The organism is Pseudomonas sp. TE12508, from assembly GCF_056279485.1.
Genome location: NZ_JBWCCN010000009.1, coordinates 165,840 through 256,748 on the forward strand (window position 1 = coordinate 165,840; position 90,909 = coordinate 256,748).

The following is a 90,909-nucleotide window of genomic DNA, read 5'->3' on the forward strand; positions in this document are numbered from 1 at the left end:
CGAGCCATTAATGGCGAATTGCGCGCCCATGCATACCAGAAGGAAACCCATCAGCCGTGATATGGCATCAATGCCTGACTGTCCCATTATTCTCATGATTATTCCTGAGCCAAGCAGGCATACCCAAAGGATAAGAGCGGTAAACAGGAAGATTAACGGAGGGGCTGTTAATAAGACCCAGGCAGGAAATAACGTACTGTGTTTGATAGTGGCGGCGGAGCTTATGATCATCGCAATGGTGCCAGGTCCGGCCGTACTGGGCATGGCCAGCGGGATGAAGGCAAAGTTCGGTTGTTCGGTTGCGCCATTGCTGGAAGCAGAGTGTTGAAGAGGCGGCGGAAACAGCATCTTCAAGCCCATGATGATGAGAATTCCGCCACCGGCCATACGCAAGCCCGGTATGGAGATGCTAAATGCATCCATAACAAACGCGCCTACATAGTAAGTGAACGTCATGATCAGAAAGACATAGAATGACGTCAGAAAAGCCTGTGACTTTTTTTCCTTGTGGCTCAGCCCCTTACTCAAGGCGAGAAACAGCGCAACTGTGGTGGGAGGGTTAGTCAACGGCAGCAGCGCCAGTAACCCAAGTCCGATTGCATTGAACAGATCTGTCATGTCGAACTCAAGTCCTGTTGTTCGAGGCCACGTTTGTCGGCGAACGTCGTTAGCGTGAAGTTTTGACCTTCAGGACTTCGGTATAAATGGCATCGACCGTCTGACCCACTTGGAGTTTTTTCATCCTTTCCTGAAGCTCCGGGTCTTCGACTTTCAGGACCGTCGCTTTTCCCTCCGGCGGAAGCAAGGTCACCTCATGCTGTTTCAAGTCAATGCGAGTGATCTTGGACGTGACCTTGACCTGGCGAACCGCTTCACCTCCGGGATTGGGATTGTCCTTGGTGGCGCGGATGGACATGGATTCATTAGTGACGCCCGATGCACCGCCAACATCGGTATCAAGCTTATAAGCGACCGAGCGAATCACATGAATATCGACCGTGTCGCCGACTTTCAAATTGTGCAGGTTTTTGGCCTGGTCGGTGAGCTGGATGGGCACTGGATTCTTGTCGCGATCTTCGATGGTGACCTGGTAGTTGGCGGGGTCAACGGCCAGTACGCGTGAAACGATGTGACCTTCCATGGCACTGCTGCCCAACGGTATATCGGCGGCATGGGCCGTCAGGCAGGCGGTTAAGAGGAGTGAGGCGAGGGCAACGGCGCGGATTGGTTTCATGGGTCTGCTTTTCCATAGATGGTTGACAGAACGAATCCAGGGATCGCTAGAGCCTTGCTCTGGACAATCGCTTCGATATCCGAGAGTGGACCGATCACCGCGGTTTTTCCAGTATGGCGGGCAAAATCGCAGTCTGCTTGGACCTGCGGACCATTGCCGTGGGCGATCACCAGTTGGTTGCCGGATGGACCTTGGCGATCTGTTTGATGGCGATCCGAATGTTGGCGCTGGTTGTCACCCCCGGCGGAGCAGGGCGCAACGCCGATACGCATAATTCAGTCTTCTCGGCGAAGGCTTTGCACTGATCACATGAGCGTATCTACCTCGCATCTGTGGTCGGAGACGTGGCGTCGTAGGGTAGGGATGCGGAAAGGACGGAAAAGATACGGAAGCGATACAGAAATGGTGCAACAGAAATCGGGAACCCCAGAAACGACAAAGCCCTGAATAATCAGGGCTTTGTCGGTACAAATATGGCGGAGGCGATGGGATTCGAACTCATGGACCTGTTACAGTCGACGGTTTTCAAGACCGTTGCCTTAAACCACTCGGCCACACCTCCGTTTGCGTTGCGGGCGCCATAATACCTGAATGAAACACACTGTCAAACTCTCTGCATGGCTTGTTACAGAGCGTCTGTTATGATCTTTGCGACTGAACGTTTCAAACCCAACAGGAGTGTCGCCATGCGCGAACAGGATTACGCAGTTAATAACAGCGTGCAGGCTGAGCAGCTAGAGGTTAGCCGCGTCCTGCGCAACACTTACGGCTTACTCGCCCTCACCCTCGCATTCAGCGGCGTGATGGCGTTTGTCGCGCAGCAGATGCGTGTCGGCTACCCGAATATCTTCGTGGTGCTGATCGGCTTCTACGGCCTTTTCTTTCTCACCAACAAACTCCGTGATTCGGCATGGGGCCTGGTTTCTGCGTTCGCGCTGACCGGTTTCATGGGTTTCCTGCTCGGCCCGATTCTCAACCGTTACCTGGGTATGCAGGGCGGCGCGGAAGTCGTCAGCTCGGCCTTCGCGATGACCGCGCTGGTGTTTGGCGGCCTGTCGGCTTATGTGCTGATCACCCGTAAGGACATGAGTTTCCTCGGTGGTTTCATCACCGCCGGTTTCTTTGTGCTGCTGGGCGCGACTCTGGCGAGCTTGTTCTTCCAGATCAGCGGTCTGCAACTGGCGATCAGCGCAGGTTTCGTGCTGTTCTCCTCGGTGTGCATTCTGTTCCAGACCAGTGCCATCATTCACGGTGGCGAGCGCAACTACATCATGGCGACCATCAGCCTGTATGTATCGATCTACAACCTGTTCGTCAGCTTGCTGCAACTGTTCGGCATCATGAGCCGCGATGATTGATCGCCAGCCTTGAGTAAAAAACCCGCTTCGGCGGGTTTTTTATTGTCTGTGATTTGGCTCAGCGTTGGTTTTGATCAGGTTCGTGGCAACACACGCAGAGTTTGTTGCCGTCGGGGTCGCGCATATAGGCGCCGAAGTAATCGGGATGGTAGTGCGGACGCAGACCCGGCGGCCCTTCGCAGGATCCACCATGAGCCATGGCCAGTGCGTGACAGCGGTTGACGATCTCGTGGCTCGGCGCAAGCAGGGCGATCATCTGCCCATTCCCTGGTGTGGCCGGCTGTTCGTCGAACGCAGTACCAATGACGAACAGCGGACGCGGTGCATTCTTGCTCATCCATGCAGCCCAGGGTTTGCCGGGATCGCAAAATTTCATCTGCAGCTGCAGTGCATCCATGATCGGTTGGTAGAACGCTAATGCACGATCGAAATCGGTGATGCCGATAAAAACGTGAGACAACATTCACCTGCTCCTTATTCGGCCACAATGATGCTGCCATCAGCCTGTTGCCGATAAATGGTGTAGGGCAGCAGCATGGTGTCGAGAACGCCGGAAATCACTACGTCGATCAGTACAAAGGGCGTGCCGTTGTTGTATTTGTACTCATCAATGCCCGGGCCTGGAGGCGCATGCAGACTGCAAAAATCATACGTCACGCCGCTATAGATCCGTGGAACCGCACCGCAGTAGGTTTTCCGTTCCTTGAGACTCTTCGCCGCTGCCTCGTCACTGCGCACCACGGTCTGAAACGTGCCGCAACCAGTGAGTATCATTACCGCCAGTAACATGACTTGAGTTTTCATACCGCCAATCCTTCGCCGGAAAAACCCCAATCTACCCTTTTACGAACAAAACAGCACTCAAGCCATCGGTGGCAGCCGGCGCTTGACCGGGGTCTTCTTGACGATGGCGGTGTTGGTTTCGGCGTGGCTGTTGAGGCGATCGAGGAGGGTGTCCAGTTGTTCCATCGAGCGCACATGCAGGCGGGCGATAAAGCAGTCATCGCCAGTGACTTTGTCGCACTCGGTGAATTCGGGGATGGCCTGAATCTGTCGCTCCACTTCCTGTAACTGGCCCGGCAATGGGCGAATGCGGACGATGGCCTGGAGTTGGTAGCCAAAGCATTTGGGGTCGATCTCGACGGTGTAGCCCTTGAGCACGCCACGTTCTTCGAGGCGGCGCAGGCGCTCGGCGACACTGGGCGAGGACAGGCCGCTGATCTGTGCCAGGGCCTTGAGCGAGCGGCGTGAATCTTCCATCAACGCGCTAATCAGCACTTGGTCGATGTCGTCGGTCATGGCGAATCCCCTGTTAGGCAATCGGTTGAATAAGCCTTGATAAAAAAGGCAGAAGCCGAGTTTAGCCTGCTTTTTGCGCTGGAGAAGCCCCCAAATGGATTGGCATACTTTGGGCTCAAATACAGGAGGTGGATGATGGACAAAACATTACGTCGTGGCTCATTCGAAATGACCGCCGCCATGCTGATTTCCGGGACCATCGGTTGGTTCGTGCTGGTGTCCGGGCAACCGGTACTGGACGTGGTGTTCTGGCGCTGCGTGTTCGGTGCCGCCACCTTATTGCTGATCTGCGCGGCGTTCGGCTTTCTGCGTCCTGGCATTTTGACGTCCACCACTTTTTTGCTGGCCGTACTGAGTGGTGTGGCGATTGTCGGCAACTGGGTGCTGTTGTTCGCGTCTTACTCTCGCGCCTCGATTGCCATTGGCACGGCGGTTTATAACGTACAGCCATTCATGCTGGTGGGGCTGGCGGCGTTGTTCCTGGGGGAGAAGATCACCCTGCAGAAGTTGTTCTGGCTGGGCATTTCGTTTCTAGGCATGCTGGCGATTGTCAGCGCACATGGTGAGCAGGGTGAGGGTGGCAACGATTACCTGATGGGGATTGGTCTGGCGCTAGGGGCTGCCTTTCTGTACGCGATTGCCGCGTTGATCATCAAACGCCTGACCGGCACACCACCGCATCTGATCGCATTGATCCAGGTGTGCACCGGCATGCTATTGCTCGCGCCCTTTGCGCACTTCTCGGCGATACCGCAAACGCCCGATGCCTGGGCCAGTCTGGTGACCCTGGGCATCGTGCATACCGGTTTGATGTATGTGCTGCTTTACGGCGCGATTCAAAAACTGCCGACAGCGCTGACCGGCGCGTTGTCGTTCATCTATCCGATTGCGGCGATTTTCGTTGACTGGTTCGCCTTCGGCCATCGCCTGGAGCCGCTGCAATGGATCGGTGTTGCCGCGATTCTGTTGGCCGCCGCCGGGATGCAACAGGGTTGGAGCCTGAAGCTTCGGCGGGTGGCGGCGCAGTGAACAGGCCTCAGAAAATGTAGTCAGTGGTCAGGAAACTCGAGTTGCGTCCGCTGATGATCTCGCTGAGAAGCTCTTTGCTGCTCTCCTGGAACTTGGTCGCCACCAGGGTCCGAATCGAAAACACCCGCAGCGCATCGTGCACCGACAGCGTGCCCTCGGCGGAGTTCTTGCGACCGTTGAACGGATAGGTGTCCGGACCGCGCTGGCACTGGGCGTTGAGGTTGATCCGGCCGACCTGGTTGGCGAAGGTGTCCACCAGCCTGCCGACCGCCACCGGGTTGGTGCCGAAGATGCTCAGTTGCTGGCCGAAGTCGGACTCCAGGACGTAATCGATCACGGTGTCCAGATGACGGTAAGGCACGATCGGCACGACCGGGCCGAACTGTTCTTCCTGGTAGACGCGCATCTGCGGTGTCACCGGGTACAACACGGCCGGGTAGAAGAACGATGCGCGGGACTCACCGCCATTGGGGTTGACCACGGCTGCGCCTTTGCTGACCGCGTCCGCCACCAGAGTGTGCAGATAATCGACCTTGCCTGATTCCGGCAATGGCGTCAGGGCCACGCCACTGTCCCACGGCATGCCGGGTTTGAGGCTGGCGAGTTTGGCGTTGAATTTCTCGATGAACGCCTCGACCACGTCTTCGTGGACGAAGAGGATTTTCAGCGCAGTGCAGCGCTGGCCGTTGAACGACAGGGAACCGGTGACGGCTTCGTTCACGGCATTGTCCAGATCGACCTCAGGCAGAACGATGCCGGGGTTCTTCGCATCCAGGCCCAGCGCTGCGCGCAGGCGGTGAGGCCTTGGGTGGAGTTTTTTCAGGTCGCTGGCGGCCTTGTTGGTGCCGATGAACGCAAAGATATCGATCTTGCCGCTGGCCATCAGTGCGCTGACCGTCTCGCGGCCGCTGCCGTAGATAACGTTGATGACACCGGCCGGGAAGCTGTCGCGAAAGGCTTCCAGCAACGGGCGAATCAACAGCACCCCAAGCTTGGCCGGCTTGAACACCACGGTGTTGCCCATGATCAGCGCGGGAATCAGCGTGGTGAAGGTTTCGTTCAGCGGGTAATTGTAAGGCCCCATGCACAACGCCACGCCCAACGGCACGCGGCGGATCTGGCCGAGAGTGTCCTGCTCCAGTTCGAAGCGACTGGACCGGCGGTCGAGTTCCTTGAGGGCATTGATGGTGTCGACGATGTAATCGCAGGTGCGGTCGAACTCTTTTTCCGAGTCCTTGAGGTTTTTACCGATCTCCCACATCAGCAACTTGACCACCGCCTCGCGCTGTTCGCGCATGCGAGCCAGGAAGGTTTCGACGTGCTGGATGCGCTCGGCCACGCGCATGGTCGGCCACAGGCCCTGGCCGCGGTCGTAGGCGCGGACGGCGGCGTCGAGCGCGGTCAGTGCAGTATTGGCATCAAGCAGCGGCGTGCTGCCGAGGATCACCTGTTCATCACCATTCGCACCGCTCAGGTACACCGGGCTGCGGACTTGAGCGAGGGGCCCGGACCAGGTTTTCAGTTCGCCATCGACCAGATACTCGCGCTGCTCGGTCGGGCCGTTGAGGCGGTACTTTTCCGGGACGTTGTCGGCAGTGGGAAACAGGTTGCCAAGGATTTGTGCTGTGGTCATATCGCTACCCCGTCTGGATTGGGTGATGCACTGATGAATCGTTTTAGCAGACCTCGGACTCGCTTGTCATGGCTCATCTTATGATTTTTTTGCTCGGCGTTATGGATCGCGAATCTGTCGGCAGCTGCTACGGGTCGATCTTTTGCCCTGAAAACACACAAGTAACGATCCCCCGGTTAAACTTCACGCTCTTTCTCAAAGGAGTTCATATGAGTTATTACCAGCCGGGCATTCTCGCCACCCCTGTTCCGCCTCAAGCTCGTCATATGTTCTTCGCCCTTGAATCCGCCGAGGCACTGCCGGCTGCGCTGGATAACCTGATGCGCCTGGTGGACGGCAAGTCGGCTGTAGTCGGTTTCGGTGAATCCCTGGTCAAGGCGCTGCACGCGCAGATCGACGGGCTGCGCGCCTTTCCTGCGCTGGTCGGTGTCGGTGTCGACAACCCCTCGACCCAACACGCGCTCTGGTGCTGGCTGCACGGTGTTGACCGTGGCGAACTGCTCAATCGCAGCCGTGCGCTCGAAGCCGCGCTGGCACCGGCCCTGCGTCTGGTGCAGATGATCGAAACCTTCCGCCACATGACCGGGCACGACCTGACCGGTTACGAAGACGGCACCGAAAACCCTCACGATGAAGCCGCTGTCGCCGCTGCATTGTTGAGCGACGGCGCGGACGGTCTGGTCGGTGGCAGCTTCGCCGCGATCCAGCAGTGGCAGCATGATTTGAAAGGTTTCCACGCGTTGCCGCCCCATGAGAAAGACAACATCATGGGCCGTCGCCTGAGCGACAACGAAGAACTCGATGACGCGCCGATCTCTGCCCACGTCAAGCGCACCGCCCAGGAAAGCTTCACACCTGAAGCCTTCGTGGTCCGTCGCTCGATGCCGTGGATCGAAGGCGAGCATGCCGGCCTGATGTTCCTGGCCTTCGGTTTTTCCCTCGATGCCTTCGAATCCCAGTTGCGGCGCATGAGCGGTCTGGAAGACGGCATTACCGACGGCCTGTATCGCATCAGCCGACCGATCACCGGCGGTTACTACTGGTGCCCACCGCTCAAGGACGGTCGCCTTGACCTGCGCGCACTGCGTGTCGGCTAAACCTCGGGTAAAGTCGGACACGCCGATGCTGGTTCTGCCTTGGTTGAAGCCTTGAGCGACGATTACTGGCAAGTCCGTCTGCGCGCCACTCGCAGACACGAACGCGGCATCTACCCGTGGCCCTACCTCTCAGGACTCACCTGAAACCTGTAGGAGCTGACGAGTGAAACGAGGCTGCGATCTTTTGATGTTGTTTTTAAAGAGCAAGATCAAAAGATCGCAGCCTCGTTTCACTCGACAGCTCCTACACAGCTCCTACACAGCTCCTACACAGCTCCTACACAGCTCCTACAAGTCCTTGTCAGGAAAAGCCCAAAAGAGTACAAATGTACTCCATGACGACTTTAACTCCCCGCCGTACCGCCATCCTGACCTTCATCCGCGATCGAATCGCCGAACACGGTCAGCCCCCGAGCCTCGCTGAGATCAGCGAGGCCTTTGGCTTCGCCTCCCGCAGCGTGGCGCGCAAGCATGTGCTGGCGCTGACCGAGGCCGGTTTCATCGAGGTTAATCCGCATCAGGCGCGCGGCATTCGGCTGTTGAATCAACCGCCGCGGCCCGAGCTGCTGGACGTTCCGGTACTCGGTCGAGTGGCGGCCGGTGCGCCGATCGGTGCCGATGCCGAAGTCCACAGCCGTTTGCTGCTTGATCCGTCGATCTTCTCGCGGCTACCGGATTACATGCTGCGGGTGCAGGGCGATTCGATGATCGAGGACGGTATTCTCGACGGCGATCTGGTGGGCGTGCGGCGCAATCCCGAAGCGGTCAACGGCCAGATCGTCGTGGCGCGGCTCGACGGCGAAGTCACCATCAAGCGTTTCGAGCGGGTCGGCGATTCTGTTCGCCTGTTACCGCGCAATCCGGCTTACAAGCCGATCATTGTTCGAGCCGATCAGGATCTGGCCATCGAAGGCGTGTTCTGCGGTCTGGTGAGGCAAGGGTAATGGGCGCCGTCGTTGCGTTGGATACGCTGTTCAATGGCGGCCAGGTCTGGAAGGGCCGGCCTGCGCCACCGGCCGTCAGCCCGCAACCCACGGGGCATGCCGCGCTGGATGCGGCATTGCCCACAGGTGGTTGGCCGGAGGCGGCGCTGACTGAAATCCTGCTGGCCGGGCAGGGCGTGGGTGAGTTGCAACTGGTGTGGCCAGCGCTGGCGCGGCTGTCGGCGGCAGGTGAGCGCATCGTGCTGGTGGCGCCGCCTTACGTGCCGTATCCCCAGGCCTGGCAGAACGCCGGGGTCGATCTGCGGCAACTGTCGATCATCCAGGCCAGCGAGCGCGATGCGCTGTGGGCGGCGGAACAATGCCTGCGTTCGGGCAGTTGCGGGGCGGTGTTGTGCTGGCCGCACAAAGCCGACGATCGGGCATTGCGACGTTTGCAGGTGGCGGCGGAAACCGGTCAGACCCTAGCGTTCGCCTACCGCTCGATCAGTGAGGCCATCAACCCGTCGCCAGCGGCCCTGCGCATCGCCATCGACGCCAAACCTGCGCAATTGCGAGTGCTCAAGTGCCGGGGCGGGCTGGCCCGTTCGGCGCCGATTGCCTTTGCCATCGGGCATTGAGGTTGCCATGCGCTGGGTTTGCATTCTCTTCCCGCAATTGGCGCTGGACGCGGTACTGCGTCAGCGCCCCGACCCCGATGAGCCGCTGGCGCTGCTGACCGGCCCAGCCCAGCGTCGGGTGCTGCAAGCGGTCAACGGTTCGGCGCGGGCGCTGGGCTTGCGTCCCGGCCAGTCGATGACCGCCGCTCAGGCCCTGAGCAAAGGGTTTGTCACCGCCGAATACGACGCCGCGGAGATCGAGCACTGGCAGCAGTTCCTGGCTGCCTGGGCCTATCGGTTCAGCTCTCAGGTCAGCGTGCATTATCCGCGCGCCGTGGTGTTTGAAATCGAATCCAGCCTGGGCTTGTTCGGGCCTTGGCCGCAGTTCGAGGCGCGGTTGCGGGCGGAACTTGGCGAACTGGGGTTTCGTCACCGGATTGTCGCCGCGCCCAACCCGGTGGCGGCGCGGGTGCTGGCCAATGTTTATGACGGTCTGGTGGTGCCGGACAATGATGCTTTGCAGCACCATCTCGGGCAGTTGCCCGTCGACCGGATCGCCCTGGAGCCAAGTGTTGCCACGGCACTGTCGCGCATGGGGCTGCGCACCTTGAGTCAGGTGCAGGCGCTGCCACGGCATAGCCTGGCCCGGCGTTTCGAAGCCCAGGTGCTCAAGCATCTGGACACCCTGTTCGGTTTACGACAGCTGGCGCTGGCGTTTTACCTGCCGCCGGACCGTTTCGATGTGCGCATCGAGCTCAACTTCGATGTGCAATCCCATCAGGCATTGCTGTTTCCATTGCGCAGGCTGACCGGCGATCTGGCGGCGTTCCTCTGCGGACGCGACAGCGGTGTGCAGCGTTTTGACCTGCACCTGGAGCACGCCGGGTTGCCAGACACGCTGATCAAGGTCGGCCTGCTCAGCGCCGAGCGCGATCCGGCGATGCTGTTCGAACTGGCCCGGGGGAGGCTGGAGCAGGTTCAGGTCGAGGCGCCGGTGCGCGGTTTTCGTCTGAGCGCTGAAGACTTGCCGACCTTTGTGCCCCAGTACCAGGAGTTATTCGACGATCGTCCGCAGCAATCCTTGCCGTGGGAACAATTGCGCGAACGCTTGCGCGCGCGATTGGGAGATGACGCGGTGCAAGGCTTGCGGTTCCAGGCCGATCACCGGCCCGAATGCGCGTGGCAGACCAGTGTCAACAGCCAGACCTGTGAGGCATTGCCTGCCGTGCAACGTCCGGGCTGGTTGCTGACGGAGCCGCAGGCAGTACACGAAGGTTCGACGCGCATCCTCATGGGGCCGGAACGCATCGAGTCGGGCTGGTGGGACGGCGACGACGTGCGCCGCGATTATTACCTGATCGAAACCCGTTCCGGCCAGCAGGGCTGGGCCTATCGGGCGGTGGGCGAAGGCGGTCCGTTGTGGCTGCAAGGCTGGTTCGCATGAGTGTCGACTATGCCGAACTGCACTGCCTGTCGAACTTCAGTTTCCAGCGCGGTGCCTCCAGTGCGCTTGAGCTTTTTCAACGGGCGAAAAAGCAGGGCTATCAGGCGCTGGCGATTACCGACGAATGTACCTTGGCGGGTATCGTCCGCGCCTGGCAGGCGGCCAAGGCCGTGGAATTGCCGCTGATCATCGGCAGTGAAATACGCATCGAAGACGGACCGAAACTGGTGCTGCTGGTGGAAAGCCTCGAGGGTTACCAAGCCCTGTGCCGACTGATTACCCGCGCCAGACGCCGTACGCAGAAAGGCCAGTATCAGGTGCTGCGGGAGGATTTCGGCGAGCCGTTGCCGGGGCTGTTGGTGTTGTGGGTGCCGGACGCCGTCGATGACGTTGAGCAGGGCCGCTGGCTGAAGCAGACCTTTGCCGAGCGCCTGTGGCTGAGCGTTCAGTTACATCGCGGGCAGGACGACACCCGGCGACTGGCGGCGCTGCTGACCCTGGCGCGGGAACTGCGGATCCCGGCGGTGGCCAGCGGCGATGTGCACATGCACGCCCGCGGCCGGCGTGCCTTGCAGGACACCATGACCGCGATTCGTCATCACTTGCCGGTGGCCGAGGCCGGGTTGCGTCTGCACCCTAACGGCGAACGGCATTTGCGCAGCCTCGACGCCTTGCGCGAACTCTATCCGCGGGCACTGCTCGACGAAACGCTGAACATCGCCCGGCGCTGCACGTTCGACCTCGGTCAGTTGCGTTATCAATATCCCCGGGAGCTGGTGCCCGACGGTCACTCGGCTACGTCCTGGCTGCGGGAGCTGGTTGAAAAGGGTGTTCGGTGGCGCTGGGAAAAAGGCCCTAAAGCCGAGGTGTTGGCGCAGATCGACAAGGAGCTGCAACTGATTGCCGAGTTGGGGTACGAAAGTTATTTCCTGACGGTTCACGACATTGTGAATTTCGCCCGCAAGCAACACATTCTCTGTCAGGGGCGCGGTTCTGCCGCCAACTCGGCGGTGTGCTATGTGCTGGGGATCACGGAGATCGACCCGGAGCGGAGCACGCTGCTGTTCGAGCGTTTTCTCTCCAAAGAGCGCAACGAGCCGCCAGACATTGACGTCGATTTCGAGCACGAGCGGCGTGAAGAAGTCCTGCAATACGTGTTTCAGCGTTATGGTCGGACCCGTGCGGCGCTGACGGCGGTGGTCAGCACTTACCACGGTGCCGGCGCAGTCCGCGACGTGGCCAAGGCACTGGGTTTGCCGCCGGATCAGGTCAACGCCCTGGCCGACTGCTGCGGCCACTGGAGTGATCAGGTGCCTCCCGTCGAGCGCCTGCGTGAAGGCGGTTTTGATCCCGATAGCCCGGTGTTGCGCCGGGTGTTGAGCCTGACGGGGCAGTTGATCGGTTTCCCCCGGCACCTGTCCCAGCACCCTGGCGGTTTCGTGATTTCCGAGCAGCCCCTGGACAGCCTGGTGCCGGTGGAAAACGCCGCCATGGCCGAGCGCACCATCATCCAGTGGGACAAGGACGATCTGGATGCGGTCGGGCTGCTCAAGGTCGATATTCTGGCGCTGGGCATGCTCAGCGCGATTCGCCGTTGTTTCGATCTGCTGCGTCGGCACCGTGGCCGGGACCTGAGTCTGGCAACGGTGCCGGCCGAAGACCCGCAAACCTACGAGATGATCGGACGTGCCGATACCATCGGGGTGTTCCAGATTGAATCCCGGGCTCAGATGTCGATGCTGCCAAGGCTCAAGCCCACGACCTTCTATGACCTGGTGATTGAGGTGGCAATCGTTCGTCCGGGGCCGATTCAGGGCGGGATGGTGCATCCCTATCTGCGGCGGCGTAAGGGCGAAGAAGAGGTGATCTACCCATCGAAAGAACTCGAAGCGGTGCTGGAGCGTACGTTGGGCGTGCCGCTGTTCCAGGAACAGGTGATGCAGATCGCGATTGTCGCCGCCGACTACAGCCCCGGCGAGGCCGATCAATTGCGCCGCTCCATGGCCGCCTGGAAACGCCACGGCGGACTGGAACCGCACAAGGAACGCCTGGCGGACGGGATGAAGAAAAACGGCTACACGGCGGAATTCGCCGCGCAGATCTTCGAGCAGATCAAAGGCTTTGGCAATTACGGCTTTCCCGAATCCCACGCCGCCAGTTTCGCCTTGCTGACCTATGCCAGTTGCTGGTTGAAATGCCACGAGCCGGCAGCCTTCGCCTGTGCGCTGATCAACAGCTGGCCCATGGGTTTCTACAGCCCGGACCAGATTCTCCAAGACGCCCGCCGACATGATTTGCAGATTCGTCCGGTGGACGTGCGGGCCAGTGACTGGGATTGCAGCCTGGAACCGATCACCGGCGCGCAGCCGGCCATTCGCATGGGGTTGCGGATGATCAAAGGCTTTCGCGAGGACGATGCCAGGCGTATTGAAAACGCACGGTCAAAAGGGGCGTTTGCCGACATCGCCGACCTAGGTGAACGGGCACGACTTGATGCCCGCGCTCAGGAACAACTGGCCGATGCCGGTGCATTGCGCGGGCTGGCCGGTGACCGGCATCGGGCGCGCTGGGAAGTGGCGGGGGTGCAGAAGCAGCTCGGCTTGTTTGCCGGTTTGCCGAGCCAGGAAGAGCCGACGGTGTCTCTGCCCAAACCCACCGTGGGCGAGGACCTGCAAGCCGACTACAACAGTGTCGGCACCACCCTCGGCCCGCATCCGCTGGCATTGCTGCGGGGTGAATTGAAAGCCCGGCGTTGCCGCAGTTCGAAAGAACTTATGGATGTCGAGCACGGCCGACCGGTCAGCGTCGCCGGGTTGGTGACCGGTCGGCAACGCCCGGGCACCGCCAGCGGCGTGACCTTCGTGACGCTTGAAGACGAGTTCGGCAACGTCAACGTGGTGGTCTGGCGCGACCTGGCTGAACGGCAACGGCAGGTACTGGTCGGCTCGCAATTGCTCAAGGTCGATGGGCGCTGGGAAAAGGAAGGCGAGGTGCGGCATCTGATTGCCGGGCGCTTGAGCGACCTGAGTTCATTGCTCGACGGTATCCATGTGCGCAGCCGGGATTTCCGTTGAACCGGCGACATTCAGCTATACCTCAATGAAACCATTGGCGCCGGCGGTGCTCGAAACAAACGGGCACGCACCGTCTCCTCACGCCGTTGCACTGCCTGAAAACATGTCATCCACAGGACATAGGCCAGTCGATGCAGTTTCTAGACAATAGCCACGGATGTACCGGCTGGAGCGGCGAAATGGCCGGACGCATTCGCGCGTTCGACTGGAGCCTGACCGAGCTCGGGAGCATCGATACCTGGCCCGGGAGCCTGTGCAGCGCGGTGCAATTATTGCTCGCCTCACCCCTGCCGATGGTGATGCTGTGGGGCCGGCCCGGTTACATGATCTATAACGATGCCTACTCGAGATTTGCCGGTGGGCGCCATCCTTACCTGCTGGGTTCGCCGGTGGAGTTGGGCTGGCCAGAGGTCGCCGAATTCAATCGGCATGTGGTGGACACCTGCCTTGCGGGCGGCACCTTGTCCTATCACAACAAAGCCCTGGTGCTGTTGCGTGATGGCGTACCCGAAGACGTCTGGATGGATCTTTACTACAGCCCCGTCGCCGATGATGACGGGCACCCCGCCGGGGTCATGGCAATGGTGGTCGACACCACTGATCATGTGATTTCCGAGCGCCGCCGCCAGGAAGCCGAAAGCGCTTATCGCGCCGACAACGAAAGAGTTCGCCTGGCGCTTAATGCCGGGGCTTTGCTCGGCTCGTTCGTCTGGGACATCAAGGCTAATGTGCTGTCTGCCGACGAACGCTTCGCCCGCACGTTTTCCTATCCGCCCGATCAGGACCTGGCCAATCTGCCACCGCTCATCGCCGAAATGCAGATTCATCCCGACGACCGCAGCTGGGTTCAGGAGCGGCTCAATCAGTCGGTGGAAACCGGCATACCCTATAACGCCGAATACCGGGTGCTGCGGCCCGATGGCAGTTACCTGTGGGTGCTGGCCAGCGGGTGTTGCGAGTTCGATGAAAAAGGCGAGGCGTTCCGCTTTCCCGGGGTGTTGATCGACATCCACGAACGCAAGACCGCCGAAGAATCCTTGCTCAAATTCACCCGCAACCTGGAGCAGCGAGTCGCCGACGAAGTCGAAGCGCGGCTGGCGGCCGAAGAGCAGTTGCGCCAGTCACAGAAACTCGAAGCCATCGGTGGTCTCACCGGCGGCGTGGCCCATGACTTCAACAACCTGTTGCAGGTGATCGCCGGCAACCTGCATTTGCTGGCGCGTCACGAGCCGGACAACGCCAATGTGCAACGCCGGGTCAGTGCGTCGATTGCCGCGGTCGAGCGCGGTGCCAAATTGTCGTCGCAATTGCTCGCATTCGCCCGTCGTCAGCCTTTGTCGCCGGCGGTCTGCGATCCACGGCAGATCTTCGAAGGCCTGGGGGAATTGTTGCAGCGGGCGCTGGGGGAAACTATCCAGATCAAGGTGACGGCGCCTGACGATCCATGGCATCTCTACGTGGACCGCAATCAACTGGAAAACGCCATTCTCAACCTTGCGATCAACGCTCGAGACGCCTTGAGCGGCGAGGGGACCATTGCCCTGAGCGCCGAGAACATTGTCCTCGACCGCAAATTTTGCGCAGGCAAGGGCATCGTCGCGGGCGACTATGTTTGCGTCGCGGTGGCTGATACGGGTGTCGGCATGTCGCCTCAAGTGCTCGCACAGGCCTTCGAACCGTTTTTCACCACCAAGGCCGACGGCCAGGGCACCGGCCTGGGTTTAAGCATGGTGTTCGGTTTCGTCAAACAGAGCGATGGGCATATCGAGATTTCCAGTGTCGTCGGGCAGGGCACTCGGGTGCAGCTGTATTTCCCGCGCAGCTTGCGCCCGTTGCCCGGTGAAACAACACGCCATGATCCGCAGCACCGTGGCGGGCACGAAACCATTCTGGTGGTCGAGGACAACGAAGCGGTGCGTGGCTCGGCGGTCGACTTGTTGCGTGAAGAGGGCTATCAGGTTCTGACCGCGGCCAACGGTGACCTGGCCATGCAGATGTTGCTCGATGGCGTGGCAGTGGATCTGATCTTCACCGATGTGGTTATGCCCGGTCTGATCAAAAGCGCGGACCTGGCCGCCTGGGCCAAGGTGCAGAATCCTCCGGTGGCGGTGCTGTTTACCTCCGGCCACACCTGGGACATTATTTCGCGCAATCACCAACTCAGCCCCGACACTTATCTGCTGAGCAAACCTTATGGCCCTGAAGCGCTGTTGAGCATGATCCGCAGCGTGCTGGGTGGATGAGTCTGGATTTGCATTGACTGCGCAATCCATGTGGGAGCGGGCTTGTGTGGCGAGGGGGCTTGCCCCCGTTCGAGTGCGCGGCGCTCGCAAGTCCTGGGTCCGCTGCGCGGCCCAACGGGGGCAAGCCCCCTCGCCACAGCCCGCTCATTCCGCACCCTGACTGACTGTCATCAGCGCGCAGGGTTATTTGTCGGGATGAGCCGCCTGGAGTTTTTTCGCCATATCCAGATGTTTTTCCAGCGCCGGCAGCATTTTTTGTGCAAAGGCCTTGAGGTCGGTGGCGCCTTTGGTCTTGTCGTCCGTCACCGTATTGGCTTCTTTCTTGAACCGTTCAATGGCTTCTTCATGAGCCTTCACCTGATTGTTGGCATAGGCTGTGTCGAAGGATTCATCGCGCAGGTCGAGAATTTTTTCCTTGGCCTGTTTAACTATCGTCGTCGTGTCCGGCACTTCGAGGTCATGCTTTTTCGCCAGTGTCGACAGTTCTTCATTGGCTTTGGAATGATCGGTGACCATCATGTTGGCGAACGCCTTGATGTCGGCCGATGAGCTTTTTTCCAGGGCCAGTTTGCTGGTCTCGACTTCCGCGATGCCGCCAGCGACCGCGTCATCGACGAAGTCGTTGGAATCGGCGGCAAAAGCTGTGCCCATGCTGGTGCTCAAGGCAACGGCCAGGGCGAGGTGACGCAGATTGAAGCCGTCCATTGATCATTCTCCACACAAGTTTTTATGGACGATCCGGGTGATCGTTATTCAATGGAGGCGGGCGCTCGGGCAAAGGTTTTATCGCGTTTGCGACAGGACGACGAACGGACACCGCTGGTCTGATAGACGGTCGACAGAACACGGTAAGCAAGGCCATTCTGATAGCTGGTGAGCGCAATCGATCGCGTTTGCTACCGATTAACAAACGGAGGTGTTCCATGCCGGTGACTCATGATCTGTATCAGGATCTGAAACTTTCAAAGGAAGAGATCCAGCAAAAACGCACCAAGGATCCGTTACTGGATTCACTGATAAACAAATATTCTCAGGCAGACGCGGAGGTGTTGAAGGCCGAGTCCGCACAATCGGATGCGCCCAGCGATGACGCACTGAAGAGGCTCAAAGAGAAGCGCGTGCAGGTCAAGAACAAGATAGTTGAACGACTCCAGACGCCGTCCTGACACTCAGTACCAAGCCACCGACGACCGGTGACTGAAAAATTGGAACGGGGATAAATACCGGCACCTCGAACGATCAGAGCCAGACATTACGGCTCCATGCGAGGTGCCCCATGCCCCATTCAGCCTTTCCCCATAAAGAAAAGTATCCCAGCGAAGAACAGGGTGGCTATGACCCGATCCCGACGCATCCCGAACCCCTGAGCCCGGGACGCACCACCGTCAACCCCGAGGATGAACCGGGCATCGATGAATTGCCGGACAATGAGGACATAACGCCTCTGGAACAGGATGACGTCACTGACATCGACCCGGAGCGAGTGCGCGAAGAGACAGACAATTCGGTACGCGATGGTGAAATGGATTCGCGTTGATTCAAGATCAAAAGATCGCAGCCTTCGGCAGCTCACAGTTGACCGTGCGCACCGTGATTTTGCGGATGCACCCGCACCCGTAGGAGCTGCCGAAGGCTGCGATCTTTTCGCGGCAACGCCTATTTCAATGCCGTACTCAACGGCAACCGCGCCATGTGCCGCGCTTTCAGCGATCCCAGATACAACCAGTCCCCATACTCGCGCACGGTGGTGATGGGGGAGTAGTTGCCGCTGCTGGCGTCCTGCAGATTGGCAATCACTTTACCGTCGAGGTCCAGGCCGAGGGCGAAGGCGCGTTTCTCCACCGGTTTGGGCAGGACCGTCAGCGCGCGCACGATCATTTTGCGTACCAGAGGGTAGGGCGCCGTGGCGTCGAGCAGCGCATTGCGCGGTGCATACAACGCTACCCAGAAGCGGTCGCGACCATTGAATGCGAGGTTGTCCGGCAGCCCTGGCAAATTGTCGATGAACAGATCGTGGGTTCCGGCTTTCGGCCCGGTCAGCCAATAGCGGCTAATGCGATAGGCACCGGTTTCGTTGACCAGCACAAACGCATCATCAGGCCCCAGGGTCACTCCGTTGGCGAACTCCAGTTTGTCCAGCAGAACCGTCGTTTTGCCGGTCTGGAAGTCATAACGCAGCAATCGGCCGTCGCCGCCGTGCTCGATGATCGCCTCGCCATCCTTGCCATAACCCCAACGGCTGGAAGCATCGCTGAAATAGGCGTAATGCCCGGGCTTGTCGATGGCCACGTCATCGGTAAAACCGAAGGGCACGTTGTTGGCCGTGGTGCTCAATGCAATCAACCGGCCTTGAGCATCGAGCGATAGCAAACCCTTGACCCCGTCGGCGATCACCAGCAAACCATTGGGATGGCGCGCCAGGCCCAATGGCCTGCCACCGGTATCGGCCAGCACCCTGGTGGTATTGCCGTCGAGGCTGGTGCTAATCAACCGGCCGTCATGCAGGCCGGTGATGAGTATGTTTTCTTCCAGAAGCAATGCTTCCGGGCCGTCGATGTCAGCGGCACCGACACGTTCCACGCCTTTGAGGCGCTGATTGTCTGTGTAGATGCCATCGATGAGGGAGGGCGCTGGTGACGGTGTCCAGGCGATCGGCTGGACCTTGGTGGGTAATAACAACAGGAAGCCACCAATCACGATGATCAGCAGCAACAGTAAATGCCGCAACCTGAAGGCTCTTTTCACGCGGTGACTCCTGTCGAGGCCAGATGTTTTTGCGCCATCTCGCGTAACGCCAGCATCGATTGCGCCGATTCATGCTCAATGCGCCGTTTGAGCAACAATCGATTGGCGATGCGCATCAGTACACCGCTAAAGCAATATTCCAGGGTGCGGACAAACCGCGTGCCGTCGCCAAGAGCCTCGCACTCGTAAGTCACCACCAGCGACAGTCCATGATCGCCCCGGGCCCGAGCGCTCCAGCGGCGACCGGGCAAGTATTCGTCGACCTCCCAACTCAAATGTCCCTCACGCCCACCGGCCCGAATGTCTTCCTCGAACCGCGCCCCGGCATACAACGGGCCGCTCTGGCCGTCGACCTTGAGGGAGGACGGATGCCACTCCGGCCAACGAGTCGCCGTGCTGGCGTAGGCGAGCACGGCGAGCGGATTTCCAGCGATGTCGATCACATGCTGCAGGCGGGTGAGCGTTCTCGTCAGGTGTGGAGGCGCTTGTTCCGGTTCCCAGTACAGGGTGCCGAACAGGTAGTCCATCAGTGGAAACACGATATTGAAATTGCGCTCCTGCATCAGTTCACGGCGGTGATGCAGTTCATGCAGACGGCGCATCTGGCGGATCCACGGCAGACGTGTCAGCGGGTTGCCGGGCGGTAGATGTTCGCAGGCGTGGAACACTTCATAAGCCAGGTAGCCGAGGACCATGCAACCGCCGAACAGCCCCGCGACGTTGCCATTGAGCTGAGCCAGCAGCCACCACGCGGGCGCGGTGATAACGAGGGTGTGCAACACAATCAGCCAGGCCGGAAACAGAATCACCCGCCAGTCGCGCGCATTGTCGTAGGTCATGTGGCCGGGGGTGAAAAAGCTGTGATGGTCACCGGCGTGACGGGCGTAGAACATTCGCGCCAGACGCTTTTTGTGGTGCCCCAGATGCCGATGCACGACGTAGACGCCGAAGTTGAAAAACAACAGGGTCAGCGGCACCGCCAGCCATTCCAGGGGGTGTACCTGATGCACGGTGTTCCAGAACGCGCCGATGGCCAGCAACCCGAACAGCAGCACAAACACGCCGTGCAACCAAGGGTTGTAGAGCGGATGAATGTCGGCACGGTAGCGCGCGCGGAATGCTTCGGTGGTCTGCCTCACTGCGTTCACCTGTGGTTATTGTTATAACCAGCAGATTAGCCGATCCCACCGCAGAGGCTGGCTGAACCTTGAGGGCACAAGCGCCATGCTCCGGTGCAAGGCGCCTGGCGTCAGGTCAAGGGGTTCCAGCGCTGGGACCAGTCGTCGTCCGTCTTGATCACTTCTCGCAGCAAATCGAAGGCTCGTTGCAAGGTCGCCGAGTCGCGGTCCCGGGAGTAAACCAGGTAGGTCGGGTAGCTGAACTCCGGAGCTTTGGGCACTGGCTCCAGCACGCCGCTTTCCAGGTAGCTCTGGACCACGCGGGTGCGGAAATAGCCGCTGCCGCCGTTTTCCAGGATGTATTGCAAGGCCAGCGGTCCGAGGTTGAAGCTCAGGGCTGCCTTGGCCTTTTCCGGCAGTGCGGCATCGTGCTGACGACGGAAGTCCGGGCCCCAGTCGATATACACGTAAGGCTCGGGCTGGCCGGCCAGGCGTACCAGGATGAGTTTTTCTTCCAGCACCTGCTCGACTTGCAGGCGTGGCCAGTACTCGGGCTGATAGACCAGCGCCGCATCCAGCACCCCCAGCTCCAGTTGACGCAGCAGGTTTTCGCCGTCGCGGATTTCCATGCGCAGAGCATGGCTGGGAATCTTCTCGCGCAACTCGCCGGCCCAGCTGAGCATCAAAGGGTTGCACAGACTGACCTCACCACCGATGTGCAGCACGTCGCGGTAGCCCTCGGGCAGCGGCAAGTCACGACGTGCCGCTTCCCAGGTTTGCACCAGTTGATTGGCGTACACCACGAAGGCCTCACCGTTCGGCGTCAGGCGTGCCCCGGCGCGGTTGCGCACGAACAGCGTGCTGCCCAGCTGACTTTCGAGCTTTTGCACGCGGGCGGTGATCGCGGTCTGAGTGACGTGAAGCTTTTCCGCCGCCGCGGCCAGGCTGCCGTGGCGGACGATTTCCAGAAAGGTGCGGGCGAGGTCGATGTCCATGGGCAGGCCGATGCGGGAGGTGCGGGTATTGTAAGAGCAGGCGCCGCCAGCGGATAGAAATCAAGATCAAAAGATCGCAGCCTTCGGCAGCTCCAACATTGGAATCGCGCACGCCGTGAAATATCGGGCGAACACAAATCCTGTAGGAGCTGCCGCAGGCTGCGATCTTTTCTCTTTTTCAAAACGCAAAACACGAACAGCCAAACGCCCCCCAGAACCCTTGGAAGTCACTGACCGGCGCCGACGACAACCGCGCCCGCTCATGGCTGTGGGCATGCACCGCGCAAGCGCCCACGCATTGATGAACCTGAGCCGTCAGTGGCGCCAGTGGTTTCCAATGCCCCGGTACGTTCACCACCGGCGACCACTCAGGCACTACCGGGATAGGCGCAGGCCCCAGCTTTTCGAACTCGACGCTGCCGTAGACGATCTTGCCGTCGACAATGGTCAGCACCGACTCGATCCATTTGATGGCTTCGTCTTCGATGTGGAAGTAGTCCGCCGACAGCGCAATCAGGTCCGCCAGTTGCCCGACTTTGATCTGGCCTTTCTTGCCTTGTTCGGAGGAAAACCAGGCGCTGCCGTGGGTGAACAGTTCCAGCGCCGTATCACGGCTCAAACCTTGCGGGTACAGCGCCAGTCCGCCGACGGTGCGGCCACTGACCAGCCAGTACAGGGAAGTCCAGGGGTTGTAGCTGGAGACTCGCGTGGCATCGGTGCCGGCGCCCACCGGCACACCCTCGGCCAGCATGCGTGCGATCGGTGGTGTCGCTTCGGCAGCCTTCGCGCCGTAACGGTCGACAAAGTACTCGCCCTGGAACGCCATGCGGTCCTGGATCGCGATGCCGCCACCGAGCGCTTTGACCCGCTCAATGTTCCGTGGGCTGATGGTTTCGGCGTGATCGAAGAACCATGGCAAACCGTCGAACGGAATATCCCGGTTGACCTTCTCGAACACGTCGAGCATGCGGCTGATGGATTCGTTGTAGGTGGCATGCAGACGGAAGGGCCAACGCTGTTCCACCAGATGCCGCACCACCGGCTCCAGCTCCTGCTCCATGGTTTGCGGCAAGTCTGGGCGAGGTTCGAGGAAGTCTTCGAAATCGGCTGCCGAGAACACCAGCATTTCCCCAGCACCGTTGTGCCGCAGGAAGTCATCGCCCTGACCGTAATGGGAGGTGCTGGTCCAGTTTTTGAAATCGGTCAGCTCTTCCTTGGGTTTTTGGGTGAACAGGTTGTAGGCAATGCGCACCGTGAGCTGTTGGTCTTTGGCCAGTTGCTGGATGACTTGATAATCGTCCGGGTAATTCTGATAACCGCCGCCGGCATCGATGGCGCTGGTGACGCCCAGCCGATTGAGTTCACGCATGAACTGGCGGGTCGAGTTGACTTGATACTCCAGCGGTAATTTCGGTCCCTTGGCCAGGGTCGAGTAGAGGATCATTGCGTTGGGTCGGGCGATCAGCATGCCGGTGGGGTCGCCATTGGCATCGCGCTGGATCTCACCACCCGGCGGGTTCGGCGTGTCGCGGGTATAGCCGACCACTTTCAACGCCGCGCGATTGAGCAGGGCGCGATCATAAAGATGCAGAACGAACACTGGGGTGTCTGGCGCTGCCTTGTTCAGTTCTTCAATCGTCGGCAGGCGCTTCTCGGCAAACTGGAACTCGTTCCAGCCACCGACCACCCGCACCCATTGCGGCGTCGGTGTGCGATCGGCTTGATCCTTGAGCATGCGCAAGGCATCGGCCAGAGATGGCACGCCTTCCCAGCGCAGCTCAAGGTTGTAGTTCAGGCCGCCACGGATCAAGTGCAGGTGAGAGTCGTTGAGACCGGGAATCACCGTGCGGCCATGCAGGTCGATGATTTGGCTGCCGGGGCCTTGCAGGGCCATTGCCTGGGCGTCGCTGCCGACCACCACGAAGCGCCCGTCCTTGATCGCGACGGCACTGGCCTGGGGTTTCTTGCGGTCAACGGTGTGCAGGCGTCCGTTGTACAAAATCAGGTCGGCTGGGGTATCGGGCATGGCTTTACTCCCTGCGAATAGTGGGCTGACCCAGGCACCGACGGCGCCTGCCGAGAGGCCTTGCAGTACACGGCGACGACTGAAGTCGTTGTGCTCGTCAGGTGGGCTCATGGCAGCGCTCTCCACAAAGTTCTTCACAAAGAAGCGGGGATCAACAGCCGATGTCTGACGCATGCGGCCAGAAGGAATATAGTCGGCAAATCCACAGATAGCCGTTTGCGAGGGCGAAAAACGACGAATCCCGCCACGAGGGCGGGATTCGTTTGCAGCCAGACGTGCTCCCGAAAGACGGGAGCGGCGCGCTTAGGCCGGGAACAGCTCGGACAGTTTCATGGCCAGCATCATGTCGCCTTCAGCGCGCAGTTTGCCGCCCATGAACGCTTGCATGCCGTCGGTCGAACCGTCGACGATGCCTTCCAGGGTTTCGCCGTCCATGACCAGAGTCACCTGGGCGTCCGGGTTCTCGCCTTCTTGCAGTTCGCAGGTGCCGTCTTTGACGATCAGCGAGAAGTTCTTGGTGTCGTCGATGCGGAAACCGAATACCAGGTCCAGACCGGCAGCAGCGGCTGGGTTGAACTTGGCTTTCATTGCTTGTACGGCATCAGCTACGGAGGTCATGGTTCGATCCTTTCTTGGGTAATAAGAGCTGGGTGATTACAGCCAGGGTCACAATAATCCGGACTCAGCGAAACGTGATGAGTTCCGGGGCCTTCAACAGTTGCAGGTGTGCATGACTGTTGAAGGAAGCCAGGGCCACCTCGCGCCCGCGAAACTTAAGCAGGTTGAGCGAGGTGTTGACGATTTGCCAGTTCAGCTCAAAGGCCTGCTTTGCGGGCATTTGCGTAATGAGGTGGAGCAGGGCAGTGATAGTGCCGCCGGAGGTGAACACAGCGATTTTCTGGGTATTGTCGGCTTGTTCGAGCAATCGATGCAGACCGCTCTGTACGCGTTCGACGAAACCCAGCCAGCTTTCCAGCCCCGGTGTGTCGTAGGTACCGGCAAGCCAGCGCTCGATGATCAAGGCAAAAATGCGTTGGAATTCAGCACGGTTTTGTGCCGCGTTGCGCAGGATATCCAGCGCGTGGGGCTCGTCCTCCAACATGGCCGGCAGCAGGGCGCGGATCACTGCGTCGGCATCGAATTCATTGAAAGCGGAATCGATTTCCAGGGCAGGCACCGGCATACCGACGGCCGCAAACTGTTCCAGCGCACTGTTGGCGGTGTGTTGTTGGCGGCGCAGGTCGCCCGACAGGCAGCGATCGAAGCTGACACCGAGTTCGGCCAGGTGCTGACCGAGGAGTTCTGCCTGGCGAATACCGGTCGGCGACAGGACGTCATAGTCGTCTGCACCAAAGGAGGCCTGGCCATGTCGAATCAAGTAGATGCTGCCCACGTCCGCGTCATCCCGGTACGTTGAAGGTTTGGCGAGGTTATGAGGATGGCGGTGAGCTGTCAATGAAAAAACATACGCTTGTTTGAAATGCCCGTTACAGGCCTGTTGCCAGAGGTTTCACGGCTGGCCGTCGGGCCGGCGGATGGGTATGCTGGAGGTATCCCGCGCGTGTTTAATCCGCGCATTGATTGAAGGAGTCCCTGTGGAGCTTTTGTTCGAGTACGCCATTTTCCTGGCCAAGACCGTGACTCTGGTGATCGCCATTCTGGTGGTCCTGGCCAGTTTTGCGGCGTTGCGCAGCAAAGGACGGCGCAAGTCGGCCGGGCAGTTGCAAGTCAACAAACTCAATGATTTCTACAAAGGGCTGCGCGAACGCCTGGAGCAAACCTTGCTCGACAAGGATCAGCTCAAAGCCTTGCGCAAGTCCCAGGCTAAATCCGATAAAAAGCAAAAGAAGAAACCCGAGGTCAAACCACGGGTGTTCGTGCTGGATTTTGATGGTGACATCAGGGCGTCGGCCACTGAGAGCCTGCGCCACGAAATCACCGCGCTGCTGACCCTCGCCACGCCCAAGGATGAAGTGGTGCTGCGCCTGGAAAGCGGCGGCGGCATGGTCCACAGCTATGGCCTGGCGTCTTCGCAACTGGCGCGGATTCGTGAAGCCGGCGTGCCGTTGACCGTGTGCATCGACAAGGTCGCGGCCAGTGGCGGCTACATGATGGCGTGCATCGGCGAGAAGATTATCAGTGCGCCGTTCGCGATTCTCGGCTCGATCGGCGTGGTGGCGCAGTTGCCCAACGTCAATCGCCTGTTGAAAAAACACGACATCGACTTCGAAGTACTGACGGCTGGCGAGTACAAGCGAACCCTGACGGTGTTTGGCGAAAACACCGAGAAGGGCCGGGAGAAATTCCAGGAAGACCTGGACATCACCCATCAGCTGTTCAAGAACTTCGTTTCCCGCTATCGCCCGCAATTGGCCATCGACGAAGTGGCCACCGGAGAAATCTGGCTGGGCATTGCGGCGCTCGACAAGCAACTGGTGGATGAACTCAAGACCAGCGATGAATACCTTGCCGAACGCGCCAAGCAGTCCGAGCTCTACCACTTGCATTACGCCGAACGCAAAAGCCTGCAGGAGCGCATCGGCATCGCGGCCAGCGGTTCGGTCGATCGCGTATTGCTGAGCTGGTGGAGTCGCTTGACTCAGCAACGCTTCTGGTAAGCCTCTGGCAGGCGTCTCCGGAAAAAAATCAAACCGCGGATTTCCGCGGTTTTTTTTCGTCCGGCGTTTGAGACTGTTCACTTTCCTGCGGACTCTGCGAAACGTCCTAACTGGCCTGCCGATCATTCCGACTCACGCTTGAGTTGGGGCTGGATATTCTGGTGGCTCCCAATAGTTTGCAATGGAATGCACATGAATGATCACGCCCATGGCGACGCCCCAACGCGCAATGTCCTGATGCGTAACGAACTGAAGGCTGCGGTGGAGACCGCACTTGCGCAAACTCCCGCTCAGTTTGGTGAGCGCTTGATCAAGGAGAAGTGGGGAGCCGACATTGATCCGCAGACAGCCCTGCTGGTAACGCTCGACTATAACTACCATGGGCATCCTCCTGAGAACGGCGTCCACCAGGGGCGGGTGGGAAGTTCTCGCACCCTGATCCAGGCGCTGCTTGGCAATTATCAGACGGTGGGCGACGGGCGCTTCGGCGAAACCGCGTTTGGGCTGTACACACCGCCCGACATCGGGCCGTCGGTGCGCATTGTCGAGAAAGTCGATGAGTTTGCCTATGTGGGCAATGGCAACCACGACACCTATGAAGGCATTTACCGCGCCACGGTTCCGCAATCCTATGGCCCGCACACGCAAATCAATCTGCGGCCTGCCGATTTCAAACAGTGGGTCTGGGGGTTGTTTCTTTCCCGTCGATACCAGACTTATCTTGATCAGGCCTGGCCGTCGGACGCGGTCATTGCTGCTCCCGGTCCTTATGCCCTGAGGACATCAGTCAAGGCGGCTTTTGTCATGGCAGCCCGGCTGCAATATCAAGAACGGTGCCTGTCCCGAGAGGGGCTGGAGCTCGCCATGCAAGCTGCCGGGTTGCCCGCCGCACAGACCTGGGAAACGCTGACAATCGAGCAACTGCAAGCGCCTACAAGGATGCCTTCGAGCGTCGAGGCGAGTCGGTTGAAACTGTACCGTTATACGGCAACCGATATCTGGTGTTTTCGAGCGCGATCAGGCGCCAGGGTGCTGCTGTACATCCCTGGCAATTCTTCACCGTTGCATGAATTCAACGATAGCCGGCAGTTGCGTCAATGGATCGTGGCTCAGGGCAGGGAGGCCGATACGAAACAGGCACTGGCGGCTCACTTTTGCGAAGAGGATCGCGAGGACGGCACCTTTCATGCGGGGGTACTGACCGCACTGGAGGGCATGGCGGTTTATCCCGGGATGCACAGGCTGACGAAGAATGCCGGGTTCTTCAACGATGATGGCCATTGGGATCCGGACGACTACATCAATTTTGATCGCTCACCCAACGCATCCGACCCTTTTGCGCAGTTGGTGAGCTCCATGAAGCAGGCCGCCCAAGACAGCGTCAAGACCATCCGCGACGATGCCCAGGTCAACCGTGACAATCTGAGCGCTTTCGTCGAGCCGATCGTGCAATGGGTCAACCGGTTCGGGCCACTGGCGTTGTTTGTGCCCGGAGGTGAGGGACTGTTGGTGCTGGCCGGGCTTATTGACGCCGGTTACGGTCTGGATGAGGCCATCGAGGGGAAAACGGCCAGTGAGCGTTCTGAAGGCGTGACGCGAACCGTGTTCGGCTTGCTCAATGCACTGCCGCTGGCCGGGGCTGTCGCTTCGTTAAAAGGCGAAGGCGCCGAGGCCACCGCGCTGGCCAGGGCCGAGCACGGGGCCGAGGAGCCCGCTGTGCGGCTCGATGGTATGCCGGTGGACGCTCCACCCGTTCATGTCGCCCCTCTGGAGTCGGCCGCACAGATGCCGACCCGTCTGAGCCTGCTGCGAGGGATCGGCGCTCCGGTGGAGGCCTTCAGCGACGAAGTGCTGGCGCAAATCGGCAAGGTCAGCGCCGTTGATGACGATCTGCTGCGAATGATGCAGGCCGGTCGTCAACCCACGCCTGTGTTGGCCGACACTATCAGCCGCTTCAAAATCGATCAGGACGTCGTGGAGGTCATCGACAAAGCGCAGGCTGACGGGAACGAGGCATTGCAGGCCCGGCGAGTGGAGTTTTTCAACGCTCGCTATCAGGCGCTCCAGCACTCGGAGCATGAATGGGTCCGATTGTTTCAACAGCAATATCCCGGCCTGCCGAAAAGTGCGGTGGAGCAGATGCTTGATCGCTGTGGCATAGCGTTCACAGAGACGCCGGATGCGATCGAGATCAAGGGGGTATTCAGGCAACTGGATGGCAAGGCCCGCCAGTATCAGCAGCATGTGAGGCTGACCCGTGCTTACGAAGGCCTTTATCTGCGATCCGTGGCCCATTCCGATTCGGACACGCTGGCCTTGCATTCGCTGAAAAACTTGCCCGGATGGCCAAAAGGCCTGCGAATCGAGGTGCTAGACGGCTCGCTGCAAGGTCGGGTGCTGGATCGTTGCGGTTCGCTTGATGCGGCTGATTGTCGTCGCTTGATCAAAATCGACGACCACTATCAATACGTTGATGTGGTCGCCCAGGCCATCGCGCGCACGGACTTTTACGGGGCCGTCATCGGGGTGTTGTCCGCGGATGAGCGGGCGGCGCTGCAGTTGCAGTCGCTGAACCCGGCCAACGAACTGAAGCTCAACCTTCGCGACCAGGCGCTATCGCGCGCCGAGTTCGGCCTGGGCCTGGGCAGAATGGACGGGGGGCTGCCTTTTGAAATGCAGGGCTTGAGGGGCGGCGGCTTTCCGACGACCCTCCAGGCTGCGGCGTTGAGCCACGAGACGATGAGACTGCAAGTCAGGAACCTCTATCCCGACTTCGGCAATGCGCAGGCCGATGAATGGCTGCAACATGCCGGAGCAAGCGCTCAGTCACGCCTCGATGGTCTGAAGCAACAGTCTGAGCAATTGAGTACGGATTTGACCAGTTGGATCGACCGGTCCCTGCAGGATGTCGATGACATGGACATCGACTTTCTGGCCGCTGGCGACGAGGACGCTGTGGGCATGACTCATGCGCAAATCGCGGTGCATAACGTCGCGCTGGTGCAGCGCGCGATGGAACTCGAGCGCGAGACCCGGATAGAACTGGCTGACGAGCTGATCTCAATCTGGCAAAAGTGTCCGCCGCAGGCCAATCGCCTTTATTCCGGCGAAGCGTTAGCGGGATACAAACTGGATCTGGAGTTCGAGGACTACCACCGCTTGCCGGTCATGAACATCAAGTTCGACGAGGTGATCGAGTTGTCGATGCGCGGATTTCACCTGACAGAGCGTGAGAGCTTGAACGGGTTCCTGGAGTCTTTCCCCAATCTGCAGGTATTGAATCTGGAGAAAGTCGATCTGCGGCTATCTGACGCCATGGGGGCGCTGGAGAGTGTTTTGCCGCCTGCGATCCCGCGAATGAGCCATCTCACAACGCTGAATCTGAAAGACACGTTTCTCAAATTCAGGGAGAACACGGCGTCGCAACTGAGTGACTTGATTAACTTGCAATCACTGGACCTGAGTGAAAACCCCCTGAGTGTTTCGCCTGTGTTGTTAGGGATGGACAACCTGCGCGAGGTGAATTTGAGGAAAACAGAGATCAGTACGTGCCCGATCGGGATTAGGGACGAGCCCTACCTGACGTCGCTTGACCTGCGTGACAACCGGATCACCCGGGTTCCGTCGGCGGTGTTGAGCCAGGCCATGGTTCGGGGGCGAGTGCAGCTTTGGGGCAATCCGTTAACGGACGAAGACACATTGCGGCGCCTGATCAGCCATCGACAGCGCACAGGGATCAACCTGTGGTTGAGCGCGCCAGGTCCCGGTTATGGCAATCCAGAGGCGTGGTTACAAGAGGGGGATGAAGCGCTGCAGCAAGCCAGGCGAACGATCTGGCAGCAACTGGCGGTCAAGCCGTCAGGCAATCGATTCCTGAGGCTCATCGACGGGCTCAGCCTGACGGCGGACTTTCAGGTCGACTATCTGGCGTTGCAAGCGAGGGTCTGGCAACTGTTGAGCGAGGCGCAGACATCGGACGAGTTGTGGAACTGGCTGAACCGGGCTGTCGAGAGCACGGAGGTCGATGCTGAAAATCCGCTGGGAATTTTCATGTCGCTGGAGGATCGGGCCAGGCTCTACCGCGATTGGGTAGCGATGGGGCGGCCCTTTCCGGTGATCACCGAGCAGGCCTAGAAGAGGATGGCCTTGAACCCCGCAAAGGGTTCAAGGCCAGGACATCAACGGCGACGGAACAGCGGCAGCGGTTCGTCGGTGGCGGCCTGATAGGTCACCGAGAAGTCCTTGAGGCCTTCAAGGGCTTCGTACGGGTCTTTATCGGCGCGAATCGCAAACGCGTCAAAACCGCAGCGGTGCAGGTAGAACAACTGGTCGCGCAGCACATCGCCAATCGCCCGCAATTCGCCTTTGAAACCGTAACGGTCACGCAGCAAGCGAGCGTTGGAGTAGTTGCGCCCATCAGTGAAGGCCGGAAAGTTCAAGGCGATCACCTGGAAATTATCCACGTCTTCACCGATTTCTTCGGCTTCTTCGTCGGCGTCCAGCCACACACCCAGGCCGCCATCGCGAGCCTTGAGCATACGGCTGTGTTCGCGCCACAGTTGCAGCGGGACGATCAGGTCGTCGCAGTTGCTGATCTCGTCGATGTTGAAATCTTTCGGCAGCAAGTGCCAGGTTTCGTCGACGACTTCGTTGTTCTTAATTATTCGCTGCATAGACGCGCTCCTTGAAGAGGTCGATGCCGATACGCTGATAGGTGTCGATGAAGCGTTCGTCTTCGGTACGTTGTTCGATGTACACGTCGATCAGCTTCTCGATCACGTCAGGCATGGCTTCCTGTGCGAAGGACGGGCCGAGGATCTTGCCCAGGCTCGCATCGCGACTGGCGCTGCCACCCAGGGACACCTGGTAGAACTCTTCGCCTTTCTTGTCGACCCCGAGAATGCCGATGTGGCCGACGTGGTGGTGACCACAGGCGTTCATGCACCCAGAGATGTTCAGGTCCAGTTCGCCAATGTCGAACAGGTAGTCCAGGTCGTCGAAACGGCGCTGGATCGACTCGGCGATCGGGATCGACTTGGCGTTGGCCAGCGAGCAGAAATCACCGCCAGGGCAGCAGATGATGTCGGTCAGCAAGCCGATGTTCGGTGTGGCGAAACCTTGCTCGCGCAACTCGCTCCACAGGGCGAACAATTGGCTCTGCTCGACATCGGCCAGAATGATGTTCTGCTCGTGGGAAGTGCGTAGCTGACCGAAGCTGTAACGATCGGCGAGGTCGGCAACGGCATCGAGCTGCTTGTCGGTGATGTCGCCCGGCGCAACGCCAGTAGGCTTCAGGGACAGGGTCACGGCCACATAACCCGGCTTTTTGTGCGCCAGGGTATTGCGGGTGCGCCAGCGGGCGAAGCCTGGGTGCTGTTTGTCGAGCTCGGTCAGTTCGGCCGTCTGGTTGTCCAGGGACTTGTAGTCCGGATCGACGAAGTGTTTGGCCACGCGATGCACTTCGGCCTCGGTCAGCGTGGTCTGGCCACCGCGAAGGTGTTCCATTTCCGCATCGACTTTCTGCGCGAACACTTCAGGCGTCAGGGCCTTGACCAGAATCTTGATCCGCGCCTTGTATTTGTTGTCGCGACGGCCGTAGCGGTTGTAAACCCGCAGGATGGCGTCGAGATAGCTCAGCAAGTCCTGCCACGGCAGGAACTCGTTGATGAACGCGCCCACCACCGGCGTACGGCCCAGGCCGCCACCGACCAGCACACGGAAACCCAGTTCGCCCGCGGCGTTGTGCACTGGCTCAAGGCCAATGTCATGGACTTCAATGGCCGCACGGTCAGACGTCGAACCGTTGATGGCGATTTTGAATTTACGCGGCAGGTAGGCGAATTCCGGGTGGAACGTGGTCCACTGGCGGACGATTTCGCACCATGGACGCGGGTCGATCAATTCGTCGGCCGCGACACCGGCGAACTGGTCGGTGGTGACGTTGCGCAGGCAGTTGCCGCTGGTCTGGATCGCATGCATCTGCACGGTCGCCAGTTCAGCCAGGATGTCCGGGATATCTTCCAGCGCCGGCCAGTTGAACTGCACGTTCTGCCGGGTACTGATGTGGGCGTAGCCCTTGTCGTAGTCGCGGGCAATCCTGGCCATCATTCGCGTCTGGCGCGAAGTCAGTTGGCCATAAGGCACCGCCACCCGCAGCATCGGCGCGAAGCGCTGGATATAAAGGCCATTTTGCAGGCGCAGGGGGCGGAATTCTTCTTCGCTCAGTTCGCCTGCCAGATAGCGTCGGGTCTGATCACGGAACTGCTTGACGCGGTCCTCGATGATCCGCTGATCGTACTCGTCGTATACGTACATATAAGTCCTGTTCTCAGGCTTGGGCCGGTTGGATATAGCTGCGTTTTCGCTAGCTTTCATCCGATACAGCCTCGGCAATTCTGCGCGCACGGCCGCGCACTCCCAACGGAGCCGACGCAAGATACCAGTTTGCAGTTATGCGCAAAAGTGATGTTTGAGTATATGCAAAGAACCAAAACGACTAATGAAACTCATGGGGGTAAAACCCACATTTGTGGTGCGGGCAATCATCGTCTTAACTGTGCTCGAGTCTTTATGCAATCACCGATAAAACCGACAAGAGGCGATGCAATGAGCAACCCAACCAAAGCAGGGAAAAGCGATAGCACGGTCGATGCCTGGGCGATTTTGTTCCTGATTATCCTGGTCGTGGGCACAGCGGTGTTCTGGGTCAGCCATCAATAAACGACCCCGTCCGGGCCCGGCGCCGACGATTGTCGGACAAAAGCCGGAATAAGCGCCGTTCCAGAAACTTCGCTGGCTATAATGCGCAGCGGATTTTCGGGGGCTCGGACGTTTAATGTTGAAGTTCATCTGTGGTGTTGTGCTGGCGCTTGGTACGGTCTTGGGACCGTGTGCCCAGGCCGCGTCCGTATTGTTCCTCAATCCCGGGACTACCCAAGAGGTGTTCTGGGTCAGTTACTCGCAGTTCATGCAGGCCGCAGCCAAGGACCTGGGCATGGATTTGCGCATCCAGTATTCCGAGCGAAACGCTGAAACCACACTCAAGCAAGCCCGCGAAGCCCTGCAAGGGCCGAATCGACCGGATTATCTGGTGTTCGTCAACGAACTGTATGTTGCGCCCGAAATCCTGCGCCTGGCTCAAGGCAGCGGTGTGAAGCTGTTTTTGGTCAACAACGGCCTGACCGCAGACCAGATGCGCTTGCTCGGCGCCCAGCCGCAGAAGTATCCCGACTGGTTGGGCAGCCTGGTGCCCAACAATGAGGAGGGCGGCTACTTGATGCTCAAGGAGCTGATTCGCCTGCATCGCCCGGTCGCGCCCGGTCAGGTCATTGATCTCGTGGCCTTCTCCGGCCTGAAGATCACGCCAGCCGCGCAACAGCGTGAGAAGGGCATGATGCGGGCATTGGCCGAACACCCTGAAGTGCGGTTGCGCCAGTTGGTCTATGGCGGCTGGACCCGCGAGCGCGCCTATGAACAGGCCAGGTTATTGTTCAAGCGTTACCCGCAAACGTCGCTGGTCTGGTCGGCCAACGATGAAATGGCCTTTGGTGCCATGCAGGCCTACGCCGAAACGGGCGGCCAACCCGGCAAGGACGCGCTGTTCAGCGCTGTCAATAATTCACCGACTGCGTTACAGGCGCTGTTGGAAGGGCGGTTGAGTGTGCTGTTGGGCGGGCACTTCACTCTGGGTGGTTGGGCCTTGGTGCAACTGCATGACTACGACCTGGGGGTGGATGTCAGTCAGTACGGCGGGCGCGACCGGCAGATTCCGTTGTTGCAGCTGATCAATCACGCACAAGCCAAGCGGTTGCTGGCGTTGAGTGCGACTCAGGATTATGGCGTGGATTTCCAGAAGCTCTCGGCCAAGGGGCGGCCGACGTCGTATCGCTACCCGTTCAGCCTGCAAGCCCTGATGCACTGAGCCGGTTCAGATACCCGCCAGGTACACCACCAGTTTGACGATGCCAAACAGCGTCAACGCGAACACTGCCGTGAACAGAATCCCCAAAATCACGAAATGACTCGGCTTGCCGTGGGTGAAATCCCGGGCCCGGTTCTTCCCGCTCTGCACCCCGAACGCCGCCGCCATCACGCTGTGCAGCATCTGCCAGAAGGTTGGTGGCTTGTTGTTGTCGACTGGATCGTCCATAAATCCCCCGTCACGCATGTGTGAAAGGTAAGCATAGACAATACACCCGAAACCTGTGGGAGCGACCTGTGGCGAGGGGGCTTGCCCCCGTTTGAGTGCGTAGCACTCACAAGATCTTTGATACATCAGAGATTTTGGGGGCTGCTTCGCAGCCCAACGGGGGCGAGCCCCCTCGCCACAGGTCGCTCCCACAGGGGGATGGAGGTTAGTTGTCGTAACCCAGGTTAGGCGCCAGCCAACGCTCGGTCACGCTCAATTCCTGACCCTTGCGCGAGGTGTAGCTCTGCACCTGATCCTTGTCGATCTTGCCCACGGCGAAATACTGCGCCTGTGGGTGAGCGAAGTACCAGCCGCTGACCGCTGCCGCCGGGAACATGGCGTAGTGCTCGGTGAGGAACACGCCGCTGCGGCCGGCTTTGAGCTCTTCCGCTTCCGGGTCCAGCAGCTTGAACAGCGTGGCTTTCTCGGTGTGATCCGGGCAGGCCGGGTAGCCTGGAGCAGGGCGGATGCCGGTGTATTGCTCTTTGATCAGCGCCTCGTTGTCGAGCGTCTCGTCCTTGGCGTAGCCCCAGTAATCTTTACGCACCTGTTGGTGCAGCCACTCGGCACAGGCCTCGGCCAGGCGGTCGGCCAGGGCCTTGACCATGATCGAGTTGTAGTCGTCGCCCGCATCCTGATAGGCCTTGGCCACTTCTTCGGCGCCGATCCCGGCGGTGGTGATGAAGCCCCCCACATAGTCGGTCACGCCGCTGTCCTTGGGCGCAACGAAGTCGGCCAGGGAGAAGTTCGGTTTGCCATCAGTCTTGATGATCTGCTGGCGCAAGTGATGCAGCTTGGCCAATGGCTTGCCGTCATCGCCGTAGACTTCGATGTCATCGTCGCGCACCTGATTGGCCGGCCAGAAACCGAACACCGCTCGGGCGCTGATGAGTTTTTCGTCGATCAGCTTGGCGAGCATTTCCTGGGCATCGGCGTACAGCGCGGTGGCGGCTTCACCGACCACTTCGTCCTTGAGGATGCGCGGGAATTTGCCGGCCAGGTCCCAGGAGATGAAGAACGGCGTCCAGTCGATGTATTCGGCCAGCACCTTCAGGTCGATGTTGTCCAGCACCTTGGCGCCAGTGAACGTCGGTTTGACAGGTTCATAGCTGCCCCAGTCGAACTGCGGCTTCTTGGCGATGGCCACCGGGTAGCTCAGGCGCTCGGTACGGGCGCTGCGGTTGGCGGTGCGCTCGCGAACGTCGATGTATTCCAGGCGAGTCTTCTCGACGAAACCGGCCTTCAATTCCTTGGACAGCAGTTGCGTCGCCACGCCCACAGCGCGGGAGGCATCGGTGACGTAGATCACTGCGTCGTTGCTGTATTTCGGCTCGATCTTCACCGCCGTGTGCGCCTTGGAGGTGGTCGCGCCACCGATCATCAGCGGCAGATGGAAGTCCTGACGCTGCATCTCGCGGGCCACGTGAACCATTTCGTCCAGCGAAGGCGTGATCAAACCGGACAGGCCGATGATGTCGCATTTCTGTTCTTTGGCGACTTGCAGGATCTTCTCTGCCGGCACCATCACGCCAAGGTCGACGATGTCATAGCCGTTACAGCCCAGCACCACGCCAACGATGTTCTTGCCGATGTCGTGTACGTCGCCCTTGACCGTGGCCATCAGGATCTTGCCCTTGGCTTCCGGCTTGTCGCCTTTTTCCAGCTCGATGAACGGGATCAGGTGGGCCACGGCCTGCTTCATCACGCGGGCGGACTTCACCACTTGCGGCAGGAACATTTTACCGGCGCCGAACAGGTCGCCGACGATGTTCATGCCGGACATCAGCGGGCCTTCGATCACTTCGATCGGGCGCGCAAAGGACTGACGCGACTCTTCGGTGTCTTCCACGATGTGGGTGGTGATGCCCTTGACCAGCGCATGCTCCAGACGCTTGTTGACGTCCCAGTTGCGCCACTCTTCGGTCTCGGCTTCCTTGACGCTGCCGTCGCCCTTGTACTTGTCGGCGATGGCGAGGAGGGCGTCGGTGCCTTCCGGGGTGCGGTTGAGGATCACGTCTTCGACGGCGTCGCGCAGCTCGGCCGGAATCTGGTCGTAGATCTCCAGTTGGCCGGCGTTGACGATACCCATGGTCAGGCCGTTGCGGATCGCATACAGCAGGAACACCGAGTGAATTGCCTCACGCACCGGGTTGTTGCCACGGAACGAGAACGACACGTTCGACACGCCGCCGGAAGTCAGGGCGTACGGCAGTTCGTCGCGGATGTAGGCGCAGGCGTTGATGAAGTCCACAGCGTAGTTGTTGTGTTCTTCGATGCCGGTGGCCACGGCGAAGATGTTCGGGTCGAAGATGATGTCTTCCGGCGGGAAGCCGACTTCGTTGACCAGAATGTCGTATGAGCGTTTGCAGATTTCTTTCTTGCGCGCTTCGGTGTCGGCCTGGCCAGCTTCATCGAAGGCCATCACCACCACCGCGGCGCCGTAGCGCTTGCACAGTTTGGCGTGATGAATGAACTGCTCGACGCCTTCTTTCATGCTGATCGAGTTGACGATGCCCTTGCCCTGGATGCACTTGAGGCCGGCTTCGATCACTTCCCACTTGGAGGAGTCGATCATGATCGGCACGCGGGAGATGTCCGGTTCACCGGCAATCAGATTGAGGAAGGTCACCATGGCCTTCTTCGAATCGAGCATCCCTTCGTCCATGTTGATGTCGATCACCTGGGCGCCGGCTTCGACCTGCTGCAGGGCGACTTCCAGGGCTTCGGTGTAGTTGTCTTCACGGATCAGACGGGCGAATTTGGCGGAACCGGTGATGTTGGTGCGCTCGCCGACGTTGACGAACAACGAGCTGCGATCAATGGTGAACGGTTCCAGGCCCGACAGGCGGCAGGCCTTGGGGATGTCCGGAATCTCGCGCGGCGCATAGCCGGCCACCGCTTTGGCGATGGCTTCGATGTGGCCCGGCGTGGTGCCGCAGCAGCCGCCGACGATGTTCAGGAAGCCGCTTTGGGCGAACTCTTCGATGACCTTGGCGGTTTGGGCCGGCAGTTCGTCGTACTCGCCGAATTCGTTCGGCAGGCCGGCGTTCGGGTGCGCGGAAACGTGGGTGTTGGCCTTGTTCGACAGTTCTTCCAGGTACGGACGCAACTCGCTGGCCCCGAGGGCGCAGTTCAGGCCGACCGAAATTGGTTTGGCGTGGGCCACGGAGTTCCAGAACGCTTCGGTGGTCTGACCCGACAGTGTGCGGCCGGAGGCATCGGTGATGGTGCCGGAGATCATGATCGGCAACTCGACGCCCAGTTCTTCGAACACGCCTTGCACGGCGAAGATCGCCGCTTTGGCATTGAGGGTATCGAAGATGGTTTCGATCAGGATCAGGTCGGCACCGCCTTCGATCAGGCCTTTGGTGGCTTCGGTGTAGTTCTCCACCAGCTCATCGAAGGTCACGTTGCGGTAGCCAGGGTTGTTGACGTCGGGCGACAGCGAGCAGGTGCGGCTGGTCGGGCCGAGTACCCCAGCGACGAAACGCGGCTTGTCCGGGTTCTCGAGAGTTTTCGCATCGGCAATCTTGCGGGCCAGGCGAGCGCCTTCTACGTTCAATTCGTAGGCGAGTTCCTCCATGCCGTAATCGGCCATGGAAATCCGGGTGGCGTTGAAGGTGTTGGTTTCCAGAATGTCGGCGCCGGCGTCCAGATAGGCCTTCTCAATGCCGCCAATCACGTCGGGGCGGGTCAGCACCAACAGGTCGTTGTTGCCTTTGACATCGCTCGGCCAGTCGGCGAAGCGTTTGCCACGGTAATCCTGCTCCTCGAGCTTGTAGCTCTGGATCATCGTACCCATGCCGCCATCGAGAATCAGGATGCGCTCTTTGAGGGCGTGCTTGAGAGCTTGAAGGCGAACGCTGCGATCGGACATTTGGACTACTCGGTAAGGCCATGACGAAGGGCCGGAATGATAACAAACCTGTGCGCTTTTGGAGCATGTACGGGTTTTGCATGAATATCGCTCATGTTGGTGCGCAGGCCAGACCGGTAGAATCGCGGCGTTTTCTCATGATCAGGACCAGGGATATGTCGTATCGCGTCGTCACCAGCCTATTGATGCTGTTTTTAAGCGGGGGCGCCGCTGCGCAAGGACCAGACATTTCCTACGTCCGGGACATCCAACCGATCTTCACTGAAAAGTGCGTGGCCTGCCATGCCTGCTACGACTCCGCCTGTCAGCTCAATCTGGGCAGTGGTGAAGGGGTGGCCCGAGGTGCAACCAAGGCGCCCGTTTATGATGGCGAACGCAGACAGGCCGCAGCGCCGACCCGACTTTTTTATGACGCCTTTGGCAAACGCGCCTGGCAGCAAAAAGGCTTTTATTCGGTGCTCGACGCCCAAGGCAGTCAGGCGGCGCTGATGGCGCGCATGCTCGAACTGGGCCACAAAACCCCGTTGCAACCCAACGCCAAATTGCCGGAAGACATCGTCCTGGGCCTGAACCGGGAGAACATGTGCGCCATGCCGGCGGAGTTCGACGGCTATGCCAGCTCCCACCCCAAAGAAGGCATGCCGCTGGCGGTCACCGGCCTGACCGATCAGCAATACCAGACATTGCAACGCTGGCTGGCCTCCGGCGCGCCGATCGATGAGCAGGGCTTGGTGCCCAGCGCCAAGGAAGCGTTGCAGGTGGTGCAGTGGGAAAACCTGCTCAACGCGCCGGGTGCCCGGGAAAGCCTGGTGGGACGCTGGTTGTTCGAGCACTGGTTTTTGGCGCACCTCTATTTCAAGGACGGCGAGCCGGGGCATTTCTTTCAGTGGGTACGTTCGCGCACACCGACGGGCCAGCCCATTGATTTGATCAACACTCGCCGTCCGAATGACGATCCGGGCACTCAGGTCTATTACCGTTTATGGCCGGTGCAAGGCGTGATCGTGCACAAGACCCACATCACCTATCCGCTCAGCGCGGCGAAGATGGCGCGGATCAAAAGCCTGTTCTACAGCGGCAACTGGCAGGTCAACGCGCTGCCGGGTTATGGGCCGGAACGACGGGCCAATCCGTTTACGACCTTTGAGGCCATCCCGGCTCAGGCGCGTTACCAGTTCATGCTCGATAACGCCGAATATTTCGTGCGCACCTTTATTCGCGGCCCGGTCTGCCGTGGCCAGATCGCCACCGACGTGATCCGCGACAACTTCTGGGCGCTGTTCCAGGCTCCGGAGCATGACCTCTATATCACCGACCCGAATTATCGCGGCCAGGCCACGCCGTTGCTGGCGATGCCAGGGCAGAACGATGACGTCGGCAGTGTCCTGAGCCTGTGGCGCGACTACCGTGACAAACGCAACGAATACGAGGCCCTGCGCCGGGACAGCTACGCCGACCTGCCAGCCCCGAGCTGGTCGACCCTGTGGGCCGGCAATGACAACGCGCTGCTGAGCATCTTCCGGCATTTCGACAGCGCCTCGGTGAACAAAGGCCTGATCGGTGACGTTCCGCAAACCATCTGGCTGTTCGATTACCCGTTGCTGGAACGCACGTATTACCAGTTGGCAGTCAACTTCGATGTATTTGGCAACGTATCCCATCAGGCCCAGACCCGGCTGTACTTCGACCTGATTCGCAATGGTGCCGAGCAGAACTTTTTGCGTCTGATGCCGGCCGACTCACGGGACGGCTACCTCGACGATTGGTACCAGAACGGCGGAAAGCTCAAGATGTGGCTGGATTACGAGTACATCGACAACGACAAACCCACGGCACTGACGCTGAGCGAGAAGGACCCGAAACGCGATTTCGCCCTGCAATTGCTGGCCCGGTACGGCGAACTCAATGCCAACCCCGACCCGATCAACCGCTGCGACGGTGCCTACTGCTCGCGGCCGAACATCGATCTGGCATTGCAGAACGCCGAACAGGCCTTGAGCCGCCTGGCTTCACGTCCGTCTGCGGGGCTGAAGGTCATCGATCAATTGCCAGAAGCCACGATGCTGCGCATCGAGACTCAAAGCGGCAAGCGCGGGGTCTATAGCCTGCTGCGCAACCGGGCCCACAGCAACGTGGCGTTCCTGCTGGGGGAGTCGCGGCGCTATCAGCCGGGGCTCGATACGTTGACAATTTATCCGGGTGTACTCAGCAGCTACCCGAACTTCATGTTCAACATTCCAGCCGGCCAAGTGCCCGCTTTCGTTGATGCGATGGAAACCGCGAAGGACGCTGCCAGTTTCGAGAAAATCGTCGAACGCTGGGGCATTCGCCGCAGCCATCCGCAGTTCTGGCAATATTTCCATGATCTGAGTCGCTATATCCACGACACCGACCCTGTGGAGGAGGGCGTGCTGGACATGAATCGCTACGAGAATCTCTGAGGTGCCTGCTATTCCGTGTGGGAGTGGGTCTGTGGCGAGGGGGCTTGCCCCCGTTGGGCGGCGAAGCAGCCCCAAAATATCTGATGTCCCAAAGATCTTGTGAGTGCTACGCACTCAAACGGGGGCAAGCCCCCTCGCCACGGGCCCGCTCTCACATTGGATCAGCGCATCTTTCCCGACAAAAATACTAGGACTTTGTCCGGCGCGATGATTGGCGTAAACTGCGTCCAAGCCTGCGAGGAGTTTCCATGACCGCTATTACCATTACCGACGCCGCCCACGATTACCTGGCTGATCTGCTCTCCAAGCAGAACACCCCGGGTATCGGCATCCGCGTCTTTATCACCCAGCCTGGCACCCAGTACGCCGAAACCTGCATTGCCTACTGCAAGCCGGGCGAAGAAAAACCTGAAGACACGGCGCTGGGGCTTAAAAGCTTCACCGCGTACATCGATCACTTCAGCGAAGCCTTCCTGGACGATGCGGTAGTCGACTACGCCACCGACCGCATGGGCGGCCAACTGACCATCAAGGCGCCAAACGCCAAAGTACCGATGGTCAACGCCGACAGCCCGGTCAACGAGCGTATCAACTACTACCTGCAAACCGAAATCAACCCGGGGCTGGCCAGCCACGGCGGTCAGGTCAGCCTGATCGATGTGGTTGAAGACGGCATTGCCGTGCTGAAATTCGGCGGCGGTTGCCAAGGCTGCGGCCAGGCAGACGTCACCCTGCGCGAAGGCATCGAGCGCACCTTGCTCGAGCGCATTCCCGAGCTCAAGGGCGTTCGTGACGTGACCGACCACACGCAGAAAGAAAACGCCTACTACTAAGGTGTTCGCTGCGACATAAAAAAACGGTGCCCGTGAGCACCGTTTTTTTTGATCGTTCCCACGCTCTGCGTGGGAATGCCTCAACGGACGCTCTGCGTCTGCTCTTGGGACGCGGAGCGTCCCGGGCTGCATTCCCACGCAGAGCGTGGGAACGATCATCTCAGGGTCTGTAGAGGTGCGCATGCCCCGCGCGATACAGCGACGATTCACTGAAGTGATCGCTGCCCAACACCCGGCCCACCAGAATCAGCGCCGTGCGGCGAAATCCCTTGGCTTGAACCTTCTCGGCAATATCCGCCAGCGTCCCCACGACCCAGTCCTGATCCGGCCAGGTCGCCCGATGAATCACCGCGATCGGGCAATCGGCGCCGTAGTGCGGCAGCAATTCAGCAAGGATCTTCTCCAGATGATTGACCCCGAGGTGGATCGCCATGGTCGCCCCATGCTGCGCCAGACTGCCCAGCTCTTCACCGGCCGGCATCGCGGTCTTGTCGGCGTAGCGGGTCAGAATCACGCTTTGTGACACGTCCGGCAAGGTCAGTTCAGCACCCAAAAGCGCCGCGCAGGCGGCGGTGGCGGTGACGCCGGGAATGATTTCAAAAGGGATGTCGAGTTCACGCAAATAGCGAATCTGCTCGCCAATCGCGCCGTACAGGCTCGGATCACCGGAATGCACCCGGGCCACGTCCTGGCCGTTGGCATGGGCGTTCTTGATCAGCTCGATGATCTGTTCCAGATGCAATTCGGCGCTGTTGACCACCTGTTCGGCGCGGTGGCCGTCCAGTACAGCGGCGGGGACCAGGGAGCCTGCATAGATGATGACCGGGCAGCTACGAATCAGCCGCTGGCCTTTGACGGTGATCAGTTCCGGGTCGCCGGGGCCTGCGCCAATGAAGTAGACGGTCATCGTCGTTTCCTGTCAGAAAAAGGGTATGGGCACGCTTCAGATGAAGATTGCTCATGATCGAAGGCGGGGATTATCGGGGATTTTACGCGGCGCTGGCCAATGCAAGGGTGGCCTGGGCGTATTTTTGTCGTGGAATCAGCAACTTTGCCGGTCCCTGAGCCAACTGTTCGGCCAGTGCCAGCGCGGCACTTTCCGCTACGCCGTAACAGCCGGTGCGTTCGAACGCGATGTCCGAGTGGTGGCTGAGTTGCGGTTCATAACCGGCCAATTGTTCGCTGCTGAAATACATCAACGGCAATGCCAGTTGTTCGGCCAGTTCGATCAGGGCGGGTTCTTCGCGCTTCAGGTCGATACTGGCCAAGGCCTTGATCTCACGGAGCTCGATTTGATGGGCCTGTAACGCTTGATCAAGCAGCGCCCGCAGCGTGCTGACGGGGCAGCCGCGCTGGCAGCCCAGGCCGACCACCAGGGTCGGCGCTGCGCTGACGTCTGTCATGCGGAGTATTGGCCATCGCTTTTGCGGCGGAACAACCAGGCGCTGATCAGGCCGAGGGCCAGCCAGAACGCCATGTTGGTCAGCTGCGAAGCGATTTTGAACTGCGCTTCCAGGGCTTCGGGAGCGAGCATGGAGTGCACTTCCGGTTGTGGCGCGCCGATGACGTGCGGAGCGGCCAGAATCGCCACGCCGAGGATCTTCATCAGCCAGTGGCGGCTGAACACGATCAGCGCGATGCCGACAGCGGTGGACGCGGCAGTGCCAATCCACCAGATCTGCCGTTGCGCCAGATCCGCCGCGGCAGTGCCCGGCAGCTCAGGTGGCAGGCCGAGGGTTGGCGCCAGCACGAACGTCGCGTAACCCGCCAGGCCCCAAAGCAGGCCCTGAGAGGTACGGCGTGGAGCGCGTAAGGTGTAGAGGCCCGCGAGCATCAGGGCGAAACCCACCGCTACCACCAGATTGCCGCCGGTGGTCGACAGCACGCGCTGCCAGCCGTCTTCAGGCTCCCAGGCTTCGGCATCGTGGGTGTGAGCGGTGACAGCTCCCGCGGCGTGCTCGTGGATTTCAACCGCGGCCGGCTCGGATTTTTCGTAGGTCTCGGCCTGCAGAATCAGCGGAGCCACCCAGAAGCTTTGCAGCAGGGTCAGCAGCAGGGCGGCCAGCAGCCCGGTGAAACCTGCGGTTTGCGCAATACGCTTGATCATGTCAGCAGGTCTCAATGGCACGGGAATGCGGCGCTGTGACGGGTATCGTGCGCGGCGTTGTGCACCGCTTCGATGTGCGAGAAACCGGCGAAATACACAAGGCTGGCGCCAAGAATCGACGCACAAAAAGCGGCGGTCAGGCGTTGGCTCAGGGTAGTGGTGGTGCTGATCGTGCTCTTTTTATCGGTGTTGCTGCCGGTACTGCTGATGATCGACATGGCGCTTCCCTCTGGTCTGTCAGCGGGTGAATAGAGCGCATGAAAACCTCCGTACGCCGGGGCACGCAGAGATTTCGAACAGCGCCCGCCCACCGCGGGTTTGTTATTCAGTGAACGTAAGAGTCACTTTGTGTTGCGGGCCGGTCTCCGGGCTCGCGAGGGGCAGGGCTTGCGCCCAAACCTGCAAGCATCACCTTCCCATGCCATATGACGGGCACAGTGGATCTGACGCTTCACTCGCTTACCGTTGCGGGGGCAGCACCGGACTGACATGGCTTTAGAGTAAAGCACATGATTCACCGGTTTCCCGTTTCACCCTGTGAAGGGCACCCGTAACAAGGCGTGTAGGAGAGCATGGGCGGGGGTTGGGCGTCAATTGGCAAGGGTTCTCGTTTGAGTTGATCGTTCCCACGCTCTGCGTGGGAATGCAGCCCGGGACGCTCCGCGTCCCTTTCACAGCCGAACGCGGAGCGTCCGTTGAGGCATTCCCACGCAGAGCGTGGCAACGATCATCAAGTGATCGCATTCTCCTATAGGACATTGACCCGCCCCCACACGATGCGTAGCCTTGCGCTTTCGAGGTTCTTCGGCGTCTGCCGAAGCTAAGAAGGGAACGCGGTCGATGCCGCGGCTGCCCCCGCAACTGTGAACGGTGATGTTCGCTGCCACGCCACTGCAAGCCCTGATCCATCAGGTTCGCGGGAAGGCGCAGCAAACGCCAGTCGAACGATTGGCACACCGTCAGCCAGGAGACCTGCCTCGACACAGATTCTCACTACAACCGGGCGGGGTGATCCGGTGGCGGAACTCTTGCGCGCGTGCATCCGCCGCTGCGATTGTCGTCCCGTATGCCCGCCACCTTGCCAAAGGGCATCCGATGAAAACACTGGCCAAACTCCCCGTCACCATCGTTACCGGCTTCCTCGGCTCGGGCAAAACCACTTTGCTGCGCCACATGCTCGACAACGCCCAGGGCCGTCGCATCGCAGTGATCGTCAATGAGTTCGGCGAGCTGGGCATCGACGGCGAAATCCTCAAGCAGTGCTCGATCGGTTGCACCGAAGAAGAAGCCAACGGCCGCGTTTACGAACTGGCCAACGGCTGCCTGTGCTGCACGGTTCAGGAAGAATTCTTCCCGGTGATGCGCGAACTGGTCGCGCGGCGCGGCGACCTTGACCATATCCTGATCGAAACTTCGGGCCTGGCCCTGCCAAAACCTTTGGTTCAAGCCTTCCAATGGCCAGAAATCCGTAGCGCCTGCACGGTTGACGCGGTGATCACCGTGGTCGACAGCCCGGCCGTCGCTGCTGGCACCTTCGCGGCGTTCCCGGATCAGGTCGATGCCCAGCGCAAACTCGACCCGAACCTGGACCACGAATCGCCGCTGCACGAGCTGTTCGCCGACCAACTGGCCAGCGCCGACCTGGTGATCCTCAACAAGGCCGACCTGATCAGCGCTGAAGACCTGGCCCGCGTGCGCCTGGAAGTCGCCGAAGAACTGCCGCCAGCGGTGAAAGTCATCGAAGCCAGCAGCGGTCGTCTGCCACTGGACGTGCTGATCGGCCTCGGTGCCGGTTCTGAAGAACACATCGACAGCCGCCACAGCCATCACGATCATCACCATGAAGGCGAAGACGACCACGACCACGACGCATTCGATTCCATCTCGATCGAGCTGCCACAAGCCGACGAAAGCCTGCTGATGGATGCACTGACTCAATTGGTGGTCCAGCACGGCATCCTTCGGGTCAAAGGTTTTGCAGCGGTGCCGAACAAGCCGATGCGCCTGCTGATCCAGGGCGTGGGCACGCGTTTCGACAAGCACTTCGACCGTCAGTGGGGCGCTGAAGAAGCACGCACCACGCGTCTGGTGTTGATCGGTCAGGATCTGGACGCCGCTGCGCTCGAAGCGCAATTGCGCGCTGCGCTCAGCGTTTAAACCATGCACCTGCTCAGGACCCAGCCCGGCGGTTTCGTGTCGGATGACAACATCGCCGACCTTGGACAAACTCCCGCCGAGCTGGTGATCCTGTGCAGCGGCGATTCCAGCCTGGCGTTGCTTGCCGAAGCGGCGCAGCAGTTGCCCGACGATTACCCGAGCGTACGCCTGGCCAACCCGATGCAGGTGCAGAATCACGCCTCGGTCGATCTCTACGTCGACGAAGTGCTGCGCCACGCCAAGGTGATTCTGATCTCGCTGCACGGCGGCATCGCCTATTGGCGTTATGGCATTGAGCGTCTGGTGGAGTTGTCCGAGCGCGGCGTGCAGTTGATTCTGGTGCCGGGGGATGATCGCCCGGACCCGGAACTCAGTGACCTGAGCACCGTAGCCGCGCAAGACCGCGATCGGCTCTGGCACTTCCTGCGTCAGGGCGGCATGGCCAACGCACTCGACCTGTTTCGCTGCCTCGCCAATCGCTGGCTGGATCGCGACTACTCATGGTCCGAGCCGCAAACCCTGCCACGCACGGCGATTTACCACCCGCACAAAAGCCCCGCTGAGTTGAGCGATTGGCAAGCCGACTGGCAAGCTGATCAGCCGGTGGCGGCGGTGCTGTTTTACCGCTCGCATTTGCAGGCGGCGAACACTGGTTTCATCGATATTTTCTGCCAGCGTTTGCAGGCGGCGGGGTTGAACCCATTGCCGATTGCGCTGGCCAGTTTGAAAGAGCCCGGCTGCCTGACGGTGGTCGAGGACTTGCTGGATGAAGTCGAGGCGGGGGTGATTCTCAACACCACCGGTTTCGCCCAATCCAGCCCCGAAGCGCCACATCTTCGACCGTTTCGCCGCAATATTCCGGTGATCCAGGCGATCTGCGCCCAGGACAATGAACCCGGTTGGCGCGCCAGCGAACAAGGCCTCGGCCCCCGCGACCTGGCGATGCACATCGCACTGCCGGAGCTGGACGGGCGGATCATCAGTCGGCCGATCAGCTTCAAGGATCTGGCCTGGCGCAGTGAGCGCAGTCAGTCCGACGTGGTCTGCTACCGGCCGCAACCTGAGCGCATGGATTTTGTCGCCGAACTGGCGCGGCGCTGGATCGATCTGGCGCGAGTGCCCAACGGCGAAAAACGCATCGCCCTGATCCTCGCTAACTACCCGACTCGCGATGGGCGCATCGGCAACGGCGTCGGCCTCGATACTCCGGCTGCGGCATTGAACATCCTCCGTGCCCTGCACGCCGAAGGTTATCCGCTGCCGGCCGAGTTGCCGGACAGCGGCACCGCGCTGATCCAGCAATTGCTCGGCGGCGTCAGCAATGACCTCGACACCCTCGACCAGCGTCCCTGTCATCAAAGCCTCGCGCTGGACGACTACTACCTGATGTTCAACGCCTTGCCCGAGGCCAATCGCCAAGCCGTGCTGGAACGTTGGGGCTCGCCCGAAAGCGATCCAATGTTCCGTGGCGGACGAATGATGATTGCCGGTCTGCGCTTCGGCCTGACCTTTGTTGGCATTCAACCGGCCCGGGGTTATCAGGTTGACCCGAGCGCGGTCTATCACGACCCCGACCTGGTGCCGCCTCACGGTTATCTGGCGTTCTACTTCTGGTTGCGCAACACCTACGGCGCTCACGGCGTGATCCATGTGGGCAAGCACGGCAACCTCGAATGGCTGCCGGGCAAAGGCGTCGGGCTGTCGGAAAACTGCTGGCCGGATGCGTTGCTCGGGCCGCTGCCGAACATCTATCCGTTCATCGTCAACGACCCGGGCGAGGGCGCCCAGGCCAAACGCCGTACGCAGGCTGTGATCATCGATCACCTGATGCCACCGCTGACCCGCGCCGAAACCTACGGTCCGCTGCGCAATCTCGAATTGTTGGCCGACGAATATTACGAAGCGCAATTGCTCGATCCACGCCGCGCCCGGGAACTGCAGCGCGATATTCTGCAACTGGTGCGCGACACGCACATCGACCGTGAACTGCAACTGGACGAGAAGCTCGACAGCGATGCCGATGCGGCGATCTGGTTGCCGCGTCTGGATACGTACCTGTGCGACTTGAAGGAGTCACAGATCCGCGATGGCCTGCACGTGTTTGGCGAGTCGCCAGCGGGGCGGTTGCGCATCGACACCTTATTGGCCTTGCTGCGTATTCCTCGCGGCGATGGACGAGGGGCGCAATCGAGCTTGCTGCGGGCGCTGGCCAAGGCGTTTGTGTTGGGTTTCGATCCGCTGGATTGCGTTTTGGCCGAGACCTGGAGCGGACCTCGACCGGAGGCATTGCTGTCGGTCAGCGATGAACTTTGGCGTACGGCGGGGGATACCCGTGAACGTCTGGAGCTGTTCGCCGCGCAGCTGATTGAACAGACTTTGAGTCCCGAGGTCGAGCTACTGAACCATCCTCAAGCCATGCCCGGCCGCGGCGGGAGCAAGCTCCCTCGCCACAAAGGCCCGCTCCCACAGGAGGCAGGTTGGTCTGAAGTGAACGCCATCATCGACAGCCTGCGCGAAGTCGTTGCCCCACGTCTGGACGCCTGCGGCCCAGCGGAAATGCGCGGCCTGCTGGACGCCCTCAGTGGTCGATTCGTCCCGGCCGGGCCTAGCGGCGCGCCGAGTCGCGGCCGTCTGGACGTGCTGCCCACCGGGCGCAATTTCTATTCGGTGGATGTGCGCAACCTGCCGACCACCACCGCGTGGCGCATCGGCTTCCAGTCCGCGAACCTGATTCTTGAGCGGCACTTGCAGGACCACGGCGATCACTTGCGGCAGCTCGGTCTGTCGGTCTGGGGCACCGCGACCATGCGCACCGGCGGCGATGACATCGCCCAGGCCATGGCGCTGATGGGCGTGCGTCCGGTCTGGGCGACTGGCAGTCAACGGGTCGACGACTTCGAAATTCTGCCGTTGAGTTTGCTGGACCGCCCACGGGTGGACGTGACCTTGCGCGTCTCCGGATTTTTCCGCGATGCCTTTGCCAACCTGATCCGGCTGTTTGACGCCGCCGTGCAAGCGGTCGCCGCGCTGGATGAACCGGATGATCTCAACCCGTTGGCGGCCAAGGTCCGCGCTGAGCGGCAAGCGCTGCTGGAGTCCGGTCTGGATGAAGACGCTGCGCGGCGGCAAGCCGGCTGGCGCATCTTCGGGGCCAAACCGGGTGCTTACGGAGCAGGCGTGCAGGGCGCCATCGACGGTCGTCTGTGGCAAAGCCGCGACGACCTGGCCGAGGTTTACCTGAACTGGGGAGGCTACGCTTACGGCGGCTCTGACGAAGGCACCGCCGCCCGCGAACAGTTCGCCCAACGTCTGAGCCAGGTGCAGGCGGTGCTGCAAAACCAGGACAACCGCGAACACGACTTGCTCGATTCCAACGACTATTACCAGTTCCAGGGAGGCATGCTGGCGGCTGTCGAAAGCCTTAGCGGTGAAGTGGCGGCGAGCTATCATGGCGACCACAGTCAGCCGGACTTGCCGAAGATTCGCACGTTGAAGGAAGAGCTGAACCGGGTGATCCGTTCCCGAGCGGCCAATCCGAAATGGATCGACGGGGTCAAGCGTCATGGCTATAAAGGCGCGTTCGAACTGGCGGCGACGGTCGATAACCTGTTTGCGTTCGACGCCACCACGCAGTTGATCGACGACCACCAATATGCGTTGCTGGCGGATGCCTATTTGCTCGATCCAGCGACCCGGGAGTTTGTCCGCGAACACAATCCCCATGCCTTGCGCGACATGACCGAACGCATGCTGGAAGCGCAGCAGCGGGGGATGTGGAAAGAACCGGGTGAGTACCGCGAGGCGCTGGAGAATTTGTTGCTGGACATAGAAGAAGACGGGTAACCAAGAGACGGATCGTTCCCACGCGCAGCAAAGGAATGCAGCCCGGGACGCTCCGCGTCCCTTCCAGAGCCGAACGCGGAGCGTCCGTTGAGGCATTCCCACGCAGAGCGTGGGAACGATCACACCACCGACCACAATGAGTAATGCCACATGACCGACACCCCCCATTTCCCGCTCTCCGCCGTGGTCGGCGCCGATGACTTGAAGCTCGCGCTGTACCTGACCGCCATCGATCCAAAAATCGGTGGCGTACTGATCGAAGGCCCGCGCGGCATGGCCAAATCCACCCTGGCCCGGGGTTTGGCGGACCTGTTGGCCAGCGGTCAATTCGTCACCTTGCCCCTGGGTGCCACCGAAGAACGGCTGGTGGGCACCCTCGATCTGGACGCGGCCCTGAGCGAGGGTCGCGCACAGTTTTCCCCCGGCGTACTGGCCAAGGCCGACGGCGGCGTGTTGTATGTCGATGAAGTCAATCTGCTGCCCGATCACCTCGTGGACTTGCTGCTCGACGTCGCCGCCAGCGGCACCAACCTGATCGAGCGCGACGGGATTTCCCATCGGCATTCGGCGAAGTTTGTGCTGATCGGCACCATGAACCCCGAAGAGGGCGAGCTGCGTCCGCAATTGCTCGACCGCTTTGGTTTGAATGTCGCCCTCAGTGGCCACACCGCACCCGCCGAGCGCGGTCAGATCATCCGTCGTCGACTGGATTTCGACAGCGACCCGCAAGGGTTCTGCGCCGAGTGGGAAAGCCAGCAACACGCACTGCGCGAGCGCTGCCAAAAGGCGCGCTCGGCACTGGCGAACATTCCCCTCGACGATGCCGCGCTGGCGCAGATCACCGAGCGCTGCTTTGCTGCCGGCGTCGATGGCCTGCGAGCCGATCTGGTCTGGCTACGTGCAGCTCGGGCTCATGCGGCCTGGCGCGGAGCGAATGCCATTGGCGAAGAAGATATCGACGCGGTCGCCGAGTTTGCCTTGCGCCATCGTCGTCGCGAACAATCGCCACCGGCGCCGCACCAATCACCCGCAGCACAGCCCTCCAATCAGAACCCCAACCCGAGCGAAGGTCAGGGCCAGTGGGGCGAAATGCCCGCCCAGGCGCTGCCGGTCGGCGCACGACGTGAAGTACCGAGCTGGCCAAAAAAGCCCTAGGCATTCGCCCTCGATCGGACGCGGGGGCGAATGCCAGACCCCGTGCAGGACGGCTGGATCACGGTAAACAGGGCAAGCGTCACGCAGCCCTGAGCGGATCGATCAATTGGCCCGGCACCTTGCTCAATGGTCGACCGCGTCAACGCGACGATGTGCTGTTTCATCTGCGCACCCGCAGCCCTCATGAATTATGGCTGGTGATCGTCGATGCCTCGGCCTCGACCCGGCGTCATCAAGCGTTGAGCGATGCCAAGGGCTTGTTGGCGCAACTGTTCGACGATGCCTATCGACAGCGTGCGCGCTTGGCGTTGCTGACCGCCAGCGGCCATGTGCCGAAGTGGCAGGTGCAAGGTTTGAAAGCCTCCGCTGGCTTGCGCGACTGGCTCGACGGGCTCGGGGCCGGCGGCGGTACGCCGATGCTGGCGGCGCTGGGCGAGGCGGGGCGCTGGTTGGCGGCTCGGCAAAAACGTTTTCCGGCAGAGCAGCAACGGCTGTTGTTGGTGACGGATGGACGACTGAAGGAATGGTCGGCGTTGCCGGCGCTGGATTGCCCCGGGCTGCTGATCGACATCGAGCGCGGGCCGATTCATCTTGGCCGGGCCAAGGTGTTGGCAGCACAGCTGCAGGTTGATTATCGACATATCGATGAGCTGATTTCAGGTTGAGTTTTGTGCTGACAGTATTGACCCCATCGCGAGCAGGCTCGCTCCCACATTGGAATGCGTTTCTCTGTGGGAGCGAGCCTGCTCGCGATGGCATCACTTGGGTGTTGGATAATCATGTTTACCCCGCATCGCTGCCCTATGCTCTGTAAGCAAGCCAATCACAGGAGTGACCCATGCGCGTTCTAGCCCGCAACGATCAGGACGATTTCCGCGTCAAAGCCTACGCTGGCACCAACGGCGTGTTGCTGGCGATCGACCTGGCCGAACACCGTCGCAAAGGCCTGCTGGGTTTCGCCATCGAAAAACAGCAAGGCAACAAACCCTGGCTGTTTCTGTTCAACAGCCTGACCTTCCCCGGCAAGGCTCATACGTTCCCCCAGTTTCACGCCACCCCCAGCGATACCGCGCCGTTGCAGAAATTTCGCTGGGCCGATTACGCGGTCAATCCGGGCGTGACGATCCATTATCGGGTTCACCTGGCCTACGGCACCGCCGATGCGCCGCAGCTGGGTGAGTTTCTGGAAGTGACGCTCACCACCGACAATGGTCTTCCAGCGGGCCAGAACGTTATTTTCAACCGGGCGGTGGCCGCGAGTCAGGCCTTCCAGCGCAAATTCGCCGACCTCGATGCGCAGCTCAGCGCCAACAAGAAACTGCCCATCGAAGAATGGCCCGACGCTCCACGGCAATGGCTGGAAAATGGTCTGCTCGCACGTTTGCTGGGGTTCATCGAACGGGCCGAGGATGGCCGGTGGGCGCTGGACATCGCGATCTATGAATACCAGTTGCAGGTGATCGTCGATGCGGTGAACGCTGCGTTTGAGCGCGGCGTAAAGGTTCGGGTTTTGTACCACGCCCAGCCGGACGAAGACACCACGGCGCTGAACGAAGCCAGCCTGGAAAAAATTCCGGCAGCGAACAAGCGCGGGCGGGTCACTCACAACATTTTTCACAACAAGTTCATGGTCCTGAGCCGGCTCGACGCAGCGGGGCAGCATCGGCCCGAAGCGGTACTGTGTGGCAGCACCAATTTCACCGCCAACGGCGTTTATCGTCAGGCCAACGTGGTGCATGTACTGGACGACGCCCGGATCGGCGCCAGTTATCTGCAAACCTTCGAACAGGTCTGGGCCGCGCCGGCAGATGTCGGCGCCACCCGGGAATGGCTCACGGAAAACAATCCGATGCAGCCGGAGCAGGCGCTGTTCGCCGGCTTCTCCCCGCGCTCGGGCCAGGGCGACTTGCGTGAGTTCGTCGAAATCATCAACGCCGCCAAAAAAGACCTGCTGTTTGTCACGGCGTTTGCCTTGCCGGACGAAGTGCTCAACGCATTGCTCGGCCTGCCCCACGACGACATCTTGCGTTACGGCCTGCAAAACACCGTCAGCAGCATCACCGGTTTCCACGCTGATCGCACCGCTCAATTTGCCGCCACCGCGCTGCTCAATACCGGCCTGGAAGGCTGGCTCAAGGAAAACATGAAAGGCCAGAAGGGCAGACTGCTGGTGCATACCAAAGCCATCGTTGTCGACTTCACCAGCGACGCACCGACGATCATCAGCGGCAGCCACAACCTGAGTGAGGCGGCCAGTAACGGCAATGATGAGAACTTCCTGATCATCCGTGGCAACACCGACCTAGCCGATCGTTACGGGCTGGAACTGCTGCGTTTTTACGAGCATTACCGGTTCCGCTACTTCGCAAAAAAACTACAACTCAAACAGGTCCGGCCGTTGGCGCCGGATGACAGCTGGACCGATGACTATTACCGCGAGGGCGATCTGCGCATGTTGTCGCGGTTGCGCTTTGCCGGACGATAAACAGCCCGGCGGGCTAATGCTGGTCACGGAACCTGTGGGAGCGGGCTTGCTGTGGTGAGGGGGCTTGCCCCCGTTGGACTGCGTAGCAGTCCCGGAGCTTCTGGTTTTGGGGCCGCTCCGCGACCCAACGGGGGCAAGCCCCCTCGCCACAGCAGGCTCGCTCCCACAGGTTTGATCTTCGGTTATTTGCCCATCGCCTGGCGGTACTGACGGGTACGCCGAGCGATGTACAACTGGTCAAGGATCAATGCCCATACCGCCGAGACTTGCGGTATAGGCTTGCGCCCGCGGCTCAATCGATGGAGCTGAAACTTCACCACGGCCATGTTTGCCAGCGCCGCCAGAGGTTTGCGTTTCCAGCGAATCGGTGGCAACTGCGGGTGGCTGTTCTGGCCTTCACGCCAGCGTTTGACCAGGTTCGGTTCGATGGCCATTGCCGTGCCGATGCCGGCCATGGCGATACCGCTGTCGAGCACTTGTTCGACGATCGCCAACCGCCGTATTCCGCCGGTTACCATGACCGGCATGCTCGCCACACTGGCCAGTTCGCCGGCCATTTCCAGAAAGTACGCTTCTCGCGCCAGGGTTCGACCGTCGCGCGCCTCGCCTTGCATGGCCGGGGCTTCGTAGCTACCGCCAGAGAGCTCCAGCAGATCGATCTGCTGGGCATTGAGCCACTGGATCACTTGCCGGGCGTCGTCGGCATCGAAACCGCCACGTTGGAAGTCCGCGGAGTTGAGCTTCACCGCCACGCAAAATTGCGGCGACACGGACTTGCGAACAGCCCTGAGCACTTCCAGCAGCAGGCGCGCACGATTTTCCAGAGAACCGCCCCAGCGGTCGGTGCGGCGATTGGTCAATGGCGAGAGAAACTGGCTGATCAGATACCCGTGCGCAGCATGGATCTGCACCCCGGTAAAACCGGCCTTTTCCGCCAGGGCGGCGCTGGTGGCGAAGCGTTGAATGACCTCTGCAATGTCGTTCTCGCTCATGGGTTTGGGTTTGGCAAACATCTTCGAAAACCCGCCCAGATCCAGCGCGACCGCCGAAGGTGCCCAGGCTTGCTGGCCGAGGTTGGCCATGGTTTGGCGGCCGGGATGATTGAGTTGCACCCAGAACTGCGCGCCACCGGCCCGGCCGATGGTTGCCCACTGACGAAAGTGTTCGAGGTGTCTCTCGTCTTCCAGCACCACGCCACCGGGGCCGGTCATGGCGCGGCGGTCGATCATCACGTTGCCGCTCAGCAACAACCCGGCTTCGCCGTCGGCCCAGGCTTGATACAGCCGAAACAACTCGCTGGAAGGCGCCTGCCCGGTATCGGCGAGGTTCTCTTCCATCGCGGCTTTGGCGATACGATTGCCGATGGTCTGGCCGTTGGGCAAATTCAACGCTTGGAAGGGCGACATGCTTGACTCCTCATCAGTGAAGCGTAGAGGCTAAGCTTAAAGTTAACTTTAATGTCAAGCGTGCAAACGAGGCCGTGATGAAGATTGGTGAATTGGCGCAACAGAGCGGGTTGAACGCCTCGCGCATTCGTTTTTACGAGGCTCAGGGCCTGATCCGTCAGGTCGAGCGGCAGGCCAACGGCTATCGGCGTTACCCGCCGCAAGTGTTGCAAACCCTGAAAATCATCCAGTGCGCCCAGCAGGCCGGTTTCACTCTCGAAGAGCTGAAGTTGCTGCTACCGGATGCCACGACGGGTGAGGTCAATCACGACGAACTGGTGGCGAGCCTTGGGCGCAAGGTCGAACAGATCGAAGCGATGCAACTGCACTTGGCCCAGAGCAAGGCGCAGTTGCTGGAGGTGATCGAGAGCATCCAGGCGCGGCCCGAGGGCATGGGGTGCGGTGCGAATGCCGAGCGGGTGCTGGCGTCGCTCAAGCAATAGTTCTGATGGCTGCCCAGGATCAAGAGCAAAAGCTTCGCGAGCAAGCCCACAGTTGACCGGGTTGTCCGGATAGACACGGTCTAAATGTGGGAGCGGGCTTGCTCGCGAAGGCGATCGCCCGGACGACTCAAAAATGACTCATGAAACGCATATTCAGCAGCTCCCGCGCCCGAGGCGCGGTGCATAAAGTGCTGAGGGTTTTCTGCAACCACGGCAAGTCATGGTGAGGTTTGCGGGCAACCTGTTTGGGCCTGAGCTTGCCGATGTGTTTTTTGAAATTTTCTTCCAGGGTTTCCCGAGTCCCGATGCCCTTGAGCTTCTTCAGCAACTTCCCCTCCTTGTAGAACAACACAGTGGGTGTGCCAGTGACATCCGGATGCCTGGGGGACTCGCTCGTACTTAGCATGTAGACCTGTGCGTGATCCTTATACTGCTCGGCAATCGTGCGGAAAACCGGCTCGGCCATTTCGCAGGCGTAACAGTTTTTATCGCCGAAATACAGGATCACCGGGCGCCAGGTTTTCAGGGCTTTGCGATAGGCCGGAGCCAGCGTTGATGGGTTAATCATCGAACTCATTGAAATCTCCTTTTCAAAGACAATCGAAGGCCTGTTGACGTTAAAGGAGGCGAGCAGGTGGGTCTACTGTCAGAAATTACAGGTAGGGCTCTGCTTCATTTTGAATCGCTATGGCTTCAGATGTGGTGCAAGTACTCGAGCGTTGTGTCCCACGGTAGCGTTCTCTTATTTGTGCGTTTCGTAACGCCTTCTCGCGCTCACGCGCATCCATCTGATTCAAAACACTTTCCAGACTCCCCAAGATTCCGCCCACATCCTGTGGCACACTTTCTGCTGTCTATTCCGTTGTTACATACCATGTTCCGGTATAGCGGAATAAACACAACTCTGGAGTGCTTGCCATGCATCGCCGACCTTCTTTGTTTAAAGCGTGTGTTTTTCTGTTCGCGGCTTCGGCCGCTGTCATGGGTGCCGCTCAAGCGGCTGACAGCAAACTCGACAGCGTGCTGGCCCGTGGGAAATTGATCGTGGGCACGGGCAGTACCAATGCGCCGTGGCACTTCCAGGGCGCGGATGGCAAGTTGCAGGGTTTTGATATTGATATCGCGCGGATGGTGGCCAAAGGGTTGTTCAACGACCCGAGCAAAGTCGAGTTTGTGGTGCAGTCGTCCGATGCGCGGATTCCGAATCTGCTGACCGACAAGGTCGACATGAGTTGCCAGTTCATCACCGTGACCGCCAGCCGTGCGCAGCAAGTGGCATTCACCCTGCCGTACTACCGCGAAGGCGTCGGCCTGTTGTTGCCGGCCAACAGCAAGTACAAGGAAATTGACGACCTGAAGGCCGCCGGCGATGGCGTTATCGTGGCGGTGCTGCAGAACGTGTACGCCGAAGAACTGGTGCATCAGGCGTTGCCCAAGGCCAAGGTCGATCAGTACGACAGCGTGGATTTGATGTATCAGGCCGTGAACTCCGGTCGCGCCGACGCAGCGGCCACCGATCAGTCGTCGGTGAAATACCTGATGGTGCAGAACCCTGGTCGCTATCGCAGCCCGGCTTATGCGTGGAGCCCGCAAACCTACTCCTGTGCAGTCAAGCGCGGCGATCAGGACTGGTTGAACTTCGTTAACACCGTGCTGCATGAAGGCATGACCGGTGTTGAGTTCCCGACGTATGCGGCGTCGTTCAAGCAGTGGTTCGGTGTAGACCTGCCGACCCCAGCCATCGGTTTCCCCGCTGAATTCAAATGATCCCGTGAGAGCGGGGCGGTTTTAAATCGCCCCGTTCAAGGTACTGCTGACCATGAACTATCAGTTGAATTTTGCCGCCGTCTGGCGCGACTTCGACACCTTGCTGGCGGGGCTCGGTCTGGGCCTTGAGCTGGCGCTGGTGTCGATCGCCATCGGCTGCGTGATCGGCCTGCTGATGGCGTTTGCATTGCTGTCAAAGCACCGCGCATTGCGGGTGCTGGCGTCGGTGTATGTGACGGTGATCCGTAATACGCCGATCCTGGTGTTGATCCTGTTGATCTACTTCGCGTTGCCGAGCTTAGGGGTTCGGCTGGACAAGATCCCGTCGTTCATCATCACCCTGTCGCTGTATGCCGGGGCGTACCTGACCGAAGTGTTCCGCGGCGGGTTGTTGAGCATTCCCAAGGGGCTACGTGAAGCCGGCCTGGCGATCGGGCTCGGTGAGTGGCAGGTCAAGGCGTACATCACCGTGCCGGTGATGCTGCGCAATGTGCTGCCGGCCCTGTCGAACAACTTCATTTCGCTGTTCAAGGACACCTCGCTGGCGGCGGCGATTGCCGTGCCGGAGCTGACCTATTACGCGCGCAAGATCAATGTCGAGAGCTACCGGGTGATTGAAACCTGGCTGGTGACCACAGCGCTCTATGTTGCGGCCTGTTACCTCATTGCCATGATGCTGCGTTACCTCGAGCAGCGTCTGGCGATTCGCCGATAGGAGCCCCCATGTACGAATCCCCCAGTTGGTTGCATGAGTTATGGGTGGCGCGGGAAGTCCTTTGGCAAGGCTTTCTGACCAGTGTGCAGTGCTCGGCGCTGGCGATTTTACTGGGCACGCTGGTCGGCATCGTTGCAGGTCTGGTGCTCACCTACGGCACGTTCTGGATGCGCGCGCCGTTCCGGTTTTACGTCGACATCATTCGCGGCACGCCGGTGTTTGTATTGGTGTTGGCCTGCTTTTACATGGCGCCGGCATTGGGCTGGCAAATCAGCGCATTCGGCGCCGGTACCTTGGGGCTGACGCTGTTTTGCGGCTCCCACGTTGCGGAGATTGTGCGCGGTGCATTGCAAGCGCTGCCCAGTGGCCAGATGGAAGCGAGCAAGGCCATCGGCCTGACGTTTTACCAGGCGCTGGGCTACGTGTTGTTGCCCCAGGCGTTGCGGCAGATCTTGCCGACCTGGGTCAACTCGTCCACCGAGATCGTCAAGGCCTCGACGCTGTTGTCGGTGATCGGTGTTGCCGAGTTGCTGCTCAGCACCCAGCAGATCATCGCCCGGACGTTCATGACCCTGGAGTTTTACCTGTTCGCCGGTTTGCTCTTTTTCGTCATCAACTACGCCATCGAATTATTCGGCCGGCACATTGAAAAGCGGGTGGCTTTGCCATGATACAAGCTCAAGTTTCGACACAGGATCAAGCGCTGCTGGACATCCGCGGCCTGCACAAACAATACGGCCAGCTCGAAGTGCTCAAGGGCGTCGACCTGACGATGCAGCGTGGCAACGTGGTCACGCTGATCGGCTCCAGCGGCTCGGGCAAGACCACGCTGCTGCGCTGCGTGAACATGCTCGAAGAGTTCCAGGGTGGGCAGATTCTGCTCGATGGCGAATCCATCGGCTATCACGAGGTCAACGGCAAGCGCGTGCGTCATCCGGAAAAAGTCATCGCCCGCCATCGCGCCATGACTGGCATGGCGTTCCAGCAATTCAATCTGTTCCCGCACCTCACCGCGCTGCAGAACGTCACCCTCGGTTTGCTCAAGGTCAAAAAGTTGCACAAGGATGAAGCCGTGGCGCTGGCGGAAAAATGGCTGGAGCGGGTTGGCCTGCTGGAACGTCGCGATCATTACCCCGGTCAGTTGTCTGGCGGCCAGCAACAGCGCGTGGCGATTGCCCGGGCGATTGCGATGAACCCGAGCCTGATGCTGTTCGATGAAGTCACCTCGGCCCTAGACCCGGAGCTGGTGGGCGAAGTGCTGAACGTGATCAAGGGCTTGGCCGAGGACGGCATGACCATGCTGCTGGTGACCCACGAAATGCGCTTTGCCTTCGAGGTGTCGGACAAGATCGTGTTCATGAATCAAGGGCGGATCGAAGAGCAGGGGCCGCCCAAGGAACTGTTCGAACGCCCACAGTCGCCGCGTCTGGCGGAATTTCTCAAGAACACCCGTTTTTAACGTTTTCAATCAGGAGAAACACTCATGAGCATTACTCGTTACGGCACCGGTAGTACGGCCGGTGGCGGCCAGCCCCGTCCTTTCGCCCGCGCCGTCGAAGCCGATGGCTGGCTGCACGTGTCCGGCCAGGTGCCGGCGCTGGATGGCGAAATTATTGTGGGCGGTATTGTCGAGCAGACTCACCAGACCATGAAAAACCTGATCGCGATTCTGGAGGAGGCCGGTTACGGGCTCGAAGACGTGGTCCGTACCGGCGTGTGGCTGGAAGATCCGCGGGATTTCTGGAGTTTCAACAAGGTGTTCTCCGAGTACTTCAAAAGCGAACACGCACCGGCGAGGGCCTGCGTGCAGGCGAACATGATGGTCGACTGCAAGGTCGAGATTGATTGCATCGCGTACAAGAAAAAGGCCTGAGCCTAATGATCGTTCCCACGCTCCGCGTGGGAATGCAGCCCGGGACGCTCCGCGTCCCAATGCGGACGCAGAGCGTCCATTGAGGCATTCCCACGCAGAGCGTGGGAACGATCATTAGCGGTAAACTCCCGGCGACTTTGAATGGGAACCACTGAAATGACCGAAGACACCATCAAGCGCCGGGCTCGCGGTCTGGACCGGGCGTTCGACATTCTCGATTTCCTCAAGGAAATCGGCCAGCCCCTGCGCCCGAATGAAATCGCCAGCGGCATCGGCAGCCCGAAATCCACGGTCTACGAACTGGTCGCCTCCTTGTTGGAACGGCGCATTCTTGAACCTGTGGGCAAGGACGGTCACGTTTACCTCGGTCGTCAGCTGTACTTCCTCGGGCAGGCGCATTTGCGCCATTTCGACCTGGCCCGCGAGGCCGATCATGCCTTGCAGGAAATCGTCAGCCAGACCCGTGAAACCGCGCAGATGTGCCTGCTCAACGGGCGCAAATATACCGTGGCGTTGATGAAAGAAGGCGAGCGGCATTTCCGCATTTCCTCGGACATCGGCGAGAACGCGCCAATCCCCTGGACCGCTTCCGGGCGCTTGCTGCTGGCGCACCTGAGCGATCAGCAGATTGTCGACTTGATCGACCCGGACGACTTCATCCTGCCCGACGGCGAACGTTTGCCGCTGGAGCGGTTTCTCGAGGAAATTCGCCAGGCCGGTATCGATGGGTTCTTTTCCTTCGATAGCGTCGCTGACACCTTTACCCATTGCTTCGCCGCCCCGGTCAAAGACCCGAACGGCGTGGCCATCGCCACCCTGTGCATTGTCGCCCCACGGGCCGATGCAAAGAACAATTACAACGACTATCGTCGGGTGCTGATCGACAGTGCCAACAGTCTCGCCCGGCGTATCAACGAATAACAGCGGCTGCCTGCGGCCGCGAGTGTGAGGAGATCGACCATGTATTCCGCCAAAAATACTGCCGCCGTGGAAAAGGGCTTTGCCCACACTGGCGCCAACCTGGTACGCGACGTCAGCCTGCCGGCGCTGGTGCTGCACCGCGAAGCGCTGGAACACAACATTCGCTGGATGCAGGATTTTGTCAGTAACAGCGGCGCGGAACTGGCGCCCCACGGCAAAACCAGCATGACCCCGGCGCTGTTTCGCCGCCAACTGGACGCCGGTGCCTGGGGCATTACTCTGGCCAGCGCCACGCAAACCCGCGCGGCTTACGCCCATGGCGTGCATCGGGTGCTGATGGCCAACCAATTGATCGGCACGCCGAACATGGCGCTGATCGCTGATCTGTTGGCAGACCCGACCTTCGATTTCTATTGCATGGTCGATCATCCGGATAACGTCGCGGACCTCGGCGCGTATTTCGCCTCGCGCGGGGTGCGCTTGAACGTGATGATCGAGTACGGCGTGGTCGGCGGGCGTTGCGGTTGCCGCACCGAAGCCGAAGTGCTGGCGCTGGCCAAGGCGATTGCGGCGCAACCGGCATTGGCGCTGACCGGAATCGAGGGCTACGAAGGGGTGATTCACGGCGATCACGCGGTGAGCGGCATCCGTGCGTTCGCTGATTCTTTGGTGCGCCTGGCGGTGCAATTGCAGGACAGCGGCGCGTTCGCCATTGCCAAGCCGATCATCACGGCGTCGGGTTCGGCTTGGTACGACCTGATCGCCGAGTCTTTCGAAGCGCAGAACGCCGGCGGGCGCTTCCTCAGCGTGCTGCGGCCTGGCAGCTACGTCGCTCACGACCATGGCATCTACAAAGAAGCGCAATGCTGCGTGCTCGACCGTCGCAGCGACCTGCACGAAGGTTTGCGTCCGGCGCTGGAAGTCTGGGCGCATGTGCAGTCGTTGCCTGAACCGGGTTTTGCGGTGATCGCCCTGGGCAAACGCGACGTCGCCTATGACGCCGGTTTGCCGGTGCCGTTGCTGCGTTACAAGGCCGGTGTGGTGCCAGCGGTCGGCGAGGATGTGAGTGCCTGCAAGGTGACGGCGGTGATGGACCAGCACGCGTTCATGACTGTGGCGCCGGGGGTTGAGTTGCGGGTGGGCGATATCATTTCGTTCGGTACTTCGCACCCGTGCCTGACGTTCGACAAATGGCGCATCGGGTGTCTGGTGGATGAGCAACTGAATGTCATCGAAACCATGGAAACCTGTTTTTAAGGATCCATACCGAGGTCGGCCATCGCGAGCAGGCTCGCTCCCACAATGGAATGCGTTTTCCCTGTGGGAGCGAGCCTGCTCGCGATGGGGCCCTATCAGACAACACAGAAACGCCTGAGGCCCACAATATGAACAGCATCAGCCCCCTCGGCCCCAACACCCCACGCATCGCCCTGATCGGCGAATGCATGATCGAATTGCAGCAGCGCACCGATGGCACGCTGCAACAAAGCTTCGGCGGCGATACCCTGAACACGGCGGTCTACCTGGCCCGTGAGCTGGGCGATGGCGGCACGGTGGATTACGTCACCGCCTTGGGCGATGACAGTTTCAGCGATGCGATGTGCCAGAGCTGGGCCAGTGAAAATATCGGGCTGGACATGGTCCAGCGTTTGCCCGGTCGCCTGCCTGGCCTGTATTGCATCCAGACCGATGCGGCCGGCGAGCGGCGTTTTCTCTACTGGCGCAACGAAGCGGCAGTGCGCGATTGCTTTACCACACCGGCCGCCGCGCCGATCCTGGCGGCGCTGCCGGATTACGACGTGTTGTATTTCAGCGGCATCACCCTGGCGGTGCTCGGTGTGCAAGGGCGGGAAAAACTGCTGGAAACCCTGATCGAAGCCCGGCAACGGGATGCGCGGATCGTGTTCGACAACAATTATCGACCACGCTTGTGGGCTTCGATTGAAGAGGCACGGGCGGCTTATCGCAGTGTTCTGCCCTATATCGACCTGGCGTTGTTGACGTTTGACGATGAGCAGGCGCTGTTCCACTTTTCCGATTGCGCGGCGGTGTTTGCCGCGTACGAGCAGATGGGCACGCCGGAAGTGGTGCTCAAGCGCGGGGCCGAGGCGTGTCTGATTCACTGCGATGGAGAGTCGTTCGAAGTGCCTGCGCAGGTGGTCGAGCGGGTGGTGGACACCACGGCGGCGGGGGATTCGTTCAGTGCGGCGTATTTGGCGTGTCGGCTCAAGGGTGGCAGCCCGGTCGAGGCTGCCGAGGCCGGGCATCGGTTGGCGAGTCGGGTGATTCAGGTGCCGGGGGCACTCATACCCAAAGATTGAAATGCAATGCCTGTGGTTGTTGCGATTTTGTGGCGAGGGGGCTTGTCGGAATGCCGCATCACCCCGTTCGGCTGCGAAGCAGTCGTAAATCCTGCGCATTCGGTGTGTCAGGTAGATCAAGGTCACAGGTTTGGGGCGGCTTCGCCACCCAACGGGGGCAAGCCCCCTCGCCACAGGGCCCTAAAGCCAAGCCCATCAATCCCTATAAAACACCTGCACCAGGTGATAGCCGAACTTGCTCTTGATCGGCCCATGCACCACCCGCAGTGGTTTTTTGAAGATCACCGCATCGATCACGCCGACCATCTGCCCGGGCCGTACTTCGCCCAGGTCGCCGCCGCGTTTGCCGGACGGGCACGTGGAGTATTTCTTGGCCAGCACATCGAAGGCTTCGCCCTTGGCGATGCGTTGTTTGAGCTGCTCGGCTTCTTCCGAGGTTTTCACCAGAATATGGCGGGCTTGGGCTTTCATTGGCAGTACCTTGCAACGGTGGTGGCTATGTTGGTGCCAGCGTGGGGCGCGCGATTATGCCTTAACTCAGTCCGCTTGGCCGATCATCGTGCGAATCTTGTTGGCCAACAGGTCAATGGAAAAAGGTTTGGCCACCATGTCCATCCCTTCCTCCAGAAACCCCTGGCGTTCGGCGGCTTTCTCCGCATAACCGGTCATGAACAGCACCTTCAGATCCGGGCGATGCTGACGCGCGATTTCTGCCAGTTGCCGACCATTCATGCCCGGCAGCCCGACATCGGTCACCAGCAGATCGACCCGCAGGTCGGATTCAAGCAAGGGCAGGGCGGCCTTCGCGTCTTCGGCTTCATGGGCGTGATAACCCAGTTCATTGAGCAGATCGAGCACCAGCATGCGCACCGCCGGATCGTCTTCCACCAACACCACCGTTTCACCGGCCACCGCTGCCGGAGTTTCGCCGGTGAGCGGCTCCAGAGTGTGCTCCGGCACCGCGACGTGCAGGCGTGGCAAATACAGACGAACGCTAGTGCCCTGGCCTGGCAAGCTGTGAAGGCTGACATGCCCGCCCGACTGCTGGGCGAAACCATAGATCATCGACAGTCCAAGGCCGGTGCCCTGACCGATGGGTTTAGTGGTGAAAAACGGGTCGAAGGCCTTGGCCAACACTGACGGTGTCATGCCGGCGCCATTGTCGCTAACGGCGATCATCAGGTAATCCCCGGCCGTGACCGGTTCCAGGGGGGTGATGTCGCTACCGTCAAGATGAACGTTGGCGGTTTCGATCAGCAGCTCGCCACCTTCGGGCATCGCATCCCGGGCATTGATCACGAGGTTGAGCAAGGCGTTTTCCAGTTGGCTGACGTCAGTGCTGACGGGCCAGACTTCATCGGCCAGTTGCATTTTGAGCTCGATATGGTCGCCCTTGGTGCGGCGGAACAAATCTTCCAGGGAGTGCACCAGCTGGTTGGCATTCAGCGGCTTGCGATCCAGCGACTGACGCCGGGAGAACGCCAGCAGGCGATGGGTCAGGGCGGCAGCGCGGTGGGCCGAGGACACCGCGGCTTCGGTGAAGCGACCGATCTCGGCGGCACGCCCGTCGGCGATGTAGCGCTGCATCAAATCGAGGCTGCCGATGATCCCGGTGAGCATGTTGTTGAAGTCATGGGCGATGCCGCCGGTGAGCTGTCCCACCGCTTCCATTTTCTGCGCATGCCGCAAGGCGTCTTCGGCGCGCTCGCGCTCGAACATCTCGTTCTGCAGCCGCTGGTTGGCTTCGGCCAGTTGTTGAGTGCGGGCGCTGACGCGTTCTTCAAGGGTTTCGTTGAGATTGCGCAGGGCTTCTTCGGTCTGTTTGCGCTCGGTTTCGTCGATCACGAAAATGTAAAAACCATTGACCGCGCCGTCCGCGCCATGACGCGGCAGGTAGTTCATCAGGGCCTGGCGGGTGCTGCCATCGCGGTGCGCGGCGCTGATGCTGAAACTGCAGGCCTTGCCTTTCAGCGCTTCGGCAATGTATTCGGCGCGCAGGGCATAGGCTTCGTCGCCCAGCACTTCACGGACGGTGCGGCCGTAAAGCTCTTGGGGCGTCAGGCCGTACCATTCCAGGTAGGCGGCATTGTTGAGGCGAAAACGCTCCTCGCTGTCGACGTAACTGATCAGTATCGGCATGGCGTTGATGATCAGTTGCAGCTCGGTCTGGCTCTGGCGCAAGGCCTGTTCGATGTGTTTGCGTTCGGTCAGGTCGAGTGCGGCGCCAAGGAAACGGATCGGCCGGCCATGATGATCCTTGTAGCAGCGGCCTCGGGCAAACACCCAGCGCAATTGGCCGTCGGGCTGCAGCAAGCGATATTCCTCGGCGTACTCGCTGCCATGGGTGATGCAGTGCTTGATGCTGCGGGCAATCATCGCCCGGTCTTCCGGGTGTACGCCGTGGAGGTATTCGCTGATGGGCAACTGGCTGGCCATGGCCGGATCGACGCCATGCAATTGCGCGAAGTGGGCATCGGCGATGAAACGGTCTTCGCCAATGTCCCAGTCCCAGGTGCCGACGGCATCGGTGGCGGCCAGCGCCAGTTGCAGGCGCTGTTCGGTTTCGTGCTGGGCCTTGAGGCTGGCGGCGGAGCGTTGTTCGAGTTCCAGGGCGATGCGGCGGCGTTCGTTGGTTTCGATGGCCGTGACCAGAATCCCGGCGACCTCGGCACTTTCATTGCGAATGGGGCTGTAGGTCAAATCCAGCCAGAAGTCGGAATCTCGCCCGTCGCGCTGCAAGGTAAAGCGCTGCTCGCTGTAGGTCCGCACCTGGCCCTGTAGGACGGCGCTGTAAATCGGGTCAGTGAAGTCTTTAAGTTCTGGCCAGATCAGGTGCGTCGGTTGTCCGAAAGCGTGAGGGTGCTTGCTGCCGGCGAGGAAGGCGAAGCCGTCGTTGTAGATCTGGGTGAGCTGCGGGCCCCACAGCAACAGCATCGGCATTGGCGAGTGAATCACAATGTCCACGGCGGTGCGCAGGCTCTGCGGCCAGTGATCAGCGGCGCCCAGCGGGTTGTTTGTCCAGTCCAGTCGGGCAATCAAGGCCTGGGCGTCACTGGCGGTCGGTGGTGCGTTCATTGCAATGTCCTGCGTGTCAGTCGGTGTGGCGGCGTCTACTATCCTTGCATGGCGGTAGACGCTGGATGATCCGTTTGGGGTCATTTTTTCAATTGAATGCTTCGCGGGTGTTTTTTGCCATGGAAATCGATGCACTGTTGCAAATTCTGGCCAGCCGCAATGGCTCCGATCTTTACCTTTCCACGGGCGCGCCACCCAGCGCGAAATTTGACGGTGTGCTCAAAGCCCTGGCCGAGCAACCGTTCAAGCCCGGAGAAATCGCAGCCATTGCCGCGTCCATCATGGACGCCGAACAGCGCCTGGAGTTCGATCGCGAACTGGAAATGAACCTGGCGCTTTCCCTGGCCGGGGTCGGACGCTTTCGGCTCAATATCTTCAAGCAGCGCAATGATGTGTCGATCGTGGCGCGCAATATCAAACTCGACATTCCACGCTTCGAAGACCTCAAGCTGCCACCGGTGTTGCTCGAAACCGTGATGCTCAAACAGGGGCTGATATTGTTCGTCGGCTCGACCGGTTCGGGCAAGTCGACTTCGTTGGCGGCGCTGATCGATTACCGCAACCGTCACAGCAGCGGCCATATCATCACCATCGAAGACCCGGTCGAGTTTATCCATCGGCACAAGAAGTCGATCATCAACCAGCGTGAGGTCGGCGTAGACACCCGCAGTTTTCATGCGGCGTTGAAAAATACCCTGCGCCAGGCGCCGGACGTGGTGCTGATCGGCGAGATCCGCGATCGCGAGACTATGGAACACGCGTTGGCGTTTGCCGATACCGGTCATCTGGTCATTTCCACTTTGCATGCGCACAACGCCAATCAGGCACTGGACCGGGTGATTAACTTCTTTCCCGAAGAACGCCGGGCGCAACTGCTCCATGACCTGGGCAATAACCTCAAGGCCTTTGTTTCCCAGCGTTTGGTGCGTACCCGGGATGGGCAGCGCCGGGCGGCGGTGGAAGTGATGCTGGGAACGCCAACCATCGGTGACCTGATCCGGCGCAATGAGCTTGGCGAGCTCAAGGGGATTATGGAGAAGTCGTCAGAAGCGGGAATGCAGACCTTTGATGGTGCGCTGTTCGGGCTGTTTGCCGAGGGCGCGATTGATGAGGCAGAGGCATTGAAGCATGCAGATTCGGTGAACAACTTGCGTCTGCGCCTGAAAATGCACGCCGAGGCCACGCCTGGGCCCCATGCACCGCCGGGGGAATGGGGATTAGTGGACTGAAGGGGCCGCCGCAGATCAAAAATGTGGGAGCGAGCCTGTGTGGCGAGGGGGCTTGCCCCCGTTCGGCTGCGTAGCAGTCGCAAATCGGACGACGCGGTTTCACTGAAGCACCACATCCACTGGTTTTGGGAGCGCTCCGCACTCCAACGGGGGCAAGCCCCCTCGCCACATAAGCTCGCTCCCACAGTGGATCTACGTTTCAGTCGCTCAGTTCGGGGCGGTCGCGAAACTGCTCCAATGCCTCGGGATTGGCCAGTGCATCGGTGTTTTTCACCTTCTGGCCATGCACCACATTCCTTACCGCCAGCTCGACCACCTTGCCACTGATGGTTCGCGGTATATCCGTCACCGCGACAATCTTCGCCGGCACATGCCGCGGCGTGGTGTTGGCGCGGATAACCTGGCGAATCTGTTGTTGCAGCGCTTCGTCCAGCTCGACACCATCACGCAACTTCACAAACAGCACCACCCGCACGTCATCCTGCCATTGCTGGCCGATGGCGACGCTGTCCAGCACCTGCGGGATTTTCTCCACCTGACGATAGATTTCCGCCGTGCCGATGCGCACGCCACCGGGGTTGAGCACGGCATCGGAACGCCCGTGGATCAACATGCCACCGTGGGGCAGTTGTTCGGCGTAATCGCCCTGGGCCCAGACACCGGGGAACAGGCTGAAATAGGACTTTCGTAGCTTCTCCCCATCAGGGTCATGCCACAAACCGATGGGCATGGCCGGAAAATGCCGGGTGCACACCAGCTCGCCTTTTTCCCCGATCACAGGCGTACCGGCGTCGTTCCAGACTTCCACCGCCATGCCCAGGCCCTTGCACTGCATTTCGCCACGACGCACCGGCAGCACCGGGTTACCGATCACAAAGCACGAAACGATGTCGGTGCCGCCGGACATTGAGGACAGGCACAGGTCGGACTTGAACGCGCGATAGACGTAATCGAAGCTTTGCGGGGATAGCGCGGATCCGGTGGACAACACGGTTTTCAGGCTGCTCAGGTCATGACTGTCGCAGGGCTTCAGGCCATTGCTTTCCAGCGCGGTGAGGAACTTGGGGCTGGTGCCGAAGACGTTGATGCGTTCGTCGTCTATCAGGTCGATCAAACGCTCCGGGCCTGGATGAAATGGCGAGCCGTCGTACAGCACCACGGCGCTGTCGACGGCCAGGGCCGAGACCAGCCAGTTCCACATCATCCAGCCGCATGTGGTGTAGTAGAACAAACGGTCGCCGGGGCCAAGATCGGTATGCAGCCCATGTTCCTTGACGTGTTGCAGCAGTACGCCGCCGGTGCTGTGAACAATGCATTTCGGCACGCCGGTGGTGCCGCTGGAATAGAGGATGTACAGCGGATGAGCGAAGGGCACGGGAATGAATTGCGGCTCGCCGCCCGGGTCGTAGAAATCGTCCCATAGCGTCACGTTGGCCTGGCTGCGGAAGTCCTCTATACGCGCCTGGGGTCGTGCATAAGGCACAACGATCAACTGCTGCAAGGACGGCAGTTGCCCGAGGATTTCGTTGACCTTGGCGGTCTGGTCAATCTCTTTGCCGGCGTAGCGGTAGCCGGCGCAGGTGATCAGCACTTTCGGCTCGATCTGGCCGAAACGGTCGATCACCCCATGAGTACCGAAATCTGGCGAGGAACAAGACCAGATCGCACCCAGACTGGTGGTGGCGAGCATGGCCACCAATGTTTGCCAGGTGTTCGGCATGCACGCGGCCACGCGGTCGCCGAGGCCGACACCGGCGGCTTTCAGGCCGTTTTGAAAGCCGGCGACATGGCTCGCCAGTTCGGCCCAGGTCAGTTGTTCCCGTTGGCCGTTTTCGCCAATGGCCACCACCGCCACGGCATCGTCGCGACGGCGCAGCAAGTGCTCGGCGAAGTTCAGCGTGGCGCCGGGGAACCACTGGGCGCTGGGCATTTGTGCGCCCTCTATCAGCACCGCGTCTGGCTGATCGTGAAAACGGATGTCGAAGAAATCGACGATGGCCTGCCAGAAAGCTTCGCGTTGATCGATGCTCCACTGGTGCAGGGCAGGGTAGTCGGCGATCTCAAGGGCATGTCGCTGATTGACGAAGCGCCGGAAGGCCTCCATGCGGGATTTGCCGATGCGCTCGGTGCCGGGTTGCCAGAGGATGTCGGACATGGCTTGGCCTCTCTCGTTCCCACGCTCTGCGTGGGAATGCCTCAATGGACGCTCCGCGTCCGCTTTGGGACGCAGAGCGTCCCGGGCTGCATTCCCACGCAGAGCGTGGGAACGATCAGTGTCAGGGGGCTAGCGGCGGGTTACTGCGCCAACCACCCACCATCAATATTCCACGCAGCGCCACGCACCTGGCTACCGGCTTCGCTGCATAAAAACAGCACCAACTCACCCAGCTGCGGCGGCGTCACGAATTCCAGCGACGGCTGCTTCTCGGCCAGCAAATCATGTTGCGCCTGCTGCGGGTCGATCCCGGTCGCGGCGCGATCATCGATCTGCTTTTGCACCAGCGGCGTCAGCACCCAACCCGGGCAGATGGCGTTGCAGGTGACGTTCGTCGTGGCGGTTTCCAGGCCGACCACCTTGGTCAGGCCGATCACACCATGCTTGGCCGCAACGTACGCCGCCTTGCCCACTGAACCGACCTGGCCATGCACTGACGCGATGTTGATGATCCGACCCCAGCCCTTGGTGCGCATCCCCGGCAAGCTCAAACGGGTACTGTGAAACACCGACGACAGATTGATCGCAATGATCGAGTCCCAGCGCTCCACCGGAAAATCTTCCACCGACGCCACGTGCTGGATGCCCGCGTTGTTGACCAGGATATCCACGCCGCCGAACTCCCGCTCGGCGTACTCGATCATGTCGGCGATCTGCGCCGGGTCGCTGACGTCGGCGGGGTGATGGCCGACCTTACCGCCGAATTTTTCGATTTCGGCAACCACCGAGGATGCATCGCCGAAACCGTTGAGGATTAGGTTGGCGCCAGCCTTGGCCAGGCTCAGGGCGATCCCAAGGCCGATGCCGCTGGTGGAACCGGTGACCAGTGCGGTCTTGCCCGAAAGAGTCGTCATGAATACCTCACACAATGCCAGTGGCGTAGAAAGTACCGATCACCACAAAAACAGCGAGTGTCTTGATCAGCGTAATACAGAAAATGTCTTTGTAGGCCTCGCGGTGGGTCAAACCGGTGACCGCCAGCAACGTAATCACCGCGCCGTTGTGCGGCAGGGTGTCCATGCCGCCACTGGCCATCGCGGCGACCCGGTGCAGCACTTCCAGCGGAATATTGGCGGCGTGGGCAGCACTGATGAATGTCTCGGACATTGCCGCCAGGGCAATGCTCATGCCGCCCGACGCCGAACCGGTGATGCCGGCCAGCAGGGTCACGGTAATCGCTTCGTTGACCAGCGGGTTGGGAATGCTTTTGAGCCAGCCGGACAGCACCAGAAAACCCGGTAGCGACGCGATCACTGCACCGAAACCGTATTCCGACGCGGTGTTCATCGCCGCCAGCAGCGCGCCGCTGACCGCACTTTTACTGCCTTCGGCCAACTTGCCGCGAATCGTCTGAAAGGCGAACACCAGCACCATGACGATGCCCACCAGCAAGGCTGCCTGGACCGCCCAGATCGCGGTCAGTTTGGCGATGTCGGTGGTCACCGGTGCTGCCATGCCTGGCAACGAGAGGCTGTGAGTCTTGCCGTACCACAGCGGAATCCAGCGGGTGAACAGCAGGTTCATCAGGCCCACCATCAACAGTGGCGACAGCGCGATCCAGGGGTTGGGCAGCTTGATGTCCGGTGCGGTTTCCGGCTCGTTGCGCAGCGCTGAACCATACCCTTCACCACTGCGCTGGGCCTTGTTGCGCTGGCTTTGAAGGAACAGCATGCCGGCGCAGAACACGAAAATCGTGCCGATCACACCCAGCCACGGCGCGGCCCAGGCGGTGGTGTTGAAGAAGGTGCTGGGGATGATGTTCTGGATCTGCGGCGTGCCGGGCAGGGCGTCCATGGTGAACGAAAACGCGCCGAGGGCGATGGTCGCCGGGATCAGGCGCTTGGGGATATTGCTCTGGCGGAACATCTCGGCGGCAAACGGGTAGACCGCAAACACCACCACAAACAGCGACACGCCGCCGTAAGTGAGCAGGGCGCAGACCAGCACGATCACCAGCATCGCCTGGCGAGTGCCGAGCAAGCGAATGGCTGCTGCGACGATGGAGCGGGAGAAGCCCGACAACTCGATCAGCTTGCCGAACACGGCACCGAGCAGGAACACCGGGAAATACAGTTTGACGAAACCGACCATTTTTTCCATGAACACCCCGGTGAAGACGGGGGCAACGGCGGAAGGGTCGGTGAGCAGGACGGCGCCGAGGGCGGCGATCGGGGCAAAGAGGATAACGCTGTAGCCACGGTAAGCAGCCACCATCAGCAGCGTGAGGGCTGCCAAGGCAATGATCACACTCATGGTGTGTCTCCTTCGATTGTTATTTTTGTAGGGTGAAGCTTTGTGGGAAGGGCTATAGCGAGTTTCGTGCCAGATATATAAGTTGCTGAAATATAAAGGATTTATATTTTTTCTGAATGTTGTGGAGGATGTTTGTCTCTGTTTGGAGACGGTTGAGCGCCTTAAAAGATCGCAGCCTTCGGCAGCTCCTACAGGGAAACGCAGAAATCACCGTAGGAGCGGCCGAAGGCTGCGATCTTTTGATCTTGAAAATAGATCTACAAATAGAGATGCGTGTCTCTTTATGGAGACTCAGCAATCCCCAACGCCACCATTTTCTTGTACAACGTCGACCGCCCCAGCCCCAAACGCGCCGCCGCTTCAATAACCTTCCCACCGCATTGCGCGAGGGCGGTTTCAATCAACTGCCGATCAAACCGTTCGCGAGCTTCACTGAAAGTCTCATGGGCAACCGGCTCGATGGCCAAGGGCGCCACACGTTGCACCGGGATAAAACTGCCAATCGCCGCGCGGATATCCCCCACGTTCAGCATCAAATCATCACTGAGCAACGCCGCGCGCTCCAGAACATTGCGCAGTTCGCGGATGTTCCCCGGCCAGGCGTGTTGACCCAACAAATCCAAAGCTTCGGGGTTCAGTTCGTGCTGACTGCGCAACTCTTCGAGAATCGCTTCGCTGAGGGCCGGCAGGTCGTCGAGGCGATCACGCAGGGGCGGGACCTGAATCGGCAGCACATTGAGGCGGTAATACAAATCGGCACGAAACTCGCCGCGTTTGATCGCCGCTTCCAGATCGGTGGAAGTCGCCGCGATCACTCGCACATCGCTCTGGATCACTTCGTTGGAGCCTACGGGCTCGAATTCCTTTTCCTGCAACACCCGCAGCAACTTGCTTTGCAGCGGCAGCGGCATGTCGCCGATCTCATCGAGAAACAGCGTGCCGCCCTGAGCGATTTGCAACTTGCCGGTGCGACCCTTGCGATCGGCGCCGGTGAATGCGCCGGGGGCGGTGCCAAAGAACTCGGCTTCCAGCAGCGACTCGGGGATCGCCGCGCTGTTGATGCTGACGAACGCTTTGTGCGCCCGAGGCGAGGCGCCGTGAATCGCTTGGGCCAGCAGCTCCTTGCCGGTACCGGTTTCGCCCAGCAGCAACACCGGAGACTCGGCACTGGCGCTGCGCCGGGCGCGGCGTTTGACTTCCAGGCTGGCGGCGCTGGTGCCGATGAAATGGGCGAAGTTGTACTTGGTCTGCCGTGCCCGCAGCAGCGAGCGGGTGGAGGCGAGTTCTTCCTGCATGCTCAGGTAGCGCTTGAGCATCGGCGACAGGCTGCGCAATTCATCGAACAGGGCAAAGCCGATAGCGCCAATCACTGCGCCGGCATCGTCGTGAATCGGCAGGCGCATCACCACCAGCGGTTCCTTGGGGGTGTCCTGCATGTCCAGCAGGATGGGGCGTCCGGTGCGCACCACCTCACGCAACAGGCTGCCGGGGATCACACTTTCACAGGCCCGGCCGATCGCACCTGCGGCCGATTCGAGACCGAAACGCCGGGCATAACGCTCGTTCATCCAGACGATGTTCGCGTCGCGATCGACAATCACCGTGCCTTCGCTCGATTGCTCGATGATTTCGAACAGCGAGCGGATCGCCAGGGTACGAACGCGCTGGTAGTCCTTGAGGCTTTCGGTGGTGTTCATCGGTGTCATATCCAGAATGTGTGGTGTTTGTTCGGGCCCCATCGCGAGCAGGCTCGCTCCCACAGTCGATCTGTGTCGTTCACAAATCCCCTGTGGGAGCGAGCCTGCTCGCGATGGCCGCTACACGGTCCAACGACATGACGCCGATTATGCCCACCCCGGATGCGCCGCCGCCAACAGCTCTTTGGTGTAGGGATGCTGCGGCGAGTCGAATACATCGTGGCTGGCACCGCTTTCCACCACTTTACCGTCCTTGATCACGATCATGTCGTGGGCCAGGGCGCGTATCACCGCCAGGTCGTGACTGATGAACAGGTAGGTCAGGCCGTATTTTTCCTGAAGCTGGCGGAGCAGGGCGACCACTTGTTTTTGCACCGTGCGATCCAGCGCCGAGGTCGGTTCGTCGAGCAGGATCAGCGCCGGTTTCAGCACCAGTGCGCGGGCAATGGCGATGCGCTGGCGTTGGCCGCCGGAGAACTCGTGCGGGTAGCGATGACGGCTTTGCGGGTCGAGCCCGACTTCTTCCAGCACCCGGATCACCTGGGCTTCGCATTCGTCAGGGGTGGACTGGCTGTGAACCTCAAGGCCTTCACTGATGATCTGCGCCACGGACATTCGCGGGCTGAGACTGCCGAAGGGGTCCTGGAACACCACCTGCATCTTCTTGCGCCACGGTCGCAGCTGCTTTTGCGTCAAGCCATCGAGGGCCTCGCCCTGAAAGCGAATGCTGCCTTGCGAATCGAGCAAGCGCAGGATCGCCTGACCGAGGGTGGACTTGCCCGAACCGGACTCGCCGACGATGCCCAGCGTCTTGCCACGCTGAACATTCAGACTGATGCCATCCACCGCGCGCAGGTAAGTTTTACGCTGGAACAGGCCGCCACCGATGGCGAAATGCACCTGCAAATTATCCACTTCCAGCACTTTTTCACGCTCGTCCCGGGGCAGGGCTTCACCTTCCGGTTCGGCGTGCAGTAATACGCAGCTATAAGGATGTTTCGGCTCGGTGAACAGTGTCTCGCAAGGCGCCTGTTCGACGATTTCCCCGGCCTTCATCACGCACACCCGCTGGGCGATGCTGCGCACCAGATTGAGGTCGTGGCTGATCAACAGCAGCGACATGCCGAGCCGCTGTTGCAGGGATTTGAGCAGCAGCAGGATCTTGCGTTGCACCGTCACATCCAGCGCGGTGGTCGGCTCGTCGGCGATCAGCAATTCCGGTTCGCAGGCCAGGGCCATGGCGATCATCACCCGTTGTCGCTGGCCGCCAGAGAGTTGATGGGGATAAGCCTTGAGCCGTTCTTCGGGCTTCTGGATGCCTACCAGTTGCAGCAACTCGAGAATCCTTGCTTGCGCCGCTTTGCCGCCCAACCCTCGGTGCAGCAGCAGGGTTTCGCCGATCTGCTTTTCAACGCTGTGCAGCGGATTGAGGGAGGTCATCGGCTCCTGGAAGATCATCGCGATCCGGTTGCCGCGCAGCTCGCGCAAGGTCTTGACGTCGGTGCCGATCAATTCCTGGCCGCGATAGCGAATGCTGCCGGTGGTTTCAGTGCCGGTCTCGGGCAGCAGTTGCAGGATCGAGTGGGCGGTCACCGACTTGCCGGAACCCGATTCGCCGACTAGCGCCAGGCATTCGCCGGGGCGGATGTCCAGGCACAGGTTGCGCACCACTGTCTGGCCGCTGAAGGCCACGTTGAGGTCACGGATTTCGATCAGGTTGTCAGTCATATCACCAGTCCGTGTCATGGTTGTCGATCAAGAGCGTGGATCAAAGGCATCACGTAATGCCTCGCCGATGAACACCAGTAGAGAAAGAATCAGCGCCAGGGTGAAAAATGCCGTCAGCCCCAGCCATGGTGCTTGCAGGTTCTGCTTGCCCTGACCGATCAATTCGCCCAGGGACGCACTGCCAGCCGGCATGCCGAAGCCGAGAAAATCCAGCGCAGTGAGGGTGGAAATCGCCCCGGTCAAAATGAACGGCAAATAGCTCAGGGTGGCGTTCATCGCGTTGGGCAGAATGTGCCGCACGATCACCTTGCGGTCGGTCAGGCCCAGCGCACGGGCGGCCTTGACGTATTCGAGGTTGCGCCCGCGCAGGAACTCGGCGCGCACCACGTCCACCAGGGCCAGCCAGGAAAACAGCGCCATGATCCCCAGCAGCCACCAGAAATTCGGCTCGACGAAGCCCGACAGAATGATCAGCAGGTACAGCACCGGCAGCCCTGACCAGACTTCCAGCAGGCGCTGGCCGAGCAGGTCAACCCAACCGCCGTAGTAGCCTTGCAGCGCACCGGCGGCGATGCCGATCAACGCGCTGATGAAGGTCAGCGCCAGCGCGAACAGAATCGACACCCGTGCCCCGAAAATCACCCGGGCCAGCACGTCCCGGGCCTGATCGTCAGTGCCCAGCCAGTTGACCTTCGACGGCGGGCTCGGCGCGGGTTGATTGAGGTCGTAATTGGGCGTGTCGTCGCTGAACGGGATCGGTGGGAACAGTATCCAGCCGCCATCCTTGTGGATCAGCTTCTGTACGTAATCGCTGCGGTAATCGGCCTGGAACGGCAGTTGCCCACCAAACTCCTGTTCGGTGTGGCGTTTGAACGCCGGGAAGTACAACGAGCCCTGATAACTGACCATCAGTGGTTTGTCGTTGGCGATCAATTCGCCGCCCAGAGTCAGCAGGAACAGGCCGATAAACAACCACAGCGACCACCAGCCCCGGCGGTTTTTCTTGAAGCGGTCGAAACGGCGACGGCCCAGCGGCGAGAGCTTGAACATCAGGCGTTCCTCGCGGCGAAGTCGATACGCGGGTCGACCAGGGTGTAGCAAAGGTCGCCGATGAGTTTTATCAGCAGGCCGAACAAGGTGAAGATGAACAGCGAACCGAATACCACCGGATAGTCCCGTGAAACCGCGGCTTCGTAACTCATGCGACCCAGGCCATCGAGGGAGAAAATCACTTCGATCAGCAGTGAGCCGGCAAAAAATACGCTGATGAAGGCCTGCGGAATTCCTGACACCACCAGCAGCATGGCGTTGCGAAACACATGACCGTAAAGCACCCGGCGTTCGCTCAAGCCCTTGGCTCGGGCGGTGACCACGTATTGGCGAGTGATTTCATTGAGGAAGGAGTTCTTGGTGAGGATGGTCAGGGTGGCGAAACCGCCAACCACCAGCGCTGTCACTGGTAGCACCAGGTGCCAGAAGTAATCGGTGATTTTGCCCAGGGTCGACAGCGACTCGAAATTGTCCGAGACCAGGCCGCGCACCGGGAACCAGTTGAATGAGGTGCCGCCGGCGAACACCACGATCAGGAACATCGCGAACAGGAAGGCCGGCATGGCGTAACCGATGATGATCGCGGTGCTGCTCCAGATATCGAAATGGCTGCCATGATGCACGGCCTTGCGAATGCCCAGGGGAATCGACACCAGATAAGTGATCAACGTGGCCCAGAGCCCGAGAGAAATGGTCACCGGCATTTTTTCCAGGATCAGGTCGGTGACCGTGGCACCACGGAAAAAGCTCTTGCCGAAGTCGAGGCGGGCGTAGCTCTTGAGCATCAGCCACAGGCGTTCCGGTGCCGGCTTATCGAAGCCGTATTGCTTTTCAATCTCCTTGATCAGCTGCGGGTCGAGCCCACGGCTGGCCCGTGAACTGCCATGCATGGTTTCGCTGGAACCGCCACCGACACTCGCACCGCCAATGCCCTGCAACTGCGCGATGGCCTGTTCCACCGGGCCACCGGGTGCGGCCTGGACGATGACGAAATTGACCAGAAGAATGATCACCAGTGTCGGAATGATCAGCAGCAAACGCCGCAGTATGTAAGCCCACATCAGCGCGGCCCTCCGGGTTGGCCGCGTTTGATCAGTTCGGCGGTCATCTGTTCGTTAGTCAGGGGCGTGGTGCTCACTTCCCACCAACTCTCGATGGCTGCGTCATTGCTCGCCTGTACAGAGGGAATGCCGAAGCGGTTCCACCACACGGTCGAGCTGCCTGGCGGGTAATAATTGGGAATCCAATAGAAGTTCCATTGCAGGACGCGGTCCAGGGCATGGGCATAGCGCAGCATGTCAGCCTGGGTGGTGGCGCGAACCAGGCCGTTGACCAGCGTATCGACCGCCGGGTTCTTCAGCACCATATAGTTGTTGGAACCGGGATCGTTGGCCGCCGCCGAGCCAAAGTAGTTGTACAGCTCGTTGCCCGGCGAAGTGGTGACCGGGTAGCCGGTGACAATCATGTCGTAGTCCCGGGACATCAGGCGGTTGACGTACTGGGACGCGTCGATGCGCCGAATATTCAGGTCGATGCCGATTTGTTTCAGGGTGCGTTTATAAGGCAACAGCAGTCGGTCCATGCCGTTCTGGCTGACCAGGAAAGTGAAGCTCAGTGGTTGACCTTGGGCGTTGACCAATTGATCGCCATCGGGTTTCCACCCGGCTTGTTCGAGCAAACCCAGTGCTTGCAACTGTTTGTCGCGAATCACGCCGCTGCCGTCGGTTTTCGGCGCTTCGAAGACCTGGGTGAAGACTTCGTCGGGGATCTGCCCGCGCAGGGGTTCCAGAATCGCCCGTTCGCCTGCGTCAGGCAGTTCTCGGGCAGCGAGGTCGGTGTTGGAAAAGTAGCTCTGCTGGCGGATGTACATCTCGCGCATCATCTGCCGGTTGCTCCACTCGAAATCCCAGAGCATGGCCAGGGCCTGACGCACGCGACGGTCCTGGAACATCGGGTTTTGCAGGTTGAACACAAAACCCTGGGCCGATTGCGGTGCCTCTTTGGCCAAGTGAGCCTTTTGCAGGCGACCGTCGCTCAGGGCCGGGCTTTCGTAGAGGATGGAGTAGGCGGTGGCGGAGAATTCGCGGTTGTAGTCGTAGGCGCCACCTCGCAGGACCTGGCGGGCGACATCGGTATCGCCGAAGTACTCGATGCTGAAATGATCGAAGTTGTAGAGGCCACGGCTGACCGGTAAATCCTTGCCCCACCAGTCGGCGTTACGCTCGAAGGTGATGCTGCGCCCGGAGTCGACCTTGCTCACGCGATACGGCCCGCTGCCCAGCGGCGGCTCGTAACCACCGCCGTTGGCAAAGTCGCGGGTTTTCCACCAGTGCTCGGGAAATACCGGCAAGGTCGCGAGGTCCAGGGGCAGGGTACGGTTTTCGTTGCTCTTGAAGTCGAACCGAACGGTGAGTGGTGACTCCACTTCGACGCCTTTGACGTCGGCGAATTGCGTGCGATAGCGCAGGCTGCCCTGAGTCATCAGCAGGTTGAAGGTGTAGCGCACGTCTTCGGCGGTGATCGGCTTGCCGTCGGCGAAACGGGCCTTCGGATTCAGGTAGAAATGCAGGGACAGTCCGTCGTCGGAACGCTCCATCCGTTGGGCGACCAGGCCGTAAACGGTATAGGGCTCGTCCAGCGAACGCTGGGCCAGGGGCGAGTAGATCAAGCCGTCGATCTGCGTGACACCCGTGCCCTTGTCGATGTACGGCAGCATATGGTCGAAATGACCGATTTCCATCGCCGAGCGACGCATCGTGCCGCCCTTGGGCGCTTGCGGGTTGGTGTAGGCGAAATGGCTGAAGCCAGCGGGATACTTCGCCGGTTCACCGTACACGGTCAACGCATGTTGCGGTGCAGCGTTCACACCAACGGCACTTAATAGCAGCGCCACGGCAGTGAACAACAAAGTGGGGAAAGCCAGTCGCATTGTCAGCCTTAGAGCCGGGTGGTGGATAACCACAATTTGTACGCTAGCGGCGCGTCCCTCGCCAGCCGTATCACGTAACGAAAACACAACGGCCCACCAAAAGGCGGGCCGTTGTGTAGCAAACTCAAAGCGCTGATCAGTCCTGACGACTGGTCACTTCCAGCAGGTGGTAACCGAACTGGGTCTTGACCGGGCCTTGCACCACGTTGATCGGCGCGCTGAAGACCACGGTGTCGAATTCCTTGACCATCTGGCCCGGGCCGAACGAACCCAGGTCACCGCCCTGGCGGCTGGAAGGGCAGGAGGAGTTGGCTTTGGCGACTTCGGCGAAGTCGGCACCGGCCTCGATCTGGGCCTTGAGTTCGTTGCACTTTTCTTCGCTGGAAACCAGGATGTGACGGGCAGTGGCTTTGGCCATGGGAAAATACTCCATTCAATGTTCAATAAAATGCGGAGCCTACCGGATTCAGTGGGCTATTTCTTCCCCAAAGTTCCGTCTCTTTCATGCAGCGTTTTAAAGGCCGGCATTTCGCAAGCGTTCGGCATGTTGCACATACAGGGCAATCGGGTCGATACCCTGGCGGACCTGACCGGTTGTCTGGCCGAGGCTATCCAGATGATCCAGCGAATAATCCGAACGGATCACTTTGCCCAGATGGGAACTGAATCGACCGACCATGCCGTCATTGTGCTCGGCTTCGGTGGTGAAATAGTGGGAGAAGGCCCGCAGAAACCCGTGCAGCGGATTGAGTGCATGGAGTCCCTCATCGAGGATGGCTCCCTGCAAAGTGCCGCTCCAGGAATAGTAGCGCACGCCATTGACCTGATCGCGACCCTTGCCGCCCCAGGTTTTTGGCAACCCTTGCGGGTACTTGTCGTTAAAGGCGCCGACGCCTTCGGTGGTCAGTGCATTGAGCGCGGCAATGGCATTTTGCGGCAGATGCCGGTTGCCACTGAGCAATGACAGGAAATCGGCGAACAGCGTGGCCACCGCTCCGGCAACGTGTTCCGGCAGGCGTCCGGGGATCAGCGCCTTACGCAGGAAGTCGGCCAGTTCCGAGCCATGATTCGGCCCGCTGACCGATGTCACCGAGGCGACCACCTCGGGTGCCAGCGCTCCTGCATACCGTGCCGCAAGCGCCCCCTGACTGTGACCGATCAGATTGACTTTGCTTGCACCGGTCCCTAGCAGTACCCGATCGATCTGCGCCAACAGTTGCTCGCCGCGGGTTTCATTGCTGTGGGTAGCCGACAGATGCGGGATGAAGACCCTGGCGCCGGCACTTCTGAGGGCCAGTTTGACGTCATGGAACAATTCCAGGTTGCCGATGCGATCGAAGCCGAAGAGCCCGTGGACCAGCAGGATCGGATAGTGAGTGGTTGCATTCCGTAGCATGTAGATTCCTTTTTCGCAGTAGGCCAAGTGTGTGCTCAAGGGGGCACTCTAAAGCACACCAGCTGCTCGGCGATGTATGAAAAAGCCGCTGTAACCCGATGAAAACGGAATAGAAATAGTGCGAAAGTTCGGATGAACCTGAGGTCTTGGTCGGAATATCTGGACATCTTTTTAACGATGGTTGAACGCTTTTTCGCAATGACCTACTTGTGAAACGTCATTTCTCCGTACAAGCCGACGCCTTTGCCCTGCATCACGAATCAGCGTCGTGGGGTTCAATAGGCTTCGTTCGATGCCGACTTTCAAGGCGGCATTTATTCCAAGGACTGGAGCGTATGAATGACTATTTATGAAGCGGAAAACCTGAATGTTGTAGAGCAATACATGGCGGCACCACGGCTGGACCAGGCGGAGAACGCCATGTTGGATCCATCCGAAAGAAAGGCCATTGTCACTGTTGCGCCTTATCGGGCCATGGCCTGCGGAGACAAGCTGGTCTTGTCCTGGTCAGGTATCGATGCAGAGGGTGCGGCGTATCGGCATGAAGTGTCGCGGTTCGTCAGCGAAGCCCAGGTGGACAGGGTGATTGTCTTTGCTGTGTCGGACGTACACATCGCCGCACTGGACGGCGGGTCGCTTGAGGTTTACTACACGCTGTACAGTGCGCTCCATTGTGAGCCTTTGGAGTCCGGGCGTTTACAGTTGAGCGTCGGTGATGTCAGGCCGGATCTGCTGCCTGTGATTGTGAACGATGCGGTGGGTGGCACACTTGATCCCGACAGGGTCGCCGAGGGCGCCCGCGTTACGATCAAGCCGTATCCCCGGATGGCGGCTGGAGATCGGGTGTTGCTGTCCTGGGCCGGCGGTACGCCACAATCAAGCTTCAATGACACATTGAAAATCGAATCCTTTGCAGTGGGTGGCGAACTGTCGTTCTGGGTAAGTCCCGAGTCTATTACTCCCAACCTTGGTGCAACCATTACGATCAGCTATTGCGTCGAGAAGGAAGGCCAAGAGCCTCGCTTCTCGGAGCCTGCACAGTTGTTGATCGGCCCTCTGGAGCGAGGACCGCTATTGCCTCCCTCTGTGCTGGAGGCCGATGAGGGTTGGCTGGATCTGCAAGATGCGATCGATGGTGTCACCGTCGTGATCGACAATGCCCAGGCAGAAGAGGGTGAGCTGGTTTATCTGAAATGTGACGGGGAGCATTTCAATCATCGTGATGATCGTGAGATCTCAAGGGAAATGGCCGGTCAACCGCTGGTATTTATCGTTCCCTACAGGTTTTGGCGCGAGCATCGGGACTTGACGGTCCGGGTAGCCTATTCGGTCGAGCGTCTCGACGATGTGAGCCAACAGTCCGAAGTCACGTTGGTACAAGTGCAGTCGTAACCGGTTTAAGGCAACCGCCTTCCAGTTATCGCTTGGAGAACTGGAAGGCGGGCACTGGTCACTTTGGCTGTTGGGTACAGCGCTGCGCACGAAGTTGCCCGGCTGCCTGCTGCAACAACCGTTCTGTCCCGGTCCAGCCAAGGCAGCCATCCGTTACCGATACCCCGTAACGCAGCGACGGGCTCAGCGCTTGGCAACCTTCGAACAGATGGCTTTCGATCATCATGCCAATCAACGATCGATCACCCTGCAGGCGCTGTTCAAGCACGTCGTTGAACACCGCTGGCTGACGCAATGGGTCTTTACCGCTGTTGGCGTGGCTGCAATCGACCATGATCCGCGCCGGAATCTTGAGCCGGGTCAAATCGCTGTGCACTTGAGCGATGCTGTCACGGTCGTAGTTCGGCCCGCGATGGCCGCCACGCAATACCAGATGGGTATCGGCGTTGCCTGGTGTCTGGATAATCGCAGGATGCCCCTGGCTATCGACGCCGAAATGACGATGGGGATGGGCGGCCGAGCGCATGGCGTCGCTGGCGATAGCCACACCGCCATCGGTGCCATTCTTGAACCCAACCGGCATGCTCAGGCCGCTGGCCATCTCCCGGTGGATCTGTGATTCGGTGGTACGGGCGCCAATCGCGACCCAGCTCAGCAGGTCGTCGAAGTAGCCGGCGGCCATCGGTTGCAGCAGCTCGGTGGCAACGGGTAAGCCCAGCTGGAGCATTTCGCGCATCAATTCGCGGGACAGCGTCAAACCGCCGGCCATGTCGTCGCTACCATCCAGATGCGGGTCGTAGGCCAGGCCTTTCCATCCCACCGTGGTGCGGGGTTTTTCGACATAGGCGCGCATCACTAACAGCATCTCATCGCTGACTTCGGCAGCTAGACGGGCAAGGTGGGTGGCGTATTCGAGGGCGGAACGGGGATCGTGAATCGAGCACGGACCGACGATGACCAGCAGACGGGAGTCTTCACCGTTGAGGATCGCGCGAACCGCCTGACGGTGGGCGGCGACTTGCTGGGTCAGGGCGTTGCTGAGGGGTAACTGCTGTTTGAGTTGCAATGAGCTGGGCAGACGCAAGGTCAGCGCTTCATTGGCAGGGTTCAAGGTGGACAGCGGCAGAGCAGAGACGGACGAGTTCATATTCGGGTTTCCTGGGCTGGCGGCGGGTTCGTTCCCGCGCGCTCGGCCCTATTGGGGTGTTCGACAATTGGCCGGATTGGCTGCGTGTGTGTGCTTGCCACCTGTGGGTGACCGATCGGAGGCGGCAGGCTGTCCCGAGCGGAGGCTGGTAAATCGCCAGGCGGTAAAACTGTCGTAACGGTAATAAGTGGCGTAGTTCATGTCGTGAATCCTCAAATTGTCTGGTGTGACGCTAAAAATGTTCAGGGCTGAAAAAACAAAACCCCCGGTCGGGAGGCCGACCGGGGGTTGAGAATTCTCTGGTGGCGACCCGTTTAAAGTGGGCGCCGTGTGGGTATCAGGCGCGCCAGTGGCTAAACCAATACCCAAAATAAAAGCTGACCGAAGCACAAACGTCATTCACCCGGGCAGCCGCAACCGAGCGCGCGGCGCTGGCGGTACGAAGCTGTGAGAGGGCGTTGAGCATGGTCTGTCTCCGATGAATGCGCCGAGCTTACTAGAGGCCGGTACGCGGATTCAATCAGAAAATGCTATCGATCATCATGGGCTTTTCTATCGCTTGAGTACGTCGAGGGTTGTGACACACTTTGCGTTGCGCCCAACAACCACAACGTCACAAGGACGAACCATGACGACACTGACCATCGCCGCCGCTCAATCAATCGCCATTGCCGGTGATCTTGCTGCCAATATTGCCGGGCATCAGCGCTTCATGCAGGTTGCCGCGCAACAGGGCGTGCAATTGCTGGTGTTTCCTGAGTTGTCGCTGACCGGCTATGAGCGTGGTCTGGCAGCGGAGCTGGCCATAGCGCCAGACGCCGGGGTGCTGCAACCGCTGCGCGATTTTGCGCGGGAAGTCGGTGTGACGAGTGTCGTCGGGATGCCGATTCGTCTGTCGGGCGATTCGCCGGTATTGATCGGAGCTCTGGTATTGGGCGCTGATGGTTCGCTTGGGGTTTACAGCAAACAGCATCTGCACCCGGGCGAGGAGGTGGCGTTTGCTCCGGGAACGGGCGGTTCGACATTTAAGATCGGTACCGACACCGTCGCGCTGGCGGTCTGCGCCGATTTTTCTCACGCCAGTCACGCGACAGCCGCGGCACGGCAGGGTGCTGATCTTTATGCCGCGGGCGTGTTAATCACAGAAAACGGCTACGCTCCGGATACCGCACTATTGCAAGGCTATGCTTGCACTCACTCGATGGCGGTTCTGATGGCCAATCATGGTGGCGCAACGGGTGGCTGGGAGTCGGCAGGGCGCAGTGCAATCTGGGCGGCGGACGGGACGTTGATTGTGGCGGCGCCGGGTACGGGGAACCTTATGGTCGTTGCTCGCCGCAATGCTGACGGCTGGAAAGGGCAAATCGTGGCTGTGGCGGAGGCTTGAATGGGTTTCGAATTGCGTCCGGCAACCCCGCGGGACCTGGACTTTGCCCGTGACCTGACTTGTCGAAATATGCTTCGCTACTACATTCAACATGAGCTGTTGTGGCTGGACGAGGCCTTCGATGTCGCCTGGGAGGGACGCGAAAACTGGTTGATCGTGCGTGATGACACGCTGATGGGTTATGTCAGCCTGAGCCGTGACGCCAGAGCCTTGTATATCCGCGAATTACATGTGTCAGCAGCGTACCAGGGGCAGGGCGCCGGTTCCTGGGCGATCGATCAGGTATTCGCCATGGCATGCAAGGAACGACGCCCGGCATTGCGTCTGACTGTTTTTGAAAATAACCCGGCGAAAATACTTTACGAGAGAAAGGGCTTGAAGGTGGTCGGCAAGGACCAGTGCTTCCTGAGAATGCAGCGTGATATCAATGGACTGCACCGCTGAAACACACTGGCGGCAAGCCTCGCAAGAAGATTTGACACTTTTTATATGCTACTTGCCGCTAGGTCTGCCAGTTGCTTTTTGCTAAGGTGTCCGACAACCCAATAAGACCAATTCGCGAGGTGTCTGCTTGATTAGGGTGCTAGTAGTCGATGACCATGATCTCGTTCGTACAGGCATTACACGAATGCTGGCTGACATCGATGGCCTGCAAGTAGTCGGTCAGGCCGAGTCAGGGGAGGAATCCCTGCTCAAAGCGCGTGAGTTGAAACCCGATGTGGTGCTGATGGACGTCAAGATGCCCGGGATCGGCGGTCTTGAAGCCACGCGCAAATTATTGCGCAGTCATCCGGACATCAAAGTCGTCGCGGTCACCGTGTGCGAAGAAGATCCGTTTCCTACCCGGTTGTTACAGGCCGGTGCCGCAGGTTACCTGACCAAGGGCGCCGGATTGCCGGAAATGGTCCAGGCTATTCGCCTGGTGTTTGCCGGGCAGCGCTATATCAGCCCGCAGATTGCCCAGCAACTGGCGATCAAGTCGTTCCAGCCAACCAATGATTCGCCCTTCGACGCCTTGTCGGAGCGGGAAATCCAGATTGCGTTGATGATTGTCGGCTGTCAGAAGGTGCAGATCATCTCCGACAAGTTGTGTCTGTCGCCAAAAACAGTGAATACCTACCGTTACCGTATTTTCGAGAAGCTTTCGATCAGCAGCTATGTCGAATTGACGCTGCTGGCGGTTCGTCACGGCATGGTTGATGCCAGCCTCTGAAAATGACTGAAATCTTCGATCCAAGTGCTTTTCTGTCGACGGTCAGTGGTCGGCCGGGCGTCTATCGCATGTTCGACAGTGATGCGCGCCTGCTCTATGTCGGCAAAGCGAAAAATCTCAAGAAGCGTTTGGCGAGCTACTTCCGCAAAGCTGGTCTTGCTCCCAAGACCGCCGCGCTGGTAGGCCGTATCGCCCAGGTCGAAACCACCATCACGGCCAACGAAACCGAGGCCTTGCTGCTTGAGCAGACGCTCATCAAGGAATGGCGTCCGCCGTACAACATCCTGCTGCGCGACGACAAATCCTACCCTTATGTCTTTCTCTCGGATGGCCAGTTCCCACGCTTGAGCATTCATCGCGGGGCGAAAAAGGCCAAGGGCAAATATTTCGGCCCTTATCCCAGCGCCGGGGCGATTCGCGAAAGCCTGAGCCTGCTGCAAAAGGCGTTTTTCGTTCGTCAGTGTGAAGACAGCTTTTACAAGAACCGCGCTCGACCTTGTCTGCAGTACCAGATCAAACGCTGCAAGGCGCCGTGTGTGGGGCTGGTGGAGCCCGAGGTGTATGCCGAAGATGTACGCCACTCGGTGATGTTTCTTGAAGGGCGCAGCAACGCTCTGGCGGACGAGTTGTCTGCGGCTATGGAGGAGGCGGCGGTCAACCTCGAATTCGAGCGCGCCGCCGAGCTGCGTGACCAGATCTCGTTGCTGCGTCGGGTCCAGGACCAGCAAAGCATGGAAGGCGGGACGGGCGATGTCGATGTGATTGCGGCGTTCGTCAATCCAGGTGGCGCCTGTGTGCACCTGATCAGCGTGCGCGGTGGTCGGGTGTTGGGGAGCAAGAACTTCTTTCCGCAGGTGGGTATCGAGGAAGACGTTTCTGAAGTCATGGCAGCGTTTCTTGGCCAATACTTCATCAGCAGTCCTGAACGGGACTTGCCGAGCGAGCTGATCGTCAACGTGGTTCACGAAGACTTTCCGACCCTGATCGCAGCCATCGAAGAGTTGCGCGGTCGTGAATTGACCATCAGCCATCGAGTACGCGGCACCCGGGCGCGCTGGCAGCAATTGGCGGTCACCAATGCCGAGCAAGCGCTAGGCGCACGTTTGGCTAACCGGCAACACGTTGCGGCCCGTTTCGATGCCTTGGCCGAAGTGCTGAAACTGGACGAGCCGCCACAACGTCTTGAGTGCTACGACATCAGCCATTCCAGCGGCGAGGCCACTGTGGCGTCCTGCGTGGTGTTCGGCCCGGAAGGCCCGATCAAGTCCGACTACCGCCGCTATAACATTGAAGGCGTTACCCCGGGCGATGACTATGCCGCGATGCACCAGGCGTTGACCCGGCGCTTCAGTAAATTGAAGGACGGCGAGGGCAAGTTACCGGACATCCTGCTGGTCGACGGCGGCAAAGGTCAACTATCCATGGCCCGTGATGTGCTTAACGAACTGGCTGTGCCCGACCTGATTTTGCTGGGTGTTGCCAAGGGCGCGACGCGCAAGGCCGGTTTTGAAACCCTGTACCTCAACGACGCAGCCCATGAATTCACCTTGCGCGGCGATTCCCCCGCGCTGCATCTGATCCAGCAGATACGCGACGAAGCGCACCGTTTCGCCATTACCGGGCACCGCGCACGTCGTGGCAAAACTCGCCGCACGTCTACACTTGAGGGCGTTGCCGGTGTCGGACCGACACGCCGGCGCGATTTGTTAAAACATTTTGGTGGATTGCAGGAGCTGTCTCGTGCCAGCATCGAAGAGATCGCCAAAGCACCCGGAATCAGCAAAAAGCTCGCAGAGTTGATTTATGCAAATCTGCACAGCGAGTAGAATGCCCAACTCACCTCGTAGCCAGTTGTGCCGATGAATATCCCTAATCTGATTACCGTTCTACGCGTCCTGCTCATCCCGATCTTCATTTTGCTGTTTTACTTGCCTTACCACTGGAGCTATCTGGCGTCCGCCTCGGTCTTCGCCTTTGCCGCCGCGACCGACTGGCTCGACGGGTATCTGGCCCGTCGTCTGGAACAAAGCACACCGTTCGGGGCCTTCCTCGATCCTGTTGCAGACAAGCTGATGGTCGCCGTTGCTCTGGTTCTGCTGGTGCAAGAGCATGGCAATCTGTGGCTCACGCTGCCGGCCGCCGTTATCATCGGTCGCGAAATTGTTGTCTCGGCACTGCGCGAGTGGATGGCCGAACTCGGTGCCCGCGCCCATGTAGCGGTGTCGAACTTGGGCAAATGGAAAACCGCCGCGCAGATGCTGGCGCTGGTGATCCTGCTGGCCAATCCTTCGGACTTCAGCTTCTGGGTTCTGATGGGGTATGCCTTGTTGCTGGTGTCCGCTGGCCTGACGTTGTGGTCCATGGTCCAATACTTGCGGGCTGCCTGGCCGCATCTGAAGACGGACGTGGAAAAGAAATAAACTTTTTTTGAATCAAGGGGTTGACGGGGGATGTGGATTCTATAGAATGCGCCTCACCAAGACGCGGGAATAGCTCAGTTGGTAGAGCACGACCTTGCCAAGGTCGGGGTCGCGAGTTCGAGTCTCGTTTCCCGCTCCAAATATTAAAAAATGGACCTCTGAAAAGAGGTCCATTTTTTTTTGCGTCAAAGAAAATCCCAGGCCTGCATCTTCCTTGGCATCGACGGCCCTCGTTTTTTCGTTAACACGAAAGGTGCGAATCAGGGCGACCTGTTAGTTCCAACGAGTGGGAATTTCTGATGACTACGTTCTCTGACGGCACTGGTGCCCTTCAGATAAGCGAAGTGCGGTTTCGCCGTACCGAACACCGCCACGACCCGCGTAAGCGAGGTGTCGGTGCCGGCGCGAATCTCCATCGGCTCGGAGCTAAGCCAGGTAGAGTCGTTGGGATATTGATTGAGTCGCAAAACATTGACCTTCGATGCAATCAGCGGCGGTCCAGCCACACCGTCTGTGCATTGCAGAACTCACGGACCCCGAAATGTGACAGCTCCCGGCCGAAACCGCTTTTTTTCACGCCGCCGAAGGTGACACGTGGGTCGGTTGCGCAATAGCCATTGATGAACACACCGCCGGTTTCCAGTTCGCCCGCCAGCTTATGGGCAAGCTCGATATCGCGAGTGTAAATGGTTGAGGCAAGTCCGAACTCACTGTCATTGGCCAGCTCTAGGGCATGGGCTGCATCGCGCGCGGTGATGATTGAGGCCACCGGGCCAAACAGTTCCTGTTTGAATGAGGTCATCCGGTCGGTGACATCTGCGAATACGGTGGGCTCATAAAAGTTGCCAGGGCCTTCAGCCTTCTTGCCGCCCATTAACAATGTCGCGCCTTCTTCCAGCGTCTGCTGGACCTGACGATCCAGCTCATCACGAAGATCGAAGCGAGCCATGGGGCCGATGTAGGTGTTTGTGGCCAATGGATCGCCGACGACCAACTCGCGGGTGGCTTCGACGAACTTGTGGGTGAATGCCTCGACAATGCCTTGCTCGACAATCAGGCGTTTGGCGGCCGCGCAGACTTGCCCGGTATTCTGATAGCGGCCGATGACGGCCGCTTTGACCGCTTCGTCGAGGTCGGCATCGTTGAGCACAATGAACGGATCGGAGCCGCCCAATTCCAATACACACTTCTTCAACGCCGCACCGGCTTGAGCGCCGATGGCCATACCCGCTCGCACGCTACCGGTGAGTGTCACAGCGGCGATGCGTGGGTCGGCGATCGCGGTGGAGACGCCGTCCGGCGTGACATTGATGACTTCGAAAACCCCCTCCTCAAAGCCTGCGCGTTTGAAAGCATCCTGCAGCAGATAGGCGCAGCCCATCACGTTGGGCGCATGCTTGAGGACGTAAGTGTTGCCAGCGATCAGCGCTGGAACCGCGCCGCGAAGCACCTGCCAGATAGGAAAGTTCCACGGCATCACGGCGAGAATCGGGCCCAGTGGGCGATATTCGATGCGCGCCTTACCTCCCTCGACCTGGGTGGGTTCGGCGGTCAGCATGGCGGGGCCGTGTTCGGCGTACCACTCGCAGAGCTGCGCACATTTTTCAATTTCACCGCGCGCCTGTGTGGTGGGCTTACCCATTTCCAGGGTGATCATGTTTGCCATCGCTGCGGCGTTGTCGCGCAATGCCTGTGCCAAGGCGATCAACAATTGCGAGCGTTGATCAACGGGTTTGCTGCGCCAGACGCGGAACCCGGCAGCGGCGCGGGTAAGGGCGGCGTCCAGTGTCGAGGCCGATTCGAAAGGGTAGTGACCGATCTGCTCGCCGTTGGCGGGGTTGATCGAAATGGCATGGGTAAGGCCAGAAACGTTAATCATGACACCGTCCTATGAGGTAGGAATGAGTACGCAGCAAACAAAAGCGCCGCCGTTGAGTCAGGTCGCGCGCGCCAGAATGGCGTGCGCGCGACCAATGACTGGTGCGTCGACCATTTGCCCATCCAGCACGAAGACGCCGTCACCTGAGCTGGCGGCTTCGATAATGCGTTGCGCCCAGAGCAGTTCTTCAGGACTGGGTTTTAACGCCTGATGGATGATCGCCACCTGGCTCGGATGGATGCACAACGCGCCGCCAAAGCCCATGTCGCGGGCAAATTGAACGGTGTTGTGCAGGCCAGCGGTGTCCTGGATTGAGGGGAAGACACCGTCCAGCGCCGGGGCCAGTCCAGCAACCCGTGTGCAGAGCAACACGGCGTAGCGGGCGTGGCTGAGAATCTCTTCGGCAGCACGGCTGCCGGCGGTCAGGTTCAGATCCAGGCCCAGGTCGAGGCTGCCGAACGACAAGCGTTCAACGCCTTGGGCGCTGGCAATCGAGCTGAGTGCCGCCAAGCCTTTGGCGCTCTCGATGATCGGCCAGATCGGTTTGCCGGTGCTCCCCGCGGTGGACACTTGCGCCGCGCTTTCTGCTTTGGGTAGCAGAATGGCGGTCACGCCGGCATGCCGACGGCAAAGATCCAGATCCGCGGCGTGCGCCCAGTGCTCCGGGGCATTCACCCGAACCAGCACTTGAGCTTCGGGGTGTTCACTCAAGAAGCGCTCAAGGTTATCCCGGGCCTGCTCTTTGAGGTTTTCCTGCACGGCATCTTCGAGGTCGACAATCACCCGGTCCGCGCCAGTGGCGATGGCTTTGGGGATGCGCTCTGGACGGGTGGCCGGCACAAACAGGGCGGAGCGAACAATCGATGGACTCATGGTGTTTCTCCCTGGCTGAACTCGACTTCACCGATCTGCGCGGTGCCGTCCTGATTGCCTGCCCAGACCTGCGCCTTGCCACTGTCAATCAAGCGTCCGCCGACCTCGAAAGGTTGCGGCGAAATCAGCGGTCGGACCCCTCGGAAGGTGAAGCGCTTCAAGCGCGCGGACGGGTGCGCTTTGGTAAAGGCACGCAGGTTCAACGTGGCAATCAATGGACCATGCACCACCAGTCCCGGATAGCCTTCGGTCTCTGTGACGTAAGGCCAGTCATAGTGAATCCGGTGGCCATTGAAGGTGACCGCGGAATAGCGGAACAGCAGGGTCGCGGACGGCTCGACCGGTTCCTGCCATTGGCCCTCGGGGAGCGCTTCGGTGCCGTTCAGTTTGGGTGGTGTCGGTTCGCGGTAGACGATGTCCTGCTCATCTTGCAGGGCGCGTTGGCCGTCCTGGAGATACTCATGGCGCACCGTGACAAACAGCAGTGAACCGGTGCGGCCGAGCTTTTCTTCGACGTTGAGGATGGTCGAAACACAGGTCACATCCGCCTCCACCTTCAAAGGCTGGTAGAACTCGATTCGGCTACCTGCCCACATGCGATTGCGGTTGTGCGCCGGAGGCAAGAAACCACCCAGCGCCGGATGACCGTCAGGGCCCAGTTCGCTGGCTGCAACCGGCTCTTGAAAGAACGCCCAGTGCCACAGTGGCGGCAGCGTTTCGCCAGGCAGCGGTGCCACTTCGCTCAAGGTTGCGGCAATGCGTTTAACCAGGTTGAAGCTGATCCGGTCCTGGCTTTCCTGACGACGTCCGATCCACGCTGAAAAATCGATATTGCTCATAAATTTCGCTCCTGTCGGTCGGTGATCAGGCCAGGGCGGCCATTTCTGGAATCGCTTCGAACAAATCCGCCACCAGGCCGTAATCGGCCACCTGGAAGATCGGCGCTTCTTCGTCCTTGTTGATCGCAACGATCACTTTGGAGTCTTTCATGCCGGCCAGGTG

Annotated in this window: 75 protein-coding genes, 2 tRNA genes, 3 pseudogenes and 2 riboswitches (1 of these 82 cut by a window edge); of the genes and pseudogenes, 38 read left to right on the forward strand and 42 right to left on the reverse strand. The window is 60.0% G+C overall.

All coding sequences use genetic code 11. The features are described 5' to 3' along the window. The 4 genes and pseudogenes from ACZ9IM_RS14705 to ACZ9IM_RS14720 all read right to left on the reverse strand — a co-directional run. Nucleotides 1-618, reverse strand: partial view of a MarC family NAAT transporter gene (locus tag ACZ9IM_RS14705; protein ID WP_427623147.1) — the 5' portion only. Its footprint begins 57 nt before the window's first position; the window shows 618 of its 675 coding nt (coding positions 1-618); it begins with the start codon at nt 616-618; its stop codon lies off the left edge, out of view. Nucleotides 619-667: 49 nt separating this feature from the next. After that, entirely contained in the window at nt 668-1,234 is a 567-nt protein-coding gene (locus ACZ9IM_RS14710) for a hypothetical protein (protein WP_427623148.1), read from the reverse strand. 140 nt (nt 1,235-1,374) lie between these two features. Then, nucleotides 1,375-1,457: pseudogene (locus tag ACZ9IM_RS14715) on the reverse strand (hypothetical protein); the annotation flags it as partial. Between the two features lie 251 nt (nt 1,458-1,708). Continuing rightward, nucleotides 1,709-1,796, reverse strand: a tRNA-Ser gene (locus tag ACZ9IM_RS14720). A gap of 124 nt (nt 1,797-1,920) precedes the next feature. Between ACZ9IM_RS14720 and ACZ9IM_RS14725 the strand changes: the two genes are divergently transcribed. Beyond that, nucleotides 1,921-2,592, forward strand: a complete 672-nt coding sequence (locus ACZ9IM_RS14725; protein ID WP_007898177.1) for a Bax inhibitor-1/YccA family protein — start codon at nt 1,921-1,923, stop codon at nt 2,590-2,592. A gap of 58 nt (nt 2,593-2,650) precedes the next feature. On the opposite strand, the gene ACZ9IM_RS14730 is transcribed toward ACZ9IM_RS14725, so the two are convergent. The 3 genes from ACZ9IM_RS14730 to ACZ9IM_RS14740 are packed head-to-tail and all read right to left on the reverse strand — an operon-like array spanning nt 2,651 to nt 3,891. Next, the gene (locus ACZ9IM_RS14730) at nt 2,651-3,055 is read right to left on the reverse strand and encodes a VOC family protein (protein WP_427623149.1); all 405 of its coding nucleotides are present in this window, start codon (nt 3,053-3,055) and stop codon (nt 2,651-2,653) included. Nucleotides 3,056-3,066: 11 nt separating this feature from the next. Then, complete coding sequence (locus ACZ9IM_RS14735) at nt 3,067-3,396, reverse strand: YceK/YidQ family lipoprotein (RefSeq protein WP_427623150.1); 330 nt, start codon at nt 3,394-3,396, stop codon at nt 3,067-3,069. Nucleotides 3,397-3,453: 57 nt separating this feature from the next. Then, nucleotides 3,454-3,891 (reverse strand): Lrp/AsnC family transcriptional regulator, encoded by a 438-nt coding sequence (locus tag ACZ9IM_RS14740; RefSeq protein WP_008006559.1) that lies wholly within the window; start codon nt 3,889-3,891, stop codon nt 3,454-3,456. 135 nt (nt 3,892-4,026) lie between these two features. Here ACZ9IM_RS14740 and ACZ9IM_RS14745 point away from each other — a divergent pair, with 135 nt between their 5' ends. Then, the gene (locus tag ACZ9IM_RS14745) at nt 4,027-4,920 is read left to right on the forward strand and encodes a DMT family transporter (RefSeq protein ID WP_427623151.1); all 894 of its coding nucleotides are present in this window, start codon (nt 4,027-4,029) and stop codon (nt 4,918-4,920) included. A 7-nt stretch (nt 4,921-4,927) separates the two neighbouring features. On the opposite strand, the gene ACZ9IM_RS14750 is transcribed toward ACZ9IM_RS14745, so the two are convergent. Further along, complete coding sequence (locus ACZ9IM_RS14750; RefSeq protein ID WP_427623152.1) at nt 4,928-6,553, reverse strand: NADP-dependent glyceraldehyde-3-phosphate dehydrogenase; 1,626 nt, start codon at nt 6,551-6,553, stop codon at nt 4,928-4,930. Nucleotides 6,554-6,762: 209 nt separating this feature from the next. Here ACZ9IM_RS14750 and ACZ9IM_RS14755 point away from each other — a divergent pair, with 209 nt between their 5' ends. The 7 genes and pseudogenes from ACZ9IM_RS14755 (at nt 6,763) to ACZ9IM_RS14785 (ending at nt 15,951) form a co-directional block, all read left to right on the forward strand. Then, nucleotides 6,763-7,650, forward strand: coding sequence for a Dyp-type peroxidase (locus ACZ9IM_RS14755; protein WP_427623153.1), 888 nt, complete (start codon nt 6,763-6,765; stop codon nt 7,648-7,650). Beyond that, a pseudogene (locus ACZ9IM_RS14760) lies at nt 7,651-7,743 on the forward strand (hypothetical protein); the annotation flags it as partial. Between the two features lie 233 nt (nt 7,744-7,976). Then, nucleotides 7,977-8,594 (forward strand): transcriptional repressor LexA, encoded by a 618-nt coding sequence (lexA, locus tag ACZ9IM_RS14765; RefSeq protein ID WP_310659029.1) that lies wholly within the window; start codon nt 7,977-7,979, stop codon nt 8,592-8,594. After that, nucleotides 8,594-9,211, forward strand: coding sequence for a translesion DNA synthesis-associated protein ImuA (gene imuA, locus ACZ9IM_RS14770; RefSeq protein WP_427623154.1), 618 nt, complete (start codon nt 8,594-8,596; stop codon nt 9,209-9,211). Before lexA ends, imuA begins: the two co-directional genes overlap by 1 nt. A gap of 7 nt (nt 9,212-9,218) precedes the next feature. Then, nucleotides 9,219-10,634 carry a Y-family DNA polymerase gene (locus tag ACZ9IM_RS14775; protein WP_427623155.1) on the forward strand — a complete coding sequence of 472 codons (1,416 nt, stop codon included), beginning with the start codon at nt 9,219-9,221 and terminating at the stop codon, nt 10,632-10,634. Then, the gene (locus ACZ9IM_RS14780) at nt 10,610-13,708 is read left to right on the forward strand and encodes an error-prone DNA polymerase (RefSeq protein ID WP_427623156.1); all 3,099 of its coding nucleotides are present in this window, start codon (nt 10,610-10,612) and stop codon (nt 13,706-13,708) included. The genes ACZ9IM_RS14775 and ACZ9IM_RS14780 overlap by 25 nt, the downstream gene beginning before the upstream one ends. A gap of 131 nt (nt 13,709-13,839) precedes the next feature. After that, on the forward strand, nt 13,840-15,951 hold the full coding sequence (locus ACZ9IM_RS14785; protein ID WP_427623157.1) for a hybrid sensor histidine kinase/response regulator: 2,112 nt from the start codon (nt 13,840-13,842) through the stop codon (nt 15,949-15,951). Nucleotides 15,952-16,134: 183 nt separating this feature from the next. Here the strand turns inward: ACZ9IM_RS14785 and ACZ9IM_RS14790 are convergent, their stop codons facing one another. Continuing rightward, on the reverse strand, nt 16,135-16,656 hold the full coding sequence (locus tag ACZ9IM_RS14790; protein WP_427623158.1) for a DUF4142 domain-containing protein: 522 nt from the start codon (nt 16,654-16,656) through the stop codon (nt 16,135-16,137). Between the two features lie 218 nt (nt 16,657-16,874). Here ACZ9IM_RS14790 and ACZ9IM_RS14795 point away from each other — a divergent pair, with 218 nt between their 5' ends. Continuing rightward, nucleotides 16,875-17,117, forward strand: a complete 243-nt coding sequence (locus ACZ9IM_RS14795; RefSeq protein WP_401171279.1) for a hypothetical protein — start codon at nt 16,875-16,877, stop codon at nt 17,115-17,117. Nucleotides 17,118-17,227: 110 nt separating this feature from the next. Continuing rightward, nucleotides 17,228-17,488, forward strand: a complete 261-nt coding sequence (locus ACZ9IM_RS14800; RefSeq protein WP_427623159.1) for a hypothetical protein — start codon at nt 17,228-17,230, stop codon at nt 17,486-17,488. A gap of 119 nt (nt 17,489-17,607) precedes the next feature. Here the strand turns inward: ACZ9IM_RS14800 and ACZ9IM_RS14805 are convergent, their stop codons facing one another. The 6 genes from ACZ9IM_RS14805 to ACZ9IM_RS14830 form a co-directional block, all read right to left on the reverse strand. Then, nucleotides 17,608-18,696, reverse strand: a complete 1,089-nt coding sequence (locus ACZ9IM_RS14805) for an SMP-30/gluconolactonase/LRE family protein (protein WP_476224316.1) — start codon at nt 18,694-18,696, stop codon at nt 17,608-17,610. Continuing rightward, complete coding sequence (locus tag ACZ9IM_RS14810) at nt 18,693-19,835, reverse strand: SRPBCC family protein (RefSeq protein WP_476224317.1); 1,143 nt, start codon at nt 19,833-19,835, stop codon at nt 18,693-18,695. The genes ACZ9IM_RS14805 and ACZ9IM_RS14810 overlap by 4 nt, the downstream gene beginning before the upstream one ends. Nucleotides 19,836-19,945: 110 nt before the next feature. Next, complete coding sequence (locus ACZ9IM_RS14815; protein WP_008066951.1) at nt 19,946-20,809, reverse strand: LysR family transcriptional regulator; 864 nt, start codon at nt 20,807-20,809, stop codon at nt 19,946-19,948. Between the two features lie 178 nt (nt 20,810-20,987). Continuing rightward, a complete protein-coding gene (locus tag ACZ9IM_RS14820; RefSeq protein WP_032830046.1) occupies nt 20,988-22,835 on the reverse strand; it encodes an amidohydrolase in 1,848 nt (615 codons plus the stop codon). A gap of 303 nt (nt 22,836-23,138) precedes the next feature. After that, the gene (locus ACZ9IM_RS14825; RefSeq protein ID WP_123356684.1) at nt 23,139-23,453 is read right to left on the reverse strand and encodes an SCP2 sterol-binding domain-containing protein; all 315 of its coding nucleotides are present in this window, start codon (nt 23,451-23,453) and stop codon (nt 23,139-23,141) included. Nucleotides 23,454-23,517: 64 nt separating this feature from the next. Then, entirely contained in the window at nt 23,518-24,228 is a 711-nt protein-coding gene (locus ACZ9IM_RS14830) for a histidine phosphatase family protein (protein ID WP_427623162.1), read from the reverse strand. A 202-nt stretch (nt 24,229-24,430) separates the two neighbouring features. Between ACZ9IM_RS14830 and sohB the strand changes: the two genes are divergently transcribed. Next, the gene (sohB, locus tag ACZ9IM_RS14835) at nt 24,431-25,453 is read left to right on the forward strand and encodes a protease SohB (protein ID WP_427623163.1); all 1,023 of its coding nucleotides are present in this window, start codon (nt 24,431-24,433) and stop codon (nt 25,451-25,453) included. A 192-nt stretch (nt 25,454-25,645) separates the two neighbouring features. Then, nucleotides 25,646-29,587 carry a dermonecrotic toxin domain-containing protein gene (locus tag ACZ9IM_RS14840; protein WP_427623164.1) on the forward strand — a complete coding sequence of 1,314 codons (3,942 nt, stop codon included), beginning with the start codon at nt 25,646-25,648 and terminating at the stop codon, nt 29,585-29,587. A gap of 44 nt (nt 29,588-29,631) precedes the next feature. Here the strand turns inward: ACZ9IM_RS14840 and ACZ9IM_RS14845 are convergent, their stop codons facing one another. Both ACZ9IM_RS14845 and ACZ9IM_RS14850 read right to left on the reverse strand, forming a co-directional pair. After that, nucleotides 29,632-30,126 (reverse strand): DUF934 domain-containing protein, encoded by a 495-nt coding sequence (locus tag ACZ9IM_RS14845; protein ID WP_063340169.1) that lies wholly within the window; start codon nt 30,124-30,126, stop codon nt 29,632-29,634. Then, nucleotides 30,110-31,768 carry a nitrite/sulfite reductase gene (locus ACZ9IM_RS14850; protein ID WP_427623165.1) on the reverse strand — a complete coding sequence of 553 codons (1,659 nt, stop codon included), beginning with the start codon at nt 31,766-31,768 and terminating at the stop codon, nt 30,110-30,112. Before ACZ9IM_RS14850 ends, ACZ9IM_RS14845 begins: the two co-directional genes overlap by 17 nt. Nucleotides 31,769-32,288: 520 nt before the next feature. Here ACZ9IM_RS14850 and ACZ9IM_RS14855 point away from each other — a divergent pair. After that, nucleotides 32,289-33,374 (forward strand): ABC transporter substrate-binding protein, encoded by a 1,086-nt coding sequence (locus tag ACZ9IM_RS14855; RefSeq protein ID WP_427623166.1) that lies wholly within the window; start codon nt 32,289-32,291, stop codon nt 33,372-33,374. Nucleotides 33,375-33,380: 6 nt separating this feature from the next. Here ACZ9IM_RS14855 and ACZ9IM_RS14860 read toward each other — a convergent pair whose 3' ends face one another. Beyond that, the gene (locus ACZ9IM_RS14860) at nt 33,381-33,602 is read right to left on the reverse strand and encodes a DUF2970 domain-containing protein (RefSeq protein ID WP_008066935.1); all 222 of its coding nucleotides are present in this window, start codon (nt 33,600-33,602) and stop codon (nt 33,381-33,383) included. A 205-nt stretch (nt 33,603-33,807) separates the two neighbouring features. Continuing rightward, nucleotides 33,808-37,518 (reverse strand): methionine synthase, encoded by a 3,711-nt coding sequence (metH, locus tag ACZ9IM_RS14865; protein WP_192343738.1) that lies wholly within the window; start codon nt 37,516-37,518, stop codon nt 33,808-33,810. 155 nt (nt 37,519-37,673) lie between these two features. Between metH and ACZ9IM_RS14870 the strand changes: the two genes are divergently transcribed. After that, a complete protein-coding gene (locus tag ACZ9IM_RS14870; protein ID WP_476224318.1) occupies nt 37,674-39,959 on the forward strand; it encodes a fatty acid cis/trans isomerase in 2,286 nt (761 codons plus the stop codon). A 248-nt stretch (nt 39,960-40,207) separates the two neighbouring features. Then, nucleotides 40,208-40,792, forward strand: coding sequence for a Fe-S biogenesis protein NfuA (gene nfuA, locus ACZ9IM_RS14875; protein WP_008011019.1), 585 nt, complete (start codon nt 40,208-40,210; stop codon nt 40,790-40,792). Nucleotides 40,793-40,952: 160 nt separating this feature from the next. Here nfuA and cobM read toward each other — a convergent pair whose 3' ends face one another. The 4 genes from cobM to ACZ9IM_RS14895 all read right to left on the reverse strand — a co-directional run bounded on the left by cobM (nt 40,953) and on the right by ACZ9IM_RS14895 (nt 43,117). Further along, on the reverse strand, nt 40,953-41,699 hold the full coding sequence (gene cobM, locus ACZ9IM_RS14880) for a precorrin-4 C(11)-methyltransferase (protein WP_476224319.1): 747 nt from the start codon (nt 41,697-41,699) through the stop codon (nt 40,953-40,955). Nucleotides 41,700-41,781: 82 nt separating this feature from the next. Continuing rightward, entirely contained in the window at nt 41,782-42,195 is a 414-nt protein-coding gene (locus tag ACZ9IM_RS14885; RefSeq protein WP_476224320.1) for a cobalamin biosynthesis protein, read from the reverse strand. After that, the gene (locus tag ACZ9IM_RS14890) at nt 42,192-42,899 is read right to left on the reverse strand and encodes a CbtA family protein (RefSeq protein ID WP_476224321.1); all 708 of its coding nucleotides are present in this window, start codon (nt 42,897-42,899) and stop codon (nt 42,192-42,194) included. Before ACZ9IM_RS14890 ends, ACZ9IM_RS14885 begins: the two co-directional genes overlap by 4 nt. A gap of 11 nt (nt 42,900-42,910) precedes the next feature. Further along, on the reverse strand, nt 42,911-43,117 hold the full coding sequence (locus ACZ9IM_RS14895; RefSeq protein ID WP_008066925.1) for a CbtB domain-containing protein: 207 nt from the start codon (nt 43,115-43,117) through the stop codon (nt 42,911-42,913). A gap of 121 nt (nt 43,118-43,238) precedes the next feature. Beyond that, nucleotides 43,239-43,466, reverse strand: a riboswitch (cobalamin riboswitch). A 213-nt stretch (nt 43,467-43,679) separates the two neighbouring features. Continuing rightward, nucleotides 43,680-43,893: riboswitch (cobalamin riboswitch) on the forward strand. A gap of 101 nt (nt 43,894-43,994) precedes the next feature. On the opposite strand from ACZ9IM_RS14895, the gene cobW reads away from it, so the two are divergent. From cobW to ACZ9IM_RS14920, 5 genes are all read left to right on the forward strand, one after another. Continuing rightward, entirely contained in the window at nt 43,995-45,056 is a 1,062-nt protein-coding gene (gene cobW, locus ACZ9IM_RS14900; RefSeq protein ID WP_007898232.1) for a cobalamin biosynthesis protein CobW, read from the forward strand. 3 nt (nt 45,057-45,059) lie between these two features. Beyond that, complete coding sequence (gene cobN, locus ACZ9IM_RS14905) at nt 45,060-48,899, forward strand: cobaltochelatase subunit CobN (protein ID WP_476224322.1); 3,840 nt, start codon at nt 45,060-45,062, stop codon at nt 48,897-48,899. Between the two features lie 150 nt (nt 48,900-49,049). Next, the gene (locus tag ACZ9IM_RS14910) at nt 49,050-50,054 is read left to right on the forward strand and encodes a magnesium chelatase ATPase subunit I (RefSeq protein WP_476224323.1); all 1,005 of its coding nucleotides are present in this window, start codon (nt 49,050-49,052) and stop codon (nt 50,052-50,054) included. 119 nt (nt 50,055-50,173) lie between these two features. Further along, nucleotides 50,174-50,719 (forward strand): vWA domain-containing protein, encoded by a 546-nt coding sequence (locus ACZ9IM_RS14915; RefSeq protein WP_476224324.1) that lies wholly within the window; start codon nt 50,174-50,176, stop codon nt 50,717-50,719. 173 nt (nt 50,720-50,892) lie between these two features. Continuing rightward, nucleotides 50,893-52,539, forward strand: coding sequence for a phospholipase D-like domain-containing protein (locus ACZ9IM_RS14920; protein ID WP_476224325.1), 1,647 nt, complete (start codon nt 50,893-50,895; stop codon nt 52,537-52,539). 182 nt (nt 52,540-52,721) lie between these two features. On the opposite strand, the gene ACZ9IM_RS14925 is transcribed toward ACZ9IM_RS14920, so the two are convergent. Further along, entirely contained in the window at nt 52,722-53,945 is a 1,224-nt protein-coding gene (locus ACZ9IM_RS14925) for an NADH:flavin oxidoreductase/NADH oxidase family protein (protein WP_476224326.1), read from the reverse strand. Nucleotides 53,946-54,022: 77 nt separating this feature from the next. On the opposite strand from ACZ9IM_RS14925, the gene ACZ9IM_RS14930 reads away from it, so the two are divergent. Continuing rightward, complete coding sequence (locus ACZ9IM_RS14930) at nt 54,023-54,427, forward strand: MerR family transcriptional regulator (protein ID WP_008066914.1); 405 nt, start codon at nt 54,023-54,025, stop codon at nt 54,425-54,427. Between the two features lie 127 nt (nt 54,428-54,554). Here ACZ9IM_RS14930 and ACZ9IM_RS14935 read toward each other — a convergent pair whose 3' ends face one another. Continuing rightward, nucleotides 54,555-55,004: a thioredoxin family protein gene (locus ACZ9IM_RS14935; RefSeq protein ID WP_476224327.1), complete on the reverse strand. Its 450-nt coding sequence runs from the start codon at nt 55,002-55,004 to the stop codon at nt 54,555-54,557. A gap of 341 nt (nt 55,005-55,345) precedes the next feature. Between ACZ9IM_RS14935 and ACZ9IM_RS14940 the strand changes: the two genes are divergently transcribed. The 8 genes from ACZ9IM_RS14940 to ACZ9IM_RS14975 all read left to right on the forward strand — a co-directional run bounded on the left by ACZ9IM_RS14940 (nt 55,346) and on the right by ACZ9IM_RS14975 (nt 62,024). Further along, a complete protein-coding gene (locus ACZ9IM_RS14940; protein ID WP_476224328.1) occupies nt 55,346-56,194 on the forward strand; it encodes a transporter substrate-binding domain-containing protein in 849 nt (282 codons plus the stop codon). A 52-nt stretch (nt 56,195-56,246) separates the two neighbouring features. Further along, the gene (locus tag ACZ9IM_RS14945) at nt 56,247-56,909 is read left to right on the forward strand and encodes an amino acid ABC transporter permease (RefSeq protein ID WP_429426386.1); all 663 of its coding nucleotides are present in this window, start codon (nt 56,247-56,249) and stop codon (nt 56,907-56,909) included. 8 nt (nt 56,910-56,917) lie between these two features. After that, nucleotides 56,918-57,580 carry an amino acid ABC transporter permease gene (locus ACZ9IM_RS14950; protein ID WP_476224329.1) on the forward strand — a complete coding sequence of 221 codons (663 nt, stop codon included), beginning with the start codon at nt 56,918-56,920 and terminating at the stop codon, nt 57,578-57,580. Then, the gene (locus tag ACZ9IM_RS14955; protein WP_476224330.1) at nt 57,577-58,368 is read left to right on the forward strand and encodes an amino acid ABC transporter ATP-binding protein; all 792 of its coding nucleotides are present in this window, start codon (nt 57,577-57,579) and stop codon (nt 58,366-58,368) included. Before ACZ9IM_RS14950 ends, ACZ9IM_RS14955 begins: the two co-directional genes overlap by 4 nt. 24 nt (nt 58,369-58,392) lie before the next feature. Next, nucleotides 58,393-58,782 (forward strand): RidA family protein, encoded by a 390-nt coding sequence (locus ACZ9IM_RS14960; RefSeq protein WP_007898265.1) that lies wholly within the window; start codon nt 58,393-58,395, stop codon nt 58,780-58,782. Between the two features lie 156 nt (nt 58,783-58,938). Next, entirely contained in the window at nt 58,939-59,703 is a 765-nt protein-coding gene (locus ACZ9IM_RS14965; RefSeq protein ID WP_476224352.1) for an IclR family transcriptional regulator, read from the forward strand. A gap of 39 nt (nt 59,704-59,742) precedes the next feature. Continuing rightward, nucleotides 59,743-60,960 (forward strand): amino acid deaminase, encoded by a 1,218-nt coding sequence (locus ACZ9IM_RS14970; RefSeq protein WP_427623180.1) that lies wholly within the window; start codon nt 59,743-59,745, stop codon nt 60,958-60,960. A 128-nt stretch (nt 60,961-61,088) separates the two neighbouring features. Then, complete coding sequence (locus ACZ9IM_RS14975) at nt 61,089-62,024, forward strand: sugar kinase (protein ID WP_476224331.1); 936 nt, start codon at nt 61,089-61,091, stop codon at nt 62,022-62,024. A 195-nt stretch (nt 62,025-62,219) separates the two neighbouring features. On the opposite strand, the gene ACZ9IM_RS14980 is transcribed toward ACZ9IM_RS14975, so the two are convergent. Both ACZ9IM_RS14980 and ACZ9IM_RS14985 read right to left on the reverse strand, forming a co-directional pair. Further along, nucleotides 62,220-62,495 carry a peptidylprolyl isomerase gene (locus ACZ9IM_RS14980; protein WP_007898282.1) on the reverse strand — a complete coding sequence of 92 codons (276 nt, stop codon included), beginning with the start codon at nt 62,493-62,495 and terminating at the stop codon, nt 62,220-62,222. A gap of 66 nt (nt 62,496-62,561) precedes the next feature. Continuing rightward, nucleotides 62,562-65,099 (reverse strand): PAS domain-containing hybrid sensor histidine kinase/response regulator, encoded by a 2,538-nt coding sequence (locus ACZ9IM_RS14985; RefSeq protein WP_476224332.1) that lies wholly within the window; start codon nt 65,097-65,099, stop codon nt 62,562-62,564. 119 nt (nt 65,100-65,218) lie between these two features. Here ACZ9IM_RS14985 and ACZ9IM_RS14990 point away from each other — a divergent pair, with 119 nt between their 5' ends. Further along, nucleotides 65,219-66,328, forward strand: a complete 1,110-nt coding sequence (locus ACZ9IM_RS14990) for a PilT/PilU family type 4a pilus ATPase (protein WP_192343754.1) — start codon at nt 65,219-65,221, stop codon at nt 66,326-66,328. A gap of 199 nt (nt 66,329-66,527) precedes the next feature. Here ACZ9IM_RS14990 and ACZ9IM_RS14995 read toward each other — a convergent pair whose 3' ends face one another. The 10 genes from ACZ9IM_RS14995 to ACZ9IM_RS15040 all read right to left on the reverse strand — a co-directional run bounded on the left by ACZ9IM_RS14995 (nt 66,528) and on the right by ACZ9IM_RS15040 (nt 79,596). Next, nucleotides 66,528-68,483 (reverse strand): acetoacetate--CoA ligase, encoded by a 1,956-nt coding sequence (locus ACZ9IM_RS14995; protein WP_476224333.1) that lies wholly within the window; start codon nt 68,481-68,483, stop codon nt 66,528-66,530. Nucleotides 68,484-68,623: 140 nt separating this feature from the next. Beyond that, a complete protein-coding gene (gene hbdH / locus ACZ9IM_RS15000) occupies nt 68,624-69,397 on the reverse strand; it encodes a 3-hydroxybutyrate dehydrogenase (protein WP_476224334.1) in 774 nt (257 codons plus the stop codon). A gap of 7 nt (nt 69,398-69,404) precedes the next feature. After that, on the reverse strand, nt 69,405-70,796 hold the full coding sequence (locus ACZ9IM_RS15005) for a GntP family permease (RefSeq protein ID WP_063340146.1): 1,392 nt from the start codon (nt 70,794-70,796) through the stop codon (nt 69,405-69,407). 281 nt (nt 70,797-71,077) lie between these two features. Continuing rightward, nucleotides 71,078-72,493 carry a sigma-54 interaction domain-containing protein gene (locus ACZ9IM_RS15010; RefSeq protein ID WP_476224335.1) on the reverse strand — a complete coding sequence of 472 codons (1,416 nt, stop codon included), beginning with the start codon at nt 72,491-72,493 and terminating at the stop codon, nt 71,078-71,080. 147 nt (nt 72,494-72,640) lie between these two features. Continuing rightward, nucleotides 72,641-74,221 carry an ABC transporter ATP-binding protein gene (locus ACZ9IM_RS15015; protein WP_476224336.1) on the reverse strand — a complete coding sequence of 527 codons (1,581 nt, stop codon included), beginning with the start codon at nt 74,219-74,221 and terminating at the stop codon, nt 72,641-72,643. A 27-nt stretch (nt 74,222-74,248) separates the two neighbouring features. Further along, complete coding sequence (locus ACZ9IM_RS15020; protein WP_008006878.1) at nt 74,249-75,271, reverse strand: ABC transporter permease; 1,023 nt, start codon at nt 75,269-75,271, stop codon at nt 74,249-74,251. Then, the gene (locus ACZ9IM_RS15025; protein ID WP_476224337.1) at nt 75,271-76,332 is read right to left on the reverse strand and encodes a microcin C ABC transporter permease YejB; all 1,062 of its coding nucleotides are present in this window, start codon (nt 76,330-76,332) and stop codon (nt 75,271-75,273) included. Before ACZ9IM_RS15025 ends, ACZ9IM_RS15020 begins: the two co-directional genes overlap by 1 nt. Beyond that, nucleotides 76,332-78,200: an extracellular solute-binding protein gene (locus tag ACZ9IM_RS15030; RefSeq protein WP_476224338.1), complete on the reverse strand. Its 1,869-nt coding sequence runs from the start codon at nt 78,198-78,200 to the stop codon at nt 76,332-76,334. The genes ACZ9IM_RS15025 and ACZ9IM_RS15030 overlap by 1 nt, the downstream gene beginning before the upstream one ends. 136 nt (nt 78,201-78,336) lie before the next feature. Further along, nucleotides 78,337-78,618, reverse strand: coding sequence for a peptidylprolyl isomerase (locus ACZ9IM_RS15035; RefSeq protein ID WP_007898306.1), 282 nt, complete (start codon nt 78,616-78,618; stop codon nt 78,337-78,339). 96 nt (nt 78,619-78,714) lie between these two features. Beyond that, nucleotides 78,715-79,596, reverse strand: a complete 882-nt coding sequence (locus ACZ9IM_RS15040; protein ID WP_476224339.1) for an esterase/lipase family protein — start codon at nt 79,594-79,596, stop codon at nt 78,715-78,717. Between the two features lie 339 nt (nt 79,597-79,935). On the opposite strand from ACZ9IM_RS15040, the gene ACZ9IM_RS15045 reads away from it, so the two are divergent. Beyond that, nucleotides 79,936-80,988: a hypothetical protein gene (locus tag ACZ9IM_RS15045; RefSeq protein ID WP_476224340.1), complete on the forward strand. Its 1,053-nt coding sequence runs from the start codon at nt 79,936-79,938 to the stop codon at nt 80,986-80,988. Nucleotides 80,989-81,046: 58 nt separating this feature from the next. Here ACZ9IM_RS15045 and ACZ9IM_RS15050 read toward each other — a convergent pair whose 3' ends face one another. Next, a complete protein-coding gene (locus tag ACZ9IM_RS15050) occupies nt 81,047-82,135 on the reverse strand; it encodes a 3-deoxy-7-phosphoheptulonate synthase (RefSeq protein WP_476224341.1) in 1,089 nt (362 codons plus the stop codon). A 628-nt stretch (nt 82,136-82,763) separates the two neighbouring features. Between ACZ9IM_RS15050 and ACZ9IM_RS15055 the strand changes: the two genes are divergently transcribed. The 6 genes from ACZ9IM_RS15055 (at nt 82,764) to ACZ9IM_RS15080 (ending at nt 87,294) form a co-directional block, all read left to right on the forward strand. Then, nucleotides 82,764-83,522 carry a carbon-nitrogen hydrolase family protein gene (locus ACZ9IM_RS15055; RefSeq protein WP_476224342.1) on the forward strand — a complete coding sequence of 253 codons (759 nt, stop codon included), beginning with the start codon at nt 82,764-82,766 and terminating at the stop codon, nt 83,520-83,522. Next, nucleotides 83,523-83,966 carry a GNAT family N-acetyltransferase gene (locus tag ACZ9IM_RS15060; protein WP_427623196.1) on the forward strand — a complete coding sequence of 148 codons (444 nt, stop codon included), beginning with the start codon at nt 83,523-83,525 and terminating at the stop codon, nt 83,964-83,966. A 127-nt stretch (nt 83,967-84,093) separates the two neighbouring features. Beyond that, on the forward strand, nt 84,094-84,735 hold the full coding sequence (gene gacA / locus ACZ9IM_RS15065; protein ID WP_476224343.1) for a response regulator transcription factor GacA: 642 nt from the start codon (nt 84,094-84,096) through the stop codon (nt 84,733-84,735). A gap of 2 nt (nt 84,736-84,737) precedes the next feature. After that, entirely contained in the window at nt 84,738-86,561 is a 1,824-nt protein-coding gene (gene uvrC / locus ACZ9IM_RS15070; RefSeq protein ID WP_008066868.1) for an excinuclease ABC subunit UvrC, read from the forward strand. A gap of 33 nt (nt 86,562-86,594) precedes the next feature. Then, a complete protein-coding gene (gene pgsA, locus ACZ9IM_RS15075; protein ID WP_008066866.1) occupies nt 86,595-87,155 on the forward strand; it encodes a CDP-diacylglycerol--glycerol-3-phosphate 3-phosphatidyltransferase in 561 nt (186 codons plus the stop codon). A 63-nt stretch (nt 87,156-87,218) separates the two neighbouring features. Next, nucleotides 87,219-87,294, forward strand: a tRNA-Gly gene (locus tag ACZ9IM_RS15080). Between the two features lie 348 nt (nt 87,295-87,642). Here the strand turns inward: ACZ9IM_RS15080 and ACZ9IM_RS15085 are convergent. The 4 genes and pseudogenes from ACZ9IM_RS15085 to ACZ9IM_RS15100 all read right to left on the reverse strand — a co-directional run. Continuing rightward, nucleotides 87,643-89,034, reverse strand: coding sequence for an aldehyde dehydrogenase family protein (locus tag ACZ9IM_RS15085; protein WP_476224344.1), 1,392 nt, complete (start codon nt 89,032-89,034; stop codon nt 87,643-87,645). Between the two features lie 57 nt (nt 89,035-89,091). Further along, complete coding sequence (locus ACZ9IM_RS15090) at nt 89,092-89,907, reverse strand: HpcH/HpaI aldolase/citrate lyase family protein (RefSeq protein WP_476224345.1); 816 nt, start codon at nt 89,905-89,907, stop codon at nt 89,092-89,094. Next, the gene (locus tag ACZ9IM_RS15095; RefSeq protein ID WP_476224346.1) at nt 89,904-90,746 is read right to left on the reverse strand and encodes an HTD2 family dehydratase; all 843 of its coding nucleotides are present in this window, start codon (nt 90,744-90,746) and stop codon (nt 89,904-89,906) included. The genes ACZ9IM_RS15090 and ACZ9IM_RS15095 overlap by 4 nt, the downstream gene beginning before the upstream one ends. A gap of 25 nt (nt 90,747-90,771) precedes the next feature. After that, nucleotides 90,772-90,909: pseudogene (locus ACZ9IM_RS15100) on the reverse strand (electron transfer flavoprotein subunit alpha/FixB family protein); the annotation flags it as partial.

What these genes read in the sequence shown, in the direction of transcription:
- ACZ9IM_RS14710 (WP_427623148.1), bottom strand. Translation starts at nt 1,234, where the DNA reads ATGAAACCAATCCGCGCCGTTGCCCTCGCCTCACTCCTCTTAACCGCC.
- ACZ9IM_RS14725 (WP_007898177.1), top strand. Translation starts at nt 1,921, where the DNA reads ATGCGCGAACAGGATTACGCAGTTAATAACAGCGTGCAGGCTGAGCAG.
- ACZ9IM_RS14730 (WP_427623149.1), bottom strand. Translation starts at nt 3,055, where the DNA reads ATGTTGTCTCACGTTTTTATCGGCATCACCGATTTCGATCGTGCATTA.
- ACZ9IM_RS14735 (WP_427623150.1), bottom strand. Translation starts at nt 3,396, where the DNA reads ATGAAAACTCAAGTCATGTTACTGGCGGTAATGATACTCACTGGTTGC.
- ACZ9IM_RS14740 (WP_008006559.1), bottom strand. Translation starts at nt 3,891, where the DNA reads ATGACCGACGACATCGACCAAGTGCTGATTAGCGCGTTGATGGAAGAT.
- ACZ9IM_RS14745 (WP_427623151.1), top strand. Translation starts at nt 4,027, where the DNA reads ATGGACAAAACATTACGTCGTGGCTCATTCGAAATGACCGCCGCCATG.
- ACZ9IM_RS14750 (WP_427623152.1), bottom strand. Translation starts at nt 6,553, where the DNA reads ATGACCACAGCACAAATCCTTGGCAACCTGTTTCCCACTGCCGACAAC.
- ACZ9IM_RS14755 (WP_427623153.1), top strand. Translation starts at nt 6,763, where the DNA reads ATGAGTTATTACCAGCCGGGCATTCTCGCCACCCCTGTTCCGCCTCAA.
- lexA (WP_310659029.1), top strand. Translation starts at nt 7,977, where the DNA reads ATGTACTCCATGACGACTTTAACTCCCCGCCGTACCGCCATCCTGACC.
- imuA (WP_427623154.1), top strand. Translation starts at nt 8,594, where the DNA reads ATGGGCGCCGTCGTTGCGTTGGATACGCTGTTCAATGGCGGCCAGGTC.
- ACZ9IM_RS14775 (WP_427623155.1), top strand. Translation starts at nt 9,219, where the DNA reads ATGCGCTGGGTTTGCATTCTCTTCCCGCAATTGGCGCTGGACGCGGTA.
- ACZ9IM_RS14785 (WP_427623157.1), top strand. Translation starts at nt 13,840, where the DNA reads ATGCAGTTTCTAGACAATAGCCACGGATGTACCGGCTGGAGCGGCGAA.
- ACZ9IM_RS14790 (WP_427623158.1), bottom strand. Translation starts at nt 16,656, where the DNA reads ATGGACGGCTTCAATCTGCGTCACCTCGCCCTGGCCGTTGCCTTGAGC.
- ACZ9IM_RS14795 (WP_401171279.1), top strand. Translation starts at nt 16,875, where the DNA reads ATGCCGGTGACTCATGATCTGTATCAGGATCTGAAACTTTCAAAGGAA.
- ACZ9IM_RS14800 (WP_427623159.1), top strand. Translation starts at nt 17,228, where the DNA reads ATGCCCCATTCAGCCTTTCCCCATAAAGAAAAGTATCCCAGCGAAGAA.
- ACZ9IM_RS14815 (WP_008066951.1), bottom strand. Translation starts at nt 20,809, where the DNA reads ATGGACATCGACCTCGCCCGCACCTTTCTGGAAATCGTCCGCCACGGC.
- ACZ9IM_RS14820 (WP_032830046.1), bottom strand. Translation starts at nt 22,835, where the DNA reads ATGCCCGATACCCCAGCCGACCTGATTTTGTACAACGGACGCCTGCAC.
- ACZ9IM_RS14825 (WP_123356684.1), bottom strand. Translation starts at nt 23,453, where the DNA reads ATGACCTCCGTAGCTGATGCCGTACAAGCAATGAAAGCCAAGTTCAAC.
- ACZ9IM_RS14840 (WP_427623164.1), top strand. Translation starts at nt 25,646, where the DNA reads ATGAATGATCACGCCCATGGCGACGCCCCAACGCGCAATGTCCTGATG.
- ACZ9IM_RS14845 (WP_063340169.1), bottom strand. Translation starts at nt 30,126, where the DNA reads ATGCAGCGAATAATTAAGAACAACGAAGTCGTCGACGAAACCTGGCAC.
- ACZ9IM_RS14850 (WP_427623165.1), bottom strand. Translation starts at nt 31,768, where the DNA reads ATGTACGTATACGACGAGTACGATCAGCGGATCATCGAGGACCGCGTC.
- ACZ9IM_RS14855 (WP_427623166.1), top strand. Translation starts at nt 32,289, where the DNA reads ATGTTGAAGTTCATCTGTGGTGTTGTGCTGGCGCTTGGTACGGTCTTG.
- ACZ9IM_RS14860 (WP_008066935.1), bottom strand. Translation starts at nt 33,602, where the DNA reads ATGGACGATCCAGTCGACAACAACAAGCCACCAACCTTCTGGCAGATG.
- metH (WP_192343738.1), bottom strand. Translation starts at nt 37,518, where the DNA reads ATGTCCGATCGCAGCGTTCGCCTTCAAGCTCTCAAGCACGCCCTCAAA.
- ACZ9IM_RS14870 (WP_476224318.1), top strand. Translation starts at nt 37,674, where the DNA reads ATGTCGTATCGCGTCGTCACCAGCCTATTGATGCTGTTTTTAAGCGGG.
- nfuA (WP_008011019.1), top strand. Translation starts at nt 40,208, where the DNA reads ATGACCGCTATTACCATTACCGACGCCGCCCACGATTACCTGGCTGAT.
- cobM (WP_476224319.1), bottom strand. Translation starts at nt 41,699, where the DNA reads ATGACCGTCTACTTCATTGGCGCAGGCCCCGGCGACCCGGAACTGATC.
- ACZ9IM_RS14885 (WP_476224320.1), bottom strand. Translation starts at nt 42,195, where the DNA reads ATGACAGACGTCAGCGCAGCGCCGACCCTGGTGGTCGGCCTGGGCTGC.
- ACZ9IM_RS14890 (WP_476224321.1), bottom strand. Translation starts at nt 42,899, where the DNA reads ATGATCAAGCGTATTGCGCAAACCGCAGGTTTCACCGGGCTGCTGGCC.
- ACZ9IM_RS14895 (WP_008066925.1), bottom strand. Translation starts at nt 43,117, where the DNA reads ATGTCGATCATCAGCAGTACCGGCAGCAACACCGATAAAAAGAGCACG.
- cobW (WP_007898232.1), top strand. Translation starts at nt 43,995, where the DNA reads ATGAAAACACTGGCCAAACTCCCCGTCACCATCGTTACCGGCTTCCTC.
- cobN (WP_476224322.1), top strand. Translation starts at nt 45,060, where the DNA reads ATGCACCTGCTCAGGACCCAGCCCGGCGGTTTCGTGTCGGATGACAAC.
- ACZ9IM_RS14910 (WP_476224323.1), top strand. Translation starts at nt 49,050, where the DNA reads ATGACCGACACCCCCCATTTCCCGCTCTCCGCCGTGGTCGGCGCCGAT.
- ACZ9IM_RS14920 (WP_476224325.1), top strand. Translation starts at nt 50,893, where the DNA reads ATGCGCGTTCTAGCCCGCAACGATCAGGACGATTTCCGCGTCAAAGCC.
- ACZ9IM_RS14925 (WP_476224326.1), bottom strand. Translation starts at nt 53,945, where the DNA reads ATGTCGCCCTTCCAAGCGTTGAATTTGCCCAACGGCCAGACCATCGGC.
- ACZ9IM_RS14930 (WP_008066914.1), top strand. Translation starts at nt 54,023, where the DNA reads ATGAAGATTGGTGAATTGGCGCAACAGAGCGGGTTGAACGCCTCGCGC.
- ACZ9IM_RS14935 (WP_476224327.1), bottom strand. Translation starts at nt 55,004, where the DNA reads ATGAGTTCGATGATTAACCCATCAACGCTGGCTCCGGCCTATCGCAAA.
- ACZ9IM_RS14940 (WP_476224328.1), top strand. Translation starts at nt 55,346, where the DNA reads ATGCATCGCCGACCTTCTTTGTTTAAAGCGTGTGTTTTTCTGTTCGCG.
- ACZ9IM_RS14945 (WP_429426386.1), top strand. Translation starts at nt 56,247, where the DNA reads ATGAACTATCAGTTGAATTTTGCCGCCGTCTGGCGCGACTTCGACACC.
- ACZ9IM_RS14950 (WP_476224329.1), top strand. Translation starts at nt 56,918, where the DNA reads ATGTACGAATCCCCCAGTTGGTTGCATGAGTTATGGGTGGCGCGGGAA.
- ACZ9IM_RS14955 (WP_476224330.1), top strand. Translation starts at nt 57,577, where the DNA reads ATGATACAAGCTCAAGTTTCGACACAGGATCAAGCGCTGCTGGACATC.
- ACZ9IM_RS14960 (WP_007898265.1), top strand. Translation starts at nt 58,393, where the DNA reads ATGAGCATTACTCGTTACGGCACCGGTAGTACGGCCGGTGGCGGCCAG.
- ACZ9IM_RS14965 (WP_476224352.1), top strand. Translation starts at nt 58,939, where the DNA reads ATGACCGAAGACACCATCAAGCGCCGGGCTCGCGGTCTGGACCGGGCG.
- ACZ9IM_RS14970 (WP_427623180.1), top strand. Translation starts at nt 59,743, where the DNA reads ATGTATTCCGCCAAAAATACTGCCGCCGTGGAAAAGGGCTTTGCCCAC.
- ACZ9IM_RS14975 (WP_476224331.1), top strand. Translation starts at nt 61,089, where the DNA reads ATGAACAGCATCAGCCCCCTCGGCCCCAACACCCCACGCATCGCCCTG.
- ACZ9IM_RS14980 (WP_007898282.1), bottom strand. Translation starts at nt 62,495, where the DNA reads ATGAAAGCCCAAGCCCGCCATATTCTGGTGAAAACCTCGGAAGAAGCC.
- ACZ9IM_RS14985 (WP_476224332.1), bottom strand. Translation starts at nt 65,099, where the DNA reads ATGAACGCACCACCGACCGCCAGTGACGCCCAGGCCTTGATTGCCCGA.
- ACZ9IM_RS14990 (WP_192343754.1), top strand. Translation starts at nt 65,219, where the DNA reads ATGGAAATCGATGCACTGTTGCAAATTCTGGCCAGCCGCAATGGCTCC.
- ACZ9IM_RS14995 (WP_476224333.1), bottom strand. Translation starts at nt 68,483, where the DNA reads ATGTCCGACATCCTCTGGCAACCCGGCACCGAGCGCATCGGCAAATCC.
- hbdH (WP_476224334.1), bottom strand. Translation starts at nt 69,397, where the DNA reads ATGACGACTCTTTCGGGCAAGACCGCACTGGTCACCGGTTCCACCAGC.
- ACZ9IM_RS15005 (WP_063340146.1), bottom strand. Translation starts at nt 70,796, where the DNA reads ATGAGTGTGATCATTGCCTTGGCAGCCCTCACGCTGCTGATGGTGGCT.
- ACZ9IM_RS15010 (WP_476224335.1), bottom strand. Translation starts at nt 72,493, where the DNA reads ATGAACACCACCGAAAGCCTCAAGGACTACCAGCGCGTTCGTACCCTG.
- ACZ9IM_RS15015 (WP_476224336.1), bottom strand. Translation starts at nt 74,221, where the DNA reads ATGACTGACAACCTGATCGAAATCCGTGACCTCAACGTGGCCTTCAGC.
- ACZ9IM_RS15020 (WP_008006878.1), bottom strand. Translation starts at nt 75,271, where the DNA reads ATGTTCAAGCTCTCGCCGCTGGGCCGTCGCCGTTTCGACCGCTTCAAG.
- ACZ9IM_RS15025 (WP_476224337.1), bottom strand. Translation starts at nt 76,332, where the DNA reads ATGTGGGCTTACATACTGCGGCGTTTGCTGCTGATCATTCCGACACTG.
- ACZ9IM_RS15030 (WP_476224338.1), bottom strand. Translation starts at nt 78,200, where the DNA reads ATGCGACTGGCTTTCCCCACTTTGTTGTTCACTGCCGTGGCGCTGCTA.
- ACZ9IM_RS15035 (WP_007898306.1), bottom strand. Translation starts at nt 78,618, where the DNA reads ATGGCCAAAGCCACTGCCCGTCACATCCTGGTTTCCAGCGAAGAAAAG.
- ACZ9IM_RS15040 (WP_476224339.1), bottom strand. Translation starts at nt 79,596, where the DNA reads ATGCTACGGAATGCAACCACTCACTATCCGATCCTGCTGGTCCACGGG.
- ACZ9IM_RS15045 (WP_476224340.1), top strand. Translation starts at nt 79,936, where the DNA reads ATGACTATTTATGAAGCGGAAAACCTGAATGTTGTAGAGCAATACATG.
- ACZ9IM_RS15050 (WP_476224341.1), bottom strand. Translation starts at nt 82,135, where the DNA reads ATGAACTCGTCCGTCTCTGCTCTGCCGCTGTCCACCTTGAACCCTGCC.
- ACZ9IM_RS15055 (WP_476224342.1), top strand. Translation starts at nt 82,764, where the DNA reads ATGACGACACTGACCATCGCCGCCGCTCAATCAATCGCCATTGCCGGT.
- ACZ9IM_RS15060 (WP_427623196.1), top strand. Translation starts at nt 83,523, where the DNA reads ATGGGTTTCGAATTGCGTCCGGCAACCCCGCGGGACCTGGACTTTGCC.
- uvrC (WP_008066868.1), top strand. Translation starts at nt 84,738, where the DNA reads ATGACTGAAATCTTCGATCCAAGTGCTTTTCTGTCGACGGTCAGTGGT.
- pgsA (WP_008066866.1), top strand. Translation starts at nt 86,595, where the DNA reads ATGAATATCCCTAATCTGATTACCGTTCTACGCGTCCTGCTCATCCCG.
- ACZ9IM_RS15085 (WP_476224344.1), bottom strand. Translation starts at nt 89,034, where the DNA reads ATGATTAACGTTTCTGGCCTTACCCATGCCATTTCGATCAACCCCGCC.
- ACZ9IM_RS15090 (WP_476224345.1), bottom strand. Translation starts at nt 89,907, where the DNA reads ATGAGTCCATCGATTGTTCGCTCCGCCCTGTTTGTGCCGGCCACCCGT.
- ACZ9IM_RS15095 (WP_476224346.1), bottom strand. Translation starts at nt 90,746, where the DNA reads ATGAGCAATATCGATTTTTCAGCGTGGATCGGACGTCGTCAGGAAAGC.